This is a genomic window from Roseateles sp. T103 (genome assembly GCF_057219915.1).
In genome coordinates this window covers 1-113,338 of sequence record NZ_JBXVVS010000004.1, presented here as the reverse complement: position 1 = coordinate 113,338, position 113,338 = coordinate 1, and the positions used below count along the sequence as shown (strand labels likewise).

Genomic DNA, 113,338 nt, shown 5'->3' with positions numbered 1-113,338 from the left:
GGGGCGGCCGCAGGCCGTAGGGGTTGGTTCATTTCTCGGTGTCCACCAGGCCTTTGACGAACCACTTCTGCATCAGCATCACCACCAGGGCGGGCGGGATCATGGCCAGCAGCGCGGTGGCCATGACCACGTTCCATTCCGTGTAGGACTCGCCGGCGACCAGGCGCTTGATGCCCATCACCACCGGGTACATCGATTCCTCGGTGGTCACCAGCAGCGGCCACAGGTACTGGTTCCAGCCATAGATGAACTGGATCACGAAGAGGGCTGCGATGCTGGTGCTCGACAGCGGCAGCAGCACGTCCTTGAAGAAGCGCATCGGCCCGGCACCGTCCATGCGGGCGGCCTCGACCAACTCGTCCGGCACGGTCATGAAGAACTGGCGGAACAGGAAGGTGGCAGTCGCCGATGCGATCAGCGGCACGGTCAGACCGGCGTAGCTGTTGAGCATGCCGAGGTCGGCGACGACCTTGTAGGTCGGCCCGATGCGCACCTCCACCGGCAACATCAGCGTGACGAAGATCGCCCAGAAGAAGAACTGCTTGAACGGAAAGCGGAAGTACACGATGGCGAAGGCCGAGAGCAGCGAGATCGCGATCTTGCCCAGCGAGATCACCAGCGCGCTGATCAGGCTGATCTTCAGCATCGGCAGTGCGGGAGGGATCTTGCTGCCGGCGCTGGTCTCGCCGCCCATGAGGGCCAGCGTCCAGGTCTCGATCAGATGATCACCGGGAACCAGCGAAAGCGGCCGGCTCTGTGCGATCTGCTCGGCGCTCTGCGTCGAGGCCACGAAGGTCAGGTAAACCGGGAAGGCCACGATCAGCACGCCGATGATCAGCGTGAGATGCGCCAGCAGGGTGAGGGCGGGGCGACGTTCGACCATGTCAGTACTGCACCTTCTTTTCGACGAAGCGGAACTGCAGCACCGTCAGCGCGATCACCACCACCATCAGCACCACCGATTGCGCGGCCGAGCCGCCCAGGTCCAGGGCCTTGAAGCCGTCGTAGTAGACCTTGTAGACCAAGATGGCCGTGTCCTTGCCAGGCCCGCCGTGCGTGGTGGCATCGACGATGGCGAAGGTGTCGAAGAAGGCGTAGACGACATTGATCACCAGCAGGAAGAAGGTTGTCGGCGAGAGCAGCGGGAAGATGATGGTCCAGAAGCGCCGGCCCGGGCCGGCGCCGTCGATGGCCGCGGCCTCGATCAAGGACTTCGGGATCGACTGCAGTCCGGCCAGAAAGAACAGGAAGTTGTAGGAGATCTGCTTCCACACGGCGGCCACGACGATCAGCGTCAGCGCGTGCTCGCTCTTGAGCAGATGGTTCCAATCCAGACCCATGGCCTGCAGCGTGTAGGACACCACGCCGATCGACGGGGCGAACATGAACAGCCACAGCACGCCGGCCACGGCCGGTGCCACCGCGTAGGGCCAGATCAGCAGCGTTTTGTAGGCCATGGCGCCCCTGATCACCCGATCGGCCATCACGGCCAGCAGCAGGGCCAGCGAAAGGCCGCACACCGCCACCAGCAGCGAGAACAGTGCGGTGACCTTGAAGGAGGCCAGATAGCTGTCGTCAGCAAACAGCGCGCGGAAATTCTCCAGGCCCACCCATTCGACGGAAGTGCCGAAGGCATCCTGCTGTTGCAGCGACTGCAGCAGCGCCTGGCCTGCGGGCCAGAAAAAGAAGATCGTGATCACGGCCACCTGGGGTGCCAACAACAGCCAGGGCAGCCAGCGCGATCGGAACAGGACTCTTTTCTCCACAGACATCGACGGTCCTTCGAAAAAGATCAAACCCGCCGCCTGGCAGGGCCAGGGGCGGGCGGGTGCACGCGGCGCTCGACGCTGATGGCGCCGCTCGCGGCCAGCTTACTTGTTGGCCTTCTGGAAGCGCGCGAGTTGTTCGTTGCCACGCTTGACGGCAGCGTCGAGGCCTTCCTTGGCGCTCTTCTTGCCGGCCCAGACCTGCTCCATCTCTTCATCGATGATGGTGCGGATCTGCACGAAGTTGCCCAGGCGGATGCCGCGCGACTTGTCGGTGGTCTTGCGGATCATCTGCTCGACCGAGACGTCGGTGCCGGGATTGGCCTTGTAGAAACCGCTCTTCTCGGTCAGCTCGTATGAGGCCTTGGTCAGCGGCAGGTAGCCGGTGCGCTGGTGGCTCTTTGCAGCCTCCTCGGCTTTGGACAGGTGCGCGAAGAACTGGGCGACGCCCTTGTACTCCGGGGCCTTCTTGCCCGACATCACCCACAGGCTGGCGCCGCCGATCACCGTGTTCTGCGGCGCACCGGGCACGTCGTGGTAGTAGGGCAGCGTCGAGATGCCGAAGGCGAACTTGGCGTTTCTCTTGGTGTTGCCGTACAGCGCAGACGAGCCGGTGGTCATCGCGCACTCGCCCGACACATAGGTCGCGTCCGCCGCATTGCCGCGGCCCTTGTAGACGAACAGGCCCTGCTTGGCCATGTTCGCCAGGTTCTCGACGTGGCGCACATGCAGCGGCGTATTGAAGGCCAGGCGCGTGTCGGTGCCGCCGAAGCCGTTGGACTTGGTGGCGAACTCGACGTTGTGCCAGGCCGAGAAGCTCTCCAGCTGGGTCCAGCTCTGCCAGCTGGTGGTGAAGGGGCATTTGTGCCCGCTGGCCTTGAGCTTGGCGGCGACCAGGGCGACCTCCGACCAGGTCTTGGGCGGACTGTTGGGGTCCACGCCTGCGGCCTTGAGCGCGTCCTTGTTGTAGTGCAGCACCGTGGTGGAGCTGTTGAAGGGGAAGCTGAGCATCTGGCCATTGGGGGCGGTGTAGTAACCGGCCACGGCGGGCACGTAGGCCGCAGGATCGAACTTGACGCCGGCGCTCTTCATGACTTCGCCGACCGGCACGATGGCGCCCTTGCTGGCCATCATCGTGGCGGTACCGACTTCGAAGACCTGCAGGATGTGCGGTGCGTTGCCGGCGCGGAACGCGGCGATCGCGGCAGTCATGGACTCGTCGTAGCTGCCCTTGAAGGTCGGCACGATCTTGTAGTCCTTCTGGCTGGCATTGAAGTCCTTGGCCAGGTCGTTGACCCATTCGCCCAAGGCACCGCCCATGGAGTGCCACCACTGAATCTCGGTCTGGGCTGTCGCGTTGTTGCCCAAGCCCAGGGCCAGCATGGCGGCGGCCGCTGCGGCGCAGCGTTTCACGGTTGTCGTTTTCACGGGTACTGACTCCCTTTGTCTCTCGAAAAAATGGCCCGCAATTGTTTGCGAAAGCATGTGACACCAGTGTGGCGGCTACGGCAAGAGGAGCGTCCCGAGTCCGGCGCCGGGTCGGTGTGCGCAGGCTGACCGCTGCCGGATTTGCGCAAAGCCCCGCCATGGGGCGGTGATGTTGCGCTGCGGTAGGATTCAGCCCTGACGCTCAGCCGGGTGAACGCCCGTCGGCGCTGCCCGATGGCACGGTCCCGGTCACCCTTCGAGGCCAGCAGCTGTCGGGTCGGTCCGAGGCGCGTCAGGCACCTTGCCACCCACTCGCCGCCTTCGCCGCCTGTGCCCGACACAGGCCAATTCTCGGGAAGCTCCGTCCGGAGCGTCCTGCTGCCATGAATGCAAAGCATCCGCTGATGCCCGCTGTCCAGACCCCCGCCGCTGCTGCCGTGGCCGCACAAGCTCATGAGCCTGTGCGCCTGCGCGAGATCCCCTACAACTACACCTCCTTCTCCGATCGCGAGATCGTCATCCGCTTGCTGGGCAAGCGGGCCTGGGAGTTGCTGGACCAGCTGCGTCAGGAGCGCCAGACCGGCCGTTCGGCGCGCATGCTCTACGAGGTGCTGGGCGACATCTGGGTGGTGCAGCGCAATCCGTATCTGCAGGATGACCTGCTGGACAACCCCAAGCGCCGCCAGCTGCTGATCGAGGCGCTGCAGCACCGGCTGCACGAGGTCGAGCGGCGCCGCAACCCCGAGGCCGATGCGCAGCGCGACGCCTCGGTCGGCGAGCTGCTCAAGCTGGCCCATACCGCGGTGGAGCGCTTCGCGCACAGCTTCGAGACCACCGCCGAGCTGCGCCGCCGCGCCACCAAGCTGCTGGCGCGCCACACCGCGCGAGACAACATCAAATTCGACGGCATGGCCCGCGTGGCCCATGTCACCGACGCCACCGACTGGCGCGTCGAGTACCCCTTCGTCGTGCTGACCCCGGATAGCGAGGCCGAGATGGCCCAGCTGGTCAAGGACTGCATCGAGCTGGGCCTGACGGTGATCCCGCGCGGCGGCGGCACCGGCTACACCGGTGGCGCCGTGCCGCTGGTGTGGAACAGCGCGGTGATCAACACCGAGAAGCTCGAGGCACTGCGTGGCGTCGAGATGGTCGAGCTGCCCGGCGTCGGTCGCCCGGTGGCGACCATCTTCAGCGAAGCCGGCGTGGTGACGCAGCGTGTCGCCGACCTGGCCGAGCAGCATGGCTTCGTCTTCGCCGTCGATCCGACCTCTGCCGAGGCATCCTGCGTGGGCGGCAATGTCGCGATGAACGCCGGCGGCAAGAAGGCCGTGCTGTGGGGCACGGCGCTGGACAACCTGGCCTCGTGGAAGATGGTCACGCCCGAGGCCAAGTGGCTGGAGGTGGTGCGCCTGAATCACAACCTCGGCAAGATCCACGACGTCGAAGTGGCCAGCTTCGAGCTGCGCTACTTCGATGCCAGCGGCAAGAAGCTGGAGCGCACCGAGCGCCTGGATATTCCCGGCCGCGTGTTTCGCAAGGAAGGCCTGGGCAAGGACGTCACCGACAAGTTCCTCGCCGGCCTGCCTGGCATCCAGAAGGAAGGCTGTGACGGCCTGATCACCAGCTGCCGCTGGGTGGTGCACCGCATGCCCAAGCATGTGCGCACCGTCTGCCTGGAGTTCTTCGGCAACCCCAAGGAATGCGTGCCCTCGATCGTCGAGATCAAGAACTACATGTTCTCGCTGGCCAAGACCGAAGGCGGCGTGAATACCGAGGTCGATGCGCCGTCGCCGGTGCTGTTGGCGGGCCTGGAGCATCTGGACGACCGCTACCTGAAGGCGGTGGGCTACGCGACCAAGAGCAAGCGCGGCGGCCTGCCTAAGATGGTGCTGATCGGCGACATCGTCGGCGACGACGAGGACGCGGTGGCGCGTGCGACCTCCGAGGTGGTGCGTCTGGCCAATGGCCGCAGCGGCGAAGGCTTCGTCGCCGTCAGCGCCGATGCGCGCAAGAAGTTCTGGCTGGACCGCAAGCGCACGGCGGCCATCTCGCGCCACACCAACGCCTTCAAGGTCAACGAGGACGTGGTGATCCCGCTGGAGCGCATGGGCGAGTACACGCTGGGCATCGAACGCATCAATATCGAGCTGTCGCTGCGCAACAAGCTGGCCCTGGTCGATGCGCTGAGTGCCTTCTTCGCGGCCGGCAAGCTGCCGCTGGGCAAGGGCGACGATGCCGGCGAGATTCCCAGCGCCGAGCTGCTGGAAGACCGCGTGCAACAGGCACTGAGCCTGCTGGCCGAGGTCGGCGCGCAGTGGCGTCAGTGGATGACCGAGCTGGACCTGCCGCGCGCCAACGGCGAGCGCAGCTTCTTCGAGCAGCTGCAGGACTACACGCTGCGCGCCTCGTGGAAGACGCAGATCCTCAAGCCGCTGCAGGAGACCATCTTCAGCGGCGGCGCCTTCGCGCCCATCATTGCCGAGTGCAAGCGCATCCACAAGGACGTGCTGCGCGGCCGCACCTGGGTGGCGCTGCACATGCATGCCGGCGACGGCAATGTGCACACCAACATCCCGGTCAACTCAGACAACTACGAGATGCTGCAGACCGCCCACGAGGCGGTGGCGCGCATCATGGTGCTGGCCCGCTCGCTGGACGGCGTGATTTCGGGCGAGCATGGCATCGGCATCACCAAGCTGGAGTTCCTCTCCGACGAAGAGCTGGCGCCCTTTGCCGGCTACAAGGCGAAGATCGACCCCGAGGGTCGCTTCAACAAGGGCAAGCTGCTGCGGCCGCAGGGCGACACGCTGTTCGCCGACCTGACCAACGCCTACACGCCCAGCTTCGGGCTGATGGGGCACGAGTCGCTGATCATGCAGCAGAGCGACATCGGCGCCATCGCCGACAGCGTCAAGGACTGCCTGCGCTGCGGCAAGTGCAAGCCGGTCTGCGCCACGCATGTGCCGCGCGCCAATTTGCTCTATAGCCCGCGCAACAAGATCCTCGCCACCTCGCTGCTGGTCGAGGCCTTCCTCTACGAGGAGCAGACGCGCCGCGGCGTGTCGATCAAGCACTGGCAGGAGTTCGAGGATGTGGCCGACCACTGCACGGTCTGCCACAAGTGCGCCAGCCCCTGCCCGGTGAAGATCGACTTCGGCGACGTCACGATGAATATGCGCAACCTGCTGCGCAAGATGGGCCAGAAGAGCTTCCGCCCCGGCAATGCGGCGGCGATGTTCATGCTCAACGCGACCAACCCCGAGACCATCAAGCTGGCGCGCAGCGCGATGGTGGGGGTGGGCTTCAAGGCGCAGCGCATCGCGCACGACCTGCTCAAGGGCTTTGCGAAGAAGCAGACCGCCGCGCCGCGCGCGACGCTGGGCCCGGCGCCGATCAAGGAGCAGGTGATCCACTTCGTCAACAAGAAGCTGCCCGGCGGGCTGCCCAAGAAGACGGCGCGGGCGCTGCTGGACATCGAGGACAAGGACTACGTCCCCATCATCCGCAACCCCAAGGCGACCACGGCCGACACCGAGGCGGTGTTCTACTTCCCCGGCTGCGGCTCGGAGCGCCTGTTCTCGCAGGTGGGGCTGGCCACGCAGGCCATGCTCTGGCATGCCGGCGTGCAGACGGTGCTGCCGCCCGGGTATCTGTGCTGCGGCTATCCGCAGCGCGGCTCGGGCCAGTTCGACAAGGCCGAGAAGATGATCACCGACAACCGGGTGCTGTTCCACCGCGTGGCCAACACGCTGAACTACCTGGACATCAAGACGGTGGTGGTCTCCTGCGGCACCTGCTACGACCAGCTGCAGGGCTACAAGTTCGAGGACATCTTCCCCGGCTGCCGCATCGTGGACATCCACGAGTACCTGCTGGAGAAGGGCATCACGCTCGACAGCAGCCGAGCCTACCTCTATCACGACCCCTGCCACAGCCCGATGAAGCTGCAGGACCCGATGAAGACGGTGAAGGCGCTGGTCGGCCCCGAGGTGACGAAGAGCGAGCGCTGCTGCGGCGAGAGCGGCACGCTGGGCGTGACACGCCCCGACATCTCCACGCAGATCCGCTTCCGCAAGGAAGAAGAGCTGCGCAAGACCGAGACCCAGCTGCGCGAGTCCGGCAAGGTGGCTGCGGCCGACAACCTGAAGATCCTCACCTCCTGCCCGAGCTGCCTGCAAGGGCTCTCGCGTTACGGCAACGATCTGCAGAACGGACTGCTGGAAGCCGACTACATCGTGGTCGAGATGGCCAAGCAGATCCTGGGCGAGAACTGGATGCCCGACTACGTGCGCGAGGCCAATAACGGGGGCATTGAGCGGGTGCTGGTCTGAGTCTGGACGGACCGGCAAGAAAGCAAAGGGCGCCCGAAGGCGCCCTTTCTTCATCATGCTGCGGGCCTCATTCCGCCGACAGCTTGCGCTCCTTGATCAGCGCATGCCAGCTGCGCTGCTCCTGCTCGATGAACTTGGCCAGCGACGCTGCATCCGACGGCGCCACCTCAAGCCCGAAGTCCTCCAGCTTGGCCTTGACCTCGGGCGTGGTGATGGCCTTGTTCATCTCGGCGCCGAGGCGCTGCACGATCGGCGCTGGCGTGCCCTTGGGCACGAACAGGCCTTGCCACGCCGCCACGTCCACGCCCTTGAGACCGATCTCCTGCATGGTCGGCACATCAGGCAGCGTGGCGATGCGCTTGGGGCTCAGCACCGCCAGGGCCTTGAGCTTGCCGGAGCGGATGTGCGGCAGGCCGGCGGCCGTGTCCAGGATGCCCATGGGCACCATGCCGGCAATCAGGTCCTGCGTCGAGAAGGCCGTGCCACGATAGGGCACGTGGACGATGAAGCTGCCGCTGCGTTCCTTGACCAACTCCATCGCCAGATGGTGCGGGCTGCCGATGCCGGGGGAGGCGTAGCTGTACTTGCCGGGGTTCTTCTTGACTTCGTCCAGCCATTGCTTGGCCGAACTGAAGCCGGCGTTGGGGTTCACCACCAGAATCAGCGGGAATCGCGCCATGAAGCCCACCGGCGCCAGATCGCTGGGCGAGTAGGGCAGCTTCTTGTACATCTCGCTGTTGAAGACCATCGCGCCGTTGTCGCCGGTGGCGATGGTGTAGCCATCGGGGGCTGACTTGGCGGCCGCATCGGTGCCGATGATGCCGGCCGCGCCGGGGCGGTTCTCGATGACGAAGGTCTGGCCCAGCTGCTTGCCCAGCTGCGGTGCCAGCTGGCGGGCCAGGAAGTCCGAGCCGCCGCCGGCCGGATAGGCGACGACCCAGCGCACCGGCTTGCTCGGCCAGGCGGGCTGTGCCTGCACGGCCAACGGCGCCAGGCCGGCGACGGCCAGCGCCAGCACATAGCTGCGGCGCTTCAGCGAGGGGAGGCCGGTCTTGTCGTTCTTCGTCGTCTTCATCGGGGATGTCTCCTAAGGGGTCTTACAGTTGACTGTTCCATCTTAGACCCGAGTCCTGACGCATGAGCGCCGAAACCTCTACCTGTCCTCTGTGCCGCGATGACGGCGGCCTGCTTGTGGCGCGGTCGCCGCAGTGGCGTGTCGTGCGTGTGACCGACACGCCGGATTTCCCCGCCTTCTATCGCCTGATCTGGAACGCCCATGTGGCCGAGTTCAGCGATCTATCGTCCGCCGATCGCGATGAATGCATGCATCGCGTGGTGCAGATCGAGCAGCTGCTGCGCCGCGAGCTTGCGCCGACCAAGATCAACCTTGCCACGCTGGGCAATGTGGTGCCGCATCTGCACTGGCACGTGATCTCGCGCTTCGACTGGGACAGCCACTTCCCCAATCCGGTGTGGGGCGCACGCCTGCGAGAGCCCATGCCGGCGGCGGGCGAGCGCCTGTTGCCAGCGCAGCTGGCTGCGCTGGACGCGAAGCTGCGCGAGCTGCTGCAAACCGGCAGCTGATCGCAAGCTGGGTTTGCCCCAGGGTCTCATCAGCACGAGGCAAGGGAAATCCCCTCCTGCAAGCGCTTACAGGGTCGCTAATCATCCTGATGAGCGCCCCCATAGACTCCTCTCGGCTGGACTGATGCGCCGATCGTGTGCGTCATCCAGCCCAAGCCCACCCGGGCCCACAAGGCCCGACGACCACAGGAGTCAATGATGATGATGAAGAAGAGGCAGGAAGTCTTGGGGAATTCACGGCAGCTGCCGGGCTCGCTGGCGCTCGCGCTGCTGCTGTTTGCCGGCGCAGCGGCGCAGGCGGGCGTTTCCGTGTCGGCGCTGGACGGCCCGAGCGTGGCGCCCAGCCAGATCACCGACCGGCTGATCGTCAAGTACCGCGATGCCAGCAGCGTCGGCGCCAAGGGTGCGCTGGTGGCGCGCAGCGTCGATGCCGCCATGATGAGCAGCCGCGCCGACAAGGCGCAGCGCCTTGCCGCGCAGCGCGGCGCCCATCTCTCGCTGCTGCGCCAGACCGGCGTGGGCGCGCATGTGTTCAAGCTCGATCGCGCCATGTCGGTCAGCGAGCTGCAGACCCTGGCGGCGCAGATCAGCGAGGCTGACGCCGATGTCGAGTACGCCGAGCCGGATCTCAAGATGTACCCGATGCTCACGCCGAACGACACCCAGTACAACCAGCAGTGGGACCTGTTCGAAGCGACCGCCGGCATCCGTGCGCCGCAGGCCTGGGACGTGGCCACCGGCAGCGGTGTGGTGGTGGCGGTGATCGACACCGGCATCCGCCCCCATGCCGATTTGGCGGGCCAGACCGTGGCCGGCTACGACATGATCAACGACGCCACCGTCGGCAACGACGGCAACGCGCGCGACAGCGATCCCAGCGACCCGGGTGACTGGGTGGCTGCGAACGAATGCGGCAGCGGCACGCCGGCCAGCAATTCCAGCTGGCACGGTACCCATGTGGCCGGCACCATCGCGGCCAAGACCAACAACAGCCTGGGCATCGCCGGCATCGCCTTCAACGCCAAGATCCAGCCGGTGCGCGTGCTGGGCAAGTGCGGCGGCTATACCTCGGACATCGCCGACGCGATCACCTGGGCCTCGGGCGGCACGGTCAGCGGCGTGCCGGCCAATGCCACGCCGTCCAAGGTGCTGAACCTGTCGCTGGGCGGCAGCGGGAGCTGCGGCTCGACCACGCAGACCGCGATCAACGGCGCGCGCTCGCGCGGCGCCTCGGTGATCGTGGCGGCGGGCAACTCGGCGGTGAACGCCAGCAATGCCACGCCGGCCAACTGCTCGGGCGTGATCACTGTGGCGGCGCTGGACCGCTACGGTGCGCGGGCCTACTACTCGAACTTCGGCGCCGTGGTGGCGCTGGCGGCGCCGGGCGGCGACGTGCGCTCCTCGGCCAGCAACGGCATCCTCTCCACGCTCAATGCCGGCACCAGCACGCCGGGCGCCGACAACTACGCCTACTACCAGGGCACGTCGATGGCCACGCCGCATGTGGCCGGCGTCGCCGCCCTGCTGTACAGCGTGAAGCCCAGCGCGACGCCAGACGAGATCCGCACCGCGCTGACCAGCTCGGCCCGGCCCTTCGCCGGCAGCTGCAGCGGCTGTGGCAGCGGCATGCTGGATGCGGCAGCGGCGCTGACGGCGATCAGCACCAGCTACCCGACTTTCAACGAGACCGAGAGCAACAACACCCGCGCCAGCGCCAACACCGTAGGCGCCGCGTCCAATGTCAGCGGCAGTCTGTCGTCCAGCGATACCAGCGACTACTTCGCGGTCAGCCTGGGCGCCGGCAAGTCGCTGTCAGCGGTGCTGACGGCCGCCAGCGGCAGCGCGGACTTCGACCTCTACCTGTACAACAGCTCGGGCACGCAGCTGGCCAGCAGCACCAACGGCGCCGGCGCAAGCGACAGCATCAACTACACCAACAGCGGCGGCAGTGCGGTGACCGTCTTCGTGCGGGCTGCGCGCTACAGCGGTTCGGGTGCCTACACGCTGAACCTGCGCTGGTAAGGCCGTCTTGAGTTCGGGCGACTCCTCCGCCCCGTCTGCTGTCCCCGACCCGGCCCTCCATATTGGAGGGCCGGGTTCGGTTCCTCGCCGCAGATGGATGTCGCACGCCACACACTGGAGTTAACGCGTAGAAACAATTTCTTCACAATCAAGTAACGTTTGCGCCACTCTAGGTCGAGAGCTGCCCGACCGCAGGCCGGGCCATCGGTCTTTAACCTAATGAAAGGGGCGCAATGTCCAGGATCCACAAACTCAGTCTCAACGTCACTGCCGCAGCGGCAGCCCTGGTCTGTGCTCAGGCCATGGCTCAGCAGGCAGGCACATCCGAGCCTCAACAGCTGATGCGCGTTGAGGTGACCGGCTCCAACATCAAACGTCTGTCGGCGGAGTCGGCCTCGCCGGTGCAGGTGATCACTCGCAGCGAGGTGAAGCAGACAGGTGCAAACACCGTTCGCCAGATCCTCGACACCATCACAGCCACAAGCAGCACTGAGTTGCGCGATGACGGCGCCTCGACCAGCTTCGCCTCTGGCGCCACTGGTGTATCGATGCGCGGCCTCGGCAAGGGTGCCACCTTGGTGCTGCTCAATGGCCGTCGTCTGGCCAACTATGGTCTGGCCGATGGTGCTCAGTACACCTTTGTCAACACGGATTCGATCCCGGCCGATGTGATCGATCGCATCGAGATCCTTAAGGACGGCGCCTCGGCCATCTATGGCTCCGATGCGATGGCCGGCGTGATCAACATCATCACGCGCAGCGAGTACCAAGGCATTGGCCTGAGCGGATCCCATCAGAGTGGGATCAGCCCTGGTATCAATGGGCAGACCACCCTAGGTCTGGTGGCCGGAACGGGTGACCTGGCCCGCGACCGCTATAACGTGCTCGCCAACGTCGAGTACTACAAGCGCGAAGGCTATATGCTCAGCGACGTCGTGGGCTACTACCCGGCGTACCACAAGTCCTTCTTCAGCCCGGCCTTCGGCGACCCCAGTCTGGTGTCCTGGCCCGGCAACATCATCAACGGCAGCGCCCGCATCGCCAATCCGTCTTGCCCGACGACGCAGCGTAACTCGGCCGGCGCTTGCGTGACCAATCTGAACGAGGTCAACCAGTTCTCCGACCCGGCAGAACGTCTGAACGCCTTCGTTTCTGCTCGCATGATGCTGTCCAGCTCGATGGAGGCCTTCGGCGACCTGTCCTACTCCAAGACCAAGACCGACTATCTGTCCTTGCCTTACGGCATCAATGCGCCGGCCTCGCCGTTCCGCTGGTTTGACGGCAATGCCAAGGTGGTCCGCATTGTCAACAAGCCGATGCTGCCGGTGACGCATCCGCTGAATACGTTCGGACGCCCGGTTGGCCTGGAGTACCGCTTCATGGACCCAGGCATCGACTGGACCGCGCCGGCTGAAGGCACTCAGTACCGCGCGCTCGCTGGTCTCAAGGGCACCTATTCGGGCTGGGATTGGGAGGCCTCGGTCGGCCGCGTGGGCGCCGAGGCTACGAAAGAGGGTCTTGCGCCGCACAGCGCCACCTTCGTCAATGCCATCCAGACTGGCGAATACAAGATCGGCGGCCAGAACAGTCCCGAACTGCTGAGCCGCATGTTCCGCAGCGCCGCAATCAATGGCGACAACCACCAGAACCATGTGGATGCCAAGGTCTCCGGCGAGCTGTTCTCGTTGCCGGCCGGCAAGGTGCAGGCAGCCTTCGGCGCCGAGGTCCGCCAGGAGAGTGTCTACATCAAGTCGGTGGACGCCGTGATGAACGCCGAATTGATCGGCCGCGGCGCTCTGTGGGTGGAGGGCGAGCGTACGTTGAGTGCCGCTTTTGCCGAGGTGGAGGCGCCGCTGGTCAAGGGTCTGACCGCCAATGGCGCGGTGCGCTTCGACAAGGCTTCGGGCTACAGCGGCCGCGCCTCGCCCAAGCTGGGCATGCGTTGGGAGGTCTCGCCGCAGCTGCTGCTGCGCGGAACCGCTGCGGGTGGCTTCCGGGCGCCGAATGTCCCCGAGGTGTTGGGCAAGATTGGCGTCACCGGCTTCTTCAACGGCACTTACGATCCCAAGCGATGCGATACCGCGACGGCGATCCGCGACATCCTTCGCACTGGCGACGCCAACGACCGGGCTGAGGCGACCAACGCCTACAACTCGGGTTGCTCGGCCTCCGTGCCTGCGATGATCTCGGCCAATCCGAAGCTTGAGCCCGAGCTGTCCAAGAGCTTCACCGTCGGCTTCGTGTTCCAGCCGACGCGCGACGTCTCGATGGCGGTGGACTACTTCAAGATCGAGCGCCGCAACGAGATCAGCTATCGCGCTCCTTCCTATGTGCTGGATCGGGAGGATCAGGCCGGCTACCGCGAGCTGATCTCGCGCATCCCGGTCGGCGGTCAGGACCAGATCTGGGCCGATCGCGCCAACCAGCTGCGCCCCGGCGCGAACATCTCCTGGGGCGCCGGCCAGCTGGTCACGCTGCTGCTTGCCTACGAGAATTTCGGCAAGACCGAGACCTCTGGCATCGACGTCAGCTTGCGCGGCCGCATCCCGACTCAGGGTGCCGGCGTGTTCAACCTCGGCATGGATTTGACCTATGCGCTGACCATGAAGGAGTGGGACATCGATGCCGGAACCTACCGCCCCAACCGCGTTGGCCTGCGCAATGCGCCGCGCACCAAGGCTGTGCTCAGCGGTTCCTGGCAGCACGCAAACTGGACCCTGGGTGCGCGCCTGAACTACACCTCGCGTACGGCACTCAACTTCGACGAGACCGACACGTCGGTCTGGAGTCAGGCTGCCTGCCAGACCCGCCTGCGCCCGGGTGATCTGCCCTGCTACAGCGACAACGACACGGTCACCACGCTGAGCGTCGCCTACAGCGGCTTCAAGAACCTGCGCCTGTCGGCCATCCTTGGCAATATCGAGGGCGATCGTCCGGTCGACCTGCGTGGTGGGCACGCGATGCGTCCGACGACGCTGAAGATCGGCGCGGAATACAAGTTCTGATACCGGTCCCGGCCTGTGCCTGGCCGGATCAGCAAAGCGCTCCTTCGGGAGCGCTTTTTTGTTGTTGCTGTGTGCGACGGTGGCCGGCCGGCGATGTCCGGTTCAGGCCGGCTTGCCGCCGTCCACCACCTCGGCCGCGCTGCGGAACGCTTCCACCGCGCTGGGCACGCCGCAGTAGATCGCGGCGTGCAGCAGCACTTCCTGGATCTCCTGCGTGGTGGCGCCGTTGTTCAGCGCGCCGCGCACATGACCCTTGAGCTCGTTTTGCTTGCCCAGTGCGGTGAGCATGGCCACCGTGACCAGGCTGCGCGTCTTCAGGTCCAGGCCTTCGCGCTGCCAGGTCTCGCCCCAGGCATTGCGGGTGATGTGCTGCTGGATGGGCGCAGTGAAATCGGTGACGCCGGCAAAGGCCCGTGCCACGAAGTCCTCGCCCATCACCTGTTTGCGCATCGCCAGGCCCTTGTCGTACTGCTCGTCGCTCATCGTCGCTGCTCGCTTTCCTGCTGATGTTGGTGTGGTCTCGGTGTGAGCTGGCGAGCATAAGCCGGCGTCAGTTCGCCGGCACAATCGCGTCATGCGTGCGCCGAGCTACTCCCTCCTTCTTGCAGAGCCCGTCCGGGTGGTCGCTCTTGTCCTGGTGGCCGGTTTGCTGGCTGCATTGCCGCCTGGTGCGGCGCAGGCCGGACCGGCCGTGCCGGAGGCGGATATGCGCAAGCGCTACTACTTCGAGTTCGGCCGCGGCGAGAACCAGGTGCGCAGCGCCGCGCTGGGCCTGAACCTGCCCTGGAGCCTGGACCGCATGCTGCTGGGCGGCCGGCTCAGCGGGCATTGGGATGCCTATGTCGCGCAATGGCGCGCCGACAGTCCGGCCGCGGACGGCGCGCGCGCCAGCTGGACGCAGCTGAGCCTGACGCCGGCGCTGCGGCTGCGCTACGGCGACGGCCGCTCATCGTGGTTCATGGAAGGCGGCATCGGCGTGTCCATGCTCGACCGCCACTACCGCAGCGCGCACAAGAGCTTCTCCACCCGCTTCAACTTCTCCGACCATCAGGCCTTCGGCTACAGCTTCGGCGCCCATGGCGAGCATGAGCTGATGCTGCTGATCCGCCACGTCTCCAATGGCGGCATCAAGAAGCCCAACCCCGGCGAGGACTTCGTGCAGCTTCGCTACAGCCTGGCCTACTGAGGTCGGGTGCCGAGGCGCAGGCTCTCACCAAATGCGGATCGGCTCGGCGGCCGCCATCGGATCGCCGGGCTTGCAGGCGAAGGCCTGGGCAAAGGCGGGGAACTGCGACATCGGTCCGAGCACGCGGAACTTGCCCGGCGAGTGCGAATCGGTGCGCAGCTGGTTGATCAGCCATTCGGTGCGCGTCTTGCCGCGCCAGATCAGCGCATTGGCCAGGAAGAAGCGCTGCGAGGGCGTGTAGCCATCGATCTTGCCCGCACCGCCGCCACTGCGTGCCAGCGCGCGCTGCAGTCCCTCGTAGGCGATGGGCAGGCCCGCCACGTCAGAAATGTTCTCGCCCAGCGTCAGCTGGCCGTTGATTGCCTCATCGGGCAGCGGACGGTAAGCGCCGTAGAGCTGCACCACGCGCTGGGCGCGTGCCTTGTAGGCCGCGGCGTCCTCGGGTGTCCACCAGTCGCTGAGATTGCCCACCGCGTCGTACTGACGGCCACGGTCGTCGAAGTGGTGGGTGATCTCGTGGCCGATGACCATGCCGATGCCGCCGTAGTTCAGCGCGTCGTCGGCCTTGGCGTCGAAGAAGGGCGGTTGCAGGATGCCGGCGGGGAAGGTGATCTCGTTGAGCCCGCCGGCGAAGGCGTTGACGATGTGCGGGCTGATGAACCAGCGGCTGCGGTCCACCGGCCGGTCGAGATCCGCGAGACGCTCGTCGAAGGCCCAGGCGGCGGCGCGCAGCGCATTGCCGGCGTAGTCGCGCGCATCGAGCTGCAGGCCGGCGTAGCGCGGCCATTCGCGCGGGCCGCCGATCTTGGGCACCATCGCCTCCAGCTTGGCCAGCGCACGCTGCTTGGTCGGCGCGCTCATCCAGTCGAGCTGCTCGATGCGCTGGCGCATCGCTGCCTTGATGTCGTCCACCAACTGCGAGGCGCGCTGTTGCGCCTCGGCCGGGAAGGCGCGCGCGACGAAGAGCTCGCCTACCGCCATCGAGATCGGCGCGACGCCGTAGCGGCCGCCGATCTCGCGCAGCACCTCCTCGGCGCGCGGCTCCCTGGCCTGCAGGCCGGTGATGGTGCGGCCGTGGTACTCGTGATGTGCGTCGGCAAAGGCCTGCGGCAGCTTGTTGGCATGCGCGTCGAGCAGGCGCATCGCCAGGTAGCTGCGCCACACCGGCAGCGGTGCCTCGGCGGCGAGATGGGCCACGCGTGCGGCGAACTCGGTCTGGCCCAGCGTCAGGTAGGGCGCACCATCGTCTCGGCCGCTGAGCGTCTTGAAGTAGGCCGCCCAGTCCAGCCCCGGCGCCTCGCGCTGCAGCTCGGCCACGGTGATCAGGCGGTAGTTGGCACGCGGGTCGCGCAGCTTCACCCGTGTGCGCGAGGCCTCGGCCAGCTGGGTCTCGAAGGCCAGCAATGCGTCCAGCTCGGCCTCGCCGGCCTTGGCGCCCGCCAGCGCGAGCAGCCGGGCGGCATAGGCGCGGTAGGCCTGGCGCTGCTTGACCGAGGTGGCATCGCTGGCGAAGTAGGCGTCACGGTCCGGCAGGCCCAGGCCGGCCTGCTGCAGACCCAGCGCATGGCGGCGCGTGTCGCCGGGGTCGGCTCGAACGAAGGCGGCCAGCGGCGCGCCGATCTGCACGCGGTTCAGCGCGGCCAGCAGGCCTGGAAGCTCTTCGCGCCTGTCCAGCGCGGCGATGCGCTTCAGCAGCGGTTGCAGCGGCGTCAGGCCCTGCTTCTCTATCGCTTCCAGGTCCATCGCGCTGGCGTAGAAGGCCGCCAGCTGGCGCAGTCCCGGCGTGGTCTGCAGCGCGGGCTTGGCGACCAGCTCGGCCAATGCGTCGCGCAACAGCGCATCGTTGGCAATGCGCAGATCCACGAAGCTGCCGATGCGCGCTCGATCCGGCGGCAGCGGCGTGGCGGCCTCCCAGGCGCCGTTCACATGCGCATAAAAGTCGGTGCAGGGCGAGACGCTCGCGTCGAGCGTCTTCAGGTCCAGCGCCAGCGCAGCCGTGGTCGTGCCTAGCGTGGCAGCGGCGAGTGCGATCGCGGTCAGGAGTCGTGCGGGCTTGGGGTGTCGCATGGCGGGCTTGTGGCGGGGGCTGCGTTGAGGATGCGCGTGGGGGTGATGCGCAGCGCGCAGCCTAGCGCGGCGCTGCAGCGCAGCCATCGGGGACGGCCCTGGCGGCAATGGGGCCGTGGGCGAGGCGCGCACAAGCCGCACGGCTACACTGAAGGTCCTGGGGCGCCTGCATCGCCCCGCTGCAAGCATCATGGCCGGACTGAACGCCTCCACCCCCAAACCCACCGATATCACCGTGCACCAGCAGTCGCGCGTGCTGGAGATCGCCTTCGACGATGGCGCGCGCTTTCGCATCCCCTTCGAGCTGATGCGCGTGTACAGCCCTTCGGCCGAGGTGATGGGCCATGGCCCGGGCCAGGAGACGCTGCAGACCGGCAAGCGCGAGGTCGGCATCGAGCAGCTCGAGCCGGTGGGCCATTACGGCATCCGCCCGGCCTTCAGCGACGGCCACGGCAGCGGCATCTTCAGCTGGGACTATCTGTACCAGCTGGGCAGCCGCGAGGCCGAGCTGTGGGCCGAGTACGAGGCCAAGCTGGCCGCTGCGGGCCTGGACCGCGACGCGCCGATGCCGGTCAAGGCGTCAGGCGGCGGCTGCGGCAGCCATTCCCACTGAGCGTGCAACGAGCACAACGCAAGAGAGCACAGCGATGAGCAGCACCCATTTCGGTTTCCAGACCGTCGACGAGAAAGAGAAGGCCAGCCGCGTGCGCGGCGTGTTCGACTCGGTGGCGTCCAAGTACGACGTCATGAACGATCTGATGTCCATGGGCATGCACCGCGCCTGGAAGGCCTATACCGTGGCGGTGGCCAACCTGAAGGCGGGCGACCGCGTGCTGGACATCGCCGGCGGCACCGGCGACCTCTCGCGCGCCTTCGCGCGCAAGGTCGGCGCCAGCGGCATGGTGGTGCATACCGACATCAACGAGGCGATGCTTCGCCAGGGTCGCGACCGCCTGATCAACGAGGGGCTGATCCTGCCCACCGGGCTGTGCGACGCCGAGAAGCTGCCGTTCAAGAGCGAGAGCTTCGACCTGGTCAGCGTGGCCTTCGGCCTGCGCAACATGACGCACAAGGACCAGGCGCTGGCCGAGATGTGCCGGGTGCTCAAGCCCGGCGGCCGGCTGCTGGTGCTGGAGTTCTCGCAGGTGGCCGAGCCGCTGCGCAAGCCCTACGACTGGTACTCGTTCAAGATCCTGCCCAAGCTGGGCCAGATGATCGCGGGCGATGCCGAGAGCTACCGCTATCTGGCCGAATCGATCCGCATGCATCCGCCGCAGGCCGAGCTCAAGGCGATGATGAAGGCCGCCGGCTTCGGCCATGTGGATGTGCACAACCTCAGCGCCGGCATCGTGGCGCTGCATGTCGGCATCAAGTGCTGAAGGCGGGACCGGCCTGCCGCGTGCGGCTAGGATGTAGCTCATCCTCGTAGCACCCAGGGCCTGTTGCGATGTCCCCGGCCGATCTGTCCTTGAGCACGCTCGCCAGGCTGCAGGCTGGCGTCGACGAAGGGCTGCTCTCCCACCTGAGCTGGAATCAGCGCCTGCTGCGCTGCGCGCTGGGTCTGGACGAGCCGGGCGACGACATGCACCGGCCACGCGCCCATGAGCTGTGCCGTTTCGGCGGCTGGCTGATGGCAGAGCGCGCGGCGCTGAGCAGCTTGGACGAACCGCTGCTGATCGAGATCGAGTCCCAGCATGCGCGCATGCACGAGGCGGTGTATCAGCTCTGCAAAGCCAAGCTGGACAAGGCTCAGATGGCCAGCGACGATGTACAGGCCTTCGAGCAGGCGCAGAGCGCGATGATGGCTGGCCTGGCCCGGCTCAAGCAGCGCATCGAGACCGCTGCGGCGCGCATCGACCCGCTCACTGGCCTGCCGATGCGCCATGGCTTCGAAGCCGCCTTCGAGCACTGTCAGCGCGATGCGCGCCGCAACGGGCAGCGCCTCTTCCTCGCGGTACTCGACCTCGACAACTTCAAGTCGGTCAACGACCGTTGGGGCCATCCGATCGGCGACATGGTGCTGCAGCATGCCGTCGCGCGGCTGCGCGAGCTGATGCGCGACAGCGATCCGCTGTTCCGCTTCGGTGGCGAGGAGTTCGTCGCGCTGCTGCGCTGTGAAGACGAGCGGGGCGCGAGCCAGCTGATGCAGCGTCTGCTCGACGGCCTTCGCCAGGCGCCGCTGCAGCTGAAGGCTGAACAGCTGAGCCTGCAGATCAGCGCCACCGCCGGTCTGGCCGAGGTCGGCACCGGCGAGGCGCCCGACGAGGCGATCGCCCGCGCCGACCGCGCCCTGCTGCGCGGCAAGCTGCAGGGGCGCGACCGCTTTGTGCTCGCCGAGGTTGCCGAGCCGCCGGCAGCTTGATGACGCGCACGGACATGCCGCCGCAAGCCCGCGACGCAGCACCGCAGCCGCTGCACGATCAGCCTGCGCACGGGCAGCCGCATGGCAGCCAGGGTGATGACCCTCACCATGGCCATCACCACGGCCATCAGCACGGCCATCAGCACCATGCCCATGCGCCCGCCAGCTTCGACCGTGCCTTCGCGATCGGCATCGTGCTGAATGCCGGCTTTGTCGCCGTCGAGGCCTGGGTGGGCTGGAAGATCGGCTCTCTGGCACTGCTGGCCGATGCCGGCCACAACCTCAGCGATGTGGCCGGCCTGGTGCTGGCCTGGGGCGGTGCGCTGGCCGGCAGGCTGCGCCCCGATGCGCGTCACACCTATGGCTGGAAGCGCGCGTCCATCCTGGCGGCGTTCGCCAATGCGCTGCTGCTGCTGGTCGCGATGGGCTCGCTGGCCTGGGAGGCGCTGCAGCGCCTGGGCCAGCCGGAGCCGGTGGAGGCCTGGACCATGATCGCGGTGGCCGGTGTGGGCATCGTGGTGAACACGGCCACGGCCCTGCTGTTCATGCGTGGTCGTGCCCACGACCTCAACATCCGCGGCGCCTTCCTGCACATGGCGGCCGACGCGCTGGTCTCCGCCGGCGTGGTGCTGGCCGGTGTCTTGCTGCTGTGGCAGGGCTGGGCCTGGATCGATCCGGTGGTGAGCCTGCTCATCGCGGCGGTCATCGTGGTCGGCACCTGGGGTCTCTTCCGCCAGTCGCTACACCTGCTCTTCGACGGAGTGCCGGCGCATATCGATCTGGACGAGGTGCGCCAGGAACTGCTGGCGCTGCCCGGCGTGCAGCGTGTGCACGATCTGCATGTCTGGGCGATGGGCAGCAACGAGATCGCGCTGACCGCGCATCTGCTGATGCCCGGTGGCGGCGCCGACGATGCCTTTTTCCATCTGGCCACCGATAGACTGCAGCAGCGCTTCGGCATCCGCCATGTCACGCTGCAGCCGGTGCGTGAAACGGTGATGGCGGGGTGTCAGATCGAGCCGTCGGTTCGCTGAGCCGAGCTCGTTGGGCAGCTTGCTTAGTGGGCAGTACGGCGCGAGGAGCGCTGCGACGGGCTCGCTTGGCTCCATGCCTGGGCCAGAGGCCCAGTCCTTTGCCAGGCTCAATCAGTCCACCGGACTGATTGAGTCCGGGCGCAGTCCCCCGTCCTCGCTTCGCGTGGCCTCCTCCTTTAGCTGCGCCAAGCGAGCCCATCACATCGCTCCCGATACATTGGTGGCACGCCGCCAGTTGCATGCCGCGGTCGTGCGGCAGCGGTGGGCTGAGGCGATTTGCGTAGGTAAAAGGAGGGGGGCCACGCAGTGGACCCGGGGGACTGAGACCGGACACAAACAGTCCAGTGGACTGTTTGTGCCTGGCGAAGGCCTGGGCCTCTGGCCCAGGCACGGAGCAAATCACCCCGTCCCGGCGCTGCCCCGCTCATGTCCCGGCATGAGCAAGGCTAGCTTAGAAGCTGGTCCAGTCGCCGTCGTCATCGGCGGCCGGCCGGGGGGCAGGTGCCGGGGCCGGTCGCGCTGCCGGGGGCGTGGCCGGCGGCTTGGCTGCGGCCGCCGGCTTGGGCGCGGCAGTGGGCTTGGCCGCCGCGCGCGGGGCAGGGCTGGCGGCCGGCTTCTTTGTTGCGACCTGTGCAGGGCTGGCGCTGCTCGGCTTGAAGGCATGCGAGCCGCCCACGCCGCCGAGACCGCCGGAGGCTGCGCCGTGCTGCTGCGATGCCGCGCCCAGCTGGAAGCTGGCCACCGCCTGCAGCAGCCTGCCGGCCTGGGCCTTGAGGCTTTCGCTGGCGGCAGCGCTTTCCTCCACCAATGCGGCGTTCTGCTGCGTGGCGCGGTCGAGCTGGGTCACCGCTTCGCCGACCTGGGCGATGCCCGAGCTCTGCTCGCGGCTGGCGCTGCTGATCTCGCCGACGATGTCGGCCACGCGCTGAACCGAGGTGACGATGTCCTGCATGGTCTGGCCGGCGCGGTCGACCAGCTGCGTGCCGTTCTGCACGCGTTCGACCGAGTCGTTGATCAGACTCTTGATCTCCTTGGCCGCCTCGGCGCTGCGCTGGGCCAGCGAGCGCACTTCGCTGGCCACCACGGCGAAGCCGCGGCCCTGCTCGCCGGCACGCGCCGCTTCCACCGCGGCATTCAGCGCCAGGATATTGGTCTGGAAGGCGATGCCGTCGATCACCGAAATGATGTCGGCAATGCGCTTGGAGCTGTCTTCGATGCCGCGCATCGTGGACACCACCTCGCCCACCACCTGGCCGCCGTTGCGCGCCACCTCGCTGGCGCTTTGTGCGAGCTGGTTGGCGGCTTGGGCGTTGTCGGCGTTCTGGCGCACGGTGGAGCCCAGCTCTTCCATGGTTGCCGAGGTCTCTTCGAGCGAGGAGGCCTGCTCCTCGGTGCGCGCCGACAGGTCGGCATTGCCCTGGGCGATCTGCGCGCTAGCGGTGGCCACCGATTCGGCGCCTTCGCGCACGCTGCCCACGGTCTTGGCCAGGCTGGCCTGCATGCGCTGCATCGCGGCGAGCAGCTGCGCGGTCTCGTCTTTGCCCTGGGCCTCGATGCGCTGGCTCAGGTCGCCGGCGGCGATCTGGTCGGCCACAGTGACAGCACGGTGCAGCGGTGCAGTGAGGGAGCGCACCAGCAGCAGGGCCAGCACCGCGCCGACGCCGATGGCCGCCAGGCTGACCACCAGCAGGCCGATCAGCGCGGTCTTGTAGGTGCTCTCGGCCAACGCGGCCGACTCCTCGGCCCCCTTGGCCTGGAACGCGAGCAGCGCCTGCACCGCCTTCTCCGCGGCCTGGAAGTCGCTGCGCGCCTCCTTGGTCACCACTTCCAGCGCGGCGTCCACATTCGCATCGCGCGCGGCGCTGACGGCGCGCTGCACGGCAGCCTGGAAGCGTGTCCACTTGTCGGCGAAGTCCTTGTACAGCTGGCGCTCGGTGTCATTCACGATTAGCGCCTCATAGGCCTTGCTGTCGCGAGCGATCTCCTCAGCGGAATCTTTCAGCCGCTGTTCGGCGGCCTTGTTCATGTCCATATTGAAGTTGGCGACCAGCTGCTGCATCGCACTGCGCTGCTCGTTGAGCGCGGTGCTCAATGCGCCGGCGTAGCGGGTGGCCGGCAGCCAGTTGCCGCTGATGTCGCGCAGCTCCGTCTGGATGGACTGCAGGCGCGTGAAGGCAAACAGCGCCAGCAGCACCAGCAGCATCAGCACCGCGCCGAAGGCCAGTGACAGCTTGGCGCCCAGGCGCAGATTGTTCAGGGATTTCATGGGGCTCCTTCCTCGGTTCTCGTTCGTTCCCTCGCCGGGAGCCCGTCTTGTGCAAGCTGCCCAGGTGATGATGGCTGCAACCCTGGGACGGCAATGCCCTGAACTGCAGCGGGTCAAGCCGGCAGTTTGAGCGCTGACCAGCGCAGCGGCAAGCGCCGGTGCGCCTTGCGCACCAAGAGTGGCCTGCCGCTGCGCCTTATGTCACGCAGGTTCGGAGCGGTGGGGCGCTGCGGGCGCGTCGGGCATGCGCATCAGCCGGCTCAGCAGCGGCGTGAGCGCGAGCAGCAGCAGCCCGGCGCCGATGGCGCCGGCAGCCAGGAAGGGGAACAGCGCGATGCCGCTGCCGGCCAGCAGCTGCTCCAGCACGCCAGCCAGGTAGTTGGCCGCCGCCGAGGAGAGGAACCACACACCCATCAGCATCGAAGCCAGGCGCAGCGGCGCGATGCGCGAGACCATGGACAGGCCCACCGGCGAGAGCATCAGCTCGCCCACGGTGTGGATCACGTAGACCGCCACCAGCCACAGTGGGCTGACCTTGCCGTGCAGCTGTGAAAGCGCATCGGCCTGGGCCATCACGATGAAGCCCAGCCCCAGCACGATCATGCCCAGCGCCTGCTTGGCGGTGTCGGGCAGTGCGAAGCGGCTGCGGTCCAGCCGCGTCCACAGCAGCGAGAACAGCGGCGCCAGCGCGACGATGACCAGCGGGTTGATGGACTGGAACAGCGAGGCAGGGATCTCGAAGCCGAGCAGCGTGCGCTCGGTCTGCTGGTCGGCGAACAGCGTCATCGTGCCGCCGGCCTGCTCGAAGCCGGTCCAGAAGGCGATCACGAAGATCATCACGATGACGATGGCGGCGACGCGTCCCCAGTCGGCGCGGGTCAGCGGCGCGTGCGACTGCTGCGGGTCCGGCCGCGCGATGGCCCACAGCGCCGCGGCGATCAGGCCCACCGCCAGTAGCACGCGCAAGGCGACCGGCAGGCCTTCGTACCAGGGCCCCACCAGTCGCCACAGGGCCAGCACCGCCAGCACCAGCGCCACGCAGCCGGCGCTCCAGGCCAGCACCGGCCCCAGGTCGGCCCGTGACAGCGGCTGCTGATGCGGCATCAGGCCCGCGCGGCCGAGCTGGCGCTGGCTGAGGAGCAGCTGGGCCAGACCCAGCGCCATGCCCACGCCAGCGGCGGCGAAGCCCCAGTGCCAGCCCACGGTCTCGCCCAGCGTGCCGGCCACGATGGGGGCCAGGAAGGCACCCAGGTTCACGCCCATGTAGAAGATCGAGTAGCCGCCGGCACGGCGGGGGTCGTTCTCGCCGTCGTAGAGCTCGCCGACCATCGCGGTGGTGTTGGGCTTGAACAGGCCGTTGCCGACGATCAGCAGGCCCAGCGCCAGGTGCAGCAGCGGCTCGAAAGCCATCGCGAAATGGCCCAGCATCATCACCGTGCCGCCGATCACGGCGGCGCGGCGCTTGCCGAGGTAGCGGTCGGCCAGCGCGCCGCCCAGCAGCGGCGTCAGGTAGACCAGGCCGGTGTACAGGCCATACAGCGCCAGCGCGTCGCCACGCTCATAGTCGAGCGCATTGACCAGGTAGAGCACCAGCAGGGCGCGCATGCCGTAGTAGCTGAAGCGCTCCCACATCTCGGTGAGAAAGATCGCGCGCAGCCCCGGGGGCTGCTTCATCGCCAGATCCGTCATCGAGGCCGGCCTCAGCGCAGTTCGAGACCGAAGGCGTTGGCAATGAAGGCCAGGATGTCGGCGCGCTCCTCGATGATCTTCGAGGTCGGCTTGCCGGCGCCATGGCCGGCCTGCGTCTCGATGCGGATCAACTTGGGCGCCGGCCCGGTGTCGGCCGCCTGCAGCGCGGCGATGTACTTGAAGCTGTGCGCCGGCACGACGCGGTCGTCATGGTCGGCCGTGGTCACCAGCACCGGCGGATAGCTGGCGCCAAAGCGGATCGTGTGCAGCGGCGAATAGGCGCGCAGCGCGCCGAACTGGCGCGCGTCGTCGGCCGAACCGTAGTCGCTGGCCCAGGCCCAGCCGATGGTGAACTTGTGGAAGCGCAGCATGTCCATCACGCCCACCTGCGGGATCGCCGCACCGAAGAGCTCGGGCCGCTGGTTGAGCACCGCGCCGACCAGCAGGCCGCCATTGGAGCCGCCGTTGATCGCCAGCTTCGCCGGCTGGGTGTAGCCCTTGGCGATCAGCCATTCGGCCGAGGCGATGAAGTCGTCGAAGACGTTCTGCTTCATCAGCTTGGTGCCGGCCTCGTGCCAGGCGGTGCCGTACTCGCCGCCGCCGCGCAGCGAGGCCAGCACATAGACGCCGCCCATGCGCATCCAGGTGGCGGCGGTCACGCTGAAGCTGGGCGTCTGCGGCACGTTGAAGCCGCCGTAGCCGTAGAGCAGGGTCGGGTTCGTGCCGTCGAGCTTCAGGCCCTTGCGGTGCGCGATGAAGACCGGCACGCGCGTGCCGTCGCGGCTTTCGACGAAGTGGCGCTCGGTGACGAACTCGTCAGCCGGGAAGGCGGTCTGCGGGCGCTTGAAGAGGGCGGTCTTCAGCGCGGCCGGATCGAGACGGTAGATCTCGCCGGGCGAGTTCAGGCTGGCATAGCTGAAGAAGGTCTCCTTGTCCTGCCAGCGGCCGCCGAAGCCGCGGGCCGTGCCCACGCCGGGCAGCGGCACCTCGCCCAGCGCACGGCCCTTGGCGTCATGAACGCGCACCAGCGTGGAGGCGTCCTTCAGGTACTGCATCAGGAAGCGGCCGGCCACGCCGTCGGCGCTGACCAGCGCATCGCTGCCCTCGGGCACCACGGTGCGCCAGTGCTTGGCGTTCGCCGGGTCGGGGCGGCCCAGGTCGATCGCGACCAGCTTGCCGCGCGGCGCGTCCTTGTTGGTGCGCAGGTACAGGGTCTTGGCGGCGAGCGTCACCGGGGCGTACTCGGCGTCGAAGGCCAGCGTCAGCGTGACGGGCTTGGCGCCGACGTAGGCACCGTTTTTCAGCGGCAGCAGCATCAGGCCGTTCTTGCGGCCACTGCCGCGCCAGACGTTGACCACGATGGCCGAGCCGTCGTCGGCCAGCCAGGTGCCGAAGCCCCACTGCTTCTCGGCCTTGTTCTCCAGCACCAGCAGGTCCTCGGACTGCGGCGTGCCGATGCGGTGGTAGTAGAGCTTCTGGAAGAAGTTGGCGCCGGTCAGCTTCTCGCCTTCCTTGGGCGCGTCGTAGCGCGAATAGAAGAAGCCTTTGCCGTCGGGCGTCCAGGTGGCGCGCGAGAACTTCACCCAGTCGATGCGGTCCGGCAGGTCCTGGCCGGTGGCGAGGTCGCGCAACTGCCAGCGCTGCCAGTCCGAGCCGCCGACCGCCACGCCATAGGCGAGCAGCTTGCCGTCGGGCGAGGGTACGGCGCCAGTCAGCGCGACGGTGCCGTCCTTGGACAGCGTGTTGGGGTCCAGCGCCACCGTGGGCGCTTCGTCCAGCGAGCGCGCGGTGTAGAGCACGTCCTGCTGCTGCAGGCCGTCGTTGCGCGTCCAGAAGTAGCGGCCGCCTTCGTGGAAGGGCACGCCGAACTTCTCGAAGTTGAACAGCTCGGTGTAGAGCTTGCGCACCGGCAGGCGCTGCGGCATCGCGGCGAGGAAGCGGTCGGTGACGGCGTTCTGCGCCTGCACCCAGGCCTTGGTCTCGGCGCTGTTGTCGTCCTCCAGCCAGCGGTAGGGGTCGGCGATGCGCTGGCCGTGATAGATATCGACTTGGTCGACCTTGCGGGTGGCGGGGTAGCTGATGGCCTCGGTGGCCAGCGTCGTGGCGTGCAGGCCGAACATCAGGGACAGGGCGGCGCACAGCGCCGCAGGATGGCGGTGGGAAGAGGGCATGCTCGGTAAGCCTTTTCGTGCGGGCCGGCCGGTGAGCCAGCGTCGGAAAAGGCGCAAGTATCGTGCAGGCCCCGTGGCGATGCGCGAGGGGAGACCCGGGGCCGGTGCGCGGCTCAGGCGCCGCGCGTCTTCAGCCCCAGCGCCATCCAGCCCGCCAGTCCCAGCTTCTCCAGCGTCTCGATATTGGTCTCGAAGATGCTGTCGGTATCGGCCATGGATTCCACCGCGCGCTCGATGCTGGACTCGCGCAGCAGATGCAGTGTGGGGTAGGGCGAGCGATTGCTGTAGTTGCTGATGTCGTCGATGTCCGTGCCCTCGAACTGATAGTCGGGATGGAAGGAGGCCACCTGCAGCTCGCCGTCGAGCTTGAGATCCTCGACCAGCGCATCGGCCGCACCGAGGAAATCGTTGAAGTCCAGGAAGTCCTTGAGCACCTGCGGATGGATCAGCAGCGTGGTCTCCACCTCGTCGGGATCGGTGCGCATCAGCAGCAGCAGTTCGCGCGCCAGCTCCTGCAGCAGGGCTTCGGGTGTCTGCGCGTCGCTGACGACATAGCGCAGGCGATTGTTGACATGCACGCTCTTGGCGAAGGGGCAGAGGTTCAGCCCGATGACGGCTTTTTCCAGCCAGTGCTGGGTGTCGGCCTGGATCTGGGACTTGTCGGCGCAGGTCGTGGCAGGCTCGGCGGCGGGTTTCTTGTCTTGACTCATGCTGCAAGACTAGCAGGGATGGCCGGCAGGCAGGCGACGCGCGGCGGCGAGCTCGACGCCGGCTGCGCTGCTCGCGCTCAGGCAAGCGCGCGCAGAAGCAGCCAGCCAGGCAGTGCGAGATAGAGCGCCGCGAGCGCCAGATGCTCGGCCCAGGCCCTGAGCTTCGCGATGGTCTCTGGCCAAAGCAGCGCGCCGAGCATCAGCAGCGTCTCGACCACAGTGCGCAGCGCCGCCGCGCACAGCGTCACGCCGATGGCCCAGGCCGCCCACCACAGCGAGAAGCTCTTCAGATAGGCCAGCAGGCCGAAGCTGTAGTACTCGCCGAAGCTGCTGCCGTAGGCGATGTGCTGGTGCAGCCGGAAGGCCGGCAATGCCATCAGCAGCGGGTAGGCGACGAACTTGGCCAGCGGATGGCCGAGCCAGCTGCGCGGCGTTGCCCGGCGTGAGCGCAGATAGCCCGCCATCCAACCAGCTGCGGCAGCGGGGTTCGTCGGTCCGCCGGCTGCCGGCAGCGCCCCGGCCAGCGCCCAGGGGTCGGCACAGGCGATGCCATAGCGCCAGGCGCTGCCATCGGCGAGGCGCAGCGTCGCGCCGGCACCGGGCAGCGGCAGGCGCCAGGGTTCGATGGCGGCCAGCTCCGCCAGCGGCAGGAGCAGCTGCCGGCGGCCGCGTGAGAAGCGCAGCTGGCCGCCAGCGACGATCTCCAGCCGGGCCGCGTAGGCGCGCAGCAGGCTCCAGGCCGCCGCCTCGGGCACGAGGAAGAGCGCGACGAAGCTGCGGATCTGCGCCAGCGTGTTGCTCTGGATCGAGCCTTCGCCAAAGAGGATGGCCCAGATCATCCACAGCAGGCTGGCGCGCGCGAAGACGCGCAGCGCGGCCGCTGCCCAGCGCGCAGCGGCAGGCAGCAGCACGATGTCCAGCGGCAGCGCCGCTGGCGTGTCGAGATCGAGACCGCTCGGCTGCTGCGCTTGTCCGCTCGCAGCGCCGCGCAGCCGGCGTCGCGCCAGCATCCAGAGCAGCAGCAACGCCAGCACCGCGCTTGCGGCGGGGCCGACCCAGTCGCCCCAGCGGACCATCAGCGTCGGCGGCGTCTCGCCCACCGGCAACGCGCCGACCACCAGCGTGCGCTCGCCCATGCGGGTGCCGGCGCGCACCTCGCCGCTGGCATCGATGACCGCGCTGTAGCCGGTGCTGGTGACGCGGAACTGCGGCAGCCTTGTCTCGATGCTGCGGAAGGCTGCCGCGGCCTGGTGCAGTGCGGGGCCAAGTTCGCTGCTGCTGAACCAGGAATCGTTGGACAGCGTCAGGATGGCCTGTGCGCCCAGCCGCACGCCGTCTATGGCCAGACCGGCGTCCATCGCGTCCAGGCAGATCAGCGGCAGCACGGGCAGCTCGCGACCATCGGCCAGCAGCAGCGGGAACACCCGCGCGCCATCGCCCGGCTGCCAGCTGCCGGCCCAGGGCAGCAGCCTGCGCAGCGCCGGGCCGTCCAGCCAGGCCGGCACGTACTCCGTCAGCGGGAAGGGGCGGCTCTTGCGGTAGTGGCCCAGCAGGCCGCGCTGCGGCGCGACGAAGGCCGCGGCGTTGTATTCGCGACCCTGCGCATCGCGCTCGTAGGTGCCGAAGACGAAGGGCACGCCGGCAGCCTGCACGAAGGAGAGGATCTCGCGGTCGAGCTCGGCGCCGGCCTCGCTCTTCGGGCGACCGAAGGTGGTCGGATAGACGGTCTCCGACCAGAGCACCGCGTCGGCACGCTGGCGCACCACCGCGTCGTGGCTCATCGCGTAATGCAGGTCCAGCACCTCGCGCACCACGGCGCCGGCGCTGCCCCTTTCGCGGCGCAGGCGCTCGTAGTCGGCGATGTTCGACTGCACCAGGGCCAGACGCAGCAGCGCGGAGCCCGCTGATGCGATGCCGGGGTCCGGCAACCGGGCGAGGGCCACGGCGCCATAGCCCGCCAGCAGCAGCGGAATCGCGGCGGCCAGGCCCAGGGGAGCGGCGGCCGCGCGCCAGCCCGAGCTGCGGCGCCGCGCCAGCGCCGCGGCGATGGCCTCATTGGCGAGCAGCAGCAGCAAGGTCAGGCCGGTGGCGCCGCCCAGCTCGGCCGCCTGGCGCAGCAGCGGCGAGGGATGCAGTCCATGGCCCAAGGTGTCGCCGAGCAGCCGCGGCAGCAGCCACTCCGCGCTGACCCAGGCGGCGCAGGCGGCCAGCGCACGCAGCGCCGGGCCGTGGGTCGGGCCGACCAGCTGACGCGTCACGGCGAAGACGATGATCTGCGGCTGGAACAGCGGCGCGCCCAGCAGCAGCAGCGCCAGGCCCGCGCCCGCGCCGATCTGCGTGTAGGCACCGATGCCGCCGCCCAGCCAGGCGAAGACGGCGGCGGTGTAGGCGACCGACATCGCCCAGGCGCTGAGCAGCGTGCCGCGCCAGGACTGCTCGCGGTCCAGCGCGCGCAACCATGGCACGAGCGCCACGAAGCCCAGCGCCCAGGCGGGGCCGCCGCGGGCATAGAGGGCGACCAGCAACGCGCTGGCCAGCACGGCAATCCAGCGGCTGTCGCGCAGCCGCGTCCAGACAGGGAGCGCAGGACTCAAGGCGTGGTCTTCGTCGGGTCTAAAGGTGCCGGCACCACGATCTGCCGCAGCGGCAGACCGGCGGGCGCTTGGTCGGCGGGCACCACGCGGTTGGCGGGTACTGCGACGGGCCGGCCCTGGGCATCCAGCGGCGGCCGGTCAGGCGAGTACATCAGGATGGGCTCGATGCGCTGGCCATCGTCGGTGGCCTGGTAGTGGCGCACATAGCCGGGCGGCAGCGGGTAGTCCTCGGGCACCGCCAGACCGACCAGCGGCGGACGCGTGCCCGGAGGCGAGAAGGCGCCCAGACCGGTGCGCACGCCAGCGGCATGCAGTCGCGCGATCACTTCGGCCATCGTCGGCACTTCGCCCTCGTTCACATAGTCGGCCAGGTCCGGAGTCTGGTCGCCGTTCGGATCGCGCTGGCGCCAGATGCGTGGCTTGGCACTTGCCTCGGGCGCTGGCAGCGCGGCCAGCTTGCGAGGAGTTGGAGCCGCCGTACTGCTGGCGGCGCCGGCGGGCAAGGCCAGCGGTGAAAAGGCCGTGCTGGTCACGCCGCTGGCTGCGGCGCTTGCCGCAGGCAGCCCGGCCGGCGCCACCGGCCGGGTGCTCCACCACCAGAACAGCAGGCCCGCCACCAGACCCAGCGCAATCGCGAGGAAGCCCAGCGAAGGGCCCCAGGCCGCATCATCCCCGGCCGCGGGGCCTGGGCTCCGTGGCGACTTGTCGTCAGGCGCTGGCGTCTGCTCCGGCATGCGTGGCGGATCGGCTGCTCAGCCCGCCCGCCTCAGGGTGCGGCCGGGTTGAAGGTGGAGATGGCCCAACCCATGCGTTCGTGGCCGAACTGGTTCCAGATCGGGTTCTTGCCGCCGGTGAACGAGGTGTAGCGCGGCGCGCCCGATCCCGTCGTGCCGCCGAACAGGCCGGCAGTCACCGTGCCGCCGCTGTAGGTCGGGTGCGTGTCGTCGGACTGGATGTAGTCGTAGCTGCTGCTGGCCGAGACGAAGTGTGCGTTGGCGTCGCGGATGGTCGAGCGCAGCGTACTGCTGATGCGCGTCACATAGCTGGACTCGCTCTCACCGGGCACGTAGCGCAGCGCGTCGGAGTCGATCTTGCCGTCGCCGTTGCTGTCGTAGTCGGCGCCCATGTATTGCGCGAAGTTGTCGGCGCACTGGAAGCCCTTCTGGCGCGCGTACTCGCACATCCAGTAGTTCATCGCCGCGAGCCGGGGCAGGAACAGCGACTGCATGTTCACCGTGGCACCGGTGCCAGGGTCCTTGCACGAGCTCTGCACATTGTCTGCTGCATAGCCCGGGTAATGCAGGTTGGAGATCACCTTGAGCTTCACGCCTGCGTAGGCGTTGGCGTTGATGTAGTCCATCGCCGCTGCCACATAGGTCTTGCAGTTCGCCACCGCGGTGCTCAGCTCGCTGTAGTTGCAGGTGCCACTCTGGCTCTTGAAGGCGGAGCGCGCTTGCAGTCCGTCGTTGCCGCACATCTCAAAGGTGACCACGCGCGTCGAGCTGGCCTGCATATAGGACCTCTCGGCGACGATCTTGTTGTTGTAGACGTCCGAGGCTACCGCGCCCGACTTGGCGCGGCGCACGCTCTCGATGTCGGCGTTCCACAGCGCCGAGAGGTACTCGGCGTCCACCGTGGGTGCCGCGTACTTCGCCGCGTTCAGCACCGAGCCGTTGTAGCCGGCGTAGATCGAGTCGCCATAGGCCACGACGCGGTACTTGGTACTGGTGCCGGCGCGGTCTATGGTCCACGAGACGTTCTGCGTCAGCGTGTTCGCGTGCGCGCTGGCAGCCATGCCCAGCAGTGCAGCGGCTGGCAAGAGGCCGCGCCAGACTGCACGCAGGCGCGCGAGCAGCGCGGGGCCGGTGCCGGGAGGGAAAGTCCTTTTCATTGCTCGTCTCCTTAGCTGTTCTTCGGCAGATTCAGGCTAGCACCGGCCCTGCGCCAAGGCCTGCGGGAATTCCTTGAGCTGCGCCGCAGCATTGCCCCCTGGCTTGAGGACAAGGATCGGTCATCGGGGTGCCGCTGTGCAACTTTGGTATGGTCGGGGTCCCGTCATCCGAGAAAGCTCTTCATGGCCAAACCGAACTACCAGTTCGAAAAGCGACAGCGAGAGCTCGCCAAGAAAAAGAAGAAGGAAGAGAAGGCACAACGCAAGGCGGCCGGGCCTGCCGCGGCAGAGCCGCAGGCGCAGCCCTCGCAGGACGACGGCGCTGCGGCGGAGCGGCCCGCGCTCGACAGCAACTAGCCGGCGCTCAAGCCGGACAGGGCCTCGCGCGCGGCCTGCCGGGCCTGCGCGACGACCTGCTGCTTCCAGTCATCGTGGTCGATGTAGAAGGCGTCGCGGATGCCGCGCTTGATCTGCGCGGCCAGCTCGGCCGGCGCCTCGGGATGCGCTTCCAGCCAGTGGTCGGCGCGTAGCGCATCGGTCACCGCGGTCCAGGGCACGGTGCCGTACTCCAGCGCGATGCCGGTGTAGCGCGCTGCCGGGCAGGCTTCATGGATGGAGTTCCACATCAGGCCCTGAAGCAGTGCGGAGCTGGAGCTGCCGTCGTAGATCGAGGTCACATCCTTGCCCCACCACTGGCGCGCGCGAGCGATGGCCGGCGGGTCGTCGCGGCCGGCCCAGATGCGCTCGCCATGGCCGCGCGGGCCCAGGCCGGTGTGCAGGTCTATCCAGGCGATGTCCGCGGCACCCTGGCCCTGCTCGGCCAGCACCTGGCGCAGCGTGACATTGCTCCAGGTCGGCGCATGACCACCGAAGAACAGGCCCAGCTCGTGCGTGTACTGGCCGCCGCTGACGGCGGCCTGCAGGCCGCGCTCGCCATGGCGCGCGGCATAGTCGCGCAGCAGCGCTTCGTCCGCCTCGCTGGGCGGCCAGTGCGCGGGCACCAGTGCGGCAGCGATCTCCTCGTAGCCGGGGTTGGCCGGCAGCGGTGCATGGTGGGCGAAATCGATGAAGTTACGGTTCAGGTCCACGCCTTCCTGCGTGACGCGGCGCCAGAACGAGAAGCCGTGCGGGTTCAGCGCGTGGATGTAGACCACCGCGAGGTCCGCATGAGCCTGCACCGCCGCGAGCCAGCTTGCGTCCGACAGCAGCGCGGTCTGGATGCCCGAGCCGCAGAAGCCCTCGACGCCATGGCAGGCGCTGCTGATGATCAGCAGGCGCTTTGCGTCGCGGTGACCCTGGCGCACCACATCCATCGCCAGCCGTTCGCCGTCACGGCCCAGCAGCGGATGCCAGTGCGGCTCGGCGTCCAGCCCGGCGGCTTCCACCGCGGCGAGGAACTTGCCGCGCGCCTCAGCGTAGCTCTGCGAGAAGTGGACAGCGGCAGTCATCGCGCGCTCAGGGCCGCGGCGAGTTCAGCCAAGCCTCTGCGAGCCTGACCCACATGGATCCGCCCAGCGGGATCAGCTCGTCGTTGAAGTCGTAGCTGGGGTTGTGCAGCATGCAGGGGCCCAGGCCGTGGCCGCCTTCGCGGTGGCTGCCGTCGCCGTTGCCGATCAGGAAGTAGCAGCCCGGCTTCTCGAGCAGGTAGTAGCTGAAGTCTTCGGCGCCCATCGTGGGCTCGAACTCCTGCACGTTGTCCGGCCCGACCAGCTCGCCGAGCACGCGACGGACGAACTCGGTCTCCTTGGGGTGGTTGATGGTCGGCGGGTAGTTGCGGTGGAACTCGAAGACCACGCTGCAGTCGAAGGCTGCGGCGATGGACTCGGCGACCTGCTGCATGCGTCGCTCGATCATGTCCAGCACTTCCAGCGTGAAGGTGCGCACCGTGCCCTGCAGTTCGCAGCTGTCGGGGATCACGTTGGTGGCTTCGCCGGCGTTGATCATCGTCACCGAGATCACGCCTGCGTCGATGGGGCGCTTGTTGCGCGTGATGATGGTCTGGAAGGCCTGCACCATCTGGCAGGCCACCGGCACCGGGTCCACGCTGTTGTGGGGCAGCGCGGCATGGCCGCCCTTGCCGCGCACGGTGATCCTGAACTCGTTGCTGGACGCGAACACCGGGCCGGTCTTCAGTGCGAACTGGCCGGCCTTCATGCCCGGCCAGTTGTGCGCGCCGAACATGGCCTCCATCGGGAACTTCTCGAACAGGCCGTCCTTGATCATCTCGCGGGCGCCGCCGCCGCCTTCCTCGGCGGGCTGGAAGACCAGGTAGACGGTGCCGTCGAAATTGCGGTGCTTGGCCAGATGCTTGGCCGCGGCCAGCAGCATCGCGGTATGGCCGTCATGGCCGCAGGCGTGCATCTTGCCGGGGTGCTTGCTGGCATGAGCGAACTTGTTGTGCTCGGTCATCGGCAACGCGTCGATGTCGGCGCGCAGGCCCACGGCGCGGTCCGAGCTGCCGTTCTTGACGATGCCCACCACGCCGGTCTTGCCCAGGCCGCGGTGTACCGGGATGCCCCAGTCGGTCAGCGCCTTGGCGATCAGCTCGGAGGTGCGCTCCTCCTCGAAGCAGAGCTCGGGGTGGGCGTGGATGTCGCGTCGCAGCGTGGCGATGCTGGACGCATCGGAGAGGATGGATTCGATCAGCTTCATGGGCTTGGGCTCCGTGGCGGCGTGCCGGGTGAGGCGGCAACGCCGGGATCCGAACGAGTGTAATCCGCGCTCTTTTCAGTGGGCACACCGGGGCCTTGCGGCGTGCGATATGCAATAGTTGCCGCATGAGTGAAACGAAGACCAGCGGCACCGGGACGATACGCATCGTCAACGGCGCCTGTCCGCATGACTGTCCAGATACCTGCGCGCTGCGCGTCACCGTCGAGGACGGCCGCGTGACCAAGGTGCAGGGTAATCCCGAGCATCCCAGCACCCATGGTGCGCTGTGCACCAAGGTGTCGCGCTATGCCGAGCGCACCTATCACGCGGAGCGCGTGCTGCATCCGCTCAAGCGCGTCAGCGCCAAGACCGAGGCGCCGCGCTTCGAGCGCGTCAGCTGGGACGAGGCGCTGGCCGACATCGCCGCGCGGCTGAAGGCCATCGCTGCGCGTGATCCGCAGGCCATCCAGCCCTACAGCTATGCCGGCACCATGGGCCTGATCCAGGGCGAGGCGATGGCCGGGCGCTTCTTCAACAGGCTGGGCGCAGCGCGGCTGGATCGCAGCATCTGTGCCAGCGCCGGCGCGCAGGCCTTGAACGAGACCTATGGCCACCGGCGCGGCATGCATCTGCGCTTCTTCGCCGAGAGCCGGCTGATCCTGATCTGGGGCAGCAACTCGATCGCGTCGAACCTGCACTTCTGGACCTATGCCAACCAGGCCAAGCGAGCGGGTGCCAAGCTCGTCTGCATCGACCCGCGCAAGACCGAGACCGCCGACAAATGCCACCAGCACATCGCGCTGCTGCCGGGCACGGACGGCGCGCTGGCGCTGGGCCTGATGCGCGAGCTGATCGTCAATGACTGGCTGGACCACGACTACATCGCGCGCCATGTGGACGGCTTCGAGGAACTGAAGGCCAAGGCGCTGGCCTGGACGCCGGAGAAGACCGCCGAGGTCTGCGGCATCAGCGCCGACGAGGTACGCGGGCTGGCGCGCGACTACGCGACGCTGACGCCCGCGGCGATCCGCCTGAACTACGGCATGCAGCGGGTGCGCGGCGGCGGCAATGCGGTGCGCCTGGTCGCGCTGCTGCCCTGCCTGACCGGCGCCTGGCGGCATCGCGCCGGCGGCCTGCTGCTGTCGGCCTCGGGCTGGGTGGCGCCGTTCAAGAACCCGGCCATCGAGCGGCCGGATCTGCTCGCTGGCCGCCAGCCGCGCATGGTGAACATGAGCACCATCGGCGATGCGCTGCTCGACGAGACGCTGCAACCCCGCATCGAGGCGCTGATCGTCTACAACAGCAACCCGGTCGCGGTGGCGCCCGAGTCGCCCAAGGTGGTCAAGGGCTTCCAGCGCAGCGATCTGTTCACCGTGGTGCTCGAGCATTTCATGACCGACACCGCCGACCTGGCCGACTATGTACTGCCGGCGACCACGCAGCTGGAGCACCTGGATGTGCACGGCAGCTACGGCCACACCGATGTATTGATCAACCATCCGGCGATTGCCCCGCTGGGCGAGGCCAAGCCCAACACGCAGATCTTCCGCGAGCTGGCCGCGGCGATGGGCTTCAGCGATGCCTGCTTCGCCGACAGCGACGAGCAGCTGGCGCGCCAGGCCTTCAGCGACGCGATCGACTTCGATGCGCTGGCTGCGCAGGGCTGGCAGCCGCTGCCGGTGCCCGACGCGCCGTTTGCCGACGGCGGCTTCCCCACCGCCAACGGCCGTGCGCAGGCCGCCGGCGCCGACTATGTGCCGCCCTACGAGAGCCGCGCTTCCAACCCCGCGCTGGCGGCGCGCTATCCGCTGGCGATGATCTCGCCGCCGGCGCGCAACTTCCTCAATAGCAGCTTCGTCAATGTGAAGAGCCTGCGCGACATCGAGGGCGAGCCGCTGCTGGAGATGCATGCCGACGATGCTGCGGCGCGGGGCCTGGCAGACGGCACGCTGGTGCGCATCTTCAACGATCGTGGCAGCTACCACTGCAAGCTGTCGGTGAGCGCCCGTGCGCGCCCCGGCGTGGTCAACGGCCTGGGCGTGTGGTGGCGCAAGCTGGGGCCCCGCGGCAGCAATGTCAACGAGCTGACGCACCAGCGCCTGACCGACCTCGGCAACGCGCCGTGCTTCTACGACTGCCTGGTCGAGGTGGAATCCAGCGCATGAGGCTCTGGCTGGCGGCGTTCGGCCTCGCGCTGTTGAGCGGCTGCGCGCAGCTCGGCTATCTGGGGCAGGCCGTGGGCGGCCATCTGCAGCTGCTGTCGGCCGCGCGGCCGGTGGACGACTGGCTGGCCGAGCCGGGCCTGGACGACAAGCTGCGCCAGCGCCTGCAGCTGGCGCACGAGATGAGAGCGTTTGCCAGTCGCGAGCTGGCGCTGCCGGACAACGCGAGCTACCGCCGCTATGCCGAGCTCAAGCGCAGCGCGGTGGTGTGGAACGTGGTCGCCGCGCCGGAGCTGTCGCTGACGCTGAAGACCTGGTGCTACCCGGTGATGGGCTGCGCCGGCTACCGCGGCTTCTTCGCCCGCGAGGCCGCCGAGGGTTTCGCTGCCGCGCTGCGGCGCGAGGAGCCGGGCCTGGATGTGTACGTCTATGGCGTGCCGGCCTACTCGACGCTGGGCTGGAGCAACTGGCTGGGCGGCGACCCGCTGCTGGACACCTTCATCCGCTATCCCGAGCCCGAGCTGGCCGGCCTGATCTTCCACGAGCTGGCGCATCAGCAGCTTTATGTGGCCGACGACACCGCGTTCAACGAGAGCTATGCCAGCGCGGTGGAGCAACTGGGGCTGCGCGCCTGGCTGGGGCAGCGTGGCGATGCGGTCATTGCCTTGTCTGCCGGCCATGCAGAGCGCCAGCAGCGCCGGGAAGAGTTCCGCGCCTTGGTCGCCGCTTATCGACAGCAGTTGGCGGCGCTCTATGCGTCGGCGCTATCGGCAGACGACAAGCGCGCCGGCAAGGCCCGCCTGATGGCGGCACTGCGCGCCGACCATCAGCGCCTGAAGGCGCAGCGCTGGGCTGGCGACACCAGCTACGACGCCTGGTTTGCCGACGTCAACAACGCCAGCCTGGCCATCCAGGCCGCCTATTCAGACCTGACCCCAGCGTTTGCGGCCCTGTACGAGCGGGCCGGCAGGGACTGGCCGACATTCCATGAGCGGGTGCGCCAGCTATCCGTCTTGCCGCGCGACGAGCGCCGGCGAGCGCTGGGGATCGCCGAGGGGCCACAATCTGGCCAAGCCGACGAAGCAACGACACAGGAGTAAGACGCCTATGGCCGACATCCACATCCACCGCGAACATGGGCTTGGCCTGGAGCGCGCCCGCAAGATCGCCTGGGACTGGGCGGAACAGGTCGAGCAGAAGTTCGACATGGCATGCACGGTGCTCGAAGGCGAGACCAGCGATACGGTGGAGTTCAGCCGCTCCGGCGTCAAGGGCCAGCTGATCGTCACCGGCGAGCATTTCGAGCTCAGCGCCAAGCTGGGCCTGCTGCTCGGCGCCTTTCGCTCGACCATCGAGGCGGAAGTGCAGAAAGAGCTGGACGCGCTGCTGAGCGCGGCGCCAGCGAAGAAGGCGGGGAAGAAGAAGGGCTGATCGACGGGCACCGGGCGAGCGACGCGCCGGTGCATCTGAAGGAGGCCGTGGCCCCGGGCCCGACCGCTGCGCGCCGTTCCAAAGCGCGCGCAGCAAGGGCCTTAACCGCTTACTTCAGCGACTCGATGAGGTCGATGTATTGCTGCATCGCATCGTCGCTGCTGGTGCCCTTGAGGGCGGCCCAGGCGTCGTACTTGGCGCGGCCGACCATGTCGGTGAAGCCCGGGCGGGAGCCTTCGACATCGCCGCTGCTGGCCTGCTTGAACAGCGCGTAGATCTTCAGCAGCGTCATATTGTCCGGACGCTCGGGCAGGTTCTTGGATGCGGCGACGGCGGCTTCGAACTGTTCCTTGAGGCTCATCAGTTTCTCCTGGGTGATCGGGTGGCCCGACTTGGTGACAATCGGGATGGACGGCGGCGATGTTAACCAGCATCGTCTGGACGGGACACCCTAGAACAACGCATCCACCGGAGACGATCTTGGCGCCAGTTCGTGAACGCATGTCGCGGGTCGATACCGCATGGCTTCGCATGGACAACGAGGCCAACCTGATGATGATCGTCGGCGTGTGGTTCATACGCCCGCGCATCACCCTGGCGCAACTGCGCGAGCGCTGCGAGGCGCGGCTGCTGCAGTACACGCGCTTTCGCCAGAAGGTGGTCGAGGAAGCGCTGGGCGCCGAGTGGGTGGAAGACGAGGAATTCGACATCTCGCGCCATGTGATCGGCGAGGTGCTGATGCCGATGCGCGGTCAGTCGCGGGAAGAGACGCTGCAGCAGCGTGTCGGCGAGCTGGCGACGACGCCGCTCGATCCGCGCCATCCGCTGTGGCAGTTCCAGCTGATCGAGGACTACCAGGATGGGCAGAGCGCGATGATCGCGCGCATGCACCACTGCATCGCCGATGGCGTGGCGCTGATGACGGTGCTGCTGTCCATCACCGATGGCGGCAAGGCGCCGCCGAAGCGCGCCCAGCAGCCGCGCGACGACCAGGACTGGCTGCTCGACAACCTGCTGCGGCCGATCAGCAATCTCACCGTCAAGGCGATTCACATGGCCGGCGACGGCGTGGCAGCCTCGGTGGACATGGTCAACCATCCGCCGCATCCGGTGGACAGCTCGATCGACATGGCGCGCATGGGCGCCCAGGTGGTGAGCGACGCCGCCGCGCTGGCGCTGATGGCCGATGATTCCCCGACGCTGCTCAAGGGGCAGCCGGGCTCCAAGAAGTGCGTGGCCTGGGACAAGGGCCTGCCGCTGGATGCGGTGAAGGCGGTGGGCAAGGCCTTCAACGCCTCGGTCAACGACGTGCTGATGTCCTGCGTCGCCGGTGCGTTCGGGCGCTATCTTCATGAGCGCGGCGAGGATCCGTCCGGCAAGGAGATCCGTGTGATGGTGCCGGTGAACCTGCGTCCCGAACACAAGGCCTACCAGCTGGGCAACCGCTTCGGCTTGGTGCCGCTGGTGCTGCCGATCGGCATTGCCAATCCGGTGGAGCGGCTCTACGCGGTGCGCGAGCGCATGCTGGCGCTCAAGGGCAGCTACCAGCCGGTGCTGGCCTTCGGCATCCTTGCGGTGGCCGGCCTGCTGGTCAAGCCGGTGCAGGACGCGATGCTGGGGCTTTTCGCGAAGAAGACCACGGCCGTGATGACCAATGTGCCCGGCCCGGCCCAGGCGCTGAAGTTCTGCGGCTCGACGCTGGAGCGCGTGATGTTCTGGGTGCCGCAGTCGGGCAATATCGGGGTCGGTGTCTCGGTGCTCACCTATGCCGGCGAGGTGCAGTTCGGCCTGATCACTTCGCAGGCGCTGGTGCCCGATCCGCAGGCCGTGATCGACCAGTTCGCGCCCGAGTTCAACAAGCTGCTGCTGCTGGCGCTGATGCTGCCCTGGGATTCGGACAAGGCCTGGGACTGAGCGACGCAGCGGCTCAGCGCCCGCACCGACAAGAACGCTGCCTTGGGCTATGCTGGCCTCAGGCGAGGGAAGGAAAGCGACGACGATCATGGTTCATGCCCGTCTTACCGACGATGGCCTGACGCGCCGACTGCTTGCCTTGCTGCTGGCGGGCTGCATGGCGGCGTCCGGAGCCGCAGCGCAGGAACTGAAGATCGGTGGCACCGGGGCCGGCCTGGCCACGATGGAGCTGCTGGGCGACGCATTCAAGCGGCAGAACCCGGGTGTGGTCATCGAGGTGCTGCCCAGCCTTGGCAGCGGTGGCGGCGTCAAGGCGCTGCTCGCCGGAGCGGTACAGGTGGCGGTGATCGCACGTCCGCTGCAGGACAAGGAAGTCGCGGCTGGCGCCAGCGCTCAGGAGTTCGGGCGCACGCCCTTCGTCTTTGCCACCCACCGCTCGACCAGGGCACGCGGCATCAGCGTCAGCGATCTGGTCGACGTCTACGCCGGGCGCCAGGAAAGCTGGCCTGATGGCACGCCGATACGCCTGGTGTTGCGGCCGGTGGGCGACAGCGACAGTGAGGCGCTCAAGGCCATCTCGCCGGCCATGCGTGCGGCCAAGACCGCGGCCGAGCAGCGCAAGGGCATGTTCTTCGCCGTGACCGACCAGGACGCTGCCGACGCGCTGGAGAAGATGCCTGGCAGCCTGGGGCCGACCTCGCTTGCGCTCGTGCTCGGCGAACGGCGCGAGCTGAAGATCCTGGCGCTGGATGGCGTGATGCCCGATGTGCGCAGCCTCGCGGCTGGCAGCTATCCGCTGTACAAGACCATGCTGCTGGCCACCGGTCCGAAGTCGTCCGCCGCGGCCAAGGCCTTCGTCGAGTTCGCCCGGTCGCCGGCAGCTCGCGAGATCCTGGTCAAGAACGGCTACTGGGTGAAGTAGCGGTGCGGGCGCGCGAATTGCTGGCGGCGCGGGCGTCCACCTTGGCGGCCGCAGGCGATCGTCTGCTGGTCGTACTGCAGTGGGGCCTGCTGCTGCTGTTGGCACTGGGCATCCCCGCGGGCTACTTCGTGCTGGGCTACAGCGCGCAGGCCGCTGCGCTGCAGACCAAGGCCGAGGTCAAGGCCGAAGTCATCGCGCAGATGATCAGCCGCTCGCCGCAGATGTGGCGCTATGAGGAGCCTCGGCTGCTCGACCTGCTGCAGCGCCTGCCCGTCGAGCTGCAGGGCGAGCATGCCCTGGTGCTGGCCGATGACGGCAGCGTGATCGCCGAATCGCGGCACCCGGCTCCGGCGCCGGTGCTGGAGCGCAGCGCCACGCTGTTCGATGCCGGCCATGAGGTGGGTCGCGTGGTGGTGCAGGCCTCGTTGCGGCAGCTGCTGCTGCAGACGCTGGCCGTATTGCTGCTGGCCTTGGCTCTGGCCGCGATGCTGGGCGCGATGGTCAGCCAGCTGCGGCGCGCGGTACGCCGTGCGGCCGTGCAGATGGCCGACCAGCAGGAGCGCGCGCGCATTACGCTGGACTCCATTGGCGATGCGGTGATCACCACGGACACCGAGGAGCGCATCGACTACGCGAACCCGGTGGCCGAGCGGCTGATGCAGCGCAGCCTGGGCGAGCTGCGCGGCCGGCCGCTGGCCGAGGTCTGCTCGCTGATCGACGAGCGCACGATGCAGCCCATGCCGACGCTGGTGCCGCGCGCGATCAGCGAGGGCGTGTACTGCCCCTTCTCAGGCCGCGATGTCGCGCTGATCCGTGCCGACGGCAGCTCCATCGCCATCGAGGACTCGGCGGCACCGATACGCAGCAGCGACGGTCGCCTCGTCGGCGGCGCGATGGTGTTCCGCGACGTCACCGCGACGCGCCGCATGGCCCAGCGCCTGAGCTGGGCGGCGACGCACGACGCGCTGACCGGCTTGCCCAACCGGCGCGAATTCGAGGCGCGCATCGACGCAGCGTTGCTCGCCAGCAAGTCCAGCGGCCGCCAGCATGTGGTGGCTTGCATGGACATGGACCGCTTCAAGGTGGTCAACGACAGCTGCGGCCATGCCGCGGGCGACGCACTGCTCAAGCAGCTGGCCGAGCTGCTGAAGTCCAAGCTGCGCGAATCCGACACGCTGGCCCGCCTGGGTGGCGATGAGTTCGGCGTGCTGCTCGAAGGCTGCTCGATGGAGCGCGCCCGCCTCATTGCCGCTGACTTGCTGGCGGCGGTGCGCGAGTACCGTTTCGTCTGGGAGGGGCGCACGTTCGGCGTCGGCGTCAGCATCGGCCTGGCCGCCGCTGCGGATGCGGAGATTCACAGCCGCGCCGAGCTGCTCAGCGCGGCCGATACCGCCTGCTTCGCGGCCAAGGAGCAGGGGCGCAACCGCTTCTGCGTGTTCCAGAGCAGCGATGCCGAGATGCTGCAGCGCCGCGCCGACATCGGCTGGGCCACGCGGCTGAGCCTGGCGCTGGAGCGCGGCCAGTTCCTGCTCTACTACCAGCCCTACCTGGCGCTGGATGGCAAGGCGCAGCTGGCGCGCGCCCACATCGAGGTGCTGCTGCGCCTGCGCGAGGATGACGGCCGCATCGTGCTGCCCACCAGCTTCCTGCCCGCGGCCGAGCGCTACAACATCATGCCGGCCATAGACCGCTGGGTGATCCGCACCGTGTTTGCCCGCTACCGCGAGCTGGCTGCTCGCCTGGGCGGCGCGGAGCAGGCGCTGGTGGTGGCGATCAACATCTCAGCCACCACCGTCAACGCCGAAGGCACACTGGACTTCATCCGCGAGCAGGCGCGCATCCACGAGCTGCCGGCCGGTGCGGTGTGCTTCGAGCTCACCGAGACCGCGACCATCAACAACATCCGCAGTGCCACGCAGTTCATGCACGAGGTCAAGGCCATGGGCTTCGCCTTCGGCCTGGACGACTTCGGCGTCGGCAGCAGCTCGCTGGCTTATCTGAAATCGCTGCCGGTGGACTACCTGAAGATCGACGGCAGTTTCGTTGCCAACATGGTGAGCGACCCGGTGGACCACGCGATGGCCGAGACCGTCAACCGCGTCGGCCACATCATGGGGCTGCAGACCGTGGGTGAATATGCCGAGAGCGACGAGGTAGTCGCCGCGCTCAGCGCGATGGGCGTGGATTTTGCGCAGGGCTTCGGGGTGCAGAAGCCGCAGCCGCTGCCCGATCCGATGTCGTGAGTAAGAGGCGCGCGGCTGGAGCAGCCGCTCTGTTTCCGCGGCAGAGCTTATGTGGCCAAAAGGAACGAGAGGGGAGCGAGACATGATCATCGAAGCGATACGTCTTGAGGTTCGTCCTGCGGGGCGCACCCGCGCCGTGGCCAGCATCGTCTGGGAAACCAAGCCCGCGTTGCCGCAGCAGCTCTACTTTGACGTGCCGAGCGACTATGTCCCGACGCCGGAGGTCGTGGCCGGTGCCTTCGCCATGGCCACCGCCTTGCCGGCTCTGCATCGCAAGGAAACGCATGTCAGGCTGGCCGATGCGCTGGATCCGGCGATGATCCGGGGCATCGAGATCGTGCTGGCCCAGCTGTCTAGCTGGCACGGCTACCCACGCCGCGGGCTGAAGCTAGAGGCGCGGCATCTGGTGTCGGCGCCGAGTTCACGGCCGTGCCGTGCGGCCAGCTTCTTTTCCGGCGGCGTCGACTCGTTCTGGACCCTGTGCGACAACCTGACCACGCTGCCGCCCGAACACGAGATGCGCATTCGCGATGTGGTCATCGGGTACGGCTTCGACATGGGCTGGGACGAGGACGAGGGCAGAGATGCGCAGCTCTTCCAATTGACACTCCAGCACTTGGGCGGGGTGGCCGCTAGCGCAGGGGTCAATCTGCTTCCCGTCTACACCAACGTGCGCCGGCTGCTACCCGACTCGAACTTCTGGGCGGCGCGCTGGCATGGCATGGTCTTGGCGGCGGTGGCCTACATGCTTTCCGGCCGCATCACCGAGATACTGGTTCCCGCGACCAACGATCTGTGGCACCTGGCACCCTGGGGTTCGTCGCCGTTGATCGATCCGAACTTTTCATCGCCGCGGCTCGGCGTTTATCACGACGGCGTTCACATGACGCGCCTGGACAAGGTCGCGCGGCTCACCCAGTTCCCGTATGCGCTGGCCAATATGCGCGTGTGTACCAAGGTCGATGCGGTACCCGACGGATTCCTGAACTGCGGCCGTTGCGAGAAGTGTCTGCGGACCAAGCTCGAGTTGACGGCCTGCGGCGCGCTTAACAACTGCGACACCTTTGCGACTCGGGATATTCCCGTCGACGCGGTGGCGGGCCTGGCTATGCTGACCGCCTATCAGGCCTCCGAATACGAGGAACTGGTCGAGCCCTTGCACCAAGTCGGTCGCGCCGATCTTGCTGACGCGGTCCGGGCGGTCGTCGACAGATGGGAGCGTCATCGCGACTGGCTCAATGAAGAGGATTGGAAAGGCCTGCTCAAACGCTTTGCGCGGAGGTATCTGGGCATTTCCGCTGCCCCGGCCACCGATCCGTTCAGGGTGGGCTGAGCCCACCGGACGGCCGGACTGGACCGCGCTCAGCTCGCCGGAACTGCAGCAGGCGGGCGGTTCTCGCGGACGAATCCGTTCGCCGCCTCGAGCAGGGTTCGCGTGTAGGGCTGCGTCGCGAGACACCGTGCGAGCTGGGCCGTCTCCAGTGTCTCGACGCCTCGCCCCGCTTGCATCACCAGCACCTGCTCGCACAGATGCGCGACCACCGCGAGGTCGTGGCTGACCATCAGGAAGGACAGGCCGCGCTCGCGGCGCAGCTGCTCCAGCAGGTTCAGCACCTCGGCCTGCACCGAGGCGTCCAGCGCAGAGGTCGGCTCGTCCAGCAGCAGCAGGCGCGGCTCGAGGATCAGCGCGCGCGCGATCGCGACGCGCTGGCGCTGGCCGCCGGAGAGCTGGTGCGGGTAGCGGAAACGGAAGCCCTGGCCCAGGCCGACGGCGTCGAGCGCATCGCGGATGCGCTGCTCGGCGCGGTCCAGGCGGTGGATGCCCAGCGGCTCGGCCAGTGCGCGGTCCACGGTCTGGCGCGGATGCAGCGAGCCATAGGGGTCCTGGAAGACCATCTGCACCAGGCGGCGAAAGCCCGCGCTGCCGGGCGCTGGCAAGGCCTGACCCCCGTTGGCACCGTTGCCCTCGCCGAGCAGCCGCACGCTGCCGGCGCTCAGCGGCGCCAGGCCGCAGATCGCGCGCAGCACCGTGCTCTTGCCTGAGCCGGATTCGCCCACCAGGCCCAGTGCCTGGCCGGGCGCGACGCGCAGGCTCAGGTCCTGCACGGCGGTGAAGCCCTTGGCGAAGCGCACCTGCAGGCCGCTGACTTCAAGGCCGATGCGCGGAAGCTCTGTGTGGGTGGCGCTCACAGCTTCCAGGCCTCCTGGCGGTCCAGCGTCGGCAGCGGATGGCGGTCGCCGGCGCCCAGGCGCGGCAGGCAGTCGAGCAGGCCGCGGGTGTAGGGGTGCTGGGCCTGCTGCAGCTCGCTGGCCTTCAGCTCCTCGACGACGCGGCCGGCATACATCACCAGCACGCGGTCGCAGAAACTGGCCACCAGGCGCAGGTCGTGCGAGATGAAGACCAGGCCCATGCCGCGCGCCTCGACCAGGCGATCAAGCACCGACAGCACCTGCAGCTGCACGGTCACGTCCAGCGCCGAGGTCGGCTCGTCGGCGACCAGCAGCTCGGGCGAGGCGATCAGCATCATCGCGATCATCGCGCGCTGGCCCATGCCGCCGGAGATCTCGTGCGGATAGAGGCGGTAGACGCGCTCGGGGTCGGTGATGGCCACTTCCGATAGCGCATCCAAGGTGCGGCGGCGCGCCTCGGCGCTGCCGATGCCGCGCTCATGCGTGCGCAGCGTCTCGGCGATCTGCTCGCCGATGCGCATCACCGGGTTCAGCGCATGGCGCGGGTCCTGCAGCACCATGGCCAGGTGGCGGCCGCGCAGCGCGCGGCGCTGCGCCGGGCTGGCCGCCAGCAGGTCCTGGCCGCGATAGGCCAGGCGCTGCGCGCTGATGCGCGCCTCCGGCGCCGACAGGCCGAGGATGGCGCGGCCGGTCTGGCTCTTGCCCGAGCCCGACTCGCCGACGATGCCCAGCCGTTCGCGGCCCAGCGTGAAGGACACGCCGCGCACCGCCTCGGACACGCCGCCATCGCGGGTGGGGAAGGCGACGCGCAGGTCTTGCACCTCTAGCAGCGGGGTACTCATTTGGCGGACTTGGGATCGAGCGTGTCACGCAGGCCGTCGCCGAGCAGATTGAAAGCCAAGCTGACGACGAAGATCGCAAGACCTGGCCCCGCGGCGACCCACCACTGGTCGAGCACGTACTGGCGGCCGGCGGCGATCATCGCGCCCCATTCGGGGCTGGGCGGCTGCGCGCCCAGGCCGAGGAAGCCCAGGCCCGCGGCGGTGAGGATGATGCCGGCCATGTCCAGCGTGACGCGCACGATCACCGAGGGCAGGCACATCGGCATCAGGTGGCGCAGCACCACGCGCGCATGCGAGGCGCCGATCAGCTGCACCGCGGCGATGTAGTCGGCGCGCGCCACCGTCAGCGTCTCGGCGCGGGCGATGCGCGCATAGGGCGGCCAGGAGGTGATCGCGATCGCCAGCACCGCGTTCTCTATGCCCGGGCCCAGCGCGGCGACAAAGGCCAGCGCGAGGATCAGCCGCGGGAAGGCCAGAAAGATGTCGGTCGTGCGCATCAGCAGCGTGTCCAGCCAGGGCGCGCCATGCGCGGCCGCATAGCCCGACACCGTGCCGACCAGCAGCCCGATCGGCGCGGCCAGCAGCGCGACCAGCACGACGACGAAGAGCGTGATGCGCGAGCCGTGGATCAGCCGCGAGAGGATGTCGCGCCCCTGGTCGTCGGTGCCGACCCAGTGCGCGCTCGACGGCGGCAGCAGCCGCGTCGTCGCCAGGTCACCCTCGAAGGGCGAATAGGGCGCCAGCTGCGGCGCCAGCAGCGCCACCAGCATCAGCGCCAGCACGATCAGCAAACCCAGCAGCGCGAGGCGGTTGCGGGCAAAGGTGCGCCAGCCCGCATAGGCGCGACCCAGCGCAGCCTGCCGGCGCGAGGCCGGCTGCTCGCTCATCAGCCACTGGTGCAGTGCCGAGGTTTGCTCGTTCATGGTGATGGAAATGTGCAGAAGTGGCTCACCGGGCAGGCTTCGTGGCAGGGGACCTGGCGAAGCCCGAGGATCCGGCTTTGCCGGGCCTGCGGGCTTGCCCCCTTGAGGGGGTGCGCGAAGCGCGTAGGGGGTGGGCCGTCATCGGGCGCGGGTCCTCGGGTCCAGCAGCCGGTACAGCAGGTCCGACAGCAGATTCAGCGCGATGAAGATCGAGCCCACCACCAGCGTGCCGCCCAGCACCGCGTTCATGTCGGCGTTCTGCAGCGCGTTGGTGATGTAGAGACCCAGCCCCGGCCAGGCGAACACGGTCTCGGTCAGCACCGAGCCTTCCAGCAGGCCGGCATAGCTCAGCGCGATCACCGTGACGAGCGGCACCGCGGCATTGCGCAGCGCGTGGCGCCAGATGATGCGCGCCTCCGACAGGCCTTTGGCGCGCGCCGCGACGATGTATTCCTGGCTCAGCTCGGCCAGCATGAAGGAGCGCGTCATGCGGCTGATGTAGGCCAGCGAGAAATAGCCCAAGAGCGCGCCGGGCAGCGCCAGATGCGCGAAGGCATTGCGAAAGGCCTCCCACTCGCCTGCCAGCGCCGCATCGACGAGCAGCAGCCCGGTGACCGGCGTGACGCTGTATTCGAAGGCGATGTCGATGCGGCCGGGGCCGGCCACCCAGTCCAGTCGCGCATAGAACACCAGCAGCGCCATCAGGCCCAGCCAGAAGATCGGCACCGAGTAGCCGATCAGGCCGATGATGCGCAGCAGCTGGTCCACCAGACCGCCACGCCGCACCGCCGCCCACACGCCCAGCGGCACGCCCAGGCCGGCGCCGATGACGATGCCCACCGTGGCCAGCTCGAAGGTGGCGGGGAAGACGCGCCGGATGTCGTCCAGCACCGGATTGGCGCTGAGCAGCGAGACGCCCAGGTCGCCCTGCAGCACGCGCGCGAGATAGCGGCCGAACTGCTGCCACAGCGGCAGGTTCAGCCCCAGCTCCTCACGCAGCTGCTGCAGCATCTCCTCGCTGGCGCGGTCGCCGAGCACCGCCAGCGCCGGGTCCACCGGGATCACGCGGCCGATGAAGAAAGTCACTGCCAGCAGGCCCAGATAGCTGAAGGCCAGCACCAGCATGAAGCCGCCCAGGCTGCGCAGCCAGGGCAGCAGGGAATGCGGAGACGAAGAAGCGGTCACGAGTGCGGACGAGAGCAGACGAGCCTGGTCGATCAGCGCTTGCTCACCGTGAACAGATAGCTGGTGTCCGCCGTTGGGCCGAGCAATAGCCCCTCGACATTGGCGCGGTAGGCGGCCACGTCGGTCTGCTGGTAGAGCATGATGAAGGGGCTGGCCTTGCGGAACTCGGCCTGGATCTCCTGGTACAGCGCGGTGCGCTTCTTGGCGTCGCGCTCCAGCATCGCGGCGTCGGTCTTCTTGGTCAGCTCGGGGATGTCCCAGCTGTTGCGCCAGGCCAGGGTCTTGGCACTGGCTTCGTCGCCGTTGTCGGGGTTGCGCGCGAAGGTGTCGGCATTGCTGTGCGGGTCCCAGTAGTCGGTGCCCCACTGGCCGATGAACATATCGTGCTTGCGCGCGCGGTACTTGGTCAGCGTCTGCTTGCCGTCGCCGGGGATGATCTCGATCTCCACGCCGGCGCGGCGCGCGGTCTGCTGGAAGCTCTCGGCGATGCCCAGCACCGGTTGCACGCTGCGCATGTCCAGCGACGCCTTGAAGCCGTTCGGATAGCCGGCCTTGGCGAGCAGTGCCTTGGCCTTGTCGACGTCGAGCTTGAAGGGCTGCTCGGTGGACGCGCCCAGCAGACCCACCGGCATGAAGTTCTGGTGCATACGGCCGATGTGGCGCACCAGCGTGCCGCCCAGGCCGGCGTAGTCCACCAGGTACTTCATCGCTTCGCGCACCTCGGGCTTGGCGAAGGCCGGGTGCTTGAGGTTCATGGACAGATAGAAGACCGTGCCCTGCGCGGTGCTGGTCGTGCGGATGTCCTTGTTGGCGGCCAGCGCGGCTATGTCCTGCGGACCGAGGTTGCGCGCGACGTCGATGTCGCCTTTTTCCAGCAGCAGGCGCTGCGTGGCCGGCTCCTTCACGTGGCGATAGACCACGCGCGCCAACGGCGCCTTGATCGCGCTCTGCTCGTTGCGCTCCAGCGCCAGGATTTCGTTGGCGCGCCAGTCGCGCAGCTTGTAGGGGCCGGAGCCGGCATAGCGCGTCTTCAGCCAGGCCAGGCCCATGTCGCCGCCGCTCTCCTTGCTCAGCAGCAGTTTCTTGTCGAGCACCGCGGCGACGTTGGCACTCAGGCAGTTCAGCACCAGCGTCGGTGCCAGCGCGCGATCGGTCTGCAGCACCAGCGTCAGCGGGCCGCTGGCCTTGACGCGCTCGGCCACCTTGTCCTTGATGAGGCCCAGCTGATTGAGGATGAAGGCGGGCGTCTTGTTCAGCAGCACCGCGCGCTGCAGCGACCAGGCCACGTCCTCGGCTGTGATCGGGTTGCCGGAGGCGAACTTCAGCCCGGGCTTGAGTTCGAAGGTGTAGGTCTTGCCATCAGCGGCGACGCTCCAGCTCTTGGCCACATCGGGCTGCAGCTTGGACGGGTCCTTGGGGTCCAGGCGCAGCAGGCGGTCGTAGAGATTGCCCAGCATCTCGCCGGCCGAGATCTCGAAGGCCTCGGCCGGGTCCAGCGAGATGATGTCGTCGAAGGCCATCGCCACCACCAGCGTGTCCTTGGGCGTGGCGGAGCGGGCCGCAGGCGCGTGCAGGCCCAGACCGGCGGCGGCAGTGGCGAGCAAGGCGGCATTCGCGCGGCGGCGGTTCAGGTTCGGCAGGCTCATCGTGTCGGCGGGAGGGCTTGGGTGGTCGTTGCGGGCCCGATTATTGCCGCTGGGCCGCTGCTGCCGACGCCGAGCTGAGGTGGCGCGATCAGCGTCCGCGCAGCCCCAGCTCACGCAGCCGCGCCAGCCACTTGTCGAGCTTGTCCGGATCGAGCGAGTCCACACCGCCGATCAGCGTCTCCCGGATCGGTGCGATGCCGACGAAGCCGAGGATGTTGCGCTCCAGTGACTTCAGGCTGTGGGCGCGGTAGAAGTAGCGATAGAAGAGCGCCGGCATGCCCATGGTGACGACCACCTGCGCCGAGCGTCCGCCCAGGGCCTTGCGCCCCAGCGGATTGCCGCCTTCGGCGCTGAAGGCGAATCCCGGTCGTGCCACTTGCTCGAGAAAGCCTTTCAGCAGCGCCGGCATCTCGCCCAGCCAGAGGGGGAAGAACAGCACCATGTGGTCGCACCAGGCGATCGCCTGCTGTGCGTCGAGCAGGCCGGCCGGCAGCACGCCATGCTCCCAGTCCTGCTTGCTGCGCAGCAGCGGGAACTCCAGCCTCGCCACATCCACCTGCCGCAGCTCATGGCCAGCGGCGACCGCGCCGGCCGTATAGGCCTCGGCGAGCAGGTGGCAGAGGTGCGGGGCAGTGGCGTCGGGATGGCCCTGGATGATCAGGATCTTCTTGGTACTGCTTTTCTCTGTCATGAGCGCCTCGAACACCAGCTTGCGTGATACCGACATTTGCGCATGGGGCGCTAACGCCTGGATTGACTGGGGTCAATTTGTCCGAGTTCGGCCGCTCCGGAAGTCCTGCCGTTCATGGGATGGACGCGAGCGTCTCAGGGCGCCAGTTCGACGCGCAGCTGCAACTCGCGCTGCAGTTTTGGCTCGGCATCCCGGGTGGAGAGACTGCCGCGCGGCGCTGCTTGAGGCGTGTCGCCGCTGCGCGCGACGGTCAGCCACTGGCCCAGCGGCAGCTGCACGGTGGAGTACAGCTCGGCGCTTGCTGCATCCTGGCCGGTCGTGCTGCGCAGCTCGACCAGCACCGGGGCTTGACCGCCGGTCCAGCACAGGCTGAGATTGAAGCCGCGCAGCTGCATCACCTGCCCGCTGCGGGGCACCGCATAGACACGGGCGCCGGCCGTCGGCGGTACGCCGCGCGCATCCGCGGGCACTTCGACGCCGTAATCCACCCACTGCACCGGTCGGCTCTCGCTGATCTGCACGCTGGCGCTGCGGCCGTTGAGTACCAGCAGTCTTGGCAGGGTCTGGATTGCGCCCTCCTGCCGGCCGGTGCCCAGCACGACCTGACCCCGCGGTGAGTAGGAGCCGCCGGTGCCCAGTACCACCGCGCCGTCGCCCACGCCGGCCATCGCCGCGCCGCTGACCCGGCTCTCCACCCATCGCAGCTCGACCCAGAGATTGCGCTGGGGCAATGCCGGCTGCGCGTGTGCGCGCAGCGGCAGCAGCAGGGGCAGCAAGGGGGGAAGACAAAGGAGCAGGCGGCGCTTCATGATTGGCAAGGATACGCGTCGTCGCATGCGGCCGCTTGCGGTGCTCCGGGGCTGGCGGTGCACCCGGTGCGGCTCAAGGCGCCAGCCGGTTGGCGGCGCGGCAGCGCTGGATGTCGCAGGCGGTGGGCAGGCTGTGTCGGTACTCCACATGGGCCTTCAACGCCGCCGGGTCGCGCAGGCTGCAGCGGCCGCCCTTGCCATCGTCGTAATAGGACATCACGTCCACGCAGCGGCGCGAATGCGCCATCAGGCCGAGGAAATGACCCATCTCGTGCGACACGGCCATCTGCAAGGTCTCCTGTGCCGGGTATTGCGGGTTGCGCTGGCGCAGCAGCGCGAACATCGCCGGGCTCAGCGCCAGCAGTTGCCGGCTCAGGTTGGCGGCAGCGAAGTTGCCGCGCACGGCGGTGTCGCTCCACAGCACCTGCACCACGCCCTGGGCGGGGTCGGCGGTGGTGCGGCGCGCGCTTGTCTCGTCCAGCACCTGCACCGGCACGCCGCAGGGCGCCCAGGCGCGCGCCGCGCGTTCCAGCACCGCCATCACCTGAGGGGCGCCGAACCAGGCGGGCGCGCCCTCATGTCGGTAGACGAAGCGCCAAGCCGCGCGCTCTGACGGCCGGTCGCGCCCGTCGCCCCAGGTCTGCAGCTCGCCCGGCAGGCAGCTGGCGATCTCGGCGCTGCGGCTGTCGCTGAAGGCCAGCGCGGCGCTGTTCAGCGTCAAGCCGAGGAGCAGCACTGCGGCGCAACGGCGCAGCGTGGCGCCGCGTCGCGGCGGCAAGGCGGCGGGCTGCTGCATGGCTTCAGGCCCGCCGTGCCGGCTCGCGTTGCCGATCACGGGCGAAGGACTCCAGCGCGGCGGGCGTCAGGGGGCGGCTGAACAGATAACCCTGCGCCGCCGCGCAGCCCAGGCGCCGCAGCAGCTCGAGCTGAGGCTCGCTCTCCACGCCTTCGGCGATGGTGGCGCAGCCCAGGCTGCGGCCCAGGGCGACGATGGCTTCGACGATGGCGCGGTCGTCGGCGTCGTTCTGCAGGTCGCGCACGAAGCTGCCGTCGATCTTCAGCCGCTGCGGGCGGAACTTCTTCAGATACGCCATCGAGGAGTAGCCGGTGCCGAAGTCGTCGATGGCGATCGCCACGCCCAGCGCCTGCAGCCGGCCCAGACTCTCGGCCATCTGTTGCGGATTGCTCATTGCCACGCTCTCGGTGATCTCCAGCTCCAGATGTCGCGCCTCCATGCCGCAATCCTGCAGCACATAGGCCACGCGTTCGGCCAGGCCCGGCTGGCGGAACTGCACCAGCGAGAGGTTCACCGCCACATGTGCCAGCCCCAGTCCGGCGTCCAGCCAGGCGCGCATCTGCTGGCAGGCGCTGCGCAGCACCCAGTCGCCGATGGGAACGATGAGGCCGCTGTCCTCGGCCAGCGGGATGAACTCGGCCGGGCTGATCGCGCCCAGCTCCGGGTGCGTCCAGCGCAGCAGCGCCTCGACGCCGACCAAGCGCCCGTCCGCCAGATCGAGCTGGGGTTGGTACTCCAGGCGCAGCTGCCCTTCCTCCAGGGCGCGGCGCAGGGCGTTCTCCAGCATCAGCATGCGCGCGGTCTGTGCCTGCATCTCGGCGGCGTAGTAGCAGAAGTTGGCTCGCCCGGCCTTCTTGGCCCGGTACATCGCGGTGTCGGCGGCGCGGGTCAGTGCCTGGTCGCTGTCGCCGTCGCCGGGGTAGGTGGCGATGCCGATCGAGCAGCTCAAGCCCAGCTCGTGCGCGTCGATCTCGAACCGGGTCTGCAACGCGGCGAGCAGCTTGCTGGCCACATGCGCGGCACCGGCGGCGTCGGTGCCGGGGCAGAGGATCACGAACTCGTCGCCGCCGATGCGGCTGACCGTGTCCTCCTCGCGCAGCTCGGCCACCAGGCGCTGCGCCACCGCCACCAGCAGCTGGTCGCCGACATGGTGGCCCAGCGAGTCGTTGACGTTCTTGAAGCGATCCAGATCCAGGAACATCAGCACCAGCGGCTGCTGATGGCGCTGGGCATGCTGCAGCGCCTTGGTGATGCGGTCCTGCAACAGGCGGCGGTTGGGCAGGCCGGTCAGGGCATCGTAGTCGGCCAGCTGGCGTATGCGTTCCTCGGCGGCCTTGCGCTGGGTGATGTCGGTGCCTATGGCCACATAGTTGCTGACCGCGCCGCGCGGGTCGTAGAGCACGCTGATCGACAGCCACTCGGGATAGATGCTGCCGTCCTTGCGGCGGTTCATCACCTCGCCCGACCAGTGCCCGTTGCGGTCTATGCTCTCCCACATGCACTGATAGAAGTCGCTGCCGTGCCGACCCGAGGACAGCATCGAGGGATTGCGCCCCAGCGCTTCGGCTTCGCTGAAGCCGGTGACCGCAGAGAAGGCCTGGTTGACGCGCACGATGCGCGCCTGCGCGTCGGTGATCATGATCAGTTCGCTGCCGTGCTCGAAGACCTTGGCCAGCAACTGCAGCTGCAGCTCGGCGCGCTTGCGCTCGATGGCCAGCGCAGTGAGGCTGCCGGCCAGTTCGATGATCGCGATCTCGTGCTCGCTCGGGCCGGCCGCTCGCCGTGAATAGATGCCGAAGCTGCCCAGCACGGTATCGGCGCCGGAGCGTATCGGTTCCGACCAGCAGGCGGCCAGCCCGGCCTTCGCGGCCAGCTCGCGGTAGTCGGCCCAGTAGGGATGCGTGGCGATCTGCTCGACGACGACCCGCCGGCGCGTGTAGGCCGCCGTGCCGCAGGAGCCGACCGCCGGGCCGATGCGCACGCCGTCGATTGCCGCGTTGTAGTCGGCCGGCAGGCTGGGCGCGGCGCCCATGCGCAGGTGCTGGCCGTCCTCGTCGAGCAGCAGGATGCTGCACAGCACGCCAGGCAGGGCCGCTTCGATCTGCAGCGCATAGTCCTCAAGCACCTCGTTCAGCGTGGCCGAACTGCTGAGCCGCTCCATCATCGCGGCGCGCAGCGCAGCCAGCTGCTGCTCGTCGCGCTGGCGCGCCAGCATCTCGGCCTGCGCCGTCTCGGCCTCGCGCAGTCGGGCGAGCATCTGCGCCAGCCAGCCGATGACGCTGTCCTGTCGCCCTGGCGGCACCGCAATGCTCTGCTTGAACTCGCCTCGGCCGATTCGGGCGATGGTGGCGGCGATGGTGCCGACGTCCGCACCGAGCGTGCGGCCCAGCAGGTGCAGGCCATAGGCCAGATTGCCCAGCAGGCCCAGCCCCAGCCCCAGCATCACCACCCAGAGTGCACGGGCGCGCAATTCGGCCGCGCGCAGCTCTTCGGCACTGCGCGCGTCTACCAGACGGCGGAAGGCATCGATGTGCGACATGATCTGCGCCTTGGCCAACTGGTAAGTCTCGTCGTAGAGCGTGGCTCGGGCCTGCTCGCGCAGCAGCTGTCCGGGCGCATGGCGCTCGGCCATTGCCATGGCCTCCTGCTCGATCTGCGCCAGCGCGTCGGAGCGCTGCTTGGCGAGCCGGAACTCCTGCAGCTCCTGCGCCTCGAGACTGAGCCGCTGCGCGTACTCCAGCAGCGGCAACAAGGGCTCCTTGGGCGGCTCGGGTCGCAGATCGGGCAGGGGCAGCAGGTCCCAATAGATGGCCCCGATCGGCGCTGGCCGCGGCTGCTTGCCCTCGCGGATCGCGATGATCGCCTGGTACTGCTGCTTGTAGACCGGCTGGCCGGTCTCGAGGTAGCTGCGCACGGTGCGTGTCAGGTCGTCGGAGGAGTGGCGCAGCTCATCGGCGACCAGCAGCGAGGCGAGCCGGCGCTCGTTGACGCGGTCCACCTGCTTCTCCGAGGCGACATACAGTGCGAAGGTGAGGAAGACCAGCACGGTGAGAAGTCGTGCCAGGCCGAGCACCAGTCGGTAGGGTGTGATGCGCTTGCGCTTGCTCATGAAACGGCTGGAGCGGCGAGCCGGGAAGTGGGACTGTCGGCGCTCATCCTCGCATTGCCGCCGTCCGGGATCAACGCCTGCGCCGCGCCGGTGTTGCATCGGCCGCGGTGCCACCGCTCCTCGCCGCGCCAGCCAGGTGAGCCAGCGGCAGTGCCCCGCCGGCCTTGACCTCGCCCAGCGAGAAGCTGGTGTGGATGTCCTTCACATTGGGCAGGTGCAGCAGCGTGTCGATGGAAAAGCGGCTGAAGGCGTCGAGGTCGGTGGCCATCACCTGCAGCTCGAAGGTGCCGGCGCCGGAGATGTAGTGGCAGGAGATCACCTCGGGCAGGCGGCGGATCGCATCCTCCAGCACCTTGGTGTGGGCGCCGGTATTGCGGTCGGCATCCAGGCGCACGAAGGCCAGCACGCCCAGACCGATCTTGCGGCGGTCGATCTCGGCGCGGTAGCCGGTGATGTAACCCTGCTCCTCCAGCCAACGCACGCGCCGCCAGGTCGGCGCGGTGGACAGGCCGATGCGCGCGGCCAGCTCCGCGTTGGACAGGCGCGCATCGCGCTGCAGCTCGGCCAGGATGGCGATGTGCCAGCGGTCCAGCCCGCCGCCGTGCGGCGGCTCGTCGAGCACCGGATCGGCGCTGTCGGCACTGCTGCTGGTTTTCCCTGTAGCGGAATTTCTGGATGCCATTGTTTGCCTGGATTGCTATTTCGGGAAAGATTATTGCGCTGACCGACGGATTTTGGCGTCAGATAGAAAGCACTCGTCGCGATGCATTCTCTACACTGCTGCTCCAGTGCGGCGGCGAGAGCCGCGTGCCAAGATCGCCATGGCCGGGCGTGGCGCCACAAGCGGCGCGACCCGGACCGACAGCCTGGTTGGAGACAAGCCCATGAATGCCCCGCTACCCGAGCACATCCTGCGCGCGCTGGAGAAGGTCACGCTGGAAGACAAGTACGCGCTGGAGCGCGGCCGCGCCTTCATGAGCGGCGTGCAGGCCCTGGTGCGTCTGCCCATGCTGCAGCGCACGCGCGATGCGATCGCCGGACTGAACACCGCCGGCTTCATCAGCGGCTACCGTGGCTCGCCGCTGGGCGGCTACGACCAGGCGCTGCAGGCGGCCAAGAAGCACCTGGCCGCGCAGAACATCGTCTTCCAGCCCGGCGTCAACGAAGAACTGGGCGCCACCGCGGTGTGGGGCACGCAGCAGCTGGACCTGTTCCCCGAGAAGAAGCGCTTCGACGGCGTGTTCGGCATCTGGTACGGCAAGGGCCCCGGCGTGGACCGCTGCATCGACGTGTTCAAGCACGCGAACATGGCCGGCACTGCAAAGCACGGCGGCGTGATCGCGGTGGCCGGCGACGACCATATCGCCAAGAGCTCCACCGCGGCGCACCAGAGCGACCACGTCTTCAAGGCGGTGGGCTTCCCGGTGTTCTTCCCGAGCAGCGTGCAGGACATCCTGGACATGGGCCTGCACGCTTTCGCGATGAGCCGCTTCTCCGGCCTGTGGTCGGGCATGAAGACCATCCAGGAGATCGTCGAATCCTCGGCCAGCGTCAGCGTCGACCCGGACCGGGTGAACATCATCCTGCCGGAGGACTTCGAGATGCCCGCCGGCGGTCTGCACATCCGCTGGCCCGATCCGCCGCTGGAGCAGGAAGCGCGGATGATGGACTACAAGTGGTACGCCGCACTGGCCTATGTGCGTGCCAACCGCCTGAACCACAACGTCATCGCCGGTCCGAACGACCGCTTTGGCATCATCGCCAGCGGCAAGGCCTGGAACGACACGCGCCAGGCGCTGCACGACCTGAGCCTGGACGAGGCCACCTGCAGCCGCCTGGGCATCCGTCTGCACAAGGTCAATGTGGTGTGGCCGCTGGAGGCGACGATCACGCGCGACTTCGCGCAGGGCCTGCAGGAGATCCTCGTCGTCGAAGAGAAGCGCCAGATCATCGAGTACCAGCTCAAGGAAGAGCTCTACAACTGGCGGCCCGACGTGCGCCCGAATGTGCTGGGCAAGTTCGACGAGGCAGAAGGCGACGGCAGCGGCGGCGAGTGGAGCCGTCCCAACCCCAGCGCCAACTGGCTGCTGCGTCCGCAGGCCGACCTGACGCCGGCGATCATCGCGCGCGCCATCGCCAAGCGGCTGAAGAAGCTGGGCGTCGACGCCGACGTGCAGGCGCGCCTGGACGCGCGCATCGCGCTGATCGAGGCGCGCGAGGCGGCGCTGAAGGAAGAGGCCAGGGCAGCGGCAGGTGCCGACCGTACCCCCTGGTTCTGCAGCGGCTGCCCGCACAACACCAGCACCCGCGTGCCCGAGGGCTCGCGCGCCGTGGCCGGCATCGGCTGCCACTACATGGTCAGCTGGATGCCGGGGCGCAACACCTCCACCTTCACGCAGATGGGCGGCGAGGGCGTGCCCTGGGTGGGCCAGCAGCCCTTCACCAGCGAGAAGCACATCTTCGCCAACCTGGGCGACGGCACCTACTTCCACAGCGGTCTGCTGGCCATCCGCCAGAGCATCGCCGCCGGCGTGAACATCACCTACAAGATCCTCTACAACGACGCCGTCGCGATGACCGGCGGCCAGCAGGTCGGCGAGCGCGCCGAGGGGCACACGGTGCTGCAGATCATGCAGAGCGTCACCGCCGAGGGCGTGAAGAAGCTGGTCATCGTCACCGACGAGCCCGAGAAGTACAAGGGCGTGGCGCTGCTGTCCGGCGTGACGGTGCACCACCGCGACGAGCTCGACACCATCCAGCGCCAGTTCCGCGAGATCCCCGGCACCACGGTGATCATCTACGACCAGACCTGCGCCACCGAGAAGCGCCGCCGCCGCAAGCGCGGCAAGCTGGTCGATCCCGCCAAGCGCACGATCATCAACGAACTGGTCTGCGAAGGCTGCGGCGACTGCTCGGTGCAGAGCAACTGCCTGTCGGTGGAGCCGCTGGAAACCGAGTTCGGTCGCAAGCGCCGCATCAACCAGAGCACCTGCAACAAGGACTTCAGCTGCGTGAAGGGTTTCTGCCCCAGCTTCGTCACCATCGAAGGCGGCCAGCTGAAAAAGCCCAAGAAGGACAAGGCGCTCAGCCCCTTCGACGCCAGCCTCGCGCCGCTGCCGCAGCCGCGCATCCCCGCGGCGGACAAGGCCTGGGGCATCGTCGTCGCCGGCGTCGGCGGCACCGGCGTGATCACCATCGGCCAGTTGCTGGGCATGGCTGCCCATCTGGAAGGCAAGGGCGTGATCACGCAGGACGCGGCGGGCCTGGCCCAGAAGGGCGGCGCGACCTGGAGCCATATCCAGATCGCCGAGCGCGAGCAGGACATCTTCTGCACCAAGGTCGGCACGGCCGAGGCCGACCTGGTGATCGCCTGCGACGCCATCGTCGCGGCCAACAAGGCCACACTGGCGGTGATGCGCCCGGGCCGCACCTATGTCGCGCTGAACACCCATGGCACGCCCACCGCTAGCCTGGTGAACAACCGTGACTGGAGCTTCCCCGGCGCGGCCTGCGAAGGCGCGGTGGCGCAGGCCGTGGGGGCCGATCACCTGGGCGAGTTCGATGCCGAGGAGGTGGCGGTCAAGCTGCTGGGCGACTCGATCTACACCAACCCGCTGATGCTGGGCTTCGCCTGGCAGCAGGGCCGGGTGCCGCTGTCGCATGCCTCGCTGATGCGTGCCATCGAGCTCAACGGCGTGCAGATCGACAACAACAAGGCCGCCTTCGAGTGGGGCCGTCGATGCGCGCACGACCTGGCCGCGGTGAAGAGCCTCTACGCGGCGCAGCAGGTGATCAACATCGTCAAGCGCCCGGGCCTGGACGAGATCGTTGCCAAGCGCGTGGACTTCCTCACCGGCTACCAGAACGCCGCCTATGCGCAGCGCTACAAGGCCTTCGTCGATCAGGTGCGGGCCGCTGAAGGCGCGCTGAACTCGACGCGCCTGACCGAAGCGGTGGCCAAGTCGCTGTTCAAGCTGATGGCCTACAAGGACGAGTACGAGGTCGCGCGCCTGCATACCGATCCGCAGTTCGTGCAGCAGATCGCGTCGCAGTTCGAGGGCGACTACAAGATCGTCCACCACCTCGCGCCGCCGCTGCTGGCCAAGAAGGATGCCAAGGGGCATCTGGTGAAGCGCCCCTTCGGCAGCTGGGTACGGCCGGCCTTCGGCCTGCTGGCCAGGCTGAAGGGCCTGCGCGGCACGGCCCTGGACATCTTCGGTCACACCGAGGAGCGCAAGATGGAGCGCGCGCTGATCCAGCGTTACCGCGACAGCATCGAGGCGCTGCTGGCCAAGGGGCTGAACAGCGAGCGCCTGGCGCTGGCTGTCGAGATCGCCCGCCTGCCCGAGGAAATCCGCGGCTATGGCCATGTCAAGGAGCATGCGGTCAAGGCGGTCGACGTCAAGTGGCAGCGCCTGATGGCGCAGTGGCGCGACGCTGCCTGAGTCCGGTTGCGGCAAAGTAAAAGGGCCCGCGATCCGCGGGCCCTTTTCATTGCTGCGTTTGCGCTGCCGCTCAGCGTCCGTACAGCACCTCGGGCAGCCACAGGCCGATGCCCGGGAACAGGTACAGCAGCACGATCGCGATGACCTGTATGCCCATGAAGGGCAGCATGCCGGCGAAGATCTGGTTCAGCGTCACATGCTTGGGCGCCACGCCCTTCAGGTAGAAGGCGCTCATCGCCACCGGCGGGCTGAGGAAGGCGGTCTGCAGGTTCAGCGCCACCAGCAGGCCGAAGAACAGCGGGTCGACGCCGAAGTTGTCCAGCAGCGGGATGAAGATGGGCATGAAGATCACGATGATCTCGGTCCACTCCAGCGGCCAGCCGAGGATGAAGATGATCACCTGGCTGAGAATGAGGAACTCGGTCTTGCTCAGGTTCAGGCCCAGCACCCATTGCTCGACCAGTTCCTGCCCGCCCAGCAGCGCGAAGGCCGCCGAGAAGATCGCCGAGCCGACGAACAGCCAGCAGACCATCGCGCTGGTCTTGGCGGTGAGAAACACGCTTTCCTTGACCACGTCCATGGTCAGCTGCTTGTAGGCGGCAGCGAGCAGGAAGCCGCCCAGGGCGCCGACGGCGGCCGCCTCGGTGGGCGTCGCCAGGCCAAAGACGATGGAGCCCAGCACCGCGAGGATCAGCACCAGCAGCGGGAAGAAGCTGGACAGCAGCATCTTGAAGATCTCAAGCCGCGCAAAGCTGAGCAGCGCATAGAAAGCCAGCAGGGCCACGCCGCCGGCGGCCAGGCCGATCCAGTAGCCCTGAGGCACCGGGCGCCGCTCACCGACCGCGTTGGCATCGGCCGCGGCTGAGGTGGTGGCTGCGCTCGCTGCCGCGGTCATCGCTGCGCTGGCTGCGGGCTCGGAGGCGGCCTCGGCACTGCCCAGCTCCTGTGGCGTGTCTTCCTCGCTGCCGGGCGGGGCAGCAAGGCCGCCCTCATCGGCGTCCTTGTCCTCGCTGCCGGGCGGCTCAGCCAGCCCCCCTTCGGCGGGAGCGGCATCTTCTGCACCCATCTCGGTGAGCGCGCTGTCCGGTGTCTCGATCGGCAGCGGCGCGGTGACGCTCTGGTAGCTGCTGAGTGCCACCGCGGCGAACAGCAGCGCCGGCATCAGCGCGATGCCCAACTGCTTGAGCAGGTAGCCGGTGGCGACCTCCTGGTTGCGCTTGCCCTTGAGTGCGCCCAGCAGCAGCGGCAAGGCTGCCTTGGCCTGGCTGGCGCCGATTTTCAGCAGCGGCTCGGGCAGCGGCACGAAGCGCTGTTCTTCCGTCAGTGGAGGTGCCATATCCGGCCGGATCTTGGCCAGGATGATCACGTAGACGATGTACAGGCCGGCCAGCATGATGCCGGGGAAGAAGGCACCGGCGTACAGCTGCACCACCGACACGCCGGCCGTGGCGCCGTAGACGATCAGCAGCACCGAAGGCGGGATCAGGATGCCCAGACAGCCGCCAGCGGTGATCGCACCGGCCGAGAGGCGCACGTCGTAGCCGCCCTTGAGCATCTGCGGCAGCGCCAGCAGGCCCATCAGCGTGACCACCGCGCCGACGATGCCGGTGGCGGTGGCGAACACTGCACAGGTCACCAGCGTGGCCACCGCCAGCGAGCCCGGCACGCGCGCCAGCGCCAGGTGCAGGCTGCGGAACAGCTTCTCGATCAGGTTGGCCCGCTCGACCAGGTAGCCCATGAAGACGAACAGCGGGATCGAGATCAGCACGTCATTGGACATCACCTTGTAGGCCGACTGCACCATCAGGTCCAGGGTCTTGGCGGTGTTCTCCTCATAGGCGATCCAGGTGAAGACCATGCCCATGCCCATCAGCGTGAAGGCCGTGGGGAAGCCCAGCATGATGGCCACCACCACCAGCGAGAGCATCAGCAGGCCGATATGGCCGTTGGTGATCTTGGGCACGGCGATCAGCATGCCGATGGCGGCCGCGAGGATCAGCCCCATCAGGATGAAGCCGAACCAGAGTTCTTTGCGCAGCTTGAGCTTCATGATGCCTTGTGCCCTTCCTTGGCCACCACGTACTTGTCCAGGGCCTCGATATCGGCATCCTTCACGTGAACCATCTCCTTGAGCTTGTCGACGTCCACCTCCTCGACGTCCTCGTCGCGCTTGGGCCACTCGCCCTCACGCAGGCAGATCGCGCAGCGCACGATCTCGACGATGCCCTGCAACAGCAGTACCGCGCCGGCGATGGGGATGATGAACTTGAACGGGTACAGCGGCAGCGCGTCAGCCGAGAAGGTCTGCTCGCGGATGGCCAGCGAGTCCTGCGCGAAGTTCCAGCCGGCCCAGGTCAGCGCCACGATGCCGGGCAGGAAGAACAGCACATACAGCACCAGGTCGATGGCGGCCTGCGTGCGCGGACGGAAGAAGCCATAGAGCACGTCGCCGCGCACATGGCCGTTCTTACTCAGCGTGTAGGCGCCGGCGGTCATGAACAGCGTGCCGTAAAGCATGATCTGCGCATCGAGCACCCAGGCATGCGGCTTGTTGAGCACGTAGCGGGAGAAGACCTCCCAGCTGATCAGCAGTGTCAGGCCGATGATGGCCCACGCGAAGGTCTTGCCAATCCAGGTGGAGAAACGGTCCACCGCCAGCAGCAGGTTCTGCATGGTTGGGTCTCTTCCAGACAACGAAGAATGGGACAGGAGCAGCGGACGCCGGGAGGTCCGCGCAAGCAAGAGGGCGCCGCCCTCGGCGGCGCCCTTCAGCGGCTCTTCACGAAGCCGGCATCAGCCCTTCTTGCGGCCGAAGTAGTGGTTGTAGGCCATCTTGAAATCGACCATGTAGTCGTTCTGCCATTGGCCCGCGCGTTGCGCGAAGGCGCGCTGGCTGTCCAGCACCTTCTTGAACAAGGCGTTCTCGCCGCCCTTCTTGGCGGTGATCTTGTCCCAGGCCGCCAGCTGGGCGCGCAGGATGGCATCGGGCGTCTTGTAGAACTTGACGCCTGACTTCTTCAGATCTTCGTAGTCCTTGGAGTTGCGCTCGATGGCCTTCCAGCTCATGTCGGCGCTGGCGGCTTGCACGGCGTAGTCGATGATCGCGCGCAGCTCCGCGGGCAGGGCGTTGTACTTGCCCTTGTTGAAGAGGATTTCGAACTGCTCGCCGCTCTGGTGGAAGCTCTGCAGCATGCAGTTCTTCACCACGTCGGGGAAGCCGAGGATCTTGTCGGAGCTGGCGTTGTTGAACTCGGCGCCGTCGATCAGGCCGCGGTCCAGCGCCGGCACGATCTCGCCGCCGGGCAGCGGGTTCACCGCCGCGCCCATCTCGGTGTACATGTCCACCGCCAGGCCCACGGTGCGGAACTTCACGCCCTTGAGGTCGGCCTCCTTGGCAATGGGCTTCTTGAACCAGCCGAAGGGCTGGGTCGGCATCGGGCCGTACAGATAGGAGACCACGTCCATGTTGAGGGACTTGTAGATCTCCTCCAGCAGGGCCTTGCCGCCGCCGTAGTTGTGCCAGGCCAGCACCATGTTCGGGTCCATGCCGAAGGCCGGGCCCGAACCCCACAGTGCCAGCGCCGAGTTCTTGCCGTAGTGGTAAGCAACCACGCCGTGGCCGCCGTCCAGCGTGCCCTTGTTGACCGCATCGAGCAGCTGGAAGGCCGGCACGACGGAGCCGGCAGGCAGCACCTCGATCTTCAGCCGGCCGCTGGCCATGTCGTTGACCTTCTTGGCGAAGTCGCTGGCGTACTCGTGGAAGATGTCCTTGGCCGGCCAGGTGGACTGGAAGCGCAGGGTGACGGCTTCCGCCTTGGCGATCATCGGTGCGGCCAGCGCTCCGGCGGCCACGGCGCCAGTGGCGCCCTTCTTCAGGAAGCGACGGCGCGGTGTGGCGCTCTTGCTGTTCTCGCTCATCATTTGTCTCCTGTGGTCTGGGGTTTGAAATCGACCGGCGACACCGATGGCGCCGCCTGCCGCTGGAGCTCTGCTATGGCTGCAGTTCGTTCCTCAGCGAATGTCGAACGCAGGGGCGGCACCGGCAACTGGGTCAAACCCCTGAGACGATGATGAGCGGTCCGGATTTCGCACGCTGTTCGCAATACCACGTACATGCCCACGCGGCGCAGGCAGGGCGCTGCGAGGTCAGCGCAGTTCGAAGCGAGCGGCGACCCGGCGCAGGCGACGCAACCGGCGGCGTGCCCGTCTGTGCAGCTGTGCCAGCTGGGCACAGAGCCAGCCCAGCTCGAAGCCGGTGCGCAGCGGGGCGCCGGCGGCGTCAGCATCCTGGCGTCGCTGCGCCAGGGCGCTTTCGAGGTCCTGCCAGTCGCCCAGCACCTGCTGCGCGCGGCGCAGCGCCTCCAGCAGTTCGTCGGCGTCATCGAAGAGCGCCGACGTGAACTCCAGCGCATAGCGCAGGCGCTTGATGCGCCGCCGCAGGCGGTGACGCTGTGCGTCGTCGAGCTCGTGCAGCGCCGGGCCGGCGGCCTGTAGCGGCTCCAGCCAGCGCCGCAGGCGGCGACGCAGCTGCGGCCGCAGGCGGGGCGACTCGGCGGCCGCAGCCAGTGTGCCCAGTTCTGCCACCAGTCCGATCAGCGCCAGCAGCAACTGCTGCACGCCGCGGTCGCGCAGCAGCGCGATCAATGCCGTCTGGTCCTGTGGCGTGGCCGCAGGTGTCGCTGCGCCCGGGAACTGGCTTTGCCAGGCGGCATCCAGCTCGGCGGCGCAGAGGCCGGCGCGAACCTCGACGTCGCGCAGCGCACCGAGGCGGTCGAACCAGTCCTCCGCCTCGGCGTCCACTTGCGCCATCAAGTCCTGCAGCGACTGCAGGCCATCCAGCCCGTCAAACAGCGCCAGCGCGCTGCGCAGCCGGCGCAGGCCCACGCGCAGCTGGTGCAGATGCTCGGGCGTGCTCTGGCCGGTGGCGATCTGGCTGGCGTTGCGCAGGATCTGCGGCAGGCAGCCGAGCAGCGCGGTATGCAGTCCTTCGGCTGCACCCATGCCGCGGCGAAGCGGCGGCGAGGGCTGCGCCTGCTGGGGCGCAGCCATGGCCAGGCCGCGCGCGAGCAGGTCGCCGAGCTCGGCCTTGCTGCGCAGATCCAGCCACAGCCCCAGGTTCAGCGCATGCTGGCGCGCGGCGTCGAGCAGCGCTTGCGGAGGGCCGGAGCGCAGCTCCAGCTCCAGTTCGCAGACCGGCACGCGCAGCAGCTCGCCCTCGCGCTCGGCGATCAGGTGGCCGCGGTCGTAGGCGATCTCCACGCGCGCGCCGCCCAGGCGCAGCGTGCGCGTCAGGCGCACGATGTCGGTCCGGTAGACGCAGTGCAGCGGCTTCGCCTCCGGCGCGGCGAGCAGGGCCAGCAGGCGCTCGCCCACCGGCGTGCCCGCGTGGCGTGCAGGGTCCAGCGCCGGCAGTGTCCGGCCGCGTGCGTCGAGCTGCACATCGTGCTCGAGCCGGGTCATACCGTCCTCGCCGCTGCCCTTGAGGGTTTGCACCCAGTGGCGGCCCTCCAGGCGCAGGCGCAGCGCCAGTCCCGCCGCAGCGAGACGGCGGTCGGCGCTGTCGAAGTAGGCCGCCTGCAGACGCAGGCGCCGCGTGCTGCCCTTGTGTACCCAGGCCTCGGTCGCGGCGCGCGCGACGATGGGAACCTGGTACTTGAGTTCGATCTCCTGCATGGCGACCATCATGCCAGTGAGCGGTGACAGCACGAAGCTGCGTGTAGGTCCTCTTGACCGGTGGTGCGGCCAGGCACAGCATCGATCCATGGACAAAGCCCTGCACAAGATCGAGGCTGCCGCTGCGCCGGCCGAGCCGCGCTGGCGCGATCGGCGCTACTGGTGGTGGCTGCTGTCGCCAGCGTTTCCGCTGCTGGTCTGGCTCAATGTCGACGCCTACGCGAAGAGCGGGCAGGAGGCCTGGCTGTGGCTGAGCAGCGTGGTGATGTATGGACTGATCCCGGTGCTGGACTGGCTGCTCGGCGAGGACCGCAGCAATCCGCCCGAGTCCGCCGTCCCGTCACTGGAGCGGCAGCGCTGGTACCGGCTGATCGTCGTTGCCTTCATCCCCTTCCAGTACCTGCTGACGCTGCATGGCGCCTGGATCGCCGTTCACCACGAGCTGAGCTGGTTCGGCTGGGCCGGGCTGATCCTCAGCGTCGGCGGCATCAACGGCGTGGCGATCAACACCGCCCATGAGCTGGGCCACAAGCTGCCCGCCTGGGAGCGCTGGCTGTCGCGCATCACGCTGGCGCCGGTGGCCTACGGTCATTTCTACGTGGAGCACAACCGTGGCCACCACCGCCGCGTGGCCACGCCCGAAGATCCGGCCAGCGCGCGCCTGGGCGAGAGCTTCTGGGCCTTTCTGCCGCGCACGATGATCGGCAGCCTGCGCTCGGCCTGGGCCTTGGAGCGTGCGCGCCTGGCCGGCCGCGGCCTGGGCGTCTGGCGCTGGCGCAATGAATGCCTGCAGGCCTGGGCGATGACGGTGCTGCTCTACGCCGCGCTGGCGGTCTGGCTGGGCCCGGCGGTGCTGCTTTTCCTGGCGGTGCAGGCCTTCTACGGCGCCTCGCTGCTGGAGGTGGTGAACTACATCGAGCATTACGGCCTGCTGCGGCCGCTGGGCAAGGACGGGCGCCGCGTGCGCTGCACGCCCGAGCATTCCTGGAACAGCAACCACCGGGTTTCCAACCTCTTCCTCTACCAGCTGCAGCGCCACAGCGACCATCATGCGCATCCGGCGCGGCGCTACCAGGCGCTGCGCCACTTCGACAGCAGTCCGCAACTGCCGTCCGGCTATGCGGCGATGCTGCTGCTGGCCTATGTGCCGCCGCTGTGGTTCCGCGTGATGGACCGGCGCGTGCTGGCGCACTACGGCGGCGAGCTGTCGCGCGCCAACCTGCAGCCGGGTTGCGAGGACGCGCTGCGCACGCGCTATCGAGCGCTGATGAAAAGCGGCTGAAGAGCGGCGGGCTTAGCGCTGCCGCGCAGGCGTCGCCGCTGCGGGCGCAGCGAAGGCACTCTCGGGTGTGGCCTGCGCGCGGCGCTTGTAGAAGTCCTCGATCATGCGGCCGTAGCGCTGCCGGGCCTGCGGCGTCATCCAGCGCTCCACGCCGGAACGTGCCTGGGCATCCTGCGCCAGCGCAGCGATGTGGCGGTCGATCTGCACGATCATGCGCCGGCCCCAGTCGGTGCGCGGACAGGCGATGCCTGCGACCAGCGCCTGCTCATTGCCCTCGATGGGCACGCTGACCAGATCGGCATGGTCCAGCGCCTTCGCATCGGACTGCTGCTCCCAGGCCAAGGTGTAGTCGTAGTCGATCGCATAGTCGGCGCGCCGGTGCGCCACCTGCTGCAGCGGCCGCAGCGCAGCGGCGCTGAGCACGGCGCCCGAGTCGCTCGGTCGCTCGCGGATCAGGCGGTCCAGGTAGCTGCCATAGCTGCGTGCCTGCAGCAGCGCGCCGCGCAGCGTGCCGTCGGCCAGCAAGGCGGCAAAGCGCACTTCGCCGCGGGCGTTCAGCGGCAGCTTGGCGAGCAGCTCGCGCCGGGTGATGAGCATCTGCGGCGGTACCAGCAGCATGTCGGCGATGTAGGCGACACGCTCGCGTTCCGGCACGCGCAGCGCGGTGGTGAAGCAGGCGGGTTCGCCGGCCTCCAGCATGGTCACGATGCGCTTGTTGTTGGCCACCAGGTAGCGGTGCTCAACCTCAGGCCAGCGCTGCACAATGGCCTTGACGTATTCGTCGGCAAGGCCCTGTGTCGGCCGCCCGTCCACCGGCATGGATGAGGGCGGGAAGTCGCGCAGCAGCCACGTCATGGTCTCGGCGCCCCAGGCGAGCTGGGTGCCCAGCAGCAGCGCCAAGGCTGCCGTGCCGCGGGTCAGTCGCTGCATGCGCCGATCCGGCCAGGGCCCGGTGAGCCGATGGCTAGAACTCGATCGCGCTGGCGATGGCCTTGATGCCGGCCATGGCACAGGCCTCATCCGCCTCGCCGCCGGGGCCGCCGGAGACGCCGATCGCGCCGTAGAGGCTGCCGCCGCCCTCGATCAGCACGCCGCCACCGGCGGCGAGGAAGCGCGGCAGGCTGCGCAGGCCGCTCATCGGCTTGCCTGGCTGGGTCTCACCGGCCAGTGCCTGGGTATTGGTGCGAAAGCTCAGCGCGGTCCAGGCCTTGTCAGCCGAGACCGGCACGGTGTGGGGGCCGGCGAAGCGGTCGCGCAGCAGGACCTGGGTGGTGCCGGCGCGGTCCACGACCGCCACGGCCACCTGGTAACCCTGCTTGCGGCAAGCGTCCAGCGCGGCGCGCGCCGCTGTCAGCGCGGTCTCGGGCGTCAGCGACTTGGTCTGGAAGGTGGCGTCCTGGGCGAATGTCGCCGTGCTCAGCAGCGACAGGGCAAGAGCGGTGATCGTCGGGCGCAGTGCCATGGGGGTCTCCTCGTTGCGACTGAAAGGGTGGTGACGAGAATCCGGCATCAAGACCAGCCGCCGCTTGAGCGGCGTCAATCTTCGAGTTCTTCGCGCGCCATCGCCACGTCAAGGGTTTCCATCGCATCCAGAGGCTCGCAGTCCGCGGCCTTGGCGTAGAGCTCCTCGGCGAGCTTCAGCCGCTTCTCGCCTTCCAGCATCACCAGGCCGTTGGCGCGCTCGATCATGCCGATGGCGCTGCCCGGGTTCAGCTTGAGCGCCTGCTCGTACATCTTCAGCCCGGTGGCGGTGTCGGCGCCCTGGGTCTTGCCGAGCAGCTTGCCGACCTTGTCGATCACCTCGGCATGGAAGGCGCCCAGCGCGATATGCGCGTCGGCATGCTTGGGTTGCAGCGCGATGGTCTTCTCCAGCGCAGACTTGACCTTGCCGCCCAGGCCTTGCGTCAGCGCCTTGGCCACGCTGATGCCCTGGCTGTAGCGGCCGATCGCGTAGGCCTGCCAGTACCAGGCGTTGGGGTTGTCGGGTTCGACCTTCTGCTGTGCCTCGGCACGCTCGGCGACGTCGAGCAACAGTTCCAGCTTGGTCTTTTCCTTCTTCTCCAGATAGTTGGCGTAAATGGCCTGAGCCTTGTTGGCCGCGGTGATGCCGGCGCCTCCGGCGGCCAGGCCGGCTTCGACCGCCTTCTGGAACTCGCCGGCGTGGAAATGGATCCAGGCCTGCACCACCGCAGGGTCCTTGGGCCAGGGCTCTGCGTCGCCCAGATGCAGCCTCGTCCAATGCTTCTTCAGGCTGGCTGCGTCATAGACGAAGGCGCTGTTGTCGTAGGGGAAGGCAGTCCACTTGGCCATGAGTCGTCTCCTTGTGATCAGTTGTCGTCAGTCTTGTAGCGGCCGGCGAGCGCGTAGAGGTGCTCGCGCGAGGCGGGCTCCAGATAGGGCAGCAGCAGGCTCAGCACATGGAAGGCGCCACGCATCAGCGCCGCGCCGGCCAGCTCGGGCTCCAGCGCGTGGCGCGGGTCGCGCACGTACTCGTAGCTGAGCCAGTAGCTGAGCAGCACCACCATGGCCTCGGCGGTGGGGCCGACAGCGCGCGCATCGATGCCCAGCGCGCCGCCCTGGCCCAGGCCGTGCAGCACCGCGCGCACTGCGCGGCCCTTGTGCGCCAGCACCGCCTGGAACTGCGTCTCCAGCTTGCGGTTCTTGCTGAGCAGGTCGTTGAGGTCGCGGTAGAGAAAGCGGTGCTTCCAGATCAGCTCGATGAGCATGTGGAAGAACAGCCAGGCATCCTCGACATGGCGCACGTCGTCGGCGGCGCCGAGCAGGCCGTCCAGCGAGGCCTGGTATTGCGCGAACAGCGCATTGATCAGCTCGTCCTTGGCCGGGTAGTGGTAGTAGAGATTGCCGGGGCTGATGCCCAGTTCGGCCGAGATCAGCGTGGTCGAGACATTGGGTTCGCCGAAGCGGTTGAACAGATCCAGCGTCACCTCGAGGATGCGTTGGGCGGTGCGTCGCGGCTTCTTGGCTGTCATGGACGAGAGGACAAATCCGGAGGTCTCCTGCTGCGATTCTGGCACTGTCAGTCTGCGCAGAGCCGCGGATCGGCGTGGTTCGGGTGCCTTACCTACAATTCGCGCCATGCAAAACCACATCAAGCCGGCCTATGGCGCAGGGCCGGCCGTCTCGTTCCGGGACGTGGCCAAGACCTACCGCGGCGGGCAGGTCCGAGCGCTGGACGGGGTTTCCTTCGACATCCAGCCGGGCGAGTTCTTCGGCTTGCTCGGCCCCAACGGCGCCGGCAAGACCAGCCTGATCAGCATCCTCGCCGGCCTGTCGCGGGCCAGCGGCGGACGCGTCAGCGTGCTCGGTCACGACGTGGTGGACGACTATGCCGCGGCGCGCAAGGCGCTGGGCATCGTGCCGCAGGAGCTGGTCTTCGACCCCTTCTTCAGCGTGCGCGAGACGCTGCGTATCCAGAGTGGCTACTTCGGCGTGCAGAACAACGAGGCCTGGATCGACGAGTTGCTGGAGAACCTGGGCCTGGCCGACAAGGCCAACGCGAACATGCGCCAGCTGTCCGGCGGCATGAAGCGCCGCGTGCTGGTGGCCCAGGCCCTGGTGCACCGCCCGCCGGTGATCGTGCTGGACGAGCCCACCGCCGGCGTGGACGTGGAACTGCGCCAGACGCTGTGGTCCTTCATCGCGCGGCTCAACAAGGAGGGCCACACGGTGCTGCTGACCACGCATTACCTGGAAGAGGCCGAGGCGCTGTGCCACCGCATCGCGATGCTCAAGAGCGGGCGCATCGTCGCGTTGGACAGCACCTCCAACCTGCTGGCCGGCAAGGCCTCGACGATGCTGCGCTTCAAGACCGATCAGGCGCTGCCGCCGCAGCTCAGCAGCCAGGCCCGCGTGACCGGTCGCATCGCGCAGATCAAGGCGCATGACGCGGCCGAGGTCGAGACCATCCTGGCCACGCTGCGCGCAGCGGGCTGCAAGGTCGAGGACCTGGAGATCGGCCGTGCCGATCTGGAGGACGTGTTCCTGGAAATCATGCAGCAGGGCAGCGGGGAGGGCAGGGCATGAGCGCCGGCATTCGTCTCGAGGGCGCGATGACCCTCTTCAGGAAGGAAGTGCTGCGCTTCTGGAAGGTCAGCTTCCAGACCGTGGCCGCGCCGGTGCTGACGGCGATGCTCTACCTGCTGATCTTCGGCCATGTGCTCGAGGAGCATGTGAAGGTCTACGGCTCGGTCAGCTACACCGCCTTTCTGATCCCGGGTCTGGTGATGATGAGCGTGCTGCAGAACGCCTTCGCCAACTCCTCGTCCAGCCTGATCCAGAGCAAGATCACCGGCAACCTGGTGTTCCTGCTGGTCACGCCGCTGTCGCACTGGGCCTGGTTCGTGGCCTATGTGGGCGCATCGATGGTGCGCGGCCTGACCGTGGGCCTGGGCGTGGTGGCGGTGACCTTCTGGTTCTCGCCGCCGGGGCTGGCGCAGCCGCTGTGGATCCTCGTGTTCGCCTTGCTCGGCTCGGCGCTGATGGGCACGCTGGGCCTGATCGCCGGGCTGTGGGCGGAGAAGTTCGACCAGCTCGCCGCCTTCCAGAACTTCATCGTGATGCCGATGACTTTTCTGTCCGGCGTGTTCTATTCGGTGCACTCGCTGCCGGCCTTCTGGCAGGGCGTGAGCCATCTGAACCCCTTCTTCTACATGATCGACGGCTTCCGTCGCGGCTTCTTCGGCGTCAGCGATGTGTCGCCCTGGCTGAGCCTGGGCGTGGTGGCTGTGGCCTTCGTCGTCGTCGCGGGCGTGGCGCTGGAACTGCTGCGTCGGGGCTACAAGATTCGCGGGTAAACACCAACCGGTACAATCGCCGCATCATGGCCGATCCCACCCCCGCCGAAGTCCAGCAATACATCGCCGACGGGCTTGCCTGCCAGGCACTGCAAGTCGAGGGCGACGGTCGCCACTTCTTCGCCACCATCGTCTCTGCGGAATTCGAGGGACTGAGCCGCGTGCGCCGCCACCAGCGCGTCTACCAGGCTCTGGGCGAGCGCATGCGCGAGCAGATCCATGCGCTGTCGATGAAGACGCTGACGCCGGCCGAATGGTCGGCCTCGCCCGAGGCTGCCGAGCCGGCAGCCCCTGCCGGCCATCACCATCATCATCACTGACGCCATCCGCACGCTGCACTGACAAGCAAGCACGTGGAGGATGGCGGTGAAGCGCCGCGCCCGCTGGTGACTCCGCTGCCGTCCCCCTCGCCCCAGATCGAGAAGGACGCCGCACTCACCATGATCACCCTGGCACTCTCCAAAGGCCGCATCTTCGAAGAAACCCTGCCGCTGCTGAAAAGCGCCGGCATCGAGGTGCTCGAGGATCCCGAAACCTCGCGCAAGCTGATCCTGCCGACCAACCGCGAGGACCTGCGCGTGGTGCTGGTGCGCGCCACCGACGTGCCCACCTATGTGCAGTACGGCGGCGCCGACCTCGGCGTGGCCGGCCGCGACGTGCTGATCGAGCATGGCGGCGAGGGCATGTACCAGCCGCTGGACCTGCAGATCGCGCAATGCCGCATGAGCGTGGCGGTGCGCGCCGACTACGACTACGCCAGCGCCGTCAAGCAGGGCTCGCGCATCCGCGTGGCCACCAAGTACACCGAGATCGCGCGCCAGCACTTTTCCGACAAGGGCGTGCATGTGGACCTGATCAAGCTCTACGGCTCGATGGAGCTGGCGCCGCTGACCGGCCTGGCCGATGCGATCGTCGACCTGGTCTCCACCGGCAGCACGCTGAAGGCCAACAAGCTGGTCGAGGTGGAACGCATCATGGACATCAGCTCGCGCCTGGTGGTCAACCAGGCGGCGCTCAAGCTCAAGCGCGAGCCGCTGCGTGCGCTGATCGATGCCTTTGCCGCGGCGATTCCGGCCTGAGGGTGACGAGCATGAGCACCATTCAGTTGCGACAACTTGCCACCGCCGACGCCGACTTCGAAGCGCAGTTCCAGCGCGTGCTGCACTGGTCGGCCGAGACCGATGCGGCGATCGAAGGCCGCGTCGCCGAGATCCTGGCCGATGTGAAGACGCGCGGCGACGCCGCGGTGCTGGAGTACACCGCGCGCTTCGACCAGGTGCAAGCCGAGAGCCTCGCGCAGCTGGAGCTGACGCGGGACGAGCTGAAGGCTGCCTTCGACGCGATCACCCCGGCGCAGCGCAGCGCCCTGGAAGCCGCCGCCGCCCGTGTGCGCAGCTATCACGAGAAGCAGAAAGAGGCCTGCGGCCTGAGCTGGAGCTACCGCGACGAGGACGGCACGCTCTTGGGCCAGAAGGTCACGCCGCTGGACCGTGTGGGCATCTATGTGCCGGGCGGCAAGGCGGCCTATCCGAGCAGCGTGCTGATGAACGCGATCCCCGCGCATGTGGCGGGCGTGCCCGAAATCATCATGGTCGTTCCCACTCCGCGAGGTGAGAAGAACGCGCTGGTGCTGGCCGCCGCCTATGTGGCCGGCGTCAGCCGCGCGTTCACGATCGGCGGCGCGCAGGCTGTTGCCGCGCTGGCCTACGGCACGGCCACCGTGCCGCGCGTGGACAAGATCACCGGCCCGGGCAATGCCTATGTGGCCAGCGCGAAGAAGCATGTCTTCGGCCAGGTCGGCATCGACATGATCGCCGGCCCCAGCGAGATTTTGGTGCTGGCCGATGGCACGACGCCGCCCGACTGGGTGGCGATGGATTTGTTCAGCCAGGCCGAGCATGACGAGTTGGCGCAGAGCATCCTGCTGTGCCCGGACGCCGGCTATATCGCCAAAGTGCGTGAATCCATCGAGCGCCTGCTGCCGACCATGCCGCGCCAGGCCGTGATCCGCGCCTCGCTGGAAGGTCGCGGCGCGCTGATCCAGACGCGTTCGATGGACGAGGCCTGCGAGATCTCCAACCGCATCGCGCCCGAGCATCTGGAGGTCAGCAGCCAGGACCCGCATCGCTGGGAGCCGCTGCTCAGGCATGCCGGCGCGATCTTTCTCGGTGCCTACACCAGCGAATCGCTGGGCGACTACTGCGCCGGGCCGAATCATGTGCTGCCCACCTCGGGCACCGCGCGCTTCTCGTCGCCGCTGGGCGTCTACGACTTCCAGAAGCGCAGCAGCCTGATCGAGGTCAGTGAGGCCGGCGCGCAGAAGCTGGGCCCGATCGCCGCCGAGCTGGCCTATGGCGAGGGTCTGCAGGGCCACGCGCAGGCGGCCGAGCTTCGACTGACGCGCAAGGCATGAGCGAGATGACAAGCATGAGCGACGACACCAAACTTCGCCAAGCGCTGGCTCGCATCCGCACCGATGTGCGCGGCGCGCATGGCTACGCGGTGCAGCCCTCGGCCGGCATGATCAAGCTGGACACGATGGAGAACCCGTTCCGGCTCTCCGATGAGCTGCAGCGCCAGCTGGGCGAGCGCCTGGGCCGCGTGGCGATCAACCGCTATCCGGCCGAGCGCACGCTGGAGCTGGCCGCGGCGCTGGCCCGGCATGCCGGCATGCCCGAGGGCTGCGGCATCACGCTGGGCAACGGGTCCGATGAGATCATCACCATGCTCAGCATGGCGATCGGCATCCCGGGTGCGAAGGTGCTGGCGCCGCTGCCGACTTTCGTGGTCTACGAGATGGCGGCGCGCTACCAGGGGCTGGGCTTCGTCGGCGTGCCGCTGACCGCCGACTTCGAGCTCGACGAGGCGGCGATGCTGGCTGCCATTGCCGAGCACCAGCCGGCGCTGATCTACCTGTCCTATCCCAACAACCCGACCGCGAACCTGTGGGACGAGGCGGTGATCGAACGCATCGTCGAAGCGGCCCCGGGCCTGGTGGTGATGGACGAGGCCTACCAGCCCTTTGCCTCGCGCGACGCGATGGCGCTGATGCAGCGCCATGCCCATGTGCTGGTGATGCGCACGATGAGCAAGTTCGGCCTGGCCGGCGTGCGCATCGGCTATCTGCTCGGGCGTGCCGAGCTGGTGGCCGAGATCGACAAGGTGCGCCCGCCCTTCAATGTCGGCGTGCTCAATGCCGAGGCGGGCCTCTTTGCGCTGGAGCATGCCGAGGTCTATGCCGAGCAGGCGCAGATCCTGCGGCGCGAGCGCGACGCCTTGCTGGAAGCCCTGCCGGCATTGGCTGGCGTGGTGAAGGTCTTCCCCAGTCAGGGCAATATGATCCTGCTGCGCGTCAATGACGCGGCCCGCGCCTTTGCCGGCATGAAGGCGCGCGGCGTGCTGATCAAGAACGTCTCCGGCCTGCATCCGCTGCTGGCCAACTGCCTGCGCATCACGGTGGGCACGCCCGAGGAAAACCAGGCCATGCTGGCCGCGCTGAAGGAGTCGCTCCAATGAGCCAAGGACAACGCATTGCCGAGGTGCAACGCGATACCAAGGAAACGCAGATCCGCGTGCGCGTCAACCTGGACGGCACCGGCGAGGCCAAGCTCAACACCGGCATCGGCTTCTTCGACCACATGCTGGACCAGATCGCGCGCCACGGCCTGATCGACCTGGACATCGAAGCCAAGGGTGATCTGCACATCGACGGCCACCACACGGTGGAAGACGTCGGCATCACGCTGGGCATGGCGGTGGCCAAGGCCATCGGCGACAAAAAGGGCATCACCCGCTACGGCCACGCCTATGTGCCGCTGGACGAGGCGCTGTCGCGCGTGGTGGTCGATTTCTCCGGCCGCCCGGGCCTGGAGATGGACGTCAAGTTCACCGCCGGCGCGGTGGGTGCCTTCGACACCCAGCTGACCTACGAGTTCTTCCAGGGCTTCGTCAACCACGCACTGGTGACGCTGCACGTGGACAACCTCAAGGGCCACAACGCGCACCACCAGGCCGAAACGATGTTCAAGGCCTTCGGCCGCGCGCTGCGCATGGCGATGACGCTGGACCCGCGCTCGGCCGGCGTCATTCCTTCGACGAAGGGGTCGCTGTAATGGCTCGCACTGTTGCCGTGGTGGACTACGGCATGGGCAATCTGCGCTCGGTCTCGCAGGCCGTGCTGCATGTGGCTGATGGCTCGGGGCTGGAGGTGGTGATCACCTCTAAGCCCGACGAGGTGCGCGCCGCCGAGCGCGTGGTGCTGCCGGGCCAGGGCGCGATGCGCGACTGCATGCGCGAGCTGGCCGACTCCGGGTTGAAGGAAGCGGTGCTCGAAGCCGCTGCAGCGAAGCCGCTGATGGGTGTCTGCGTCGGCATGCAGATGCTGCTGGACCACAGCGAGGAGCAGGACACGCCGGGCCTGGGCCTGATCCCGGGCCGCGTGCAGCGCTTCCGCCTGGAAGGCCAGCTGCAGCCCGATGGCAGCCGCTTCAAGGTACCTCAGATGGGCTGGAACCGCGTCAGCCAGGTGCAGCCGCATCCGGTCTGGGCCGGGGTGCCCGACGAGGCCTGGTTCTACTTCGTGCACAGCTACTACGCGCGCCCGTTAGATGCGCGCCACAGTGCCGGCGAGACCGATTACGGCCTTCGCTTTACCTGTGCGGTGGCCCGGGATAATATTTTTGCCACCCAGTTCCACCCCGAGAAAAGTGCCGCGCACGGGCTCGCCCTGTATCGCAACTTCCTGCACTGGAAGCCTTGAGGGAAACGTCGTCAACGTCTTCCCTGAACGCACTGTTTCCTGCTCCCCCTTCCACAGCTTTTCCTCCAACTGACCTCTTCGGCCATGCTGCTGATCCCCGCCATCGACCTCAAGGACGGCAAGTGCGTCCGTCTTCAACAGGGCGACATGAACGCGTCCACCACCTTCGGCGACGATCCGGCCGCGATGGCCCGTCGCTGGCTCGATGCTGGTGCGCGCCGTCTGCATCTGGTGGACCTCAACGGCGCCTTCGCCGGCAAACCGGTCAACGAGGGTGCGATCAAATCGATCATCCGCGAGGTCGGTGATGAGATCCCCATCCAGCTCGGCGGCGGCATCCGCGACCTCGACACCATCGAGCGCTACCTCGACGACGGCCTGTCCTACATCATCATCGGCACCGCCGCGGTGAAGAACCCCGGCTTCCTGAAGGACGCCTGCAGCGCTTTCGGCGGCCACATCATCGTGGGCCTGGACGCCAAGGACGGCAAGGTCGCCACCGACGGCTGGAGCAAGCTCACCGGCCACGAGGTCGTCGATCTGGCCAAGAAGTTCGAGGACTACGGCATCGAAGGCGTGATCTACACCGACATCGGCCGCGATGGCATGCTCACCGGCATCAATATCGATGCGACGGTGAAGCTGGCCCAGGCGCTGTCGGTGCCGGTGATCGCGTCGGGCGGCCTCTCCAGCATCAAGGACATCGAGGCGCTGTGCGCGGTGGAGCACGAAGGTGTCGAAGGCGTGATCTGCGGCCGTGCGATCTACACCGGCGACCTGGACTTCGCCGCCGGCCAGAAGCGCGCCGACGAATTGACGGGCGACACATGAGGAAAGGGGCCGTTGCCCTGGCGCTGGCTGGCATTGCGGCGCTTGCGGCGGCGGCGCCGGCAGAGCCGGCGTTCGAACTCAAGTCGCTGGGGCAGGGCGTCTATGCGGCGATTGATCGCCAGGGGCGGGCCGGCGCGAACGCCGGTTTCGTGATCGGCACCGAGGCGGTGGCGGTGATCGACAGCTTCTTCCGTGAGGAGGCTGCCCGCGCGCTGCTGGCGGAGATCCGCAAGCTCACGCCGCTGCCGGTGCGCTACGTCATCAACACGCACCACCATATCGACCATGTGTCGGGCAATCGCTTCTTCAGCGAGAACGGTGCCACGGTGGTGGCCCAGCGTCAGGTGCTGGACTGGCTGCAGCCCGAAAACCTGCGCCTGGTCGGCGGCGAGCGGGCCAGCGATGAACGCAAGCGGCAGGTGGCTGCGCTGAAGGCGCCGCAGCTGGGCTACGAACAGCAGCTGAGCCTGGACCTGGGCGGACGCCGCATCCTGCTGCAGCATCTGGCCGGACATACCGGTGGCGACACCGCGGTCTGGGTGGCCGATGCGCAGGTGCTGTTCCTCGGCGACCTGATGTGGCGCGCCAGCGTGCCCAATCTGATCGACGCGCGCGTGCAGCGCTGGATCCCGACGCTGGACGCGCTAGACGCCTTGCCCGCCGCTACCGCGGTGGTGCCCGGTCATGGCGAGATGGCCGATCTCGCAGACATGCGCAGCTTCCGCGACTATCTGCGCGACTTGCAGCGCCATGTCGATGCAGCGCTTGCCCAACCCGGCGAACTCGCCCAGCGTCAGCAGCAGGTGCTGGACGCGCTGCGCTCCCGCTACGGGCAGTGGGCCTATTTCGAGCGCCTGGCGCCGGCCAATGTGCGCGATATGCTGGCCGAAGCCGAAGGGCGCAAGCGCACGCCCGAGCCCATGCCGGCGCAAGCCCTGCCTGTGCCTGCCCAGGGCCGCTGACAGCGCATCCGATCGAACACTGAGCTTCTCATCCGCCATGCTTGCCAAACGCATCATTCCCTGCCTTGACGTGACCGGTGGTCGCGTCGTCAAGGGCGTCAACTTCGTCGAACTGCGCGATGCCGGCGACCCGGTGGAGATCGCCGCGCGCTACAACGAGCAGGGCGCCGACGAACTGACCTTCCTGGACATCACCGCCACCAGCGACGGCCGCGACCTGATCCTGCACATCATCGAAGACGTGGCCTCGCAGGTCTTCATCCCGCTGACCGTCGGTGGCGGCGTGCGCAGCGTCGAGGACGTGCGCCGCCTGCTCAATGCCGGTGCCGACAAGGTGAGCTTCAACTCGGCCGCGGTGGCGCGGCCCGAGCTGATCCGCGAAGCCTCGGACAAGTACGGCGCGCAGTGCATCGTCGTGGCGATCGACGCCAAGCGCCGCGTCGGCGAGGACCTCGCCGCCAAGGGCCCGGGCTGGGATGTCTACACGCACGGCGGCCGCAAGAACATGCATATGGACGCGGTGGCCTGGGCGCGGCAGATGGCCGAGTTCGGCGCCGGCGAGATCCTGCTCACCAGCATGGACCGCGATGGCACCAAGAGCGGCTTCGACCTCGAGCTCACCCGCGCGGTGGCCGATGCGGTGCCGGTGCCGGTGATCGCCTCCGGCGGCGTGGGCACGCTGGACCATCTGGCCGACGGCATACAGATCGGCGGCGCCGATGCGGTGCTGGCCGCCAGCATCTTTCATTACGGCGAGCACACCGTGGGCGAGGCCAAGGCGCTGATGGCCCAGCGCGGCATCACCGTGCGGCTGTGATGGGCAGCGGAGCGCGCGAGCGGGCCGAGCGCCGGGCCGCCCCAAGCCGGCCCGCATCCCCGCGGGGGATCGGCGACCGTACCCGCTCGGCGAGGGGTACCCATGAAGTGCGCATCATCGGCGGGCTGTGGAAGCGCTCCAAGCTGCCGGTGGCCGACCGCCCCGGACTGCGCCCCACACCCGACCGCGTGCGCGAGACGCTGTTCAACTGGCTGGGCCAGGACCTGAGCGGCTGGCGCGTGCTCGATGCCTTCGCCGGCAGCGGCGCGCTGGGCTTCGAGGCGGCGTCGCGCGGCGCGGCCGAGGTGCTGCTGCTCGAACGCGATCCGCAACTGGCGAAAAGCCTGGAAGCCAGCCGCGTGCGGCTCAAGGCCGAGCCGGCGCAGCTGCGCATCGAATGCGCTGACGCGATCAGCTGGATGGGCCGCTGTGCGCCCGCACGCTTCGAGTTGGTGCTGCTCGATCCGCCTTTCGATGCCGGCCTGTTCGAGCCGGCGCTGCGCGCTGCCGCGCCGCTGCTGGTGGCGGGCGGCCTGCTTTATGTGGAATCGCCCGAGCCGATCAGCCCGCTTGCGGAGCTGGACCTGGAACCGCTGAAGAGCGGCCGCGCTGGCGCGGTGCACTACCAGCTCTTTCGTCGCGGCGGATAATTCCGCGCAGAACAGCAAGGCCCCCGAGCCAAGGAGCGAGACTTGACTTCCGTGACCCGACTCACCGCCGTCTATCCCGGCACCTTCGACCCGATGACGCTGGGTCACGAGGACCTGATGCGGCGCGCCAGCCGGCTGTTCGAGCGCCTGATCATCGCGGTGGCTGCCGGCCATCACAAGCGCACGATGTTCAACCTGGACGAACGGCTGGCGATGGCCGCGGAGCTGGCGTCCAACTATCCGAACGTCGAGGTCATCCCCTTCCGCGGCCTGCTGCGCGACTTCGTCGTCGACAACGGCGGCAAGGTGGTGGTGCGCGGGCTGCGCGCGGTCAGCGATTTCGAGTACGAGTTCCAGATGGCCGGCATGAACCGCAAGCTGATGCCCGATGTGGAGACGGTGTTCCTCACGCCCTCGGACCAGTACCAGTTCATCTCCAGCACCTTCGTGCGCGAGATCGCCACGCTGGGCGGCGACGTCTCCAAGTTCGTCTCGCCGCTGGTGCTGGAGCGGCTGCAGGCGCGCATCGCCGCGGCAGGCGGCAGCAAGGAAACTTGAGGAGCCGCCATGGCACTGATGATCACGGACACGGGAGGCGGGAATCGGCGAGGCATGCCTTGCCCCGCCGAGCGCGGCCTGCGCCTGCAAGCGCTGGCCGTGTTCGTCCGTCAGGCTGGAGGTGCGATATGGCACTGATGATCACGGACGAATGCATCAACTGCGATGTCTGCGAGCCCGAGTGCCCGAATGAGGCGATTTTCATGGGCGAGGAGCATTACTTGATCGATCCGGGCAAGTGCACCGAATGCGTCGGCCATCACGACGAGCCGCAATGCGTGGCCCTGTGCCCGGTCGCCTGCATCCCCGTCGACCCGGCGCACCAGGAGAGCCGCGAGACGCTGATGCAGAAGTACCTGCGCCTCAACGCGGCCAAGAAGACCGCCTGAGCACGGCGCTGCGGGACGTCAGGCCTCCGATGTCGACCGGCCATCGGCCGAAGGGCTGCTGCGCCGGGTGTCCCAGCTCCTGAGTAACTACCGCGAGCCCAGCGCCCGCAGCACCGCCTCTGGCGTGGCCGGCGCGAGCAGCAGCGGGTCGCTGCCCGGGCCGCAGGCTGCAGCTACCGCATCCTTGATCGCCAGCAGCGCCGCGAAGCCCAGCAGCAGCGGCGGCTCGCCCACCGCCTTGGAGCGATGGATGCTGTCGGCGCGGTTGGGCGCATCGAACAGCGCGGTGCGCAAGTCGGGCGGGCTGTCGTTGGCGGTGGGGATCTTGTAGGTGCTGGGCGCGTGGGTGAGCAGCTTGCCGCTCTGCGCATGCCAGACGAGCTCTTCGCTGGTCAGCCAGCCGGCGCCCTGCACGAAGGCGCCCTCGATCTGGCCGATGTCGATGGCCGGGTTCAGCGAACTGCCCACGTCGTGCAGCAGGTCGGCGCGCAGCAAGCGGTGTTCGCCGCTGAGCGTGTCGACGATCACCTCGGCCACCGCGGCGCCGTAGGCGAAGTAGAAGAAGGGCTTGCCCTGCAGGCGGGCGCGGTCCCAGTGCAGACCGGGCGTCGCGTAGAAGCCGTCGCTCCACAGCTGGATGCGGCGCAGATAGGCCTGCTTGACCAGCTCGGCGAAAGCCAGCGTCTTGCCGCCACCGCACACCAGCCCACCGGCGAAGACCAGGGCCTCGGGCGCGCAGCCCAGCAGCTCGGCGGCCAGTGGCATGAGTCGAGCCTTGATGCGAGCGGCGGCGTCCTGAGCGGCCTTGCCGTTCATGTCGGCGCCGGTGGAGGCGGCGGTGGCCGAGGTGTTGGCGATCTTCTGCGTGTCGGTGGCGCTGGCGCGCACCGCAGCCAGCGGCAGGCCCAGCTCGTGCGCGACGACCTGCGCCACCTTGGTGTTGAGCCCCTGGCCCATCTCGGTGCCGCCGTGGTTGACCAGCACGCTGCCGTCCAGATAGACATGCACCAGCGCACCGGCCTGGTTCAGGTGCGCGACGTTGAAGGAGATGCCGAACTTCACCGGCGTGAAGGCCAAACCTTTCTTCAGCACCGGGCTGTGCGCATTGAAAGCGGCGATTTCGGCGCGGCGCTGCGCATAGTCGCTGCTGCGCAGCAGGCGTTCGGTCAGCGGCTGCAGGATGTTGTCCTCGACACGCTGGCCGTAAGGGGTCAGGTCTTGCGCCTTGGCCGGGTCGGGGTCGTAGAAATTGCGCTGGCGCACCAGCAGCGGGTCCAGCCCGAGACGGCGCGCCACCGTGTCGAGGATCATCTCGATGGCCAGCGCGCCCTGCGGGCCGCCGAAGCCGCGGAAGGCGGTGTTGCTCTGCGTGTTGGTCTTCGCGCAGTAGCCGTGCAGCGCCACGTTGGGCAGCCAGTAGGCATTGTCGAAGTGGCACAGCGCGCGCGTCATCACCGGCGCCGAGAGGTCGGCCGAGTGGCCGCAGTTGGCGATGAAGTCGACCTCGGCAGCGAGGATGCGGCCTGCATCGTCGTAGCCGACGCGCCAGCGGTAGTCGAAGCCGTGGCGGCGACCGGTGACGAGGAAGTCGTCGTCGCGGTCCAGGCGCAGCTTGACCGGTTTCTGCAGCTGGTGCGCGGCCAGCGCGGCGATGCAGACCATCAGCGCGGACTGCGATTCCTTGCCGCCGAAGCCGCCGCCCATGCGCCGGCATTGCAACTGCACCTGGTTCGCCGACCAGCCCAGCATATGGGCGACGAGCTGCTGCATCTCGGACGGATGCTGCGTCGAGCTGTGGATCAGCAGCGCGCGGTCTTCCTGCGGCAGCGCGTAGGCGATCTGGCCTTCCAGATAGAAATGCTCCTGCCCGCCGACCGACCATTCGCCGTCCAGGCGATGCGGCGCCGCAGCCAGCGCTGCCGCGGCATCGCCGCGCGCGAGGTGCATCGGCGGAACGACGTACTGGCCCAGCGCGTGAGCCTCCAAGGCGGTCAGTACCGGCGGCAGCGCCTCGGCCTGGATCGCCTGCTTGGCCAGCGCGGCGGCGCGGCGCGCCTGCTCGCGGGTCTCGGCGACCACCGCGAACACCGGCTGGCCCAGGTAGCGCAGTTCGCCGTCGGCCAGCACCGGGTCGTCGTGGATCAGCGAGCCCCAGTTGTTCTCGCCGGGGATGTCCTCGGCCGTCAGCACCGCCACCACGCCGGGCTGGCGGCGGATCAGCGCCACATCGATGCCGAGCAGCCGGCCATGCGCCAGCGGCGACAACCCCAGCGCGGCGTGCAGCGTGCCCGAGGTCTCGGCGATATCGTCGGTGTAGCGGGCTTCGCCGCTGACATGCAGGTGCGCGCTCTCGTGTGCACGGCTGCTGCCGACGACCGGGCCGGCGTCCGCGGCGAGGGCAGGGCGGCTGTCGTTCATCATGCCGACGCTCCCGCTTGCTCGTGGCTGGCCGCAGTCCAGACGCTCAGCGCCGCTGGCGCGAGCGGCTCATGCTCGCGCGTGGCCAGCCAGAAACGGCGCAAGAGGTTCTGCGCCACCTGCATGCGGTAGCCGGCGCTGGCGCGCAGATCGCTCAGCGGCCGGAAGTCGCGCGTCAGCGCCGCAGCAGCGGCCTGCACCGCGGCCTCGTCCCAGGGGCGGCCGAGCAGCTCGGCTTCGGCCTGCGTGGCGCGCTTGACGATGGCGGCCATGCCGCCGAAGGCCAGGCGAACTTCCTCGATGCGGCCCTGCGTCAGGCGCAGCGCGAAGGCGCCGCAGACGGCCGAGATGTCGCTGTCGCGCCGCTTGGCGATCTTGTAGCCGGCGATGCGCCAGTCCGCAGCGGGCAGCGGCAGATGCAGCGCCTCGACGAATTCGCCGGGCTGCAGCGCGTTCTTCATGTAGTCGAGATAGAAATCCTGCAGCGGCAGGATGCGTTGCTGCGCGCCGCGGCGCAGCACGATATCGGCGCCCAGCGCGATCAGCGCCGGCGCGCCGTCGCCGATCGGCGAGCCGTTGGCGATATTGCCGCCCAGCGTGCCGGCATGGCGAATCGGCGGCGCGGCGAAGCGCTGCCACAGCTCGGTGAGGGCCGGCACCTCGGCGACCAGCGCGGACCAGGCTTCTTCCAGCGTGGCTCCGGCGCCTATCCACAGCCCCGGCTGCAGGCCGAAGTCCTGTTGGCGGATCTCGCGCAGCCCGGCCACCTGGCCGACGAAGATCAGCTCGCCCAGATCGCGGAACTGCTTGTTGACCCACAGGCCCACATCGGTGGCACCGGCGACCAGGCGGGCCTGCGGCTTGGCCTCGCGCAGCGCGGCCAGCTCGTCGATCGTGCGCGGCGCATGGGCTTGCGCGTCGGCGCCCTGGTAGTGCAGCGGCTCGTCGGCGGCCAGCGTGCGCAGCGCGGCGATGGCCGGCGCCCGGTCCAGCCGGCGCGGCGGCTGGATCGTGAACATGCGCTCGCCGGCATCGAGCAGCGGCCGGTAGCCGGTGCAGCGGCAGAGGTTGCCGGACAGCTCGTCGGCCAGCTGCTGGCGATCGGGCGGGCCGGCTTCGGCCTGGCTGCGCTCGTAGATGGCCTGCAGCGTCATCGCGAAGCCCGGCGTGCAGAAGCCGCACTGCGAGGCGTGGCAGTCGACCAGGGCCTGCTGCACCGGGCCGAGGTCGTCGGCGCTGCCCAGGTCTTCGACGGTGAACAGCGCGCGGCCATCCAGCGCGGGCAGGAACTGTATGCAGGCGTTGACATTGCGCAGCTGCAGCGCGCCCTCGGCGTCCAGCTCGCCGACCAGCACGGTGCAGGCGCCGCAGTCGCCCTCGGCACAGCCCTCCTTGGTGCCGGTCAGGTGCTGCTGCTCGCGCAGCCACTGCAGCGTGGTCGTGGTCGGGCTCAGGGCAGAGACCTCGCGGATCTGGCCACGATGGAAGAAGCGGATCGGGCGGCTGCGGGCGTGCATGGCGGGGCGTCGTGTGTCGGGGGCGGGCTTTCCCGGAAGTTACTGCGAATGCTCTGGGAGCTTATACGATCACGCACATGATGAGCATGGCTATTCGCGTATGACGGAACGAAGTGACTTCGACAAGATCGAGCTGCAACTCGTCCGTGTCCTCCATACCGTGATCACCGAACGCAGCGTCTCGCGCGCCGCCCTGCGCCTGGGCAGCACCCAGCCCGCCGTCAGCGCGCAGCTGCGGCGGCTGCGTGCGCTCACCGGCGACGCACTGCTGGTGCGCAGCGGCGCCGGCATGACGCCGACCGCCACCGCGCTGCAGCTGGTCGAGCCGGCGGCGCGGCTGCTGCAGGACGCCGAGGCGCTGTTCGGCCCGCGCCAGCGCAGCGGCCGCGGCGCCGGCTTCGACGCCGCGACGGCGCAGCTGCGCTTTCGCATCGCCGCCAGCGACTATCTGGACCCGCTGTTCCTGCCCACGCTGGTTGCGCATCTGCAGCGTGCCGCCCCCGGCGTGCAGCTGGACCTGCAGCCGCTCAGCGCCGAGTTCGACTACCGCCGTGCGCTGGCCCAGGGCGAGGTGGATCTGGTGATCGGCAACTGGCTGCAGCCGCCCGAGGAGCTGCATCTGGCGCGGCTGTTCAGCGACGAGGTGGTCTGCCTGGTGTCTGCGCAGCACCCGGCGGCGCGCGGCGGCGGCCGCGGCTGGACGGTGGAGCGCTATCTGCAGAGCCAGCATGTGGCGCCGATGCCGCTGTCGGCCGGCCAGCCGGGCGTGATCGACCAGCATCTGGCTTCGCAGGGGCTGTCGCGCGAGTTGACGGTGCGCAGCGCCTTTTTCAGCCAGCTGCCGCAGATGGTGGCCGACAGCCGGCTGGTGCTGACCACAGGGCGGCTGTTCTGCTCGCGCTATGTGGGCCGGCTGCCGGTGCGCATCGTGCGCTGCCCGGTGGCCTTCCCGCCCATGGCCTACTACCAGCTCTGGCACGACGTGGGCCATGGCAGCGCCGCGCTGCGCTGGCTGCGCGAGCAGGTGCGCGAGGTGGCGCGCAGCCTGGTTGCCGGCGTGCCGGCCAAGGGCTGAAGCCGCCGGCTCGAGCTGAGAGACAATCCCGCCCCTTGTCCCCTGCCATGCCCATGAAACCGCCCCTGACGGAACGACCCAAGATCGCACTGCGCGGCGATCTGCTGGACTTCGCCGCCGCACCGGCTTGGGGGCAGCGCGATAGCGCCGCGGTGCGCTTCCGCCCTGACCACTGGCTGCTGATCGACGAGCAGGGGCGCATCGCCGGCGTGCAGGCCGACTGGCCGGGACCGGACTGGCAGTGCCAGGACCACAGCGGCCGGCTGATCCTGCCGGGTTTCATCGACACCCATGTGCATTGCCCGCAGCTCGACGTGATCGCCAGCTACGGCACCGAGCTGCTCGACTGGCTGCACACCTACACCTTCCCGGCCGAGCGCCGCTATGCCGACCCGGCCGTGGCGCGCGCCGGCGCCGAGCGCTTTCTCGACGCGCTGCTGGCGCATGGCACGACCTCGGCGGTGGTCTTCCCGACGGTGCACAAGGTCTCGGCCGAGATGCTGTTCGACGCGGCACTGGCGCGCGGCATGCGCCTGGTCGCCGGCAAGGTGCTGATGGATCGCCATGCGCCCGAGGGCCTGCATGACGATGTGGCGCAGGCCGAGCGCGATTGCATCGATCTTATTGATCGCTATCACCAGCGGGAGCGCCTGGCCTACGCGGTGACGGTGCGTTTTGCGCCGACCAGCTCGCCGGCGCAGCTGGCCATGGCAGGCAGCCTGTGCCGCGCCGATGCCTCGCTCTATATGCAGACCCATGTGGCCGAGAACCGCAGCGAGGTGGACTGGGTGGCCAAGCTCTTCCCCGAGGCGCGCAGCTATCTGGACGTCTATGCGCGCGAGGGTCTGGTGCATGAGCGCGCGGTGCTGGCGCATGGCATCTGGCTGGACGCGGCGGACCGCCGCGTGCTGGCCGAGACCGGCGCGCAGATCGCGCACAGCCCCTCGTCGAACCTGTTCCTCGGCAGCGGTCTGTTCGACTGGGCGAGCACGCGCGAGGCCGGCGTCGCGGTCAGCGTGGCCAGCGATGTGGGCGGTGGCACCAGCCTGTCGCTGCAGCGCAATCTGCTCGATGCCTACAAGATCCAGGCCTTGCGCGGAGAGCGCCTGAGCGCCTGGGTGGCGCTGCATGCGGCGACGCGCGGCGCCGCCGAGGCCTTGCGGCTGGACGGCGAGATCGGCCATTTCGATGCAGGTACGCTTGCGGATGTCTGCGTCTGGGACTGGGCCCTGGGCCCGGTGGCACAGGCGCGCTTCGAAGTGGCACGCGACTTGCACGAGAAGGTCTTTGCCTGGATGAGCCTGTCCGACGAGCGCAATCTCGTCACCGCCTATGTGGCCGGCCGGCCCCGCTATCAACGAGACACCCTGCCGACGGCACCTTGAGCATGAGCTACCGACTGCAACTCAGCGGCATAAGCAAGCAGTACCCCGCCGTCAAGGCCAATGACGGCGTGAACCTTGCCGTCGAGCCGGGGCAGATCCATGCCGTGCTGGGCGAGAACGGTGCGGGCAAGTCCACGCTGATGAAGATCATCTACGGCGCGGTGCAGCCCGACGAGGGCCAGATGCTGTGGAACGGCCAGCCGGTCAGCATCAAGAGCCCGGCGCAGGCGCGCGCCCTGGGCATCAGCATGGTCTACCAGCACTTCTCGCTGTTCGACACGCTGAGCGCGGCCGAGAACGTCTGGCTGGGCCTGGACAAGAGCCTGAGCCTGGCGGCAGTGCGCGCGCGCATCGCCGAGGTCTCGCGCGCCTACGGGCTGGAAGTCGACCCCGAGCGGCCGGTGCACACGCTGTCGGTGGGCGAGCGCCAGCGCGTGGAGATCGTGCGCGCGCTGATGACGAATCCCAGCCTCTTGATACTCGACGAGCCGACCTCGGTGCTGACGCCGCAGGCGGTGGACAAGCTCTTCGTCACGCTGCGCCAGCTGGCCGCGGGCGGCTGCGCCATCCTCTACATCAGCCACAAGCTCGACGAGATCCGCGCGCTGTGCCAGCACTGCACCGTGCTGCGCGGCGGCAAGGTCAGCGGCGAGGTCGATCCGCGCACGCAGAGCAATGCCGAGCTGTCGCGTCTGATGATCGGCGCCGAGCCGCCGCAGCTGGCCGCGCGCGAGGCCCGCGCCGGCGAGGTGGCGCTGCGCGTGCAGGGCCTGAACCTGGCCAAGGCGGCGCAGTTCGGCACCGATCTCGAGGCGCTGTCGCTGCAGCTGCGCGCTGGCGAGATCCTCGGCATTGCCGGCGTCTCGGGTAACGGCCAGCAGGAGCTGATGGCCGCGCTGTCGGGCGAGGACCTGCGCGCGCCCAAGGGCAGCATCGAGCTGTTCGGCCAGGACATCGCGCAGAGCAGCGCTCGCAAGCGCCGCCGCCTGGGCCTGCACTTCGTGCCCGAGGAGCGGCTGGGCCGCGGCGCGGTGCCGACGCTGTCGCTGGCGCAGAACACGCTGCTGACGCGCACCGAGGCGGTGAAGGCCGGCGGCTGGATACAGCAGGGCCAGGTGCAGCGCCTGGCCGAAGAGCTGATCGCGCGCTTCAAGGTGCGCGCCGGCGGCGCCGGCGCGGCGGCCAAGAGCCTGTCGGGCGGCAATCTGCAGAAGTTCATCGTCGGCCGCGAGATCGATGCGCAGCCTAAGGTGCTGGTGATCGCGCAGCCGACCTGGGGCGTGGACGTGGGCGCCGCGGCGCAGATCCGCGGCGAGCTGCTGAAGCTGCGCGACGCCGGCTGCGCGGTGCTGGTGGTCAGCGAGGAGCTGGACGAGCTGTTTGAGATCAGCGACCGGCTGATGGTGATCGCCAAGGGCCGGCTGTCGCCCGCGCTGCCGATTGCCGAGGCGACGGTGGAGAAGATCGGAGAGTGGATGAGCGGGCTGTGGACCGAGGAAGGGGCGAGCCATGCTCAAGCTTGAAGCGCGGCCCCAGCCTTCCAAGCTGATGTCGCTGGCCTCGCCGCTGCTGGCGCTGGTCATCACCACGCTGCTGGGCATCGGTCTGTTCATGCTGCTGGGCAAGGACCCGGCGCGCGGCCTGCAGATGTTCTTCTGGGAGCCGATCAAGAGCGCCTATGCCTGGAGCGAGCTGGGCATCAAGGCCACGCCGCTGGTGCTGATCGCGCTGGGCCTGGCCGTGTGCTTCCGCTCCAACGTGTGGAACATCGGCGCCGAGGGGCAGTTCATCGTCGGCGCGCTGGCCGGCGGCTGGGTGGCGATGCAGGCCACGCCGGATACCGGTCGCGGCATCGTGGTGCTGATCCTGCTGGCCGGCATTGCCGGCGGCATGGCCTGGGCGGCAATCACCGCGCTGCTGCGAGATCGCTTCAATGCCAACGAAATCCTCGTCAGCCTGATGCTGGTCTATGTGGCCGATCTGCTGCTGGGCGTGCTGGTCTACGGCCCCTGGAAAGACCCGAACGGCTACAACTTCCCGCAGACCATCAGCTTCCTCGCCTCGACCAAGATTCCGCGGCTGTTCGATGGCTGGCGGGTCAACATCGGCGTGCTGATTGCGTTGGGCGCTGTGCTGGCCTTCTGGGTGCTGCTGTTCCGCACCTATGCGGGCTTTGCGCTGCAGGTGGGCGGTCTGGCGCCAGCGGCGGCACGGTATGCGGGCTTCTCGTCGCGGCGCGCGCTGTGGACGGCGCTGCTGCTGTCCGGCGGCATGGCGGGCCTGGCCGGCGCGCTGGAGGCGGCTGGTCCGCTGGGCCAGCTCACGCCCTATGTGCCGGCGGGCTACGGCTTTGCGGCCATCATCGTGGCCTTCGTCGGACGCCTGCATCCGCTGGGCATCATCTTCTCGGGCGTGCTGATGAGCATGTTCTACATCGGCGGCGAGCTGGCGCAGTCGCGCCTGGGCCTGCCCAAATCGATCACCGGCGTGTTCCAGGGCTTGCTGCTGTTCTCGCTGCTGGCCTGCGACACCTTGATCAACTACCGCCTGCGCTGGCATCGGAAACACTGAGATGGAAAGCTATGCACTGCTGATCGCTGCGGCGATGAATGCCGGCACCGTGCTGGCCATCGCGGCACTGGGCCTGCTGATCAACGAGCGCGCCGGCATCGTCAACCTCGGTGCCGAGGGCATGATGCTGGTGGCGGCCATCGCCGGCTTCGCCACCGCGGTGCACACCGGCAACGACTGGCTGGCCTTCGCGGCCGGCATGGGCTCGGGCGCGCTGATGGCGGCACTGTTCGGCGGCCTGGTGATCTGGCTCAACACCAACCAGTATGCGGCCGGCCTGGCGCTGAGCCTGTTCGGCACCGGCTTCTCGGCCTTCGTCGGCATCAGCTATGTGCAGGCCAAACTGGAGGCGCGGCCCAGCTTTGCGGTGCCCGGCCTGGCAGAAATCCCGCTTCTCGGTCCGGCGCTGTTCCGCCAGCACCCGATGGTCTATGGCGCGATTGCGCTGACGGTCTTCCTGGCTTGGTTCCTCTATCGCTCGCGCGCTGGGCTGGTGCTGCGCGCGGTGGGCGAGTCGCCCGAGTCCGCGCATGCGCTGGGTTATCCGGTGCGGCGCATCCGCCTGGCCGCGGTGATGAGCGGCGGCGCGCTGTGCGGGCTGGCGGGCGCCTATGTGTCGGTGATCTACACACCGCTGTGGGTGGAGGGCATGATCGCCGGCAAGGGCTGGATCGCGCTGGCACTGACCACCTTCGCGACCTGGCGGCCGGCACGCGTCTTGCTGGGTGCCTATCTGTTCGGCTTCGTCACCATGTTGCAGTTCCATCTGCAGGGCCAGGGTGTGCAGATCGCGAGTCAGATCCTCTCGATGCTGCCTTACCTGGCCACCATCGTGGTGCTGGTGCTGATCTCCAGCAATGCCGCATTCATCCGCGCGAACATGCCGGCCTCGCTGGGCAAGCCATTCTTCCCGGGTTCCTGAGCGGTGCGCACCGAAAGGGCGCGCACCATAATCGATCCCTTGTCCCTCCCTCATTACGGAGATGTTCATGAGTCTGAAGAGCAAACGCGATCTGTTGAAGCTGGCTGGCTGGTCCACCCTGGCTGCCACTGCGGCCCTGGTGGGCTGCGGCAAGAAGGAGGAGCAGGCGGCCGCGCCGGCGGCGGCGCCGGCCTCGGCTGCGGCACCCAAGCCCGAGCCGCTGAAGATCGCCTTTGCCTATGTCGGCCCGGTCGGCGATGGCGGCTGGACCTTTGCGCACGACAACGGCCGCAAGGCGCTGGAGAAGGAGTTCGGCGACAAGATCGTCACCAGCTTCGTCGAGAAGGTGCCCGAGGCCGCTGACGCCGAGCGCGTGTTCCGCGACATGGTGGGCCAGGGCAACAAGCTGATCTTCGGTACCACCTTCGGCTATATGGAGCCCATGCTCAAAGTGGCGGCCGATGCCAAGGATGTGAAGTTCGAGCATGCTACCGGCTACAAGCAGGCCGACAACATGCGCACCTATGACTCGCGCACCTATGAAGGCGCCTATATGGCCGGCGTCATTGCCGGTGCGATGACCAAGAGCAACACGCTGGGCGTGGTGGGCTCGATCCCCATTCCCGAGGTGATTCGCAACATCAACAGCTTCACGCTGGGCGCGCAGAGCACCAATCCGAAGATCAAGGTCAAGGTGGTGTGGGTCAACGAATGGTTCAACCCGCCCAAGGAAACCGAGGCGGCGCAGAGCCTGATCAACGGCGGCGCCGACGTGCTTATGCAGAACACCGACTCGTCGGCCGTGCTGCAGACCGCCGAGAAGAACGGCAAGTACGCCTTCGGCTGGGACTCGGACATGACCGCCTACGGCCCCAAGGCCCACCTGGGCTCGGCGGTGATCAACTGGGGCCCGTACTACATCGCTGCGGTGCGTGAGGTGCTGGAGGGCAAGTGGGCCGCCGGCGCCGGCAAGAACAGCTGGTGGGGCGTCAAGGAAGGCGCGATCGACATGGTCTCGGTGGCCGAGGTCGTGCCCGCCGACATCAAATCCAAGGTCGACACCATCAAGGCCGGTCTGAAGGATGGCAGCTTCTCGATCTGGAAAGGCCCCATCGTCGGCCAGGACGGCAAGGAGATCCTGAAGAAGGACGAAGTCGCCGACGACAAGTTCCTCTCCGGCATCAACTTCTACGTCAAGGGCGTCGAGGGCAAGGTGCCGAGCGGCAAGTGAGCAGGCGGCACTGCCTCTGAGGCAGTGCCTGCCCCAAAGAACAAAGGCCATCGCCTGCAAGGGCGGTGGCCTTTTTCCATTGGGCGCCTCCGGGCGCCCAGCGATCACTGTCCCTGGGCCTTCTTCAGGGCAAAGCCCAGCAGAGTGCCGACCTGGCGCAGGTACTCGACATGCTCAGGCGTCCAGTCCAGGATGTCGGTGGTGTTCTCGCAGCAGAACAGACCGAAGGGCGAACCGCCGACGTTGATGCCCACGTCGAGCAGCGAGTAGATGCCCAGTGGGGCGAAGTAGATCTCGGTGAAGCATTCGGTGATCGGGTTGTGGCGGGCATCGCCGGCCACGATCAGGCCATCGCGCCGCATCGCTTCGAAATAGGGACCGAAATCCTCTTCCTTGAGCACGGTTCCGGCGCTCCACTGGCCCTCGGTCCGGTCGTAAAGACTCAGGCAGTGAATGCTGTCGCGCATCAGCGGATCTGGGTAGATCCAGAGGCTGGCTCGGGTGCAGTTCATCTCGTCGACCAGGGTGCGGGTGAGCTCCTGATAGAAGTCGCCGGGCTGTATTGCTCCGTCCATCAGCCGTTTGGACAGTGCCAGGATCTTGGGCTTGTCGAACATGGGTACTCCTGCTGTGTGGATCAAGCTGGGAAAGCGACGCTTTCGCCGTCGACTCTAGCTTCAGGTCTGCTTTCGATCCAGTGGAAAAGTCTCGTGCTTGCCCGCTTGTTCGGCGCCGCCGGAGGCTTGGTGCCACGGCAAGGACATGCGGGTGCTGTGGGTCGGTACAGCGCGGTTGCCGCTTGCGCCCTATGGCAAACTCGCGCGCTTCGTGTTTTCCGGTCCCGACGTCTTGGACAAGATCCTGCTTCAAATCGCTGCCGAGCTGAAGGTTCGCCCGGCGCAGATCAACGCAGCCGTGGAGCTGCTCGATGGCGGCGCCACCGTGCCCTTCATCGCCCGCTATCGCAAGGAAGTCACTGACGGGCTGGATGACATCCAGCTGCGCGAGATCGAGTCGCGCCTGGGCTATCTGCGCGAGCTGGAAGATCGCCGTGCCGCGGTGCTCAAGAGCATCGAGGAGCAGGGCAAGCTCACGCCCGAGCTGCGCGCGGCCATCGAGGCCGCGCCGACCAAGCAGGAGCTGGAGGACCTCTACCTGCCCTTTAGACCTAAGCGCCGCACCAAGGGCATGATCGCGCGCGAAGCCGGGCTGGAGCCGCTGGCCGACAAGCTCTTCGCCGACCCGACGCTGGACCCCATGGCCGAGGCCGCGGCCTTCCTCAACCCCGAAGCCGGCTTTGCCGACGCCTTCGCGGTGCTGGACGGCGTGCGTGACCTGCTCTCCGAGCGCTGGGCCGAGGACGCCGTGCTGATTGGCAAGCTGCGCGAATGGCTGTGGGAGGAGGGCCTGTTCAAGTCCACGCTCGCGCCGGGCAAGGACGAGAACAACCCCGACATCGCCAAGTTCCGCGACTACTTCGACTACGCCGAGACTATCAAGACCGTGCCCTCGCACCGCGCGCTGGCCGTGTTCCGCGGCCGCACGCAGGAGTTCCTCGACGCCAAGCTGGTGCTCGACGAGGAAGTCGTCGTCGGGCAACCGGGCCTGGCCGAGGGTCGCATCGCGCGTCACCTGGGCTGGAGCCACAGCAAGCGCGCATCCGACGAGCTGATCCGCAAGACCATCGCCTGGACCTGGAAGGTCAAGCTCAGCATGAGCCTGGAGCGCGACCTCTTCGCCCGCCTGCGCGACGAGGCGGAGAAGGTGGCGATCAAGGTCTTCGCCGAGAACCTGCGCGACCTGCTGCTGGCCGCACCGGCCGGCAAGCGTGTGGTGATGGGCCTGGACCCCGGCATCCGTACCGGCGTGAAGGTGGCGGTGGTGTCGGACACCGGCCGTGTGCTGGACACCAGCACCGTCTATCCGCATGAGCCGCGCAAGGACTGGGAGGGCTCCATCCACACGCTGGGTCGGCTGTGCGCCACGCATGGTGTGAACCTGATCGCGATCGGCAATGGCACCGCTTCGCGCGAGACCGACAAGCTGGCCGCCGACCTGATCAAGCGCATCCAGCAGCTGGCACCGGGCACGCAGATCGAAAAGGTGGTGGTCAGCGAGGCCGGCGCCTCGGTGTATTCGGCGTCCGAGTTCGCCTCCAAGGAGCTGCCCGAGCTGGACGTTTCCTTGCGCGGCGCCGTCTCCATCGCCCGCCGCCTGCAGGACCCGCTGGCCGAGCTGGTGAAGATCGACCCGAAGAGCATAGGCGTGGGCCAGTACCAGCACGATGTCAACCAGAGCGAGCTGGCCAGGACGCTGGATGCGGTGGTGGAAGACTGCGTGAACTCGGTGGGCGTGGACCTGAACACCGCATCGGCGCCGCTGCTGTCGCGCGTCTCGGGTCTGTCCGGCGCAGTTGCGGCGTCCATCGTGCGCTGGCGCGATGCCAATGGCGCCTTCAAGAACCGCCAGCAGCTGCTCGATGTCACTGGCCTGGGCCCGAAAACTTTCGAGCAGGCCGCAGGCTTCCTGCGCATCCGCGATGGCGACAACCCGCTGGACCTGAGCGGCGTGCACCCCGAGACCTATCCGGTGGTGCAGCGCATCCTCGACAAGGTCGGCCGGCCGGTCGCCGAGGTGATGGGCAAGAGCGACGTGATCCGCGCGCTGAAGCCCGAGGCCTTCGCCGACGAGAAGTTCGGCGCGATCACCGTCAAGGACATCCTCGCCGAGCTGGAGAAGCCCGGTCGCGACCCGCGCCCGGACTTCAAGGTGGCGCGCTTCAATGAGGGCGTGGAGGACATCAAGGACCTGGCCGAGGGCATGATCCTCGAAGGCACGGTGTCCAATGTCGCGCAGTTCGGCGCTTTCGTGGACCTGGGCGTGCACCAGGACGGCCTGGTGCATGTCAGCCAGCTGTCCAACAAGTTCGTTAGCGACGCGCGCGAGGTGGTGAAGACCGGCGACATCGTCAAGGTCAAGGTGCTCGAAGTGGATCTGGCGCGCAAGCGCATCTCGCTGACGATGAAGCTCGACGCCCAGGCGCCGCGTGGCGGCGTCGGCAAGGGTGCAGACAACAGCTTCCGGCCGGCAGCCCGCAACGAGCGCAGCCACGGCAGCGGACGCCAGCCGGGCGCTGCACAGGCGCCGGTCGGCAATGCGATGGCCGCGGCCTTCGCCAAGCTGCAAGGCGGCAAGCGCTGAGACTGCTGGAGATTCGCGACGTTCAGTGGCCAATGACCCAGCGCTTCCGGCGATTCGTCGCATGCCCGCTGCAGCGGGGCGCGTTTGCCCTTAGGCTTCGCCCCGCAATCCGCCATATGCCATCCGCAACCGGGAGACTGACTTGCCGTTCCGAATCCACCCCTTGAGCCGCGCCTGCACCCTGCTGCTGCTCGGCTCTGTCTGCCACAGCGTGCAGGCCCAGGAGATGCCTGGTGGCGACCCCGATGCCGGTACGCCGCGTCAGCAGCCGGGTACACGACTGGATCGCGTCGAGATCAGCTCCCGTGCGCAGACCGACACCGATCTGCGTCGCCGTGCGCCAGTGGCCAAGCAAATCTATGGCCGCGAGGAGATCGACCGTTTCGGCGACAGCAATGTGGCCGATGTGCTCAAGCGCCTCCCTGGCGTCAGCGTGCAGGGCAATGCGCCGCGCATGCGCGGCCTGGGCGCTGGCTATACGCAGATCCTGATCAACGGCGACCCTGCGCCGCCCGGCTTCCAGCTCGATCAGCTGGACCCCAAGCAGGTGGAGCGCATCGAGGTCACCAAGGGACCGACCGCCGACCAGAGCGCGCAGGCCGTCGCTGGCGCGATCAACATCATCCTCAAGGACGCGCCGCGCGTGAGCCAGCGCGATCTGGGCGTGCGACTGGGCTACAACGCCGATCGCCCGGTGGGGGGGCTGAACTTCACCTGGGGTGAGCGCGTGCTCGGCGGCGTGGCCGTGTCGGTGCCGGTGTCGGTGTTTCAGTGGCGCGGCTTGAACGAGACGCGCACCGAGAAGCAGGCGCCTGGCGTGGATGGCGCTCGTGCCGTGTCGATTCAGGAGGGCAAGCAGTCCTTCTGGGGGCGCGGCATCAACAGCAGCCCGCGACTGAACTGGAAGATCAACGACGAGGAGTCGCTGAGCCTGCAGGGCTTTGCGCAAGACGGTCGCTGGAACAACCGGACCGAATTCGCCAACGAGACGATCTCTGGCCAACCGATCTTCGAGGACGACAACCGCGGCAAGGGCAGTTGGCGCATGCTGCGCGGCAATGCGCAGTACCAGAACCGCCTGAGCGACAGTCAGAAGCTGGAACTCAAGCTGGGCGCGCAGGATTCCCAGGGCACGCTGGACATGCAGACCTACCGCAATGGCGGGCCGCGACGCCTGGTGACGGGCGACAACCAGGACCGCAATATCACCCAGGGAGGCAAGTTCGCTCAGCTGCTCGGCGATTCGCACAGCCTGACCGTGGGCTGGGATCTGGAATGGCGCCGCCGCGACGAGACGCGCGAGGTCAGCGAGCTGGGCGTGCCGCTCTTGCCCGACTTCGAGGGCCAGCCCTTCGGTGCGCGCATCCAGCGCCAGGCGCTGTTCATCCAAGACGAGTGGGAGCTGTCGCCGCAGTGGTCCACCTATCTGGGCCTGCGCGGCGAGCGCATCGTCACCGAGAGCCGCGGCCGCGATGTGAACGTGAGCAACACCAGCGAGGTGATCACGCCGCTGTGGCACCTCAACTACAAGCTGGACCCCAAGGGCCGCGACCTGATCCGTGCCAGCCTGACGCGCAGCTACAAGGCGCCAGAGCTCAACGCACTGCTGGGCCGCCCGGCACTGAACGGTCTTTACACCGATGCGAGCAAGACCAACACGCAGATCGCGCCGGACCGCGTCGGCAATCCGCTGCTCAAGCCCGAGTTGGCGACGGGTCTGGATCTGGCGTTCGAGAAGTACCTGCCTGGCGGTGGCATGTACAGCATCGGCGTGTTCCATCGCCAGATCAAGGACCTGATCCGCAACCAGGTCGTGCTGCAGGACGTGGCCTGGTCGCCGGTGCAGCGCTGGGTGTCGACGCCACTGAACTTCTCGCGCGCCACCACCACCGGCCTGGAGCTCGAGGTGAAGGGACGTGCCGGTGAGTTGATGCCGGCCTTGTTCGATGCAAAGCTGCCGCTGAACCTGCGCGGCTCGCTGAACTACTACCGCTCGCGGGTGGAGGCGCTGGACGGGCCGAACAACCGGCTCGACGGTCAGCAGCCCTGGTCGGCCAATTTCGGCTTCGACTATCGCGTCACTGCGCTGCCCATGCCGCTGGTCCTTGGCGGCAGTCTGGGCTTCACGCCGGGCTACAGCACACGACAGAGCGAGACGCAGTGGCTTGAGCAGGGCCGGACGCGTTCCATGGATCTGTTCGCGCAGACCTTCCTCAGCAAGCAGGCATCGCTGCGGCTGATGGCCAACAACTTCGTGCCGCTGGACAACGTCTCGCGCACGCTGCTGGCCACCGGCGACTACACGGCAACGCAGCGCCAGGGCCGCACCTGGTGGGGTGCGATGCTGGAGTACAAGCTCTGATGCCGGGGGCGTCGCCCGCATTGCGCATCCATGCCGGGCCGCGTGCCCGCGCCAGGCTGCGCGAGCGCGGGCTGCGTCCCGAGGACATCCGCGTCATCCCTGCCGCGGCAGGCGGCCCGAAAGGGCTGGTGCTCAATCCGCTGGATCGATTCATCTTCGGCCACTGGCTGCCCTCGGCCGGGCCTGGCGCGCCGGAGGTGCATCTGCTCGGCGCGTCGATAGGCGCCTGGCGCATGGCCACTGCCTGTCTGGCGCGCGATGCAGCCTCCACCGAGGCCGAGTTCGCGCGGCTGGCGCATGACTACACGCATCAGCAGTACGAGAACGACCGCCCTGGCAAGCGGCCCAGCGCCGCGGCGGTGAGCCGCGGTTTCGCGCAGGGGCTGGCGGACTGCTTCGGCGGGCGCGAGCGCGAAGTGCTGTCGCATCCGCGTCTGCGCCTGCACGTGTTCACCTCGCGCGGCCGGCATCTGCTGCTGGCGCGCGAGGGCCGCGTGCGCACGCCGCTGGGCTATCTGGGCGCGTTCGCGGCGAACACGCTGATCGGCCGCCGCGCCCTAGGCGGCTGGCTTGAGCGCGTCGTGTTCTCCGACCCGCGCGCGCTGCTGCCGATGCCGCTGACCGACTTCCGTAGCCGGCAGGTGGATCTGGGCACGGCCAATCTGCTGCCGGCGATCCAGGCCAGTTGCTCGATTCCGTTCTGGCTGCAGGCAGTGGCCGACATTCCCGGCGCGCCGGAGGGCGCCTACTGGGACGGCGGCATCACCGACTACCACCTGCATCTGAACTACGCAGCGATGCTGGGCGACGGGCTGGTGCTCTATCCACATTTCCAGCGCCAGGTGATTCCGGGCTGGCTGGACAAGGGGCTCAAGCGCCGGCACGAGCCCAGCGCCTTCCTTGACAACGTGGTGCTGCTGGTGCCCGACGCCGACTGGGTGCACCGCACGCTGCCGAACGCCAAGCTCCCGGACCGCGACGATTTCGCCCGCTATGGCGACGACGTACGGACGCGGGCGGCGGTCTGGCAGCGCGCCATCGCCGAGAGTGAGCGCCTGCGTGACGAGTTCGCACAGCTGTGCGCGGCCGATAGCGTCGAGGCTGAGCCTTTGTAATCAAAGGTAAGTGCGACAACGCCGGCTGGTGCTGCTGCGTTACTGGCTCACTGCCGGATGTATCGCGGCAGCGGAGCCGAACTTCATGCCTCACTCTTCTACCGCTTTCCGCCGCCTTGGACTGGTGGCCTTGCTGGGTGTCAGCCTGACGCTGGGTGCCTGTGCCCATCAGCAGCGCCAGAGCTATGACTCTGGCTACAGCCACGGTGGCTATGCCGGCAGCTATCCGGCTTATCGCGACTACGAGCGCGGCAGCTATGAGCGCGGTGGCTACAGCCAGGTGCAGTATGGCCATGTGCGCGCCATCGAGATCGTTGGCGATGGCCGACGCGGTGACAGTCGCAGCAGCGGCGGCGGCGCGCTGGTCGGCGGCCTCATCGGCGGCCTGATCGGCAACCAGATGGGCAAGGGCGATGGCCGTGCTGCGGCGACCGTGATCGGCGCAGTCGGCGGCGCGGTGATCGGCAACGAGATCGAGCGCCAGCAGGACCGGGAGCATGCGCCGCGCTACCAGTCTGGCGATCGCGATGGCCGCCGACCGATCTACCGCGTGCTGGTGCGGCTGGAGGGGCATGGCGGCGAGATGCGCTTCGAGACTGAGCATCTGGACGGTCTGCGCGTTGGCGACCGGGTGCGGGTCGAGAACGGGCGGCTGCGCCGCTGGTGAGGGCTCAACGGGCTTCGCTTAGAATTGCTGCATCGGCTGCAGGGTAGGCCTGTCCAGCAACAGACGAACAAGGGCGAGAAAGGCACGACGGTTATGACACCGCGAACTACGACCACCCCCACTGAGGTTTAGTCGGCCGCGGCTCGTCACGTCTTTTCTCACCCATCCAAGACAACAAGAAAGCGCGGCACCGGCCGCGCTTTTTGTTTTTCAGTTTCCCGGAGATCCCGAACATGATTGCTATCCAACTGCCCGACGGTTCCAAGCGCGAGTTCCCGCAGGCCGTGACCGTGGCCGAAGTGGCCGCGTCGATCGGCGCCGGCCTGGCCAAGGCGGCGTTGGCCGGTCGCGTGGACGGCAAGCTGGTCGACACCAGCCACCTGATCGATAAGGACGCGCAACTGGCCATCGTCACCGAGAAGGATGCCGACGGCCTGGAGATCATCCGCCATTCGACGGCCCACCTGCTGGCCTATGCGGTGAAGGAGCTGTTCCCCGACGCCCAGGTGACCATCGGCCCGGTGATCGAGCACGGCTTCTACTACGACTTCAGCTACAAGCGCCCGTTCACGCCTGAAGATCTGGCCGCGATCGAGTCCAAGATGACCGAGCTGGCCAAGAAGGACGAGAAGGTCGTGCGCTCGGTGCTGCCGCGCGACGAGGCGGTGGCCTACTTCAAGGGCATCGGCGAGGACTACAAGGCCGAGATCATCTCCAGCATCCCGCAGGGCGAGGATGTCTCGCTCTATGCCGAAGGCAAGTTCACCGACCTGTGCCGCGGCCCGCACGTGCCGTCCACCGGCAAGCTCAAGCACTTCAAGCTGATGAAGGTGGCCGGCGCCTACTGGCGCGGCGACCACAACAACGAGCAGCTGCAGCGCATCTACGGCACGGCCTGGGCCAGCAAGGACGACCTGCAGAAGTACCTGACGATGCTGGAGGAGGCCGAAAAGCGCGACCACCGCAAGCTCGGCCGCGAGCTCGACCTCTTCCACATCGACGAGCACGCGCCCGGCGTGGTGTTCTGGCACCCCAAGGGCTGGATCGTCTGGCAGGAGGTGGAGCAGTACATGCGCCGCGTCTATCGCGACAACGGCTACCTGGAGGTCAAAGGCCCGCAGATCCTCGACAAGACGCTGTGGGAGAAGACCGGCCACTGGGACAAATACCGCGAGAACATGTTCACGACGGAGTCGGAGAAGCGCGACTACGCGCTCAAGCCGATGAACTGCCCCGGCCACATCCTGATCTTCAAGCAGGGCATCAAGAGCTACCGCGACCTGCCGTTGCGCTACGGCGAGTTCGGCCAGTGCCATCGCAACGAGCCCACCGGCGGCCTGCACGGCATCATGCGCGTGCGCGGCTTCACGCAGGACGACGGCCACATCTTCTGTACCGAGGACATGATCCAGGCCGAGGTGCAGGCCTTCACGACGCTGCTGCAGAAGGTCTACAAGGACTTCGGCTTCACCGAGATCCTCTACAAGCTGTCCACCCGTCCGGAGAAGCGTATCGGCAGCGAGGAGAGCTGGGACAAGGCCGAAGCCGCGCTGGCCGAAGGCCTGAAGGCCTCGGGCTGCGAGTTCGAGTACCTGCCGGGCGAGGGCGCGTTCTACGGTCCCAAGATCGAGTACACGCTGAAGGATGCGCTGGGTCGCCAGTGGCAGTGCGGCACGATCCAGGTCGACCCCAACCTGCCGGAGCGCCTGGATGCCGAGTTCGTCGGCGAGGATGGCTCGCGCCATCGCCCGGTGATGCTCCATCGCGCCATCGTCGGCAGCCTGGAGCGCTTCATCGGCATCCTCATCGAGCAGCATGCCGGCGCACTGCCGGTGTGGCTGGCGCCCACTCAGGTGGTGGTGGCCAATATCACCGACGCCCAGGCCGACTATGTGGCTGAAGTCGTGAAAACGCTTCAAAAACAAGGAGTTAGGGTGGCGGCAGATTTGCGGAATGAGAAAATCACGTATAAAATCCGCGAGCATTCTTTGCAGAAGGTTCCGTTCATCCTTGTCGTTGGCGACAAGGAGAAGGCAAACGGGGCCGTTGCGGTGCGCGCCCGAGGCAACCAGGACCTGGGTGTGATGTCGCTGGAAGACTTCGCTGTGAAGCTCTCCGCCGATATCGCGGCCAAGGTCTGATCGTTTGACCAGGGCGCGCTTTTGCTTGTGTTCGGGCCTCTCGCCTTGGGGTCCATTGAAAGGTATGCACCATCGCTACTTTTGCTGACCGTCGTGCGATTCCCGAGCGCAAGCATCGGCTGAACCGTGAAATCACTGCTCCCGAAGTTCGCCTGAACGGGCCGGAGAACGAGCCCATCGGCATCGTGAGCATCCAGGAAGCGCTGCGCATGGCCGGCGATCTGGATGTGGATCTGGTCGAGATTGCCGCCACCGCCAGCCCGCCCGTGTGCCGGTTGATGGACTACGGCAAGTTCAAATACCAGGAGCAGAAGCGCGCAGCCGAGGCCAAGGCCAAGCAGAAGGTCATCGAGATCAAGGAAGTCAAGTTCCGCCCTGGTACGGACGAGGGCGACTACCAGATCAAGATGCGCAATCTGCGCCGCTTCATTGCTGAGGATGGCGACAAAGGCAAGGTAACGCTGCGCTTCCGGGGTCGCGAGATCACGCACCAGGATATCGGCATGCGCCTGCTGGAGCGGATTCGCGACGAGCTGGCCGACGTGGCGGTGGTGGAGAACATGCCCAAGCTGGAAGGCCGGCAGATGATCATGGTGCTGGCGCCGAAGAAGCGCTGAGCCCTGGCTGATTTGGTTCTGGCCCGCCGATCTGGTCGTCGGCGGGCTTATTAGTCTCCTCGAGGCTGGCAAGTGTTGCGATGGCATCGCAACCGCCTGGAGGGACGCATTTAGAAGGAGCATCAAATGCCCAAAATGAAGACCAAGAGCAGCGCGAAGAAGCGCTTCCGCGTGCGTCCGGGTGGTACCGTCAAGCGCGGTCAGGCGTTCAAGCGCCACATCCTGACCAAGAAGACCACGAAGAACAAGCGCCAGCTGCGTGGTGCTGCGAACGTGCATGAAACCAACATGGGTCACATCGCTCAGATGCTGCCCTTTGCTGGTCTGTAATTCCGCGAACTGAAGGAGATACAACATGCCTCGCGTCAAACGTGGTGTAACCGCACGTGCTCGTCACAAGAAGGTCCTGGCCCTGGCCAAGGGCTTCCGTGGTCGTCGCAAGAACGTCTTCCGCATCGCCAAGCAGGCGGTGATGAAGGCGGGCCAGTACGCCTACCGTGACCGTCGTGCCAAGAAGCGCGTGTTCCGCCAGCTGTGGATTGCCCGTATCAATGCGGCAAGCCGTGGCCTGGGTCTGAGCTACAGCAAGTTCGTGGCTGGCCTGAAGAAGGCCCAGATCGACATCGACCGCAAGGTCCTGGCCGATCTCGCCGTCAACGATCCGGCTGGTTTTGCCAGCATCTTCGCCAAGGTGAAGGCCGCTCTCGCTTAATTGCTGCCTGCGCCCTTCGGGGCGCTGCAGCTGCCTCGGCTTCGGCTGAGGCGCGCCTTTAAAGGCCGACACTCCGGTGTTCGGCCTTTTCTCATTTTTTCGCCCCCGATTTCGATCGCCCCGCGATGAACGACCTCGACCAATTGCTACAGAGCGCCGTCAGCGACTTCGCTGCCGCCGCCACTCCCGCCGACCTGGAGAACGCCAAGGCCCGCTTCCTGGGCAAGAGCGGCCAGGTGACCGAGCTGATGAAGGGCCTGGGTGCCCTGTCCGTCGAGGAGAAGAAGACCCGTGGTGCGCAGATCAACCAACTGAAGCAGGGCATCGAGGCTGCGCTGAGCGCACGCCGCCAGGCCCTGGCCGATGCCGAGCTCGAGAAGCAGCTCAAGGCGGAGGCGCTGGACGTCACGCTGCCCGGCCGCCAGCGCGGTACTGGCGGCCTGCACCCGATCACCCGTGCGATGGAGCGCATCGAGGCCATCTTCGGCTCGATGGGCTTCGACGTCGCCGACGGCCCGGAGATCGAGAACGACTGGTTCAACTTCACCGCGCTGAACACGCCGGCCGACCATCCGGCTCGCTCGATGCACGACACCTTCTATGTCGAGGGTGGCCATGTGCTGCGCACGCACACCAGCCCGATGCAGATCCGCTACGCGGTGCAGCATGTGAAGAAGCACCAGCACCTGATCGATGCCGGCCAGGCCATGCCCGAGATCCGCGTCATCGCGCCGGGCCGCACCTACCGCGTGGACAGCGATGCCACGCATTCGCCGATGTTCCACCAGGTCGAAGGCCTGTGGGTGGGCGAGAACATCTCGTTCAAGGACCTCAAGTCCGTCTACGTGAACTTCATGCAGCAGTTCTTCGAGACGACTGATATGGAGATCCGCTTCCGTCCTAGCTACTTCCCCTTCACCGAGCCCAGCGCCGAGATCGACATGATGTTCGGCTCCGGCCCGCTGAAAGGCCGCTGGCTCGAGGTCTCCGGTTCGGGCCAGGTGCACCCGCAGGTGATCCGCAATATGGGCCTGGACCCGGAGCGCTACATCGGCTTCGCCTTCGGCTCGGGCATCGACCGCCTGGCCATGCTGCGCTACGGCGTCAACGACCTGCGCCTGTTCTTCGACGGCGACCTGCGCTTCCTGAGCCAGTTCCGCTGAGCCTGCCCGAAAAAACGACGCGTCGACGCCAAAGAGAGCGAAAGATATGCAATTCCCTGAGTCCTGGCTGCGGAGCTTCTGCAACCCGTCGCTGAACACCCAAGAGCTGGCCGAGCTGCTGACCATGTCCGGCCTGGAAGTCGAAGAGCTGCGCCCGGTGGCGCCGCCCTTCAGCGGCATCGTGGTCGCCGAGATCCTCGAAGCCGTGCAGCATCCCAATGCCGACAAGCTGCGCGTCTGCAAGGTCAACGCCGGTGGCGCCGAGCCGCTGCAGATCGTCTGCGGTGCGCCCAATGCGCGTGCCGGCATCCGCGTGCCGCTGGCCACCGTCGGCGCCGAGCTGCCGCCCGGCGAGGACGGCAAGCCCTTCAAGATCGGCGTCGGCAAGCTGCGCGGCGTGGAGAGTTTCGGCATGCTGTGCTCGGCGCGCGAGCTCAAGCTCAGCGAGGACCATGGCGGCCTGCTCGAGCTGGCCGCCGATGCGCCCATCGGCCAGAACATCCGCGAACACCTGAAGCTGGACGACACGCTGTTCACGCTCAAGCTCACCCCCAACCTGGCGCATTGCCTGAGCATCTACGGCATCGCGCGCGAAGTGTCCGCGCTGACCGGCGCGCCGCTGCAAGTGCCCAGCTTCCCGGCTGCGTCGGTGAAGCACCAGGACAAGCTTCCGGTGCGCATCGAGGCGCCGGACCTGTGCGGCCGCTTCTCGGGCCGCATCGTCCGTGGCGTCAACACGAAAGCCAAGACGCCTGACTGGATGGTTGAGCGTCTGGCGCGCTGCGGCCAGCGCTCGGTCTCGCCGCTGGTGGACATCTCGAACTACGTGATGTTCGAGTTCGGCCGTCCGAGCCATATCTTCGACCTGGACAAGATCCACGACGAGCTGGTGGTGCGCTGGGGCAGCAAGGGCGAGCAGCTCAAGCTGCTCAACGGAAACACCATCGAGGTCGACGAGCAGGTCGGCGTGATCGCCGACCGCCAGCAAGTCGAGTCGCTGGCCGGCATCATGGGTGGCGACGCCACTGCGGTGTCCGACGACACCAAGAACGTCTATGTCGAGGCCGCCTTCTGGTGGCCCAAGGCCGTGGCAGGCCGTTCGCGCCGCTACAACTTCTCGACCGACGCCGGCCACCGCTTCGAGCGCGGCGTCGATCCGGCGCAGACTGTCGAGCACATCGAGCGCATCACCCAGCTGATCCTGGACATCTGCGGCGGTGAGGCTGGCCCGATGGACGACCAGACCGTGGCGCTGCCCGAGCGCAAGCCGGTGCAGCTGCGCGTCGAGCGTGCGGCCAAGGTGATCGGCATGCCCGTCACGCAGGCCGATTGCGCCGCCGTGTTCAAGCGCCTGGGTCTGGAGTTCAGCGAGGCGCCGGGCGTGATCACCGTGACGCCGCCGAGCTGGCGCTTCGACATCCAGATCGAGGAAGACCTGATCGAGGAAGTCATCCGCGTGCTGGGCTATCCCAAGCTGCCGGCCACGCCGCCGCTGGCGCCGGTGGTGGGCAAGGTGCGCTCGGAGTCGCGCCGCGCGGTGCATGCGCTGCGCCATGCGCTGGCCGCACGCGACTACTACGAGACCATCAACTTCAGCTTCGTGGAAGAACGCTGGGAGCGCGAGCTGGCCGGCAACGACAAGCCGATCCAGCTGCTGAACCCGATCGCCGCGCCGCTGGCGGTGATGCGCAGCAGCCTGCTGGGCAGCCTGGTGAACGTGCTGCGCTACAACCTGACGCGCAAGGCACCGCGCGTGCGCGTGTTCGAGATCGGCCGCGTCTTCCTGCGCGATGCTTCGGTGCAGGAGAGCGACACCAGCATCGCCGGCGTGGCGCAGCCGATGCGCGTGGCCGGCCTGGCTTGGGGCCCGGCGGACCAGCAGCAGTGGGGCGCCAAGGAGCGCCAGGTTGACTTCTTCGATGTCAAGGGCGACGTCGAGGCGCTGTTCGCGCCGCGTCAGCTGCGCTTCGTGCCCGCCGAGCATCCGGCCCTGCATCCGGGACGCAGCGCGCGCATCGAGCTTGATGACCAGCCCATCGGTGTGATCGGCGAGCTGCATCCGAAGTGGCGTCAGGGCTATGAGCTGCCCACGGCGCCCATCGTGTTCGAGCTCGAGCTGGACGCCGCGCTCGCGCGCACGCTGCCCAAGGGGCAGGGCGTGTCGCGCCAGCAGGCCGTGCTGCGCGACATCGCCGTGATCGTCGGCGAGCAGGTCACGCACGAGGCGCTGATGAACAGCATCGCCACGGCGCACGAGGGCTTGATCCGCTCGGCCCGCTTGTTCGACGTCTTCAAGCCCGCGCAGCCGACTGCCGAGCTGAAGGCCGGCGAGCGCAGCCTGGCGGTGCGGCTGGAACTGCTGGATGAGGAGAACACGCTGACCGACGAACGCATCGAACAAGCGGTCGCGGGCGTGGTGGCGAGGCTGTCGGCCGATCTGGGCGCGCGTCTGCGCGGCTGAGCGGTCGAGGAGGAGCGATAAGCGATGAGCAACGACGAGAACACCAGGCCGGGCGGCACACGCGTGCTGCTGCCGACGCTGGAGACGCCCACGCTGACCAAGGCCGAGCTGGCCGAGTTGCTGTTCGACAAGCTCGGCCTGAACAAGCGCGAGTCCAAGGACATGGTCGAGGCCTTCTTCGACATCATCCATGAGAGCTTGGTCAGCGGCCGCGACGTGAAGCTCTCGGGCTTCGGCAACTTCAACATCCGTCGCAAGGCGCCGCGTCCGGGGCGCAACCCGCGTACCGGCGAGTCGATTCCGATCAAGGCGCGCAACGTGGTGACCTTCCACGCCAGCCACAAACTCAAGGGCCAGGTGCAAGGCGATACACCTGCCGAAGAAGACTTCGAGTAGAGTCTGACCTCCCTACCTGAAGCCCTTGATTTCAATGGACAAAGCGCTTCCCGCGATTCCCGCGAAACGCTACTTCACCATCGGTGAAGTCAGCGAGCTTTGCGGCGTGAAGCCCTATGTGCTGCGCTACTGGGAACAGGAGTTCACCCAGCTCAAGCCGATGAAGCGGCGCGGCAACCGGCGCTACTACCAGCACCACGAGGTGCTGCTGATCCGCCGCATCCGCGACCTGCTCTACGACCAAGGCTTCACCATCTCTGGCGCGCGCAACCAGCTTTGCGATCCGGGCAGCGGCCGTGGCGATGTTGGCGAAATCATTGCGCTGCACGACGTTGACGTCGACGAGATCGACGACTTGCACCCATCCGCAGCCGCGATGTCGGGATCCGCTGCAGTGAATGGCAGCGAGCCCGGTATCGAGATCGGCGCAGGCGGTGTGCTGTCCATCGAGCAGGTGCGCAAGGAATTGCTCGCGATCCGCGAGTCTTTGCTTGCCTGAAGGGCTGCAACATCTCTATAATGCAAGGCTTCGTCGGGGTGTAGCGCAGCCTGGTAGCGCACTTGCATGGGGTGCAAGGGGTCGCGAGTTCGAATCCCGCCACCCCGACCAAAAACAAGAAGAGAAATCAAGGACTTAGAAGCTTCGGCCTCTAGGTCCTTTTTCCTTTCTGGCCTGCGATAGCGATAAATCGGTGTTCTGGTGCCCGTTCGGTGCCCGTTTGTTGCAGCCTTCATTTCGGGTTGTTCCGAGCGTGACATGTCACATCGACGGCTCGCGCGGCGCGCGGCCATGCGTACTGACGTGTCACCTCTGCACAGGCGCAGTGGACGAGAGTCAGTTCACGCGAGGCAGCGTTTCCTGCTCGGGAACCTGCGACATCAACTTCCGTAGCTTGCTGAGTGAAACGGGTCGTTGCCCATTCTTTTGCTTGGCGCCGCAGTGCAGCCAGGCTAGCGCTCCGGGACCATTAAAAACCTCGGTGGCGTGTCCGTCGCGTCCAAGTTGGAGCACAACGAGATGTTGCGGCTCGGAGCGCAGCGCAACTGACGAGCCTTGAGTTGCTTTGATTTGAACCAGTCTGCCATCCGGGCTTGTGGCATCGTGCCCCTCGCTCGAAGCGGGGTGCAGGCTGAGCCCGTATCGGTGAGCGGCAAGCACTTCACCAATGCTTCCCACGAGGTGTCCGTCAGGCGTGAACTTGCGACCAGGAAAGAGCGCTTCGAACTCCGCTACGAGTTCGTAGAGGCGGCGAACGAGCTGGGGTACTTGCTCAACAGGCGGCATGTGGACAGCTAAGCCCGGTTGAGTACGGTGAGATCACTGGGTGCAGTCAATCGCGCGCAACACATGACAAACGGCGTTTGGGCCAACCTGGCTTGATGCAATAGGACTCGAAGCTCGGCGGCCCTATGGTTGCCTTGGTCCCGTGCTGATGGCCACGAGTGGCCACAGCGAGGCCGAAGAACTCAGCCGAGCCTCGCGCTTCGAGTATGGCCTCGATGATTTGCCATGACGCTTCGTCGTGCGGTGCCAGTCGCTTGGGATGATTGCCGAGTACGTACTCTCCGGCATCTTTTATGGCTGTGCCAGGTGCAACGGGGCCGTCAATGCTCATGTGAGGGCGCAGTTCCAACTGAATCTGGGGTACCTCGGAATGTTTGCTGACAGCCCTTGCCGATGGCAAGGGACTGTCGTGGAAAGACGTGTATTCGTCTATCTAGAACTTACCGGGGGTATTCGATTGAAGTGATTGAGCCTGTTGAGTGGATTGAGGGTCATTGAACACATTGAAGGGTACGGCCGCTGCCAGACTGGGACTGGTCCACAGCGCTGACGGCGTTGGCGGTTTGCCAGGGCGATGCGAGCGGTTCGAGATCGTTCTGCCTACGGATCGTGTTCAGTGCGGCGAATGCTTCACGGTTGCTCTGATGGATGCGAGCCCAGGTGCCCTGCACGCCGACATTGCGGGCGTTCGCAACACGGAATCGCAACCGGTAGATGCCAGCGACCATGCCTTGGAATCCTTTCGGCAAGAACGCGGCGTACGTGCCGTTGAAGTTCCCTTTGAGATCGGCGACGGAGTAGCCCAACTCGCCCGCGGTCTGGGCAGTGGCTCCAGCGAGGCCTTCCTCGCCGCGGGGCTTGTAGCCATGCGCCGACCGGGCATCCAGCTCGTACAAGGGCTCAGCGTCGTCGCTGACGCCGCAGAAGCGCTCGCCGGAACTGAACGCCCGTTGGACGGCATTTCGGTTGAGCACCATGGTCACCGGGTAAATGAAGCCGGCCGCTTCCAAGGCATGTACGGCGCTCCAGTACTCCTCTGCGCTCTCACTAATCCTCTTATCGATACGTGCGGCAACACCGGCATCTTTGGCCCGGACTAGCCTGGCGCCGCCGGGCAGGCAGACATCCTCCGCGACTGGCGCAAAGTGCCGCCAAGGGTGTCCCCTGTCGGGGGGTACGCCACCCCAGGCCTCCATGTCATTGGCCGCATAGAGGGCGATCAGCAGCCGGGCAGCTGCATCACCAGCATTTTTGAGCGCCCGCAGCGGCTGAGGGAGCTCGCCTACGCCAGTAACTAGGTTGTTGCCAAACCATACGCGGCTCCCAATAAGCTCATCGAGCTCGGGCAGTACATGCCGGATCTGCGCTTTGCTGTTCGGGCCATCCGGGAGCAGTTCGCCAGTGCTTTTCTGCCAGCCCTCACGATCGAACAGGATGGGGCCGAGGTCGCGACCGGAAGAGGCCCTGGCGGGCGAGGCGTTGGGATCGCTGCTGAAACAGAAGCCGACATCGCGGGCCTGGATCGATTTCAGTCGGGCGATCGCCCGCTCAATCGTGCCGCCCTTGACCTTGCTCGCGCCCGTGGCCTTGTAGATGGCGCTAACGCTGGCCGACGAGTAGCAGCCGCTGTCGTCGGTGTACCGGGCGAGCGCCAGGTACGCGCAGATCTCAAGGGCGGTCGCCCTGGCATCGAGCAGTGCCTCAATGGCCGTGCGCGGCACGCAGAAGGAGCCGGGTCCTTTCGCAGTGTTCTTCGTCATGGCGCTGTCTCGAATCAGGCAGCCTTCGCGCGCTCGCACTGCTTGGCCAGCCAAGCATCCAGTTCGGCACGCATGATGCCGCTCGCCCGGCCGCCAAGGCGGATCAAGGTGAGTTCCTTGCGCTCGACCAGCAGGTACAGGTACGAGCGCGAGATCGAGAGGTACATCGCAGCTTGGGCGGGACGCAGGACAGTCGGGAGGGTGTTGGTCATTACAGGGTGTCTTTCGTTCGTTGACTTCGCTTCGGCGCGCGCGTCTGCCGCGCCGTTCCTTTCATTTGTTGGTGGCATGTTTGCGTCCACATGAACGCACGGGCGTATTTCTAGAACATGCCGAAGTGCGGTTTTGCTTCTCGTCAGGCTAATCGGGGCGACTCTTTTTCATGCATGCCCCTGGATGCCCCTTTGTGCCCCGAGTCCCGAAGCGCTGTTGCATCGGTGCTACGCCGCATGCGCAAGTCACGGCTCACGCAGGGCGTTAGGCCGGCGCGGGCCCGCATCAAGGCAAGCCCTGCTGACGCCTTGCCCGGGCAGCGCAGACAATGCGGCCGGATCAATGCGGGGCCGCTGTCTCGCCCCTGGGAGTCAAATGAATCACCAAGCCCTGTCGTCCTTCATCTGGTCGGTCGCCGACCTGCTGCGCGGCGACTACAAGCAAAGCGAATACGGCAAGGTCATCCTGCCCTTCACCATCCTGCGCCGCCTGGATTGCGTGCTGGAAGCCACCAAGCCGGCCGTGCTGGCCGAGCTGGACGCAAAGACCAAGGCGGGCCTGAACCCCGAGCCCTTCCTGCTACGCAAGGCCGGCAACATCGGCATCTACAACACCAGCCCGCTGGACCTGCCCAAGCTGCTGGGCGACCAGGACCACATCCGCGAGAACCTCTACGCCTACATCCAGGGCTTCTCGGCGGCCGCGCGCGACATCTTCGAGCGCTTCGACTTCTTCACGCAGGTGGAGCGCCTGGCCAAGGGCGGGCTGCTCTACCTCGTCACCGAGAAGTTCGCCAACATCGACCTGCACCCTGAGACGGTGGACAACGCCAGCATGGGCCTGGTGTTCGAAGAGCTGATCCGCAAGTTCGCCGAGATCTCCAACGAGACGGCCGGTGAACACTTCACCCCGCGCGAAGTGATCCGCCTGATGGTGAACCTGCTGTTCATCGAGGACGACGAGGTGCTGACCCCCGGCAACGCCGTGGTGCGCACCATCTACGACCCCACGGCCGGCACCGGCGGCATGCTCTCCATCGCAGCCGAGCACCTGCACGCGCACAACCCGCAGGCGCGGCTCACCATGTACGGTCAGGAACTCAACGACGAGTCCTACGCCATCTGCAAGGCCGACATGCTGGTCAAGGGCCAGGCGGTGGAAAACATCGTGGCCGGCAACACGCTTAGCGACGATGGACATGCCGGCCGCAAGTTCGACTACATGCTCTCCAACCCGCCTTTCGGCGTGGAATGGAAGAAGGTCGAGAAGGCCGTGCGCGACGAGCACGAGAAGAAGGGTTTCGACGGCCGCTTCGGCCCTGGCCTGCCGCGGGTCAGCGACGGCTCCATGCTCTTCCTGCTGCACCTGGTCAGCAAGATGCGCCCGGCCAAGGATGGCGGCAGCCGCTTCGGCATCGTGCTGAACGGCTCCCCGCTGTTCACCGGCGGCGCGGGCAGCGGCGAGAGCGAGATCCGCCGCTACGTGCTGGAGAACGACCTGGTGGAGGCCATCATCGGCCTGCCCACCGACATGTTCTACAACACCGGCATCGCCACCTACGTCTGGATCCTCTCCAACCGCAAGCCGGCTGACCGCAAAGGCTATGTGCAGCTGATCGACGCCAGCAGCTTCTGGCAGAAGATGCGCAAGAGCCTCGGGTCAAAGCGCAAGGAGATGAGCGACGAGCACATCGCCACCGTCACCCGGCTGTTTGGCAGCTTCACCGAGGCTGAGTTCATCACCGTGCTCGATGCAGATGGGCAGTCGCAGGGCGAGCCCGTGCTGGTGACGGGCACCGACAACCCGCCCGCAGCACCGGCCGGCGGGCGCCTGAAGCGCGTGCCGATCAGCCGCATCTTCCGCAACGAGGATTTCGGCTACACGACCATCACCGTGGAGCGCCCGCTGCGTGATGAGCAGGGCCAGGTCGTGCTGGGCCTCAAGGGCAAGCTCAAGGGCAAGCCCCAGGCTGACAGCAGCCTGCGTGACACCGAGAACGTGCCGCTGGGCCAGGACATCCGCGCCTACTTCGAGCGCGAGGTGCTGCCTCATGCGCCGGATGCCTGGATTGATGAGGAGAAGAGCAAGGTCGGCTACGAGATTCCGTTCAACCGGCACTTCTACGTCTTCGAACCACCGCGCAGCTTGCATGCGATCGATGAGGAGCTGAAGACGGTGTCAGCCCGCATCGTGGCGATGCTGGGGGAGTTGGCGGAATGAGCTTGCCGAGGTATCCGAGCTACAAAGCGATTGGCAGCAGCTGTTTGGGTCCAGTCCCCGCCCACTGGGAAGTTCAGCCCTGCCGCTACTTCGTAGAGGAGCGAGCCGATAAGAACGAGGGGGCTGCGAATCAAAGCTATCTCTCTTTGATGGCAAACGTCGGCGTCATTCCCTACGAAGAGAAAGGCGACGTTGGGAATAAGAAGCCCGAGGACCTTAGTAAGTGCAAGTTGGTCGCCAAAGGTGATTTGGTTATCAACAGCATGAACTACGGAATTGGCTCATTTGGTCTGTCGGCGTTCGATGGCGTGTGCAGCCCTGTTTACATCGTGCTTCGCCCGCGGCTTGAATGTGTCAAAGCCCGGTTTGCTTTGCGTGTTTTTGAGAACCGTGCGTTTCAGACCTACGCGCAGTCCTTCGGCAATGGCATCTTGGAGCACCGCGCAGCGATCAATTGGGACACGTTGAAAGGCATCCGTGTTGGCATGCCATCGTTGGACGAACAAGAGGCAATCCTGTCCTTCCTCGACCACGAAACCGCCAAGATCGATGCGCTGATTGCCGAGCAGGAGAAGCTCATCGCACTGCTGGCCGAAAAGCGCCAGGCCACCATCTCCCACGCCGTCACCCGCGGCCTGAACCCGGATACCCCGATGAAGGATTCCGGCGTGCCGTGGTTGGGGGAGGTGCCGGCGCATTGGAAGGTTCAACCGCTTCGGCGAGTCCTTGTGCGACTTGAACAGGGGTGGAGCCCGAACGCCGCGGCTGAGCCCTGCGAGCCAAATGCTTGGGGAGTGCTCAAGATCAGCGCAATTAGGGGTGGACGATTTGTCGAGCGAGAGAACAAGGCGCTCTTGGAGGAAACGTTGCCTGATGAGTCCCTTTGTGTTCGGCCAGGCGACTTGCTGATTACACGTGCGAATACACCGGAGCTCGTTGGTGATTGCTGCGTAGTGCCAGCCGGCGCAAATCAGCGTCTGATGATTTCCGATTTGATTTACAGACTCAAGTTGAATCGCCCCGGGTTTCCTAGACACCCGTGAGCCGGTGGGAATGGCGTCGTTCGAACTCTACCGGCGAAGTGTCGCCGGCAGTGCCGTGGCGC

Annotated in this window: 94 protein-coding genes and 1 tRNA gene; 54 read left to right on the top strand and 41 right to left on the bottom strand. The window is 67.5% G+C overall.

Annotated elements, in window-relative coordinates:
* Nucleotides 1-28: 28 nt before the first annotated feature.
* From ugpE to ugpB, 3 genes are all read right to left on the bottom strand, one after another.
* On the bottom strand, nt 29-883 hold the full coding sequence (gene ugpE, locus AC2EBS_RS12990; RefSeq protein ID WP_484728845.1) for a sn-glycerol-3-phosphate ABC transporter permease UgpE: 855 nt from the start codon (nt 881-883) through the stop codon (nt 29-31).
* Between the two features lies 1 nt (nt 884).
* A complete protein-coding gene (gene ugpA / locus AC2EBS_RS12985; RefSeq protein WP_484729135.1) occupies nt 885-1,766 on the bottom strand; it encodes a sn-glycerol-3-phosphate ABC transporter permease UgpA in 882 nt (293 codons plus the stop codon).
* A gap of 105 nt (nt 1,767-1,871) precedes the next feature.
* Entirely contained in the window at nt 1,872-3,179 is a 1,308-nt protein-coding gene (ugpB, locus tag AC2EBS_RS12980; RefSeq protein WP_484729134.1) for a sn-glycerol-3-phosphate ABC transporter substrate-binding protein UgpB, read from the bottom strand.
* Between the two features lie 398 nt (nt 3,180-3,577).
* Between ugpB and AC2EBS_RS12975 the strand changes: the two genes are divergently transcribed.
* The gene (locus AC2EBS_RS12975; protein ID WP_484728844.1) at nt 3,578-7,525 is read left to right on the top strand and encodes a DUF3683 domain-containing protein; all 3,948 of its coding nucleotides are present in this window, start codon (nt 3,578-3,580) and stop codon (nt 7,523-7,525) included.
* Nucleotides 7,526-7,592: 67 nt separating this feature from the next.
* Here AC2EBS_RS12975 and AC2EBS_RS12970 read toward each other — a convergent pair whose 3' ends face one another.
* Nucleotides 7,593-8,600 carry a Bug family tripartite tricarboxylate transporter substrate binding protein gene (locus AC2EBS_RS12970; RefSeq protein WP_484728843.1) on the bottom strand — a complete coding sequence of 336 codons (1,008 nt, stop codon included), beginning with the start codon at nt 8,598-8,600 and terminating at the stop codon, nt 7,593-7,595.
* Nucleotides 8,601-8,662: 62 nt separating this feature from the next.
* Between AC2EBS_RS12970 and AC2EBS_RS12965 the strand changes: the two genes are divergently transcribed.
* From AC2EBS_RS12965 to AC2EBS_RS12955, 3 genes are all read left to right on the top strand, one after another.
* Nucleotides 8,663-9,109, top strand: coding sequence for an HIT family protein (locus AC2EBS_RS12965; RefSeq protein ID WP_484728842.1), 447 nt, complete (start codon nt 8,663-8,665; stop codon nt 9,107-9,109).
* 201 nt (nt 9,110-9,310) lie between these two features.
* Entirely contained in the window at nt 9,311-11,131 is a 1,821-nt protein-coding gene (locus AC2EBS_RS12960) for a S8 family peptidase (RefSeq protein ID WP_484728841.1), read from the top strand.
* Between the two features lie 233 nt (nt 11,132-11,364).
* Nucleotides 11,365-14,136 carry a TonB-dependent receptor plug domain-containing protein gene (locus AC2EBS_RS12955; protein ID WP_484728840.1) on the top strand — a complete coding sequence of 924 codons (2,772 nt, stop codon included), beginning with the start codon at nt 11,365-11,367 and terminating at the stop codon, nt 14,134-14,136.
* Between the two features lie 102 nt (nt 14,137-14,238).
* Here AC2EBS_RS12955 and pcaC read toward each other — a convergent pair whose 3' ends face one another.
* A complete protein-coding gene (gene pcaC, locus AC2EBS_RS12950) occupies nt 14,239-14,619 on the bottom strand; it encodes a 4-carboxymuconolactone decarboxylase (protein ID WP_484728839.1) in 381 nt (126 codons plus the stop codon).
* A gap of 136 nt (nt 14,620-14,755) precedes the next feature.
* Between pcaC and AC2EBS_RS12945 the strand changes: the two genes are divergently transcribed.
* The gene (locus AC2EBS_RS12945) at nt 14,756-15,322 is read left to right on the top strand and encodes an acyloxyacyl hydrolase (RefSeq protein WP_484728838.1); all 567 of its coding nucleotides are present in this window, start codon (nt 14,756-14,758) and stop codon (nt 15,320-15,322) included.
* A 24-nt stretch (nt 15,323-15,346) separates the two neighbouring features.
* On the opposite strand, the gene AC2EBS_RS12940 is transcribed toward AC2EBS_RS12945, so the two are convergent.
* On the bottom strand, nt 15,347-17,389 hold the full coding sequence (locus AC2EBS_RS12940) for a M13 family metallopeptidase (protein ID WP_484728837.1): 2,043 nt from the start codon (nt 17,387-17,389) through the stop codon (nt 15,347-15,349).
* 190 nt (nt 17,390-17,579) lie between these two features.
* Here AC2EBS_RS12940 and AC2EBS_RS12935 point away from each other — a divergent pair, with 190 nt between their 5' ends.
* The 4 genes from AC2EBS_RS12935 to AC2EBS_RS12920 all read left to right on the top strand — a co-directional run bounded on the left by AC2EBS_RS12935 (nt 17,580) and on the right by AC2EBS_RS12920 (nt 20,785).
* Complete coding sequence (locus AC2EBS_RS12935; protein ID WP_484728836.1) at nt 17,580-18,002, top strand: gamma-butyrobetaine hydroxylase family protein; 423 nt, start codon at nt 17,580-17,582, stop codon at nt 18,000-18,002.
* Between the two features lie 34 nt (nt 18,003-18,036).
* Nucleotides 18,037-18,768, top strand: coding sequence for a bifunctional demethylmenaquinone methyltransferase/2-methoxy-6-polyprenyl-1,4-benzoquinol methylase UbiE (gene ubiE, locus AC2EBS_RS12930; protein ID WP_484728835.1), 732 nt, complete (start codon nt 18,037-18,039; stop codon nt 18,766-18,768).
* A gap of 68 nt (nt 18,769-18,836) precedes the next feature.
* Nucleotides 18,837-19,751: a diguanylate cyclase domain-containing protein gene (locus AC2EBS_RS12925; RefSeq protein ID WP_484728834.1), complete on the top strand. Its 915-nt coding sequence runs from the start codon at nt 18,837-18,839 to the stop codon at nt 19,749-19,751.
* Between the two features lie 14 nt (nt 19,752-19,765).
* The gene (locus tag AC2EBS_RS12920; RefSeq protein WP_484728833.1) at nt 19,766-20,785 is read left to right on the top strand and encodes a cation diffusion facilitator family transporter; all 1,020 of its coding nucleotides are present in this window, start codon (nt 19,766-19,768) and stop codon (nt 20,783-20,785) included.
* Nucleotides 20,786-21,236: 451 nt separating this feature from the next.
* Here the strand turns inward: AC2EBS_RS12920 and AC2EBS_RS12915 are convergent, their stop codons facing one another.
* The 7 genes from AC2EBS_RS12915 to AC2EBS_RS12885 all read right to left on the bottom strand — a co-directional run bounded on the left by AC2EBS_RS12915 (nt 21,237) and on the right by AC2EBS_RS12885 (nt 32,106).
* On the bottom strand, nt 21,237-23,051 hold the full coding sequence (locus AC2EBS_RS12915) for a methyl-accepting chemotaxis protein (RefSeq protein WP_484728832.1): 1,815 nt from the start codon (nt 23,049-23,051) through the stop codon (nt 21,237-21,239).
* Between the two features lie 201 nt (nt 23,052-23,252).
* Nucleotides 23,253-24,725, bottom strand: a complete 1,473-nt coding sequence (locus AC2EBS_RS12910) for a peptide MFS transporter (RefSeq protein WP_484728831.1) — start codon at nt 24,723-24,725, stop codon at nt 23,253-23,255.
* A 26-nt stretch (nt 24,726-24,751) separates the two neighbouring features.
* Nucleotides 24,752-26,911 carry a prolyl oligopeptidase family serine peptidase gene (locus AC2EBS_RS12905; RefSeq protein ID WP_484728830.1) on the bottom strand — a complete coding sequence of 720 codons (2,160 nt, stop codon included), beginning with the start codon at nt 26,909-26,911 and terminating at the stop codon, nt 24,752-24,754.
* A 113-nt stretch (nt 26,912-27,024) separates the two neighbouring features.
* Nucleotides 27,025-27,621, bottom strand: coding sequence for a DUF1415 domain-containing protein (locus tag AC2EBS_RS12900; protein ID WP_484728829.1), 597 nt, complete (start codon nt 27,619-27,621; stop codon nt 27,025-27,027).
* Nucleotides 27,622-27,698: 77 nt separating this feature from the next.
* Nucleotides 27,699-30,215, bottom strand: coding sequence for an apolipoprotein N-acyltransferase (gene lnt / locus AC2EBS_RS12895; RefSeq protein WP_484728828.1), 2,517 nt, complete (start codon nt 30,213-30,215; stop codon nt 27,699-27,701).
* Complete coding sequence (locus AC2EBS_RS12890) at nt 30,212-30,949, bottom strand: hypothetical protein (protein ID WP_484728827.1); 738 nt, start codon at nt 30,947-30,949, stop codon at nt 30,212-30,214. Before AC2EBS_RS12890 ends, lnt begins: the two co-directional genes overlap by 4 nt.
* A gap of 32 nt (nt 30,950-30,981) precedes the next feature.
* Nucleotides 30,982-32,106: an SGNH/GDSL hydrolase family protein gene (locus AC2EBS_RS12885; RefSeq protein WP_484728826.1), complete on the bottom strand. Its 1,125-nt coding sequence runs from the start codon at nt 32,104-32,106 to the stop codon at nt 30,982-30,984.
* A gap of 183 nt (nt 32,107-32,289) precedes the next feature.
* On the opposite strand from AC2EBS_RS12885, the gene AC2EBS_RS12880 reads away from it, so the two are divergent.
* Nucleotides 32,290-32,463: a hypothetical protein gene (locus AC2EBS_RS12880; protein ID WP_484728825.1), complete on the top strand. Its 174-nt coding sequence runs from the start codon at nt 32,290-32,292 to the stop codon at nt 32,461-32,463.
* Here AC2EBS_RS12880 and AC2EBS_RS12875 read toward each other — a convergent pair.
* Nucleotides 32,460-33,554, bottom strand: coding sequence for a M14 family metallopeptidase (locus tag AC2EBS_RS12875; protein WP_484728824.1), 1,095 nt, complete (start codon nt 33,552-33,554; stop codon nt 32,460-32,462). The two genes, AC2EBS_RS12880 and AC2EBS_RS12875, sit on opposite strands and share 4 nt — an antisense overlap.
* A gap of 7 nt (nt 33,555-33,561) precedes the next feature.
* A complete protein-coding gene (locus AC2EBS_RS12870) occupies nt 33,562-34,758 on the bottom strand; it encodes a M20 aminoacylase family protein (protein ID WP_484728823.1) in 1,197 nt (398 codons plus the stop codon).
* 125 nt (nt 34,759-34,883) lie between these two features.
* On the opposite strand from AC2EBS_RS12870, the gene AC2EBS_RS12865 reads away from it, so the two are divergent.
* From AC2EBS_RS12865 to AC2EBS_RS12855, 3 genes are read left to right on the top strand one after another with little or no spacing between them, the layout of a single operon-like run.
* Nucleotides 34,884-36,923, top strand: coding sequence for a molybdopterin-containing oxidoreductase family protein (locus tag AC2EBS_RS12865; RefSeq protein ID WP_484728822.1), 2,040 nt, complete (start codon nt 34,884-34,886; stop codon nt 36,921-36,923).
* Nucleotides 36,920-38,020, top strand: a complete 1,101-nt coding sequence (locus AC2EBS_RS12860) for an aminopeptidase (protein WP_484728821.1) — start codon at nt 36,920-36,922, stop codon at nt 38,018-38,020. The genes AC2EBS_RS12865 and AC2EBS_RS12860 overlap by 4 nt, the downstream gene beginning before the upstream one ends.
* Before the next feature lie 7 nt (nt 38,021-38,027).
* On the top strand, nt 38,028-38,351 hold the full coding sequence (locus AC2EBS_RS12855) for a polyhydroxyalkanoic acid system family protein (RefSeq protein ID WP_484728820.1): 324 nt from the start codon (nt 38,028-38,030) through the stop codon (nt 38,349-38,351).
* Between the two features lie 109 nt (nt 38,352-38,460).
* On the opposite strand, the gene AC2EBS_RS12850 is transcribed toward AC2EBS_RS12855, so the two are convergent.
* Nucleotides 38,461-38,712: an acyl-CoA-binding protein gene (locus tag AC2EBS_RS12850; RefSeq protein WP_484728819.1), complete on the bottom strand. Its 252-nt coding sequence runs from the start codon at nt 38,710-38,712 to the stop codon at nt 38,461-38,463.
* 59 nt (nt 38,713-38,771) lie between these two features.
* Between AC2EBS_RS12850 and AC2EBS_RS12845 the strand changes: the two genes are divergently transcribed.
* The 4 genes from AC2EBS_RS12845 (at nt 38,772) to AC2EBS_RS12830 (ending at nt 44,763) form a co-directional block, all read left to right on the top strand.
* Complete coding sequence (locus AC2EBS_RS12845; RefSeq protein ID WP_484728818.1) at nt 38,772-40,265, top strand: wax ester/triacylglycerol synthase family O-acyltransferase; 1,494 nt, start codon at nt 38,772-38,774, stop codon at nt 40,263-40,265.
* A gap of 88 nt (nt 40,266-40,353) precedes the next feature.
* The gene (locus AC2EBS_RS12840; protein ID WP_484728817.1) at nt 40,354-41,187 is read left to right on the top strand and encodes a substrate-binding domain-containing protein; all 834 of its coding nucleotides are present in this window, start codon (nt 40,354-40,356) and stop codon (nt 41,185-41,187) included.
* Nucleotides 41,188-41,189: 2 nt separating this feature from the next.
* On the top strand, nt 41,190-43,430 hold the full coding sequence (locus AC2EBS_RS12835) for an EAL domain-containing protein (protein ID WP_484728816.1): 2,241 nt from the start codon (nt 41,190-41,192) through the stop codon (nt 43,428-43,430).
* An 82-nt stretch (nt 43,431-43,512) separates the two neighbouring features.
* Entirely contained in the window at nt 43,513-44,763 is a 1,251-nt protein-coding gene (locus AC2EBS_RS12830; protein ID WP_484728815.1) for a hypothetical protein, read from the top strand.
* Nucleotides 44,764-44,792: 29 nt separating this feature from the next.
* On the opposite strand, the gene AC2EBS_RS12825 is transcribed toward AC2EBS_RS12830, so the two are convergent.
* From AC2EBS_RS12825 to AC2EBS_RS12780, 10 genes are all read right to left on the bottom strand, one after another.
* On the bottom strand, nt 44,793-45,620 hold the full coding sequence (locus tag AC2EBS_RS12825) for an ABC transporter ATP-binding protein (protein ID WP_484728814.1): 828 nt from the start codon (nt 45,618-45,620) through the stop codon (nt 44,793-44,795).
* Nucleotides 45,617-46,462, bottom strand: a complete 846-nt coding sequence (locus AC2EBS_RS12820; RefSeq protein ID WP_484728813.1) for an ABC transporter ATP-binding protein — start codon at nt 46,460-46,462, stop codon at nt 45,617-45,619. Before AC2EBS_RS12820 ends, AC2EBS_RS12825 begins: the two co-directional genes overlap by 4 nt.
* Nucleotides 46,459-47,385: an ABC transporter permease gene (locus AC2EBS_RS12815; protein ID WP_484728812.1), complete on the bottom strand. Its 927-nt coding sequence runs from the start codon at nt 47,383-47,385 to the stop codon at nt 46,459-46,461. The genes AC2EBS_RS12820 and AC2EBS_RS12815 overlap by 4 nt, the downstream gene beginning before the upstream one ends.
* 138 nt (nt 47,386-47,523) lie before the next feature.
* Complete coding sequence (locus tag AC2EBS_RS12810; RefSeq protein WP_484729133.1) at nt 47,524-48,510, bottom strand: ABC transporter permease; 987 nt, start codon at nt 48,508-48,510, stop codon at nt 47,524-47,526.
* Between the two features lie 92 nt (nt 48,511-48,602).
* On the bottom strand, nt 48,603-50,216 hold the full coding sequence (locus AC2EBS_RS12805; protein ID WP_484728811.1) for an ABC transporter substrate-binding protein: 1,614 nt from the start codon (nt 50,214-50,216) through the stop codon (nt 48,603-48,605).
* 88 nt (nt 50,217-50,304) lie between these two features.
* Entirely contained in the window at nt 50,305-50,907 is a 603-nt protein-coding gene (locus tag AC2EBS_RS12800; RefSeq protein ID WP_484728810.1) for an NAD(P)H-dependent oxidoreductase, read from the bottom strand.
* A 134-nt stretch (nt 50,908-51,041) separates the two neighbouring features.
* On the bottom strand, nt 51,042-51,683 hold the full coding sequence (locus AC2EBS_RS12795; RefSeq protein WP_484728809.1) for a hypothetical protein: 642 nt from the start codon (nt 51,681-51,683) through the stop codon (nt 51,042-51,044).
* A gap of 106 nt (nt 51,684-51,789) precedes the next feature.
* On the bottom strand, nt 51,790-52,512 hold the full coding sequence (locus AC2EBS_RS12790) for a hypothetical protein (protein WP_484728808.1): 723 nt from the start codon (nt 52,510-52,512) through the stop codon (nt 51,790-51,792).
* Nucleotides 52,513-52,516: 4 nt separating this feature from the next.
* A complete protein-coding gene (locus AC2EBS_RS12785) occupies nt 52,517-55,621 on the bottom strand; it encodes a putative bifunctional diguanylate cyclase/phosphodiesterase (protein WP_484728807.1) in 3,105 nt (1,034 codons plus the stop codon).
* A 70-nt stretch (nt 55,622-55,691) separates the two neighbouring features.
* Complete coding sequence (locus AC2EBS_RS12780; RefSeq protein ID WP_484728806.1) at nt 55,692-56,303, bottom strand: Lrp/AsnC family transcriptional regulator; 612 nt, start codon at nt 56,301-56,303, stop codon at nt 55,692-55,694.
* Nucleotides 56,304-56,505: 202 nt separating this feature from the next.
* On the opposite strand from AC2EBS_RS12780, the gene AC2EBS_RS12775 reads away from it, so the two are divergent.
* Entirely contained in the window at nt 56,506-60,066 is a 3,561-nt protein-coding gene (locus tag AC2EBS_RS12775) for an indolepyruvate ferredoxin oxidoreductase family protein (protein ID WP_484728805.1), read from the top strand.
* A gap of 70 nt (nt 60,067-60,136) precedes the next feature.
* On the opposite strand, the gene AC2EBS_RS12770 is transcribed toward AC2EBS_RS12775, so the two are convergent.
* The 4 genes from AC2EBS_RS12770 to AC2EBS_RS12755 all read right to left on the bottom strand — a co-directional run bounded on the left by AC2EBS_RS12770 (nt 60,137) and on the right by AC2EBS_RS12755 (nt 65,739).
* On the bottom strand, nt 60,137-62,116 hold the full coding sequence (locus AC2EBS_RS12770) for a TRAP transporter large permease (RefSeq protein ID WP_484728804.1): 1,980 nt from the start codon (nt 62,114-62,116) through the stop codon (nt 60,137-60,139).
* Nucleotides 62,113-62,739, bottom strand: a complete 627-nt coding sequence (locus AC2EBS_RS12765) for a TRAP transporter small permease subunit (RefSeq protein ID WP_484728803.1) — start codon at nt 62,737-62,739, stop codon at nt 62,113-62,115. The genes AC2EBS_RS12770 and AC2EBS_RS12765 overlap by 4 nt, the downstream gene beginning before the upstream one ends.
* A gap of 120 nt (nt 62,740-62,859) precedes the next feature.
* Nucleotides 62,860-63,984, bottom strand: a complete 1,125-nt coding sequence (locus AC2EBS_RS12760; protein ID WP_484728802.1) for a TRAP transporter substrate-binding protein — start codon at nt 63,982-63,984, stop codon at nt 62,860-62,862.
* A 228-nt stretch (nt 63,985-64,212) separates the two neighbouring features.
* A complete protein-coding gene (locus AC2EBS_RS12755) occupies nt 64,213-65,739 on the bottom strand; it encodes a CYTH and CHAD domain-containing protein (protein WP_484728801.1) in 1,527 nt (508 codons plus the stop codon).
* An 88-nt stretch (nt 65,740-65,827) separates the two neighbouring features.
* Here AC2EBS_RS12755 and AC2EBS_RS12750 point away from each other — a divergent pair, with 88 nt between their 5' ends.
* Nucleotides 65,828-67,021, top strand: coding sequence for an alkane 1-monooxygenase (locus tag AC2EBS_RS12750; RefSeq protein WP_484728800.1), 1,194 nt, complete (start codon nt 65,828-65,830; stop codon nt 67,019-67,021).
* Between the two features lie 12 nt (nt 67,022-67,033).
* On the opposite strand, the gene AC2EBS_RS12745 is transcribed toward AC2EBS_RS12750, so the two are convergent.
* The 4 genes from AC2EBS_RS12745 to AC2EBS_RS12730 all read right to left on the bottom strand — a co-directional run bounded on the left by AC2EBS_RS12745 (nt 67,034) and on the right by AC2EBS_RS12730 (nt 70,011).
* Complete coding sequence (locus AC2EBS_RS12745; protein ID WP_484728799.1) at nt 67,034-67,951, bottom strand: TIGR02285 family protein; 918 nt, start codon at nt 67,949-67,951, stop codon at nt 67,034-67,036.
* 34 nt (nt 67,952-67,985) lie between these two features.
* The gene (locus AC2EBS_RS12740) at nt 67,986-68,483 is read right to left on the bottom strand and encodes a GlcG/HbpS family heme-binding protein (protein WP_484728798.1); all 498 of its coding nucleotides are present in this window, start codon (nt 68,481-68,483) and stop codon (nt 67,986-67,988) included.
* Between the two features lie 74 nt (nt 68,484-68,557).
* Nucleotides 68,558-69,331, bottom strand: coding sequence for a hypothetical protein (locus AC2EBS_RS12735; protein ID WP_484728797.1), 774 nt, complete (start codon nt 69,329-69,331; stop codon nt 68,558-68,560).
* A 17-nt stretch (nt 69,332-69,348) separates the two neighbouring features.
* Nucleotides 69,349-70,011: a TetR/AcrR family transcriptional regulator gene (locus AC2EBS_RS12730; RefSeq protein WP_484728796.1), complete on the bottom strand. Its 663-nt coding sequence runs from the start codon at nt 70,009-70,011 to the stop codon at nt 69,349-69,351.
* A gap of 106 nt (nt 70,012-70,117) precedes the next feature.
* On the opposite strand from AC2EBS_RS12730, the gene AC2EBS_RS12725 reads away from it, so the two are divergent.
* The 14 genes from AC2EBS_RS12725 (at nt 70,118) to AC2EBS_RS12660 (ending at nt 80,801) form a co-directional block, all read left to right on the top strand.
* Entirely contained in the window at nt 70,118-71,065 is a 948-nt protein-coding gene (locus AC2EBS_RS12725; RefSeq protein ID WP_484728795.1) for an ABC transporter ATP-binding protein, read from the top strand.
* Nucleotides 71,062-71,835, top strand: coding sequence for an ABC transporter permease (locus tag AC2EBS_RS12720; protein ID WP_484728794.1), 774 nt, complete (start codon nt 71,062-71,064; stop codon nt 71,833-71,835). Before AC2EBS_RS12725 ends, AC2EBS_RS12720 begins: the two co-directional genes overlap by 4 nt.
* Before the next feature lie 26 nt (nt 71,836-71,861).
* Nucleotides 71,862-72,155: a BolA family protein gene (locus tag AC2EBS_RS12715; protein WP_484728793.1), complete on the top strand. Its 294-nt coding sequence runs from the start codon at nt 71,862-71,864 to the stop codon at nt 72,153-72,155.
* Between the two features lie 120 nt (nt 72,156-72,275).
* Entirely contained in the window at nt 72,276-72,914 is a 639-nt protein-coding gene (gene hisG, locus AC2EBS_RS12710; RefSeq protein ID WP_484728792.1) for an ATP phosphoribosyltransferase, read from the top strand.
* A gap of 11 nt (nt 72,915-72,925) precedes the next feature.
* Nucleotides 72,926-74,248 carry a histidinol dehydrogenase gene (gene hisD, locus AC2EBS_RS12705; RefSeq protein ID WP_484728791.1) on the top strand — a complete coding sequence of 441 codons (1,323 nt, stop codon included), beginning with the start codon at nt 72,926-72,928 and terminating at the stop codon, nt 74,246-74,248.
* Between the two features lie 14 nt (nt 74,249-74,262).
* Nucleotides 74,263-75,351 carry a histidinol-phosphate transaminase gene (hisC, locus tag AC2EBS_RS12700; protein ID WP_484728790.1) on the top strand — a complete coding sequence of 363 codons (1,089 nt, stop codon included), beginning with the start codon at nt 74,263-74,265 and terminating at the stop codon, nt 75,349-75,351.
* Complete coding sequence (hisB, locus tag AC2EBS_RS12695; protein ID WP_484728789.1) at nt 75,348-75,947, top strand: imidazoleglycerol-phosphate dehydratase HisB; 600 nt, start codon at nt 75,348-75,350, stop codon at nt 75,945-75,947. The genes hisC and hisB overlap by 4 nt, the downstream gene beginning before the upstream one ends.
* Entirely contained in the window at nt 75,947-76,594 is a 648-nt protein-coding gene (gene hisH / locus AC2EBS_RS12690; RefSeq protein ID WP_484728788.1) for an imidazole glycerol phosphate synthase subunit HisH, read from the top strand. The genes hisB and hisH overlap by 1 nt, the downstream gene beginning before the upstream one ends.
* Before the next feature lie 84 nt (nt 76,595-76,678).
* A complete protein-coding gene (gene hisA / locus AC2EBS_RS12685) occupies nt 76,679-77,425 on the top strand; it encodes a 1-(5-phosphoribosyl)-5-[(5-phosphoribosylamino)methylideneamino]imidazole-4-carboxamide isomerase (protein ID WP_484728787.1) in 747 nt (248 codons plus the stop codon).
* Nucleotides 77,422-78,387, top strand: coding sequence for an MBL fold metallo-hydrolase (locus AC2EBS_RS12680; protein ID WP_484728786.1), 966 nt, complete (start codon nt 77,422-77,424; stop codon nt 78,385-78,387). Before hisA ends, AC2EBS_RS12680 begins: the two co-directional genes overlap by 4 nt.
* 37 nt (nt 78,388-78,424) lie before the next feature.
* Entirely contained in the window at nt 78,425-79,204 is a 780-nt protein-coding gene (hisF, locus tag AC2EBS_RS12675) for an imidazole glycerol phosphate synthase subunit HisF (protein WP_484728785.1), read from the top strand.
* Nucleotides 79,204-79,854: a 16S rRNA (guanine(966)-N(2))-methyltransferase RsmD gene (rsmD, locus tag AC2EBS_RS12670; protein WP_484728784.1), complete on the top strand. Its 651-nt coding sequence runs from the start codon at nt 79,204-79,206 to the stop codon at nt 79,852-79,854. The genes hisF and rsmD overlap by 1 nt, the downstream gene beginning before the upstream one ends.
* A gap of 42 nt (nt 79,855-79,896) precedes the next feature.
* Entirely contained in the window at nt 79,897-80,412 is a 516-nt protein-coding gene (coaD, locus tag AC2EBS_RS12665) for a pantetheine-phosphate adenylyltransferase (RefSeq protein ID WP_484728783.1), read from the top strand.
* Between the two features lie 128 nt (nt 80,413-80,540).
* Nucleotides 80,541-80,801 (top strand): YfhL family 4Fe-4S dicluster ferredoxin, encoded by a 261-nt coding sequence (locus tag AC2EBS_RS12660; RefSeq protein ID WP_484728782.1) that lies wholly within the window; start codon nt 80,541-80,543, stop codon nt 80,799-80,801.
* 87 nt (nt 80,802-80,888) lie between these two features.
* Here AC2EBS_RS12660 and xdhB read toward each other — a convergent pair whose 3' ends face one another.
* On the bottom strand, nt 80,889-83,219 hold the full coding sequence (xdhB, locus tag AC2EBS_RS12655; protein WP_484729132.1) for a xanthine dehydrogenase molybdopterin binding subunit: 2,331 nt from the start codon (nt 83,217-83,219) through the stop codon (nt 80,889-80,891).
* Nucleotides 83,219-84,736 (bottom strand): xanthine dehydrogenase small subunit, encoded by a 1,518-nt coding sequence (gene xdhA, locus AC2EBS_RS12650; RefSeq protein ID WP_484728781.1) that lies wholly within the window; start codon nt 84,734-84,736, stop codon nt 83,219-83,221. Before xdhA ends, xdhB begins: the two co-directional genes overlap by 1 nt.
* A 100-nt stretch (nt 84,737-84,836) precedes the next feature.
* Here xdhA and AC2EBS_RS12645 point away from each other — a divergent pair, with 100 nt between their 5' ends.
* The 6 genes from AC2EBS_RS12645 (at nt 84,837) to AC2EBS_RS12620 (ending at nt 91,920) form a co-directional block, all read left to right on the top strand.
* Nucleotides 84,837-85,811: a LysR family transcriptional regulator gene (locus tag AC2EBS_RS12645; protein WP_484728780.1), complete on the top strand. Its 975-nt coding sequence runs from the start codon at nt 84,837-84,839 to the stop codon at nt 85,809-85,811.
* 47 nt (nt 85,812-85,858) lie between these two features.
* Complete coding sequence (guaD, locus tag AC2EBS_RS12640) at nt 85,859-87,196, top strand: guanine deaminase (RefSeq protein ID WP_484728779.1); 1,338 nt, start codon at nt 85,859-85,861, stop codon at nt 87,194-87,196.
* A 2-nt stretch (nt 87,197-87,198) separates the two neighbouring features.
* Complete coding sequence (locus tag AC2EBS_RS12635; RefSeq protein WP_484728778.1) at nt 87,199-88,719, top strand: ABC transporter ATP-binding protein; 1,521 nt, start codon at nt 87,199-87,201, stop codon at nt 88,717-88,719.
* Nucleotides 88,706-89,767 carry an ABC transporter permease gene (locus tag AC2EBS_RS12630; protein ID WP_484728777.1) on the top strand — a complete coding sequence of 354 codons (1,062 nt, stop codon included), beginning with the start codon at nt 88,706-88,708 and terminating at the stop codon, nt 89,765-89,767. Before AC2EBS_RS12635 ends, AC2EBS_RS12630 begins: the two co-directional genes overlap by 14 nt.
* Before the next feature lies 1 nt (nt 89,768).
* Nucleotides 89,769-90,689 carry an ABC transporter permease gene (locus AC2EBS_RS12625; RefSeq protein ID WP_484728776.1) on the top strand — a complete coding sequence of 307 codons (921 nt, stop codon included), beginning with the start codon at nt 89,769-89,771 and terminating at the stop codon, nt 90,687-90,689.
* 67 nt (nt 90,690-90,756) lie between these two features.
* Nucleotides 90,757-91,920, top strand: a complete 1,164-nt coding sequence (locus tag AC2EBS_RS12620) for a BMP family ABC transporter substrate-binding protein (protein ID WP_484728775.1) — start codon at nt 90,757-90,759, stop codon at nt 91,918-91,920.
* A 104-nt stretch (nt 91,921-92,024) separates the two neighbouring features.
* On the opposite strand, the gene AC2EBS_RS12615 is transcribed toward AC2EBS_RS12620, so the two are convergent.
* A complete protein-coding gene (locus AC2EBS_RS12615; protein WP_484728774.1) occupies nt 92,025-92,537 on the bottom strand; it encodes a GAF domain-containing protein in 513 nt (170 codons plus the stop codon).
* Between the two features lie 232 nt (nt 92,538-92,769).
* Here AC2EBS_RS12615 and AC2EBS_RS12610 point away from each other — a divergent pair, with 232 nt between their 5' ends.
* From AC2EBS_RS12610 to AC2EBS_RS12550, 13 genes are all read left to right on the top strand, one after another.
* Nucleotides 92,770-95,121 (top strand): Tex family protein, encoded by a 2,352-nt coding sequence (locus AC2EBS_RS12610; protein WP_484728773.1) that lies wholly within the window; start codon nt 92,770-92,772, stop codon nt 95,119-95,121.
* 142 nt (nt 95,122-95,263) lie between these two features.
* A complete protein-coding gene (locus AC2EBS_RS12605) occupies nt 95,264-97,483 on the top strand; it encodes a TonB-dependent receptor plug domain-containing protein (RefSeq protein WP_484728772.1) in 2,220 nt (739 codons plus the stop codon).
* Nucleotides 97,483-98,598 (top strand): phospholipase, encoded by a 1,116-nt coding sequence (locus tag AC2EBS_RS12600; RefSeq protein WP_484728771.1) that lies wholly within the window; start codon nt 97,483-97,485, stop codon nt 98,596-98,598. The genes AC2EBS_RS12605 and AC2EBS_RS12600 overlap by 1 nt, the downstream gene beginning before the upstream one ends.
* A gap of 85 nt (nt 98,599-98,683) precedes the next feature.
* Nucleotides 98,684-99,265, top strand: coding sequence for a glycine zipper 2TM domain-containing protein (locus tag AC2EBS_RS12595; protein ID WP_484728770.1), 582 nt, complete (start codon nt 98,684-98,686; stop codon nt 99,263-99,265).
* 233 nt (nt 99,266-99,498) lie between these two features.
* Nucleotides 99,499-101,406, top strand: a complete 1,908-nt coding sequence (thrS, locus tag AC2EBS_RS12590; protein ID WP_484728769.1) for a threonine--tRNA ligase — start codon at nt 99,499-99,501, stop codon at nt 101,404-101,406.
* 71 nt (nt 101,407-101,477) lie between these two features.
* Nucleotides 101,478-102,023 (top strand): translation initiation factor IF-3, encoded by a 546-nt coding sequence (infC, locus tag AC2EBS_RS12585; protein ID WP_484729131.1) that lies wholly within the window; start codon nt 101,478-101,480, stop codon nt 102,021-102,023.
* A 126-nt stretch (nt 102,024-102,149) separates the two neighbouring features.
* Nucleotides 102,150-102,353 carry a 50S ribosomal protein L35 gene (gene rpmI / locus AC2EBS_RS12580; protein WP_484728768.1) on the top strand — a complete coding sequence of 68 codons (204 nt, stop codon included), beginning with the start codon at nt 102,150-102,152 and terminating at the stop codon, nt 102,351-102,353.
* A 25-nt stretch (nt 102,354-102,378) separates the two neighbouring features.
* Entirely contained in the window at nt 102,379-102,735 is a 357-nt protein-coding gene (gene rplT, locus AC2EBS_RS12575; protein ID WP_058934277.1) for a 50S ribosomal protein L20, read from the top strand.
* A gap of 125 nt (nt 102,736-102,860) precedes the next feature.
* Nucleotides 102,861-103,898, top strand: a complete 1,038-nt coding sequence (gene pheS / locus AC2EBS_RS12570; RefSeq protein WP_484728767.1) for a phenylalanine--tRNA ligase subunit alpha — start codon at nt 102,861-102,863, stop codon at nt 103,896-103,898.
* A 46-nt stretch (nt 103,899-103,944) separates the two neighbouring features.
* Nucleotides 103,945-106,359, top strand: coding sequence for a phenylalanine--tRNA ligase subunit beta (gene pheT / locus AC2EBS_RS12565; RefSeq protein WP_484728766.1), 2,415 nt, complete (start codon nt 103,945-103,947; stop codon nt 106,357-106,359).
* A 24-nt stretch (nt 106,360-106,383) separates the two neighbouring features.
* Complete coding sequence (locus AC2EBS_RS12560) at nt 106,384-106,755, top strand: integration host factor subunit alpha (protein ID WP_484728765.1); 372 nt, start codon at nt 106,384-106,386, stop codon at nt 106,753-106,755.
* Nucleotides 106,756-106,789: 34 nt separating this feature from the next.
* Nucleotides 106,790-107,254 (top strand): MerR family transcriptional regulator, encoded by a 465-nt coding sequence (locus AC2EBS_RS12555; protein ID WP_484728764.1) that lies wholly within the window; start codon nt 106,790-106,792, stop codon nt 107,252-107,254.
* A gap of 34 nt (nt 107,255-107,288) precedes the next feature.
* Nucleotides 107,289-107,365 (top strand) — tRNA-Pro (locus AC2EBS_RS12550).
* Between the two features lie 225 nt (nt 107,366-107,590).
* On the opposite strand, the gene AC2EBS_RS12545 is transcribed toward AC2EBS_RS12550, so the two are convergent.
* The 4 genes from AC2EBS_RS12545 to AC2EBS_RS12530 form a co-directional block, all read right to left on the bottom strand.
* A complete protein-coding gene (locus AC2EBS_RS12545) occupies nt 107,591-108,040 on the bottom strand; it encodes a DUF6998 domain-containing protein (protein WP_484728763.1) in 450 nt (149 codons plus the stop codon).
* Nucleotides 108,041-108,086: 46 nt separating this feature from the next.
* Entirely contained in the window at nt 108,087-108,371 is a 285-nt protein-coding gene (locus AC2EBS_RS12540; protein WP_484728762.1) for a hypothetical protein, read from the bottom strand.
* Between the two features lie 160 nt (nt 108,372-108,531).
* On the bottom strand, nt 108,532-109,800 hold the full coding sequence (locus AC2EBS_RS12535; protein WP_484728761.1) for a hypothetical protein: 1,269 nt from the start codon (nt 109,798-109,800) through the stop codon (nt 108,532-108,534).
* A 14-nt stretch (nt 109,801-109,814) separates the two neighbouring features.
* Entirely contained in the window at nt 109,815-110,012 is a 198-nt protein-coding gene (locus AC2EBS_RS12530) for a helix-turn-helix transcriptional regulator (RefSeq protein ID WP_484728760.1), read from the bottom strand.
* 376 nt (nt 110,013-110,388) lie between these two features.
* Here AC2EBS_RS12530 and AC2EBS_RS12525 point away from each other — a divergent pair, with 376 nt between their 5' ends.
* A complete protein-coding gene (locus AC2EBS_RS12525) occupies nt 110,389-112,233 on the top strand; it encodes a type I restriction-modification system subunit M (protein ID WP_484728759.1) in 1,845 nt (614 codons plus the stop codon).
* Complete coding sequence (locus AC2EBS_RS12520; RefSeq protein ID WP_484728758.1) at nt 112,230-113,276, top strand: restriction endonuclease subunit S; 1,047 nt, start codon at nt 112,230-112,232, stop codon at nt 113,274-113,276. Before AC2EBS_RS12525 ends, AC2EBS_RS12520 begins: the two co-directional genes overlap by 4 nt.
* The last annotated feature ends 62 nt before the right edge of the window (nt 113,277-113,338 follow it).

Excerpts from the sequence above, each read along its gene's own strand:
- ugpE (WP_484728845.1), bottom strand. The coding sequence starts at position 883 with ATGGTCGAACGTCGCCCCGCCCTCACCCTGCTGGCGCATCTCACGCTG.
- AC2EBS_RS12975 (WP_484728844.1), top strand. The coding sequence starts at position 3,578 with ATGAATGCAAAGCATCCGCTGATGCCCGCTGTCCAGACCCCCGCCGCT.
- AC2EBS_RS12970 (WP_484728843.1), bottom strand. The coding sequence starts at position 8,600 with ATGAAGACGACGAAGAACGACAAGACCGGCCTCCCCTCGCTGAAGCGC.
- AC2EBS_RS12965 (WP_484728842.1), top strand. The coding sequence starts at position 8,663 with ATGAGCGCCGAAACCTCTACCTGTCCTCTGTGCCGCGATGACGGCGGC.
- AC2EBS_RS12960 (WP_484728841.1), top strand. The coding sequence starts at position 9,311 with ATGATGAAGAAGAGGCAGGAAGTCTTGGGGAATTCACGGCAGCTGCCG.
- AC2EBS_RS12955 (WP_484728840.1), top strand. The coding sequence starts at position 11,365 with ATGTCCAGGATCCACAAACTCAGTCTCAACGTCACTGCCGCAGCGGCA.
- pcaC (WP_484728839.1), bottom strand. The coding sequence starts at position 14,619 with ATGAGCGACGAGCAGTACGACAAGGGCCTGGCGATGCGCAAACAGGTG.
- AC2EBS_RS12940 (WP_484728837.1), bottom strand. The coding sequence starts at position 17,389 with ATGCGACACCCCAAGCCCGCACGACTCCTGACCGCGATCGCACTCGCC.
- AC2EBS_RS12935 (WP_484728836.1), top strand. The coding sequence starts at position 17,580 with ATGGCCGGACTGAACGCCTCCACCCCCAAACCCACCGATATCACCGTG.
- ubiE (WP_484728835.1), top strand. The coding sequence starts at position 18,037 with ATGAGCAGCACCCATTTCGGTTTCCAGACCGTCGACGAGAAAGAGAAG.
- AC2EBS_RS12925 (WP_484728834.1), top strand. The coding sequence starts at position 18,837 with ATGTCCCCGGCCGATCTGTCCTTGAGCACGCTCGCCAGGCTGCAGGCT.
- AC2EBS_RS12920 (WP_484728833.1), top strand. The coding sequence starts at position 19,766 with ATGCCGCCGCAAGCCCGCGACGCAGCACCGCAGCCGCTGCACGATCAG.
- AC2EBS_RS12915 (WP_484728832.1), bottom strand. The coding sequence starts at position 23,051 with ATGAAATCCCTGAACAATCTGCGCCTGGGCGCCAAGCTGTCACTGGCC.
- AC2EBS_RS12910 (WP_484728831.1), bottom strand. The coding sequence starts at position 24,725 with ATGAAGCAGCCCCCGGGGCTGCGCGCGATCTTTCTCACCGAGATGTGG.
- AC2EBS_RS12905 (WP_484728830.1), bottom strand. The coding sequence starts at position 26,911 with ATGCCCTCTTCCCACCGCCATCCTGCGGCGCTGTGCGCCGCCCTGTCC.
- AC2EBS_RS12900 (WP_484728829.1), bottom strand. The coding sequence starts at position 27,621 with ATGAGTCAAGACAAGAAACCCGCCGCCGAGCCTGCCACGACCTGCGCC.
- AC2EBS_RS12890 (WP_484728827.1), bottom strand. The coding sequence starts at position 30,949 with ATGCCGGAGCAGACGCCAGCGCCTGACGACAAGTCGCCACGGAGCCCA.
- AC2EBS_RS12885 (WP_484728826.1), bottom strand. The coding sequence starts at position 32,106 with ATGAAAAGGACTTTCCCTCCCGGCACCGGCCCCGCGCTGCTCGCGCGC.
- AC2EBS_RS12880 (WP_484728825.1), top strand. The coding sequence starts at position 32,290 with ATGGCCAAACCGAACTACCAGTTCGAAAAGCGACAGCGAGAGCTCGCC.
- AC2EBS_RS12875 (WP_484728824.1), bottom strand. The coding sequence starts at position 33,554 with ATGACTGCCGCTGTCCACTTCTCGCAGAGCTACGCTGAGGCGCGCGGC.
- AC2EBS_RS12870 (WP_484728823.1), bottom strand. The coding sequence starts at position 34,758 with ATGAAGCTGATCGAATCCATCCTCTCCGATGCGTCCAGCATCGCCACG.
- AC2EBS_RS12865 (WP_484728822.1), top strand. The coding sequence starts at position 34,884 with ATGAGTGAAACGAAGACCAGCGGCACCGGGACGATACGCATCGTCAAC.
- AC2EBS_RS12860 (WP_484728821.1), top strand. The coding sequence starts at position 36,920 with ATGAGGCTCTGGCTGGCGGCGTTCGGCCTCGCGCTGTTGAGCGGCTGC.
- AC2EBS_RS12855 (WP_484728820.1), top strand. The coding sequence starts at position 38,028 with ATGGCCGACATCCACATCCACCGCGAACATGGGCTTGGCCTGGAGCGC.
- AC2EBS_RS12850 (WP_484728819.1), bottom strand. The coding sequence starts at position 38,712 with ATGAGCCTCAAGGAACAGTTCGAAGCCGCCGTCGCCGCATCCAAGAAC.
- AC2EBS_RS12845 (WP_484728818.1), top strand. The coding sequence starts at position 38,772 with ATGTTAACCAGCATCGTCTGGACGGGACACCCTAGAACAACGCATCCA.
- AC2EBS_RS12840 (WP_484728817.1), top strand. The coding sequence starts at position 40,354 with ATGGTTCATGCCCGTCTTACCGACGATGGCCTGACGCGCCGACTGCTT.
- AC2EBS_RS12830 (WP_484728815.1), top strand. The coding sequence starts at position 43,513 with ATGATCATCGAAGCGATACGTCTTGAGGTTCGTCCTGCGGGGCGCACC.
- AC2EBS_RS12820 (WP_484728813.1), bottom strand. The coding sequence starts at position 46,462 with ATGAGTACCCCGCTGCTAGAGGTGCAAGACCTGCGCGTCGCCTTCCCC.
- AC2EBS_RS12815 (WP_484728812.1), bottom strand. The coding sequence starts at position 47,385 with ATGAACGAGCAAACCTCGGCACTGCACCAGTGGCTGATGAGCGAGCAG.
- AC2EBS_RS12810 (WP_484729133.1), bottom strand. The coding sequence starts at position 48,510 with ATGCTGGTGCTGGCCTTCAGCTATCTGGGCCTGCTGGCAGTGACTTTC.
- AC2EBS_RS12805 (WP_484728811.1), bottom strand. The coding sequence starts at position 50,216 with ATGAGCCTGCCGAACCTGAACCGCCGCCGCGCGAATGCCGCCTTGCTC.
- AC2EBS_RS12800 (WP_484728810.1), bottom strand. The coding sequence starts at position 50,907 with ATGACAGAGAAAAGCAGTACCAAGAAGATCCTGATCATCCAGGGCCAT.
- AC2EBS_RS12790 (WP_484728808.1), bottom strand. The coding sequence starts at position 52,512 with ATGCAGCAGCCCGCCGCCTTGCCGCCGCGACGCGGCGCCACGCTGCGC.
- AC2EBS_RS12785 (WP_484728807.1), bottom strand. The coding sequence starts at position 55,621 with ATGAGCAAGCGCAAGCGCATCACACCCTACCGACTGGTGCTCGGCCTG.
- AC2EBS_RS12780 (WP_484728806.1), bottom strand. The coding sequence starts at position 56,303 with ATGGCATCCAGAAATTCCGCTACAGGGAAAACCAGCAGCAGTGCCGAC.
- AC2EBS_RS12775 (WP_484728805.1), top strand. The coding sequence starts at position 56,506 with ATGAATGCCCCGCTACCCGAGCACATCCTGCGCGCGCTGGAGAAGGTC.
- AC2EBS_RS12770 (WP_484728804.1), bottom strand. The coding sequence starts at position 62,116 with ATGAAGCTCAAGCTGCGCAAAGAACTCTGGTTCGGCTTCATCCTGATG.
- AC2EBS_RS12765 (WP_484728803.1), bottom strand. The coding sequence starts at position 62,739 with ATGCAGAACCTGCTGCTGGCGGTGGACCGTTTCTCCACCTGGATTGGC.
- AC2EBS_RS12760 (WP_484728802.1), bottom strand. The coding sequence starts at position 63,984 with ATGAGCGAGAACAGCAAGAGCGCCACACCGCGCCGTCGCTTCCTGAAG.
- AC2EBS_RS12755 (WP_484728801.1), bottom strand. The coding sequence starts at position 65,739 with ATGCAGGAGATCGAACTCAAGTACCAGGTTCCCATCGTCGCGCGCGCC.
- AC2EBS_RS12750 (WP_484728800.1), top strand. The coding sequence starts at position 65,828 with ATGGACAAAGCCCTGCACAAGATCGAGGCTGCCGCTGCGCCGGCCGAG.
- AC2EBS_RS12745 (WP_484728799.1), bottom strand. The coding sequence starts at position 67,951 with ATGCAGCGACTGACCCGCGGCACGGCAGCCTTGGCGCTGCTGCTGGGC.
- AC2EBS_RS12740 (WP_484728798.1), bottom strand. The coding sequence starts at position 68,483 with ATGGCACTGCGCCCGACGATCACCGCTCTTGCCCTGTCGCTGCTGAGC.
- AC2EBS_RS12735 (WP_484728797.1), bottom strand. The coding sequence starts at position 69,331 with ATGGCCAAGTGGACTGCCTTCCCCTACGACAACAGCGCCTTCGTCTAT.
- AC2EBS_RS12730 (WP_484728796.1), bottom strand. The coding sequence starts at position 70,011 with ATGACAGCCAAGAAGCCGCGACGCACCGCCCAACGCATCCTCGAGGTG.
- AC2EBS_RS12725 (WP_484728795.1), top strand. The coding sequence starts at position 70,118 with ATGCAAAACCACATCAAGCCGGCCTATGGCGCAGGGCCGGCCGTCTCG.
- AC2EBS_RS12720 (WP_484728794.1), top strand. The coding sequence starts at position 71,062 with ATGAGCGCCGGCATTCGTCTCGAGGGCGCGATGACCCTCTTCAGGAAG.
- AC2EBS_RS12715 (WP_484728793.1), top strand. The coding sequence starts at position 71,862 with ATGGCCGATCCCACCCCCGCCGAAGTCCAGCAATACATCGCCGACGGG.
- hisG (WP_484728792.1), top strand. The coding sequence starts at position 72,276 with ATGATCACCCTGGCACTCTCCAAAGGCCGCATCTTCGAAGAAACCCTG.
- hisD (WP_484728791.1), top strand. The coding sequence starts at position 72,926 with ATGAGCACCATTCAGTTGCGACAACTTGCCACCGCCGACGCCGACTTC.
- hisC (WP_484728790.1), top strand. The coding sequence starts at position 74,263 with ATGAGCGACGACACCAAACTTCGCCAAGCGCTGGCTCGCATCCGCACC.
- hisB (WP_484728789.1), top strand. The coding sequence starts at position 75,348 with ATGAGCCAAGGACAACGCATTGCCGAGGTGCAACGCGATACCAAGGAA.
- hisH (WP_484728788.1), top strand. The coding sequence starts at position 75,947 with ATGGCTCGCACTGTTGCCGTGGTGGACTACGGCATGGGCAATCTGCGC.
- hisA (WP_484728787.1), top strand. The coding sequence starts at position 76,679 with ATGCTGCTGATCCCCGCCATCGACCTCAAGGACGGCAAGTGCGTCCGT.
- AC2EBS_RS12680 (WP_484728786.1), top strand. The coding sequence starts at position 77,422 with ATGAGGAAAGGGGCCGTTGCCCTGGCGCTGGCTGGCATTGCGGCGCTT.
- hisF (WP_484728785.1), top strand. The coding sequence starts at position 78,425 with ATGCTTGCCAAACGCATCATTCCCTGCCTTGACGTGACCGGTGGTCGC.
- rsmD (WP_484728784.1), top strand. The coding sequence starts at position 79,204 with ATGGGCAGCGGAGCGCGCGAGCGGGCCGAGCGCCGGGCCGCCCCAAGC.
- AC2EBS_RS12660 (WP_484728782.1), top strand. The coding sequence starts at position 80,541 with ATGGCACTGATGATCACGGACGAATGCATCAACTGCGATGTCTGCGAG.
- xdhB (WP_484729132.1), bottom strand. The coding sequence starts at position 83,219 with ATGAACGACAGCCGCCCTGCCCTCGCCGCGGACGCCGGCCCGGTCGTC.
- xdhA (WP_484728781.1), bottom strand. The coding sequence starts at position 84,736 with ATGCACGCCCGCAGCCGCCCGATCCGCTTCTTCCATCGTGGCCAGATC.
- AC2EBS_RS12645 (WP_484728780.1), top strand. The coding sequence starts at position 84,837 with ATGACGGAACGAAGTGACTTCGACAAGATCGAGCTGCAACTCGTCCGT.
- guaD (WP_484728779.1), top strand. The coding sequence starts at position 85,859 with ATGCCCATGAAACCGCCCCTGACGGAACGACCCAAGATCGCACTGCGC.
- AC2EBS_RS12635 (WP_484728778.1), top strand. The coding sequence starts at position 87,199 with ATGAGCTACCGACTGCAACTCAGCGGCATAAGCAAGCAGTACCCCGCC.
- AC2EBS_RS12630 (WP_484728777.1), top strand. The coding sequence starts at position 88,706 with ATGCTCAAGCTTGAAGCGCGGCCCCAGCCTTCCAAGCTGATGTCGCTG.
- AC2EBS_RS12625 (WP_484728776.1), top strand. The coding sequence starts at position 89,769 with ATGGAAAGCTATGCACTGCTGATCGCTGCGGCGATGAATGCCGGCACC.
- AC2EBS_RS12620 (WP_484728775.1), top strand. The coding sequence starts at position 90,757 with ATGAGTCTGAAGAGCAAACGCGATCTGTTGAAGCTGGCTGGCTGGTCC.
- AC2EBS_RS12615 (WP_484728774.1), bottom strand. The coding sequence starts at position 92,537 with ATGTTCGACAAGCCCAAGATCCTGGCACTGTCCAAACGGCTGATGGAC.
- AC2EBS_RS12600 (WP_484728771.1), top strand. The coding sequence starts at position 97,483 with ATGCCGGGGGCGTCGCCCGCATTGCGCATCCATGCCGGGCCGCGTGCC.
- AC2EBS_RS12595 (WP_484728770.1), top strand. The coding sequence starts at position 98,684 with ATGCCTCACTCTTCTACCGCTTTCCGCCGCCTTGGACTGGTGGCCTTG.
- thrS (WP_484728769.1), top strand. The coding sequence starts at position 99,499 with ATGATTGCTATCCAACTGCCCGACGGTTCCAAGCGCGAGTTCCCGCAG.
- rpmI (WP_484728768.1), top strand. The coding sequence starts at position 102,150 with ATGCCCAAAATGAAGACCAAGAGCAGCGCGAAGAAGCGCTTCCGCGTG.
- rplT (WP_058934277.1), top strand. The coding sequence starts at position 102,379 with ATGCCTCGCGTCAAACGTGGTGTAACCGCACGTGCTCGTCACAAGAAG.
- pheS (WP_484728767.1), top strand. The coding sequence starts at position 102,861 with ATGAACGACCTCGACCAATTGCTACAGAGCGCCGTCAGCGACTTCGCT.
- pheT (WP_484728766.1), top strand. The coding sequence starts at position 103,945 with ATGCAATTCCCTGAGTCCTGGCTGCGGAGCTTCTGCAACCCGTCGCTG.
- AC2EBS_RS12560 (WP_484728765.1), top strand. The coding sequence starts at position 106,384 with ATGAGCAACGACGAGAACACCAGGCCGGGCGGCACACGCGTGCTGCTG.
- AC2EBS_RS12555 (WP_484728764.1), top strand. The coding sequence starts at position 106,790 with ATGGACAAAGCGCTTCCCGCGATTCCCGCGAAACGCTACTTCACCATC.
- AC2EBS_RS12545 (WP_484728763.1), bottom strand. The coding sequence starts at position 108,040 with ATGCCGCCTGTTGAGCAAGTACCCCAGCTCGTTCGCCGCCTCTACGAA.
- AC2EBS_RS12540 (WP_484728762.1), bottom strand. The coding sequence starts at position 108,371 with ATGAGCATTGACGGCCCCGTTGCACCTGGCACAGCCATAAAAGATGCC.
- AC2EBS_RS12535 (WP_484728761.1), bottom strand. The coding sequence starts at position 109,800 with ATGACGAAGAACACTGCGAAAGGACCCGGCTCCTTCTGCGTGCCGCGC.
- AC2EBS_RS12530 (WP_484728760.1), bottom strand. The coding sequence starts at position 110,012 with ATGACCAACACCCTCCCGACTGTCCTGCGTCCCGCCCAAGCTGCGATG.
- AC2EBS_RS12525 (WP_484728759.1), top strand. The coding sequence starts at position 110,389 with ATGAATCACCAAGCCCTGTCGTCCTTCATCTGGTCGGTCGCCGACCTG.
- AC2EBS_RS12520 (WP_484728758.1), top strand. The coding sequence starts at position 112,230 with ATGAGCTTGCCGAGGTATCCGAGCTACAAAGCGATTGGCAGCAGCTGT.